This is a genomic window from Methylobacterium sp. V23 (genome assembly GCF_002917135.1).
In the GTDB taxonomy this organism is placed as follows: domain Bacteria; phylum Pseudomonadota; class Alphaproteobacteria; order Rhizobiales; family Beijerinckiaceae; genus Methylobacterium.
Map to the genome: position 1 here is coordinate 1 of NZ_PDHT01000021.1, position 101,445 is coordinate 101,445.

Genomic DNA, 101,445 nt, shown 5'->3' on the forward strand with positions numbered 1-101,445 from the left:
CAGCGAGCATCATCATCGCTTTGGGCGAGATCCCGGCGTGAGCCAGCCGCGTTATGAACCATCGACGGATTGTTGTTTACCGCGTAGGGATCGCCTCCCGTCACCGCGAGGTCTTCGCGACCCTCAGCCTTCAACCGCCACCACGCGGTCTCGTAGGTGGTGTCGCCCGGTTTCTTCTCGAGCCCCATCACCACCGGCTGTCCGCGGCGGTCGAGCGTCGTGACCTGGCGCAGCGGGGAAGACGTCTCGGCGGCTCCGTCCTTGAACTCCGTGTTGTGGTACGAGACGAGCGCCTTCATCGTCGGCGCGTGGTTGATCGCGCGGTTGTCGGCGAAGATCAGTGGCATCTTGACCGGGACCGCCTCGCCCGAGACCCGCATCTCGAACCACACCTCAGCCCCGTCGCGGGACGCCGTGCGCGGCCAGAAGCACAGGCCGGGTGACCCGCCCTCGAAATCCAGGCGTCCGCTGGCGGCCACCGTCACCTTGCCGGGGGTCCCGCAGCTCGGGCTATCCGGCACGTCGCCGGTGGGATCGACGATGTCTGGCGTCGTGACCGTGAGGATCTCGATCCCGGCGCACGGCCAGCGCCGGGCCCGGTTGGGCTGACCCTGGGCCGGGTAGGCTTTCACCGGGTCGCCGACCTTCAGGAACATCCGCTGGATCTGGACCGCGACAGGCGTGTACCCGACCCTCACGAACGTCCGTTCCGTGAGCTTCACTAGGCTGGCGCCGTGGCCCAGCGGGAAGAGGAAGCCCTTGAAGACCACCTCCACCAGGACATCGCGCCCGAGTATTGTGCGCTGGCGCCACCGCTCCACCGTGAACGCGTCGAACAGGTCGCTGCCGTTCCACCGGCGGGCGGAGGCCGGGGGGACGAAGGTTGTGTCGAGGTTGAGGCAGCCCCCGATGGCGCTCAGCGACAGCTCGATGACCGAGAGCTCGCGCGGATCGTAGATGGCGCTGTAGTCGCGCAGGGTGTCGGGAGTGCCAGCGCTGCCGTCAAGGGTCTCGAGCTTGAGGTCGGCTAGCCGGAAACCGGGTGGAGGATCGATCTGGCTTCCCTTCCGGTCGAGCTCGCCCTTCGGCCCACGCCGCCCCAACACTGGGAGCCCCGGGACGGAGCTCAGCACATGCTTACGTTCATTTCAGGCTGTGAAATCAGTGTTTGGAGTTGTCTTGAGGTATGATTTTTCATGAAGTTAATGAATTTCGTGATTCTATGGCTGAATCGGAAGAAAAAAATAGATTTGGCCAAGATTCTCATGATAAAAATTATGGAAATCAGATAATAAAACGAAAACTGATGGATATATAATCACTCAATGCTGAAATCATATGGCAGAAATGCGCGGTCGCATACGCTCGGGCGCTGGCGGCGGGGGATAGCGTTTCCTCGAAGCCGCAGATTGTGCGCCGCGCGGAATGGAAGGAGCGGAAGCTGCTCACCCGTGGCCCGCAGGAGCTATCGACTGGAAGGAAGCCTGGCATGCGGGAGCCCGGCGAAAATAGCGCCGTCCCGTTCTGATCGCCGCTTGTCCAAACGCCTCCCCAACCGGGATTTGGATGTTGCCAATCGGTACTTCCTTAAGCTTGACTTTGGTCAATCGGACGGAGGATTGCGAACCTGCATGCAGCTTGCCTCGCATCTGGACAAGCTGAACATCAATCAGCCACACGGGATCGACCTCGACCTAGTCACTGAACGCATGTAGGCAAGCTTTCCGGAACGAAATCTCGGCCGTCATCACGTTCGCCCACCTGCTGCGCGCTCATCTTCTGACCTCGCCGCATGTCCGACGCCTTTGGGTTCAGCCGATCCTCTCAATCAACCTGATCCAAAGCCGGCCGGCCAGATCAGCGCTAGCTCGAATTTATCTCGTAACTTCAATTACATAGGTGTTCGCATTTCTGTCCGGACTGGCGCGCCATTACTTTCCAAAGCCTTTGCTGGGAAAGACAAATCCTTCACAACAGGGCCGAATGCGGATGCCGGCTTGGCGTCCTTCGCATTGACCACGCGCGGGTTGTGCGTGGGCGGGCCGGCCCTTGGAGGGCCTTCCGCCTGCCCTATCTCCTGCTCATGACAGAGCCGCCGGACGACAACCTCGATCACTACGCGCTGGGGTTCTATGCCCCCGGCAAGGGCCTGCGCCGGGAAGACTGCCCCTATGCCGAGGGCACGGAGGCGCATTCCCGGTGGACCGCGGGGTACGATGCCGCGCTGAAGGAGGACGAGGGCGCGTGATGGTTTTCCTCCGCCTGCTCCATGTCCTTCGCCTCTGGACCCTCGTGTCCGTCCCAGCCGGCATCGTCATCGGCAAGCTTCTCAAGGCGAACCGCCGGGCGACCACCCGGCCCGTGGACCGCCCGTAAGGGCGGAGCGGCACCAAAGCCTCCTCGGGCCGGACGGCTTCGGGCAGGACGGGCTTCGGGCAGGACGGCCTTCGGGCAGGACGGCTTCGGGCAGGACGGCTTCGGGCAGGACGGCTTCGGGCAGGACGGCTTCGGGCAGGACGGCTTCGGGCAGGACGGCTTCGGGCAGGACGGCTTCGGGCAGGACGGCTTCGGGCAAGACAATTTCGGGCAAGACGCCTTCGCCGTTTCATCGCCGGCCCGGGGCACAGCCTCGTCGCGGCGGGGCGGCATCACCGGCCCTGCGGACGGCCCCGGGGGCATGGACAGGATCAGGAGCCGTCAGGAGTGGTCATGTCGCGACGTCGCGCCGCCCTTTCCAGGTTCGTCCGCGTGGCGGCCTGGCTGAGCGTGGGGGCCCTGGTCTGGCTCTCCTGGATCCCCCGTGACTGGGAAGCGCGCACATCCCTCCCGGGCCAAGCCGAGCACGCGATCGCGTATGCGGGGACCGCCGGCCTGTTCGTGCTCGGCTACGGGGCCGCGCTGCGCTGGTGGCGGATCGGCCTGCCGCTCATCGCCCTAGGGGCCGTCATGGAAATCGGCCAGCTCTGGGTTCCGGGCCGGACCGCGCAGGTCGTCGACTTCGTGGCCAGCGGATCGGGCGCGCTCCTCGGCGCCCTGGGCGGTACGATCGTCGCCCGGCGCATGTTCAAGGCCGCACCCCCGGCCCGCTAAGCGCGGACCGCCTCAGCCGAAGACGACCGGGGACGCTCCCAAGTCGCCTGTCAAACCTGTGTCGCCTGCCACGCCTGTGCCGCCTGTCACGCCTTGCGGGGCGCGGCGGGCGAGGCCTCGGAGTTCCAGAGAAGCGACGTCGCGACATAGGTCGCCTCCACCGCCACGAGCATCCAGACCGCGTCGGTGAGGACGATCCCGAGGGAGCGCTGCTCCAGGGCCCCCTCGACGCCGATCGCGACCGCCAGCAGCGATACGATCACGAGAAGACCCGGCAGGCGAACGGCCTGGCTTGCGGCGGCTCCAAGTGAGGCGAAACAGATCAGAAGCATTTGCACACCAACGATACGAGCAATCAGAGTACCTACGTATTGAAAGGATACAAGCGGAAATAGAGAGCAGTTTTGTGCTTTGCACAATTTAAGCTGCATTGCGGTCGTTATTCAATCATCAACCTTAGCACGGCGTAAGCGAGCCAGCAGAGGAAGACGATCCAGGCGAGAGTCAGGCCGAACCCGAGCCCCAGGACCGCGAGGGTCGAGACCCAGTGCACGACACGGCCGAGCGCCACCCGCCACGGCGGCATCGCGCGTCCGTCGACCAGCGGTTCGGGATCGTCGGCTTTCTCCGGCAACGGATTCATCGACATCGACCTAAGGAGATGAAAACAGTTGTCCGGCGCGGAGATCGCAGCCCTCAACGCAGGCGGATTGCAGATCGTTGCAGGGCAGACCCGGCGATCAAGACCATCCCGCAAGCGTCGGAAGCATGTCCGTCGTCGAGCATGATTTTCGTCGATCACGGTCACGCGCATGTGCGCTGCTGGAAGACCACGGTCGGCTCGCGCATCTTCGTGGAAAGACAAAGCACCGAGTCTTTACGAATCCTCAAAGCTTTCGATCAATTTCGCACCGGACTGATCTCGCGCGCCGAATGACCGGTCGACATCGGAGACCGACGATCGGGATTCGCCGGGCGGCCTGCACCGGCGGTGGAAACCGCGGGGATGCCGGGCTCCGCGTGTCCGGACACCGTCCCGGACCGAACCCATCTCGCCCTTGATCGTTATACAGCGACTGCCTATTACATGTTTGCTGTACGGACGGATCGGCACGATGGAGACCGCGTCGAGAATGGTGTTCCTTCTGGAGCTTTCGCCTGAACTGACCGCCCCCGAGGTCGACGGGGCCCCACCCGGGGCCGACCGCGCCGAGGCCGATCCGGCGGAGGCCAGTCTGGCGAAGAGCGATCGGGCCGAGGGCGATCGGGCCGAGCGTATCCCGACCAGAACCGAGGGCCGCCCGATCATCGCGGCGGGCGAGCGCTTCGGATTAGGCGCGCGGTTGCGCAACCTCTACGCGGCGAGCTTCGGGGCCCGGACCCCGGAACACCTCCTGATCCTCGTGTCCCGCCTCGAGGCGGCCCTCCCTGCCAGCGAGGGCGCCGGCGCCGGGGCCGACACCTTCCGCGAGGACCTCCTCGGGCTGCTTCCCGACCTGAGGCGCTTCGCGCAGTCGCTGGCGCATGGGGCGGACCAGGCCGAGGATCTCGTTCAGGAAACGCTGTTGAAGGCGTGGCAGAACCAGAAGCGCTACCGGCCCGGCACCAACCTGAAGGCCTGGACCTTCACGATCATGCGCAACCAGTTCTACACCGAGAAGCGGAAGTCGCGCCGCGAGGTGGAGGACGTCGATGGCGCCGCCGCCGGGCAGCTGATCGAGCTGGCCGACCAGCTGCACCGGGTTGCCCTGCGGGAGGTCTGGTCCCGCATCCGCACCTTGCCCGAGGCACAGCAGGAGGCGCTGCTTCTCGTGGCCGCCCAGGGCATGACCTACGAGGAGGCCTCGGAGGTCCTGGGCTGCCAGGTCGGCACCGTGAAGAGCCGAGTCAGCCGGGCGCGCAAGAGCTTCCCCGACGCCCTCGGACTGCCCTGAGCGTCCCGGGTCCCTGCGGGGTGAGGCGGGCTCCCGGTCGGGTCAGGCGTTGGGTTCAGGCGTGGAACCCGGGATGGTGCAGGCCGCCGCTCCCGTGATCCGACAGGCCCACCAAACCCACCTCTGGATGGGGACCGGCCTCCGCGGGCGTGCCCGCCGGTTCGGGAGCGGTCGACGCGAATCCCGGGGCGGCATGTCCCGCCGACGAGGCTCCCCCGGCTGCCGATCCCGCGCCGGCCGATCCTGGATGCGACGCGGGGGCATGCTGCGCGTCCGAGGCGAAGACTAGGTTGCCGCTGGAATCGACGCTCGCCGCGAGGGGGACGCTCGCCGCGGCGTGCTTGACTGGGTCCGGCCCGGCGGCGTGCGCGGCCGGCTCTCCGGATGAAAGGTCCGGGGCTCCTGTGTCGGGAGCTCTTGGGTCGAGGGCTCCTGGGGCCGGGGCTCCCGAGGCGGGGGCTCCCGCGTGCTGGCCCGTGGCGGGATCGGCGACCGCCGATGCCGCGTGCGCCGGGCCCGGGCCGGCCGCCGGAGCCTCCCCCGCCGGGTGGGCCGCATCGACCGGGGCCGATTCCGACGCCGCGTGCCGCGCCATCGACGCCTCTGCGGCCTGCGGGGCCGAGGCCCGGTCCGCAGCGGCCGCGTGGCCGTCGCCGGTCGGACCGGGACCGTAACCGTGACCGGCCTCCGCGGCCGGATTGGCGTGGTCGGCCGCCCCGGTCTTCACCCCGGCATCCGCGACGTTCGCCTGCGCGCCCTTCGCGCCCGCGTCACCGTTCCCCTGGGCCGGCGCCGATTCCCTCCCGCCCGCGTCCGGTGCGACCGCCGCGTGCCCGGCGGTTTCGGGACGGGCGCCGACGCCCGGCCGGTCGGGCCCAGCGTCCTCGGTCGAGCCGGATTGCTGCGGCCCGGCGGCTCCGGACGTCACGGGGATCGCCTCGGCATGGGTCGCGGCGGCATGGGTCGCGGCGGCATGGGTCGCGGCGGCATGGGTCGCGGCGGCATGGGTCGCGGCGGCATGACCCGAGCCAGCATGACCCGACGCAGCATGACCCGACGCGGCCTGGTTCGGCTCGGACGGCCCGCTCTCGGCGCGGGAGGACGCGGTGGGCTCCGGTTCGGCGGATGCCGACGCGGCCCGCGCCGCGCCGCCCCCTTGGCCGCCATGTGCCTCCTGGCCGCCATGTGCCTCCTGGCTGCCATGTGCCTCCTGGCTGCCATGTGCCTCCTGGCTGCCCTGTGCCTCCTGGCTGCCATGAGCGGCCTGGCCGCCCTTTCCGGTCTGGTCATCGCCCCCGGTCTGGCCGGCGGTGTCGGTCTGGGCAGCGGTCCTGGTCGCGGAACCGCCGCGGTCGAGGCCGCGATCGGAGCCGCCGCTGCCCTCGCTGTGGCCGAGGCCGGCGTCGGCCCGACCGTCCTCGCCTCGGCCGACCTCGCCTTGTCTTCCCTCACCTTGGCCGCTCTCGCCTTGTCTTCCTTCGCCTTGGCGACCCTGACCTTGGCTGACCTGCGGAGGCGCCGCGCCGTCATCGCCGGAGCCGGACGGGCCCGAGCCGGATCGCTCCGCGCGCGCGGCCGGTCCGGCGCCCGCCTCGCCCGGACCGTGATGGGCGGAACCGGACTCGCGGCCCGGAGCGTCCTCGCCCCGGTCCGGGCCGCGAGTCCCGTCCGACGCCACGGCGGTTCCGCTCCTGCCGGCGCCGCCATCGCCCCCCGGCCGGGTCTCGCCCCGGGCGGCTTCCCACTCGCCGGCGGTCGGGGTCGGGCGCGCCCAGGCGCTCTGGGCGGTCGCGGCCTCGTGCGCGGGAGCGTCCAGCGCCCGCGTCGCGGTCGTCACGGACTCGGGCGAACTCGGCGCAGCCGCCCCCGGGCCGCCGTCGCCGGCCCGCGCCGGGCCGGTCTCCGCGACGGCCTCGGCCGGCTTCGGCGCTCCGGCGGTGCGGGACAGCTCCGCGTCCGCGGCCCGCCCGTGCGGCTGGCCGTCCGCATCCAGGGCGGCCTGGCCGGGATCCCGCGCCGGCGACGAAAATCCGGGGCCCGGGCCGGCGGCGTCCGGCCGTCCGGCGGGTGCGGCCGGGGCGACCGGTTCGTGGGAAGTCGACGCGGACGCGCCGCTGCCCATCGGCCCGGCCGCACCGACGCCGCCCGGGGCGCCGGCGGTCGCGGCCGCCTCGGCGCGCTCCCACGCCGAGCCGCCGGCGGCATCCCCGGGCCCGGGGTTCACCGCCCCGGAGGCCGCCGCATCGGACGCGGCCTCCTCGGCGGGGCGCGCGGCCGCGGGATCGGGGGCGAAGGCGGTCGCGGCGAAGATCATCGCGGAGAACACGATCGCGTCCATCTGCTTGCGCTGGCCGTCCCGCTCGGCGGCGGCGCCTTCCGGCAGGGCCTCGGCGGCCAGCTGCGGGCGGGTCGCCGGGCCCGGCACGGGGCCGGTTTCCGCCAGCGCCTCCGCCCGGGCCTCGTCCGGGGTCAGGGCGAGGGCCGCCGCGGCCACGAGGGCGGCCAGGAGGGCCGCGGGATGGACGGTGAGCCGGGTGCCCTCGCCGCCCCGCGGGATCGGCAGGAGATCGGCGTGGCTCTGCGCGATCTGGTTGATCAGCGCGCGGAAGTCGCTGCCCCACATCGGTGCGTCGAAGGCCGGCGAGGCGACGACGTAGCGGCCGTCGATCCGGGCGACGTGCAGGATCTCGTCGCCGTCCGGGCGGCAGAAGACGAACCAGGGCTCGGCCTCGTCGCTCAGGCCCTGCTCGCTGGCCACCGGCAGGCCCGCCCGGATCAGCGCCGCCTCGACGCGGTAGAACTCCGCGAGCTCCTGCTGCGACCAGCCGCCCCGGCTCGTCTGCGCCGGCCGGAAGAACGAGAGCACCGCACTCATTGGAATCCCTCTCCCGCGTTCGTCACGATCAGCCGGTCCTATCGCTCGTGGAAGGCGCGCCCGAGCGCGTCGAAGAACGGACCCAGGAGATATTCCAGGGCCGTGCGCTCGCCGGCCGAGACCGTGATCTCGGCCGGCAGGCCCGCGACGAGGCGCGGGCGCACCGTCTCGGGCAGCTGGCGCTCGTCGATCTCGACGGTGCCGGCGAAGTAGGGCTGCCTCGTCCGCTCATCGAGCAGGCGATCGCGCGAGACCAGGGTCACGGTGCCGAGGAGGGTCGGCATCCGCCGGCTCTGGAAGGCCGGGAACTTGATCTCGGCCCGCATGCCGGCCTGGACGGCCTCCAGGTCGTTGGGCGCGAACTGGACGCTGACCACCAGCCGGTCGCTGGTGGGCACGATCTCCATCAGGGGCTCGCCGGAGCGGATGACCTGGCCGATGGTGTAGACCTTGAGGTCCTGGATCACGCCCGGGTGGGAGGCCCGGACCTCGTGCCGGCGCAGGACGTCCTGCGCCACGACGAGCTTCTCGCGCAGCTCGACGATGCGCTGGCGGGTCTCCAGCAGCTGGGCCGTCAGGGCCTCCTGCCGCTTCTGGCGGAGCTGGGCGGCCTGCATCCCGGCCTCGTTGATGCCGTTCTGCGCCTTGGCCGTCTCCGCGACCGAGCGCCCGATCACGCCGGAGAGCCGCGTGCGCTCGCGCTCCATCATCAGCACCCGGGACAGGGGAATTAGATCCTTCTCGCGCAGGGCGCGCAGGCCCTCCAGCTCCTGCTGGATCAGGCCGACCTGCTGCTCGACGGCCGTCTTCTCCACCGCCAGCCCGGACATCTCGGTCCGCAGCTGCGTGATCTTGGCCTCGGTGAGCGAGAGCTGCAGCTGGAACGAGGCCTGGCGCTCGGCAAGCTGGCTCGCCTGGTCGTCGATCATCCGGGCGATGGCCGCCTCGCTCCGCCGCTCCGCGATCTCGGGCGGCAGGTCGAGGCGGGCGCTGGCGGCCTGCTCGGCCCTGAGCCGGGCCTCAAGGATCAGGGCGGCGTCGAGCTGGCCGCGGAACAGGTCCGCGCTGGCCCGCGACTGCAGGGGATCGACCCGCAGCAGGACCTCGCCCGCCCGGACGCTCTGCCCCTCCTTGACCAGCACCTCCTGGACGATGCCCCCCTCCAGGTGCTGCACGCTCTTGCGGCTGCCCTCGGCGACGATCACCCCGGGGCTGATGACGGCGCGGTCGAGGCGCGCGAAGGCCGCCCAGCCGCCGGCGACCCCGAAGGTCGCCAGGATGAGGAGGTAGCCCGCCGCCGCGTACCAGCGCCAATCCACCAGGCGGGAGAGGTCGCCCACCGCCGGAGGCAGTCCCGGCGGCGCGACCGGGGAGACGGCCGGTGCCTGTGTCAGGGCGGGAGCGTGCGGCCGCGCCATGGCTCACCCCGCGCTCCGCTGGGCGTCGAAGCTCCGGCGCGGCTCGGGCAGCGCTGTGACCCCGGCCGCCGGAACGACGTGGGGCACGGAGCGCGGTCCGACCAGGGCCCCCAGGATCGACTCGGCCGGGCCGAAGCTCTGCACGCTGCCGGCATTCAGCACCAGCACGGCGTCGGCGTCGGCCAGGAGGGACACCTTGTGGGTCACGATCACCACCGTGGTCCCGTCCGCCCGCAGGGCCGCCAGGGCCCGCATCAAGGCCGCCTCGCCGGGCTGGTCGAGGCTGGCGTTCGGCTCGTCGAGGAGGATCAGGCTCGGATCGCCGTAGAGCGCGCGGGCGAGGGCGATGCGCTGGCGCTGGCCGCCGGACAGGCCGTGGCCGCCCGGGCCGATCACGGTGTTGTAGCCGTCGGGCAGGGCCTGGATCAGGTCGTGGCAGCCGGCGCGCCGGGCCACGGCGAGGATCGCCGCATCCTCCGCGGGCCCGAAGCGCGCGATGTTCTGCGCCACCGTCCCGTCGAACAGCTCCACGTCCTGCGGCAGGTAGCCGACGTGCCGGCCGAGGTCCTGCGGATCCCAGTGGCGCAGCTCCGCGCCGTCGATGCGCAGGCTACCGCCGGTCAGCGGCCAGATCCCGGTCATTGCCCGGACCAGGGTCGACTTGCCGGCGGCACTCGGCCCGATGATGCCCACGAGCTGTCCGGGCTCGATCCGGAAGCCGACGCCCTGCAGGATCGCCCGGGACGCGCCGGGGGCCGCCACGGACAGGGCCTCGGCCTCGATCAGCCCGCGCGGGCGGGGCAGGGTCACCCGCGCCGGCTCCGGCCCCGCCACGGCGAGGAGTTCGGCGAGGCGGCGATGGCTCGCGCGGGCCGCCGTGAAGCCCTTCCAGTTGCCCACCACCGCCTCGATCGGCCCCAGCGCCCGGCCGATGATGATCGAGGCCGCGATCATCGCGCCGCCGGTGATCTCTCGGTGGATGGCGAGGTAGGCGCCGACACCGAGGACGAGGAGCTGGAGGAGCAGGCGCACGAACTTCGTGGCCGCGACGATGAGGCCGGCCCGGTCGCTCGCCCGCGCCTGGAGCAGCAGCACCTCGTCGTGGCGGCCGCGCCAGAGGGCCCGCATGGCCCCCAGCATGCCCATCGCCCGCAGCACCTCCCCGTTGCGGAAGCTCGCCCCGGCCTGCTGCCCGGCGAGCCGGGAGACGCGGCTGGCCGATTCGAGGGCGTGCCGCGTCGCCACCTCGTTGAGCAGCGTCAGCCCCAGGATGAGCCCGCCGCCGACCAGCGCCATCGCGCCGAACCAGGGATGCAGGAGGAAGCAGGCCACCAGGAAGATCGGAGCCCAGGGCAGGTCGCAGAAGGCCAGAATGCCGCTGCCGGTCAGGAACTCGCGCAGGATGTCCACGTCCCGCAGCACGGTGTCGTGCTGGGCGCCGGGCCGCAGCAGCGCCCCGCGATGCGCGGCATCGAAGATCGGGTCGGTCACGCGCCGGTCGAAGATCAGGCCGCCGCGCACGAGAAGCCGCGACCGCAGCATCTCCAGCGCGGCGTAGACGCCGAGCCCGAAGACCGCGATCAGGGTGATGCCCATGAGCGTGGTCTCGTTCCGGCTCGGCAGGACGCGATCATAGATCTGCAGCATGTAGAGCGGGCTGACGAAGAGCAGCAGGTTGATGAAGAAGCCGAAGGCGACCGCCGTCGCCAGTACGGGCCGCATCGCACGCAAGCCGTCGCTCAACACCGACCGCGTCGCCTGCGTGCTCATGCTGAACTCTTCATCCCTGTGCGGGCGCCGGCGACGCCAGATCCGAACGTCCCAGGCAATCCCATGCCTGAATTCTTCATCCACGGATGATAGCGCAGTCTGGACTGTTTCCAACAAACTTGCCACCGGCCCCGCCGGATCACGGGCGTCGAACGGCGCGGCCCGAGCGCGGCGGCGTCACCGCGCCGTCTTAGCCTCGGCGTAATGGCCTCGACGTCATGAGCGAGGCGCCCTGCGGAAACCGGCCGGGTTCGCGCCGTCTGGACAGTCTCCCGGGTCCTGCTCTATATGGTATTTACTGTACAAATTGATTGTGCCCTAACCATCACGGCCCGAGGAGGGATGCCCCGCGTGTACGCTCACCACCAACGGCTGGATTCGGAGGGGGTGCTGGAACTGCGCCGGGAGGGCGGCCGCTTCCTGAAGAACCTGCGCGAGGCACGCGGCCTGTCCCAGCGCCAGCTCGCCGCCCTGGTCGGGGCCGAGTACTACACCTTCATCTCGCAGCTCGAGACCGGACGCGGACGCATCCCGCCGGATCGCTACCGCGCCTGGGCAGCCGCCCTCGAGGTCCCCGCCAGGGACCTCGTCCGGGACCTGATGCGCTTCTACGATCCGCTCACCCACGAGATCCTGTTCGCGGACGCGGAACCGGCGCCGCCCGCCGACGGCTGAGGCGACCCGCCCCCGCGCCTGCGCCCGGCGCCAAGATGTCAGGAACGCGCGGCGTCCTCCTGCGCCGGCGCGGCCGGCTTCGGGGCGTTGCGGGCACGCTCGGCCCGCAGCTCCCGCTCGGCCATCAGCCAGAACTCGACCTCGAACCCCTCGGGACGATGATTGCGCTCCCAGATCTCATGGGCGCGCTCGCGAATCCGCTCGAACGTGATCCCATCCTCGGACATCGTGCGCTCTACTCCTTCAGTCTCGCTCACAGCGTCACAGCTCGGTTCTCCCTGCTGGGCCAACGCTCCACCGCGGGATTTGTCCCCCGATCGGCGCGCGGCCGCCCCTCCGGAGGGCTCCTGACGGATCCCGGAGGGTTTGACGGCGGCCCCGGAAACGGCCTAGCTTACCCGTGACGGTTCCTCAGGATCGAGGATCAAAAGGGAACGCGGTGAGGGCGAGCGCCCGAGGCCGCGGCTGCCCCCGCAACTGTAAGCGGCGAGCTCCTCATCAGCACGTCACTGGGTTCTCGGACCTGGGAAGACGATGGGAGGGCGGTGACCCGCGAGCCAGGAGACCTGCCGTCAGTCGTGGTCACACGCGAAACGCATCGGGCGGGGTGTCCTGGTGGGTGTCGGGGTGGATGCCGCGTGGCATCCGCGCCGGCCTCGTTCGCGGTGACGTGCCACTTCGCGCGACCCGTCGCGTCAGCCGTCCCGTCGATGCCCGTCCTCGCCCGCGCGCCTCGCTCCCGCATGCTCCCTCCGGCCGCCCCGCGCGGTCCGGACCCGGCTGCGCCGCGGACAAGCCTTCTTGGGGTCCCCGCGCACAATTGTAATGTTATAACATTCAGTCTAGCGAAGACGGCAGGTCGGCCCCGACCGATGCCCGCGCCCATCCCTGGTTGTCCCATGCCCGTCGCCCCCATCCCGTCCCGAACCGCGCACCCGCGCGGGTCGCGGCCAGGCCAGAGCTTGCCCCCGCGACACGTCCTGCCCCTGGCGGCCCTGCTCGGCGGCCTGATGCCGATCGCCGCCGAGGCCGAGACCCGGGAGATCCAGACTCGGGAAGTCCAGACTCGGGAAGTCCAGACCCGGGAGGCTCCACCGGCCGTGACCCTGGAGACCCTGGAGGTCTCGGGCTCCGGCCGGGGCGGCCCGCCGCCCGCCGAGGGCCTCAACCTGCGCAGCGTCGGCCGCAGCGCCAGCCGCCTCGGGCTGACGCCCCTGGAGACCCCCGCCAGCGTCGACGTGATCGCGGGCGAGACCACCCGCCTGCGCGGCCAGAACACCGTGGCGGAGGCCGTCACCCAGAACGCCACCGGCATCACCACGGTGGCGGCGCCGGGCAACGGCAACGGCGCCTTCACGGCCCGGGGCTTCGCCGGCCCGAACTCGATCCAGCAGCTCTACGACGGCACCCGCCTGTTCGTGGGCGCCGGCACCGTGACCTTCCCGTTCGACACCTGGAACGTCGAGCGCATCGAGGTGCTGCGCGGCCCGGCCTCGGTGCTCTACGGCGACGGCGCCATCGGCGGCGTGGTCAACGTGGTGACGAAGAAGCCGGTCTTCACGCCCCTGAACGAGGCCCGCGCGGCCTTGGGCTCGGACGGCCTCGCGCGGCTCGCCCTCGATTCCGGCGGCCCCATCGGCGAGGCCCTGGCCTATCGCCTCAACATCAGCGGCAACCGCGCCGAGGGCTGGATCGCGCCGGACGGCCGCTTCCGCAACCTCGCGGTCTCGGGCGCCCTGACCCTGCAGGCGACGCCGGACCTCGCCGTCACCCTGAGCCATGATTTCGGCTACCAGGAGCCGACCCGCTACTGGGGCACGCCCCTCGTCAACGGGCGCATCCTCGAATCCATCCGGTTCAACAACTACAACGTCCGCGACGCCCAGGTCCTCTGGACCGACAACTGGACGCAGCTGCGCACCGAGTGGACGCCGAGCGCCGACGTTACCGTGCGCAACACCGCCTACCGGCTCCAGAGCCGGCGCCAGTGGCGGGACGTGGAGCAGTACGCCTTCAACCGCGACACCGGGCGGATCGACCGCTCCGACTACCTCGAGATCGACCACAGCCAGGAGCAGATCGGGAACCGCCTCGACGCCACGGTCCGCGGCAGCCTGTTCGGCTTCCGCAACGAGGTCCTGGCCGGGTTCGACGTCAATCACATCGCCTTCCGGCACACCAACAACTTCTTCTTCGACACCCGCACCAGCGTCGATCCCTTCGCCTACGACCCCGGCCTGTTCCCCGCCGAGGGCCGGGCCCGGCCGGCCTACGCCACCCGCACCTCGCAGGCCTCGGTCTTCGCCGAGAACCGCCTGATCCTCTCCGACCAGGTCTCCCTGCTGGCGGGCGTGCGCTACGACGCGCCCGTCCTGCACCGGACCGATCTCGTCACCGGCGCCAGCTTCGACCGCGACTTCCGGGCCCTGAGCTACCGCTTCGGCGCCGTCTACAACCCGACGCCGCTGCTGGCGCTCTATGCCCAGTACGCCACCGCCACCGACCCGGTGGGCAGCCTGATCTCGCTGTCGCAGAGTCTCGCCACCTTCCGGCTCTCCACCGGTGAGCAGGCGGAGGTCGGCGCCAAGGGCGTCGCCTTCGGCGGCCGGGCCGAGTGGACCCTGGCCGGCTACCGCATCGTCAAGGACAACCTGATCTCGACGGTGCCGGGCCAGCCGACGCGCGCGACCCAGGTCGGGCAGCAATCCTCCGTCGGCGTCGAGGCGGCGGTGAGCCTGCACCTCGCCGAGGCCTGGCGCATCGACGCCAACCTGGCGCTGCTGCACGCCCAGTACGACCGCTTCGACCAGGCGGTCGGCGGCACGGTGGTGTCCTTTGCCGGGCGCCAGCCCATCGACGTGCCGGAGCGGGTCGGCAACCTCTGGGTCAATTGGGCCTTCGCCCCGGCCTGGGAGGCGCGGGTCGGCCTGCAGCACGTGGGCGAGACCTTCAGCGACTTCGGCAACCAGGCCCCGCGCCCGGCCTACACCCTGGTCAATGCCGGGCTCGACCACCAGGTCACGCCGGATTCGCGCCTGTCGCTGCGCGCCTACAACCTGTTCGACACGATCTACGCGATCAGCGGCAACGCGGTGAACGGGGTCGGCACCAACTGGCTGCTGGGCCGGCCGCGCTCCGTCGAGGTCGCCTACAGCGTCCGGTTCTGATGCGGCTCAAATCCCTGAAGCGCTGGCTGATCCTCGGCCACCGCTGGCTCGGCATCGCCACGGGCCTGTTCCTCGCCGCCTGGGTGGTGTCGGGACTGGTGATGCTCTACGTGGCCTTTCCGGCCCTGAGCGAGGCCGAGCGCCTGTCCCGCCTCGCGCCGATCGCCTGGGACCGGGTCCTCCTCGGCCCGGACGAGGCCCTGGCCCGGGCCGGCCTCGCGGCGCCCCCCGGCGGCCTCAGCCTGTCGATGCGGGCCGGGGCGCCGGTCTACCAGGTCACCACCCGCGCGGGCGCCCGGCACCCGGTCTCGGCCGAGACCGGGCAGGCCCTCGGCCCCCTCGACGCCGCCGCGGTCCGGGCCCCGTTCGGGCCGGACGCCACCGTGCGGGCGGTGCGCCGGGACCCGTGGACCGTGCGCGACCGCTACGACCCGGTGCGTCCCTTCCACGTGGTGGCGCTCGGGGACGCCGCCGGCACCGAGCTCTACGTCTCGGCCCGCACCGGCGCGGTCGTCCTCGACACCACCCGCCGGGAGCGCCTGTGGAACTGGCTCGGGGCGATCCCGCACTGGTTCTACCCGACCCCCCTGCGCGCGCGGGCCGAGCTCTGGCGCGGCACCGTGCTGTGGGTCTCCGGCCTCGCCACCGCCGGGGTGCTCGGCGGCCTCGTCCTGGGGATCTGGCGCCTGCGCCTGCGCCGGCCCTACGCCTCCGGGGCGGTGACGCCCTATCGCGGGCTCGCCCGCTGGCACCATCTCCTCGGCACCCTCGGGGGCCTGAGCCTCCTGAGCTTCGTCGCCAGCGGCTGGCTCTCCATGAACCCGAACCGCTGGTTCTCGCCCCGCACGCCCCCGGCGGCGATGGGGGAGGCCTATGCGGGCCCTCCGGCGCCGATCGGCCGCGAGGCCCTGGACGGCCTGGCGCGGCCGGGGATCGTCGAGGTCCGGTTCACGCAGGTCGACGGCCGGCCGGTGCGGATCGCCGCCGATGCGCAGGGCCGCCGGCTGGTGGCGCCGGCGCCCCCGGAGGCGGCCCTGCGCGCAGCGGCCGCCCGCGCCCTGCCGGAGGCCCGCATCGCCGGGGTCGAGACCCTGACGGCCCCCGATGCCTACTGGTATCCCCACCACGACACCCGGACGCTGCCGGTCCTGCGGGTGCGCTTCGACGACCCGGCCGCGACCTGGCTGCACATCGACCCCGAGACCGGCGCGCTCCTCGACCGCCTCGATGCCAGCGGCCGGCTCCAGCGCTGGCTGTTCGAGGCGCCCCACCGCCTGGACTTCGCCTTCCTGTTCCAGGCCCGGCCGGCCTGGGACGCGGTGATGTGGCTCCTCAACGGCCTCGGCGCGGGCATCGCCCTCTCGGGCGTGGTGCTGGGCTGGCGCCGCCTGCGCCGCACGGCGGGGATCGGATAGGGGCCCCGCGGCAGGCCGGGCCCGCGATGTCGCACGCTGCAACCGGACCGGGTCCGGCGACTTGACCGGCCGGGCGCGACGGCGCGTGCCAGGAGCGATGCCAGCCATGTCCGCAACCGAGATCCGCCTCGCCCTCGACGCGATCCCGATGGGGGGCATGGCCGAGGGGGCGGCCGGCGACGAGACAGCGCTGTTCGTGCGCGACGCCGCCGGCGTGCGGGCGTTCCAGGCCAAGTGCCCGCATCTCGGCGCGCCGCTGGCCAAGGGCGAGATCTGCGGCGGACGCCTCTACTGCCCCTGGCACAAGGCCGCCTTCGCCCTGGCCGACGGCAGCCTGGAGGAGCCGCCGGCCCTCGACGCCCTGACGCGCTACCCGGTCCGGATCGAGGGGGCGGACGCCGTCGCGACCCTGACGCCGGAGCCGGCCGAGACCGTCCAGATCGAGAAAACCGAGAAAACCGCGGGCGCGCCCGTGGCGCAGGTGCTCGTCGTCGGTTCGGGCGCGGCCGCCGTCGCCTGCGTCAAGACCCTCCGCCGCGAGGGCTATGACGGCCGGATCACCCTGGTGGGCCGCGAGGCGCACCCGCCCTACGACCGGACCAAGCTCTCGAAGCAGTTCCTGGCCAAGCCGACCCCGCCGGACAAGGTGCGGATCGAGCCCGACTTCGACCGGACCAACCGGGTCGAGCGCGTCACCGCGGCGGTCAGCCGCGTCGATCCCGCCCAGCGCAGCGTCACCCTGGCGGACGGCCGGACCCTGACGGCCGACGCGATCCTGGTCGCCACGGGAAGCCGGGCGGTGGTGCCGGACTTCCCCGGCCAGGACCTCGACGGGGTCTTCACCCTGCGCAGCCTCGACGACGCGATCGCCGTGAGCGCGGCGGCGGGCGCGGCCCAATCGGTCGTCGTCGTCGGGGCCGGATTCATCGGCCTGGAGGCCGCCGCGTTCCTGAGGAAGCGCGGGCTCGCCGTCACCGTGCTGGCGCGCGAGGACATCCCCTTCGCCAAGCGCTTCGGCGAGCGGGTGGGCGCGGCGCTGAAGCGGTACCATGCGGGCAACGGCGTCGGCTTCGAGACCGGCTCCGTCGCCGCGATCACCGGCACCGGTCGGGTCGAGGCGGTCGAGACGGAGGACGGACGGCGCCTCCCGGCCGACATCGTGCTCATCGGCGCCGGCGCCAAGCCGGAGACCGGCCTGGTCGCGGGCGTCACGCCCGAGGCGGATGGCGGCCTCACGGTCGGCGGCGACCTCGCCCTCGCGCAGGGCGTCTGGATCGCGGGCGACATCGCCGCCTTCCCGGAGGTGGCGAGCGGCGAGACCGCGCGGATCGAGCATTGGCGCCTCGCGCAGCAGCACGGCACCCATGTGGCCCGGGCCATCCTCGGCCGGGGCGGCGCCTTCGCGGGCGTGCCGTTCTCTGGAGCAACCAGGGCGACAAGCGGCTCGATTACGGCGGCTACGCCAAGGGGTTCGACCGGATCATCCTGCAGGGCGACCCCGACGCCCTCGACTTCATCGCCTATTACGCCACGGGCGACCGGGTGACCGCCGCCTGCAGCATCGGCCGCAACCCGGCCTTCACCGCCTTCCTGCACCTCCTCGGCCTCGGCCGCCTGCCCCCGGCGGCGGCGATCGAGGCCGGCGCGGACCTGCCCGCCCTGGCGCGCGCCTGAGGGGGACACCGGCCGTTCGGGGCTCGCTCCCGAAGGCCGGGACGGGGGGAGGTCCGACGGCCTGCGCCCGGGGGGAGTGGGGAGCGGGGAGCGGTCCGGGAACCTGGCTTCGCCGCCCCGCCGAACGATCCGATGCCAGCAGGGGGATGGGGTGATTTTCGACGACGCTTCCGCGATGGGGATGCTGCAGGCCAAGCTGGACAGGACGTCGGCTCTCGATGCGGACGACCGGGCGGCGCTCCGCGGCCTGCCCTTCACCATCCGTCGCTTCGGCGCCCGGGAAGACATCTTCCGGTCCGGCGAGAAGCCAACCTATTGCTGCCTCGTCTTGGACGGCTGGGTTCACCGCTACGGGACGCTCGGCGACGGCGCGCGACAGATCCTGCTCCTGTATATCCCGGGGGATCTCCCGGACCTGCAGCACCTGTTCCTCCCCCAGCTCGATCACACGCTGGCGAGCATCACGGCGAGTACGCTCGCCTTCGTTCCGCACACCGCGCTCTTCGGGCTGATCGCGCGGCACCCCCGCGTCATGGCCGCCCTCTGGCGCGACACGCTCATCGATACGTCGCTGTATCGCGAGCGGGTGATGTGCCTCGGGCGCCGGTCGGCGATCGGTCGGACGGCCCACTTCGTCTGCGAGATGTATCTGCGCCAGGAGGTGGCCGGGTTGGCCGGCGATCTCTGTTGCCCGATCCCCATCACCCAGGGCCAGATCGCGGATTTCCTCGGGATCACGCCCGTCCATTTCAACCGCTCGCTCGCGGTCCTGCGGTCACGCGGCCTGATCGAGCTGAATGGCCGGACCCTCAGCATCCTCGATCCGCGCCGCTTGATGGACGTGGCCGAGTTCGACGCGACGTTTCTTCACCTGGGCGACGATCTCACGTCGCTGCTGTTCTCGGAATGCCGCGTGCCGGCCGAGTGACGGCCGAGTGACGGCGAAGTAACGGCGGAGTGACGGCGGCCGGGCGTCCCGCCTTCGGCCGACGACGCGCGGCCCCCTTCGCCCGACGATCACGGGTCGATCCGCCTCGGGCGGCGGCTGTGCCGGCCGGCGTCGCGGCGGCGACGGATGTCCCCGAAACGAAGGACGGTCGCTGATCGATCCCGTCCTTCGCGCGTCCGGATAACGCTTTCGTGACCGTAAACAAGTTCGGGCCTGTTCTTGATATTTATCAACGCATCGGGACAGACGAAAAACCGAAGTCGTATCGCAGTCGACATTGGCAGGTTAGGCACCGAACGCTGTATTTCATGCAGCGCGAAGAGGCTTCACCATGAGTTCCAACACGATACTGTGGATCACGACCTTCATCATGCTTGGCGGTGGTCTTCTGATCCTCGTCACGGGCAAGCGCCGCACACCAACCGAGAGCCTTCACACCCTCCTGCACGGGATCGTGCCCATCATCGCGGCGTGCTCGTACCTGGCGATGGCCACCGGCCAGGGCCTCGTGCTCCTGCCGACCACCGACGCCGTGGCGGCCGGGGCCGCGACGCCGACCCGGGTGTTCTACTTCGCGCGCTACATCGACTGGACCTTCACCACGCCGCTGCTCCTGGTCTCGCTCGGGCTGACCGCCATGCGCCACGTGCGCAAGGATTACGGGGCCATCACGGGGGCGGTGCTGGCCGACGTGATGATGATCGTCACGGCGTTCGCCTTCGGCGCCTCGCTGCAGGGCTGGACCAAGTGGACCTGGTTCCTCGTCTCCTGCGTGGCCTTCCTCGGCGTCTACTACGTCATCTGGAAGTCGCAGATGGAGGCCAACGCCGCTGAGCGCGACGACGTCCGGGCGACCTACCGGCGCAATGCCGCGATCCTGTCCGTGGTCTGGCTGGTCTACCCGGTGATCCTGGCGGTGGCCCCCGACGGCCTCGGCCTCGTCGGCGACGCCGCCAGCGTGCTGGTGATCGCGATCCTCGATACCGTCGCCAAGGTCGTCTACGGCTACATGGCCGTGGTCTCGGACACGAAGGCGACGGACCGGGACCTGGCCGAGACTCCGGCGGGCACCACGCCCCTCCGGCGGGCCGCCTGATGCGCGGGCCGGGCGGGCGGGCGCCGCTCCTCCCGCCCGGCGCCGCCCTTCCCTGCGGGATCGCCCTGCCGATCCTGCTGGCCTGCCTGCTCGGGCCATGGTCCGTCCAATGGGTCTGTGCCGTCGGCATCATCGTCGTGCTCGGCGTGCCGCACGGGGCCCTCGACGTCGAGATCGGGCGCACGCTGCTGCGCCGCCGCCTGGGCCGGGCGTGGTTCCCGGCCTTCGCGACTCCCTACCTCGCCTTGGTGGCCGGCGTCCTGGTCGCGTGGCAACGGGTGCCCGAAGCGACGCTGGCGGGCTTCCTGGCGCTCTCCGTCTGGCACTTCGGCACCGAGGAGAGCGAAGGCGGCGGCCTGCCGGCCCTCGTCCGGGGCGGTCTGCCCATCGCGCTCCCCGTCCTGCTCCATCCCGACGCGACGGCGCGGGTCCTGTCCGCGGCCACGGGCTTGGCCTGGACCGTCCCACCCCCGTGGCTGGTCTGGGCGAGCCTGCTGTGGCTGCCGCTGGCGAGCGCATGGGTCGCGCTGGCCATCCGCGAGGGCGACGTCGGTCGGCTGGCCTTGCCGCTGGCCCTGAGCCTCTGTTTCTGGGTTCTGCCGCCCCTCGTCGCCTTCGCCCTCTACTTCGTCGTCGTCCATGCCCCGGCCCATACGGCCGCCCTCATCCGGCATCCCACCCGCGTCCCCCGGGTGCGCGACGGGGCGAGCGCCTGGTGGCGGGCCTTGCCGACGACGCTCCTCACCGTGCTGATCGGTGCGGCCCTGTGGCCGGTCCATCGGGGCGATCCGGCGGTCCGGCTCGTGGGCCTCACGCTGCAACTGCTCGCAGCGTTGACGCTGCCGCACATGCTCCTCGAAGCAGGGCTGACGCGCATGGACCGCTTCGCCGCATGGAAGCCCAACGCAGCAGGCTAGAACAATGGCCGCATCACCCACGGGGCAAATGGAACATCGCAGCGACCCCAGATGTTGGGTGGAATTGTTGTTGAAACGATCGGATCTATAGTTGCACGATCAGATCAAGAACATTTGATGTCGAAGAAAATCACTGTTCAATCCAGATTTTCGACCCAAACCCAAGCAAGAAAGTGAAGCCTCATGGTCGGTATCGTCGTCGTCACGGGGGCAGGCGCGGGGGTCGGCCGCGCCACGGTGGACGCGTTCGCGCGTCGGGGTTACGACGTCGCCCTCCTGTCCCGGGATCCCGGCCGGCTGGAGCGCGCGGCGGCGGCGGTCCGGGGGTACGGCGTGCGGGCCTTGGCCGTGCCCACCGATGTCGCCGATGCCGAGGCCGTCGAACGCGCCGCCGATCGCGTCGAGGCGGAACTCGGCCCGATCGACATCTGGGTCAACGTGGCCATGGCGACCGTCTTCGCGCCCGTCCACGAACTGACGCCGGCCGAAGCCGAGCGCGCCACCCAGGTGACCTATCTCGGCCAGGTCTACGGAATGATGAGTGCGCTGAAGCGGATGCGCCCCCGCAATCGCGGCACCATCATCAACGTGGGCTCAGCGCTGGCCTACCGCTCCGTGCCGCTGCAGGCGCTCTATTGCGGGGCGAAATCGGCGATCCGGGGCTTCACGGATTCCCTGCGCTCCGAGTTGATCCACGACAAGCTCGCGATCCAGCTCACCACGGTCGACCTGCCGGCGGTGAATACGCCGCAATTCGATTGGGCGATGAACAAGATGGGCCGCCGTGCCCAGCCCGTCCCGCCGATCTACCAGCCCGAGGTCCCGGCGCGCGCCATCGTCTTCGCGGCGGAGCACCGCCGCCGGGAGGTCTGGGTCGGCTACCCCACCGTCCAGGCGATCCTCGCCAACCGCATCGCGCCCGGGCTGCTGGACCGCTACCTCGCCAGGACGGGCTACAGCAGCCAGCTGACGGACAGGCGCCTGCCGGGCAATGCCCCGGCCAATCTGTTCGCGCCGGTGCCCGGCGATTACGGCGCCCATGGCCGCTTCGACGCGCGTGCCCGCTCCGGAAGCTGGGAGATGTTCACCGACCGTCATCGCACGGGCTTCTTCGCGGCCGCCGCCCTCGGCGCGGTCGTCGGGCTGCATCTCCTCGCCAAGAAATATCGGGTCTGACCCGTCGCCAAGAAATATCGGGTCTGACCCGTCGCCAAGACATATCGGGTCTGACCCGTCCGCGGGCATCCAGGCCGGCGCCGGCTCCCACCACCGGTGGGGTCTCCGGCGCCGTCAGGTCTCCCGGCCGGCTCAGTCCGGCGCACGGATCTCGGTGTCGCGGCACAGGTCGGCCGCCTCCGCCATCGCCGCGCGGCCCTGGCGCAGGGCGGCCTCCGCGTCGGGCAGGGAGTAGGGGGCGCTCCGCACCGCCTGGTCCGCCTCCCGGACGGTCCAGCGGTAGCGGGTGGCGTCCTCGGGGCAGGGCTCAACGTCCAGGGTGAGGGGACCCATCGCTTCGCGCGCCATCGTGACCTCCTGCGGTGCCGGGTTCGCGGTCCTCGGCGGACGGGGGACAGTCGGGAAAGTCCATCCAGTCCGTGAAGGCGTCGGCGGGGTAGCTGTGCTGGCAGGAGGCGACGTGCCAGGGCCGCGGATCGCTGAGGCCCGCCGGATCCCAGCGGATCACCGCGCGCCGGTCCGGGTCGGACCGGTGGATCGCGATGATCCAGCGTCCGTCATGCGGGGCCCGATCCATCGCCCTCCAGGTGCGCATCCTGCTTCTCCCCCCTCCGAGGCCACAGGAACGCACGAACCGACAGAACCGTTCGGACCGCCGTTCGGAGCGCCTGCCCTTCGGACCGACCCCGGCGCCGGGGCCGGGGCCGGGGTCGGCCGAAGGGCTTCAGAGGACCGGCATCGCCCCGGCCACGGTGACGAGGGCGCCGGAGGTGTAGCTGCTCTCGGCCGAGGCCAGCATCACGTAGGCGGAGGCGAGCTCCGCCGGCTGGCCCGGGCGCCCGAACGGGACCTGGCTGCCGAAGGACGTCACCGAATCCTCACTCATCCCCGCCGGGATGAACGGCGTCCAGATCGGCCCCGGCAGGACGCCGTTCACCCGGACGCCCTTCTCGGCCAGGAGCTGCGCCAGGCTCACGACCATGTTGCTGAGCGCTCCCTTGGTGGCGCTGTAGGCCATCAGCGAGGGCATCGGGTGCTTGGAGTTCACCGAGGAGGTGAAGATCACCGAGGCCCCGGGCTTCAGGTGGGGCAGGGCGGCCTTGGTCACGTAGAACGGCCCGAACACGTTGGTGCGGAAATGGTCCTCGAAGACCGCGTCCTCGATGGTGTCGAGCCCCTGGTTCGGCTGCTGGAAGGCGCCGTTGTTCACCAGCACGTCGAGGCGGCCGAACGCGGCGACCGTGCGCGCCACGAGGTCGCGGCCATGGGCCCGGTCCTTCAGGTCGCCCGGCAGCAGCAGGGCGCGCCGGCCCGCCTTCTCGATCCAGCCGGCCACCGCCTCGGCATCCGCCTGCTCCTCGGGCAGGTAGGCGATCGCCACGTCGGCGCCCTCGCGGGCGAAGGCGATGGCCACCGCCCGGCCGATGCCGGAATCGCCGCCGGTGATCAGCGCGGCCTGGCCCGTCAGCTTGCCCGAGCCGCGGTAGCTCTCCTCGCCGTGATCGGGCTCAGGCACCATCTTGCCGGTCTTGCCGGGGAAGCTCTGCGGCTGGGCCTCGAAGGGCGGGCCGGGATAGGTCGTCAGGGGGTTGTCGGTCACGCGGCATCTCCGATGGAATGCCGCGTCAACCGGAGGGCGCGTCGCGGCGTTCCCGGCACGCGATGCCGCGCGACCTCGCCGCGATCATCCTGGTATACCGCGCGCCGCCAGACCGGCGACGCCGTCCCGCCCGAGGGCGATCCGGTGGTCGACCGCCTCGGCCGAGAGCCCGATCAGCGCCCCGGCGGCGACGTCCACCGGAAAGTGCGCGCCGCGCAGGACCTGGACCGCCACGACCCCGAGGGCCGCCGCCGTCGCCACGCCCCGGATCTCGGGATAGGCCCGGCCCGCCGCCGTCGCCACCGCGACGCTCAGGGCCGAGTGACCCGAGGGAAACGACTGCCAGGGCCCGACATTCGGCCCGAACCAGCCCTTCTCGTAGAGGCCCTCATCCATCAGCACGTTGGGCCGGGTCCGGTGCACGACGCGCTTCACCGTGGTCTTGGTGACCGCCGCCAGCATGCCGGAGACGAGCATGTGCCGGCCGGCCTCGGCCAGACGCGGGTCCCGCCTCAGCACGCCGAGGGCGAGGGTCCCGCCGGAGAGCGCGAGCAGCCACTTCCAGCCGCCCGCCTCGCTGGCCGCCGCCAGGGCCCGCACCCGGCGGGTGTCCTTGGCGCGCGCGAGCGAAACGCCGAGACGGATGTCCGCCGCTTCGAGGCGCCGACCCATCCCGACCGATCCATCCGTCATCCGTTCGTCCGCCATCCCCGAGAAGCACGGCCGTAAACGCGGTCCCCGGCGGATCGTTCGCGGCACTGCCGACGATCACGGCCGCCGGCGGTCCGTCTCCGTGCAGGACCCGATGGGCCGGTTCGCCCTGGCAGGCCTGGACGATCCATCAAACATCAAGACTTCGCACTGAGCCGGCTTCGGTCCCGAAGATAACGCCACGTCGTCACGACGAATCTGCAGGATTCGATGGCTGCCGGCCATGATCCCGTCACCTTCGCGTCGGATGGCGAGGCATCACGTGACAAGCGCTTGCCGTCCTGCGGACGAGGGCGGATCGCCACGGGGCGAGCGCATGAGGGTTGTTGGAAGCATGACGAATCGATCCACCATCGCAGGCGCCGCGCGCCGGCTGGCGCCCCTGGCTGGGCTCGTTGCCGCCGTTCTGCCGGGCCTCGCACTGGCTGCCGCCCCCAACGACGCCAGCGGCACCTGGCTCACCGAGGACGGGCGCGCCCGTATCCGCACCGAGCGGTGCGGACCGCAGAACTCCAACCTGTGCGGCTACGTCGTCTGGCTGAAGGTGCCCCTGAACGACCAGGGCCAGCCCCGCATCGACTTCAAGAATCCCGATCCGAAGAAGCAGGCCCGTCCCTCCCTGGGGCTTCAGCTGATCATGGGCCTGAAGCCGCAGCCGGACGGCCATTACGGCGGCAAGATCTACAACGCCGACGAAGGCAAGTTCTACGACGTGACGATGTGGTCCGACCAGCCGACGGAACTGTCGGTGCGCGGCTGCCTCCTCGGCTTCCTCTGCGGCTCGCAGACCTGGAACCGGGTCAACGACGTGGTGCCGGGCCAGCTCACCGGCCCGACCAACGGCCCGGGCGGCCCTCGCGCCGATGCGGAATGGGCTCCCAAGGCAGCGCCGACCGCCGGAGCAGGTGCGTCCGCCGCGACGGGTACGGCCAAGACGTCCGCGCCCAAGCCGGCGCCCAAGCCGGGTGCCGCTCCGGCGGCGGCACCCGCCGAGTAGTCCAGCGCCGCATCGCGCCAGGAGTCATCGAACGCCGCCGTCCCGCCTCGGGCCGGCGGCGTTTCGCGTATCCGGGGGCCTCAATCCACCAGGGCGGCGTAGGTCAGCACGCGCAACTCGCGCCGCAGCGGCAGGGCCGAGGAAGGGATCAGCTGCGTCAGCAGCACCACCGCGAGATCCTCGGCCGGGTCGACCCAGAAGGCGGTGCTGGCAAGTCCGCCCCACGCCACCTCGCCCGGCGTACCGACGATCTGGGCGCGCGCCGGATCGAGCATCACCGAGAAGCCGAGACCGAAGCCGATCCCCGTATAGGCGGTCTCGGAGAAGCGCGGCTGGCCCATCGACGCCAAATCCCCGTCGAGGTGATTCATCAGCATGAGGTCGACGGTCTTGCGCCCGAGAAGCCGCGTCCCCTCGAGTTCGCCGCGCCCGAGGAGGAAGCGGCAGAAGCGCATGTAGTCGGACGCGGTCGAGACGAGCCCGCCGCCGCCCGAGGCCACCGCCGGCGGGCGGGCGAAGCGACTGCCGACCGCATCGTCGTAGAGCTTCAGCGTCCGGTCCCGGAACAGGCTGTAATTGGCGGCCAGACGCGGCAGCTTGTCGGCCGACACGGAGAAGTCCGTGTCGATCATGCCGAGGGGGCCGAGCACCCGCTGCCGCAGGAAATCGGCGAAGTCCTGGCCGGAGACGACGGCCACGAGGTGTCCGAGGACATCCGTGGCCACCGAATAGTTCCACTCGGCGCCCGGCTGGGCGAGGAGCGGCTGCCGGGCCAGCCGGCCCACCACCTCGGCGAGGCTCGCCTCCTGGGTCTCGCCGAAATCGACGCCGTTCTGGCGATACAGGGCATCGACGAGGGTCGCCTCCATGAAGCCGTAGGTCAGGCCGGAGGTGTGGGTCAGGAGGTCGCGGATCGTGATGAGGCGACGGGCTGGCTCGCTGTCGAATTTCGCCCGATTGCCGCCGGTGAGAACCCGCAGATCGGAAAATTCCGGCAGGAACCGGGTGATCGGGTCGTCGAGTTGGAAGCGGCCCTCCTCATAGAGCATCATCACCGCCACCGAGGTCAGCGGCTTCGTCATCGAGTAGATGCGCGCGATGGTGTCGGGGGCGAAGGGCACGTCACGCGCGATGTCGGCGCGGCCATGGGCCCGGAAGAAGGCCGTCCGGCCACCGCGGGCCAGCATCACCGACAGGCCTGCGACCTTGCCGTCATCGACGAGACGGCGCATCCAGCCGTCGATCCGCTCGAGGCGGTCCGGGCAGAGCCCCAGGGCCCGCGGCTCGCTTGCGATCTCACCGTGCATCACACCTGCTCCGTCCCTGGCTGCGTCCCCTGCTGACCGGACTTGGCATACCGGCGCGGCCGAGCGGCGCAAACCCCGGCGTGCGCCAGCACGCAGACGCGATCCACCGCATAACCCCATTCCGCTTTACAGGCTTCCTGGCGCCCCCAGGTCGGCGGGTCGCGGCTCCCGAAGCCGCCCACGCGCCTGAACGGTAAGCTTTGCGCACGGACCATGCTCCGGTCCATGGAACAGCCATGATCCACCTGATCTTCAGTCTGCCTTGCCTCTATGTCGTTGCCCGGGGCGTCTGGCCGCTCCCCTGGCCACTCCCGCTCAAGCTCGGTCTCGCCGCAATCCTGCTGGTCGCCTCACAGTACCACCTGTGGAGCCGCCTCTCCTCGGGATCCGTGTTCTCCCCCGAATTCCCGCGGCCGGTCGTCATGCTGTTCAGCGGGGCATTCGGCGCGATCATCCTGCTGGCCCTGCTGCTGGTCGCGTTCGATGCCGCGGCCCTGGTCTCCCTGGCCCTGCCCGGCGGTGGTTGGGAAGTTCCCACCGCGTGGCGCATCGGAGTCGCCCTGGCGGTCGCGCTGCTGGCGGCGGTCGCGGTGCAGCAGGCCGTGCGCGTGCCGCCCCTGAAGGACGTCGCCGTCGCGGTCAGGGACCTGCCGCTGGGCTTCGAGGGATACACCATCCTCCATCTCACCGACCTACACATCAGCCGCCTGTTCCCAGCGAGCTGGGCACAGGCGGTCGTCACGCGCGCCAACGGGCTCGATACGGACGTGATCCTGGTCACGGGGGATTTCATCGACGGTTCGTTCGCGGCCCGGCAAGCCGACGTGGAGCCGCTGCGCCACCTGACGGCACGAGACGGCGTCTGGGCCATCCCCGGCAACCACGAGTACTTCTTCGACGTCGAGACCTGGATGCGCCACTTTGCTGGCATGGGAATGCACATCCTCGCCAATGCCCATGCGGTCGTGACCCGCGGCGGTGACGCGCTGGTGCTGGCGGGGGTCACCGACCGCTCGGCGCCCGCCATCGGCCATCCAGGGCCCGACTTGGATGCCGCCCTGGCCGGTGCGCCCGCGAATACGCCGATTGTGCTCCTCGATCACCAGCCGGCGAATGCCCCTCGGGCCGCCGCACGCGGCGTGGCGCTGCAGCTCTCCGGCCACACCCACGGTGGCATGATCGTCGGGCTGGACCGGCTCGTGGCGCGCGGCAACAACGGATTCGTCTCTGGCGCCTACCGGGTGGGTGGCATGACCCTCTACGTCAACAACGGAACGGGCCTGTGGGCCGGCTTCGCGCTCCGCCTCGGCCGCCCCTCCGAGCTAACTCGCATCACCCTGCGTCGTACCTCCTGAGGGAGAGGGCGCTCATGCCAGGCGTCCCCGACGCAGTCCGGCCAGGCCTGGATGGGCGGCGCTCCCATTCAGCCCACCCGCACTTCACCACCCCATCGTGCCGGGGCCGCCCTTGAACGGGCCGACGATGCCGGGTGTGATCCAGCCGCCGTAGAAGCCGCCGGGCTGCGGCGTCACAAGCGCGTCGCCGACGAAGCAGGCCTCCATTGGACCGGCATAGAAGGCGATGTAGCCCGTGATCGCGGTGCAGTCCGGCGTGGGGTCGGGGTACGCCCAGGCCGCGCCCTCGGCGCGGAACCCGCCCGCCGCGACGTCGTACAGGACGGCGCGCCCCTTCCACTCGCAGATGCCGGCCCGGCGGGCGGGCCCGAGCACCCCGGCCACCACATCGCCGGGCGGAAAGTAGTAAGTCGGAGGATGGCTGGTCTCCAGCACCCGGTATCCGGCACCGGTCTCGGCGATGGCCCGGCCGGCGAGTACAACCCGCAGCCGCTCGGGGACCCTCTCCGGGCGGGGCGGGCGTGGGTAGTCCCAGACGCTCTGCTCGTTCGGGCCGGGCGGGATCGGGGTGGGCCACATGCGAGCGGGACCTTGCCTCACAGGGATCGGACGGTCGAACAGATAGGGCAGGGTGTTGCGCCCGACCTGTTTTCCGACCTCCCAATTTCCCGATCCCGCGTTTTCCCCTGGCGCAGGGCATGCTAGCGCAGGCCCGGATCAGACGAAGGGACAACCTGCGTGACCGACCCAACCGCCTTCGCCCTCTATCTCGACTTCGACGGCACCCTGGTGGAGATCGCGCCGAAGCCCGACCAGGTCCGGGTCGATCCCGCCCTCGCTCCGGCCCTGGAGAAGCTGCGCACTCGGCTCGGAGGCGCCCTCGCCATCGTCACGGGCCGGCCCATCCGGGTGATCGACGATTTCCTGGTCCCCGCCCGCTTCGATGTCGCTGGCCTGCACGGGGTCGAGCGGCGCGTCGACGGCGTCGTCTCGGGCGGCTCCGCCGAGGATCACCCTGCGCTGCGCGCCCAGGTACCGGCCCTGCATGCGGCCGTAACCGACCTCGAACACGTGCTCATCGAGGACAAGGGCGCCTCCGTGGCGGTGCATTGGCGCCTCGCTACCCCGAGCGATGCCGCCGCGGGGGAAGAGGCCGTGAAGGCGGCCGCCGTCGCCCTCGGATCCGCCTATCGGCTCCAGCTCGGCAAGGCGGTGGGCGAGATCGTGCCCGCCTCCGCCACCAAGGGCCACGCCATCCGGGCGCTTGCCGAGAACCCGCCCTATGCCGGCCGCCGGGCAATCTTTCTCGGAGACGACCTCACCGATGAGAAGGCCTTCGCGGTGATCAACGAGACCGGCGGCGTCAGCGTCCGGATCGGCGGGGCCGAGACGATCGCCTCCCGCCGCCTCATCGATCCCGAGGATGTGCGCCGCCTGCTCTATGCCTGGGCCGAGGGAGCACCGATCGACCCCGACGCCCTGCCGGCCGCCTGAGCGGCGTTTCACGACCAATCCCTCAATCCCCGTTCCCCGGGGGACAGACGGAAGCGACGCACATGTTCGAATTTCCCGTCCTCGTCGGCGACATCGGTGGCACCAACGCCCGCTTCGCCCTGGTCCCCGAGGTGGGGGCAAAGCCGGTCCTCCTCTCCCACGAGGAGACGGCGGGACACCCCGATCCCAGTGCCGCCATCCGCGCCTCCCTGGCCAAGGGGAGCGGCGCCGCACCGCGCTCGGCCATCCTGGCTGTGGCGGCCCGGGTCGACGGGCCGGCAGTGCAACTCACCAATGCCCATTGGGTGATCGAGGGCGCCCGGATCGGGCAGGATTTCGGCCTGTCGCGCTCGGTGGTGGTCAACGACTACGTGCCCGTGGCGGCCGGTGCTGCCGGGATCAGCCCCTCCGAGCTGACGCCCATCGGCCCGGACCGCGAGGAGGGCCGGGCCGGCGATCAGGGTGCGCGCCTCGTCCTTGGGCCCGGCACCGGGTTCGGTGCGGCAGCCCTTTTGCCGGTGGGTCGGCGTCTGGTCATCGTCTCGACCGAGAGCGGCCACGTGGATTTCGGGCCGACTTCGCCGGCCGAGCTCGCCCTGTGGCCGCATCTCGAACGGGTCGAGGGCCGCATCACCGTCGAGACCCTCCTGTCCGGCCCCGGCCTGACCCGGCTCCATGCGGGCCTGCACCGGCTGCGCACCGGTGCGGACGGCCCGCGCCTCGACCCGGCTGCAGTCACGGAGGCTGGGCTTACCGGCGCGGACCCGGACGCGGCGGCGGCCCTCAACCTGTTTTCCAAGTTCCTGGGCCGCGTCTGTGGTGATCTCGCGCTCACCTTCCTGGCCACCGGAGGCGTCTATATCGGCGGCGGCATCGCGCCCCGCATCATCGACGTGCTCCGGCGCGGCGCCTTCCGTGCCGCCTTCGAGTACAAGCCCCCCTTCGTGGCGCAGATGGAGGCGATTCCGACGAGCGTCATCGCCGTGCACGATCCCGCGCTGACGGGCCTCGCCGCCCTCGCGAGCCAGCCAGACCGGTTCGACTATCACGGCCAGCTGTGGCAGGCGCCCTGACCAACAGCGCAGCCATGCGCACGGGCCGGTGGCGGCTCGCTCGAATGGCCGCGGGCCTTGGCGCCGTGATCGTCACCCTGTTCGGACTCATCGTCCTCGCCGCACTGCTGACAGCGCAGCGGGGCAACCCGGACCTTTATCCGCCAGCGGACGCGGACAGCATCGAGATCGCGCTGGTGTCGCACGGCTGGCATTCCGGCCTCGTGCTACCGCGGGCCGCCCTGACGGGAGGGGGGAGCGGGCCGGCCCTCGCCAGCATCGCCACGCGGTTCCGCGCCTATCCGCAGATCGAGTTCGGTTGGGGCGAGGCTCGCTTCTACCGGGCGACGCCCACTCTGGCCCAGTTCGACCTCGGACTCGCCCTCGCGGCCCTGTTCACGCCGGGCGGACGGGAGGGGGTGGTCCAGGTGGTCGGACTCGAGCGGCCGGTGCGTGACAGCTTTCCCTATTCGGACCTCGTGCGGCTGCGGGTCTCGAAGCCCGGCCTGTCGCGCCTTCTCGCCCGTCTGGAAGGGAGTTTCCGCGTCATCGACGGACAGCCGGTGGCAGGTGGTCCGGGGCTCTACGGGCCGAGCCTGTTCTACGACGGGACGGGGCGCTTCTCCTACGCCAATGTCTGCAACCACTGGGCGGCACGCCTGTTGCACGCCGCGGGCCTCCCCATCACCCCCGTCCTCGATACCCACCCGTTGGGGCTTCTTCTCGATCTACGCTGGCGGTCCGGACTTACCCCCCAGCCCATCGCTGCGAACCTGTCCAAAACGTAATCTTCACGCCACGCCCGGGTCAGGCTGCGCTCTCTACAAACCGGATCATGGCCCGCCGATGGCGGCCACCCGATCCGGAGACCCCTATGACCGCTCAGCCCAACCGTCTGCGCCGTAACGCTCTCGCCTCCGTCGCCGTGGCTGCCCTCGTGGCGACCGGCGCGGCTGGCGTTGGGCTGACCCAGCCGGCCTCCCCGGCCTACGCCCAGTCCCTTTCCAAGAACCTGATCGAGACCCCCGACCATCCGCCGGGCTCCTTCGCCAGCGTCGTCGACAAGGTGAAGCCTGGCGTCGTCGCCGTGAAGGTGAAGCTCGACGACAGTGCAGATGCCGACGACGAGGACGGCCCTGGCCAGGGCCAGGGACAGCAGGTCCCACCGCAGCTGCGTGAGTTCTTCAAGCGCTTCGGCCAGGGCGGACCGGGTCAGGGGGGTCCGGGCCAGGGCTTCGGCATGCCCAAGCGTCAGGGACAACGCGGCGCCATGGGTTCGGGCTTCATCATCTCGGCGGATGGCTACGTTGTCACCAACAACCATGTGGTCGACAAGGCCAAGTCGGTGCAGGTGACCCTGGACGACAACCGCACCCTTGATGCGAAGGTGATCGGCAAGGATCCTAAGACCGACCTTGCCCTCCTCAAGATCACTGAGGGCGGCACCTTCCCCTACGTCTCCCTCAGCAAGTCGGCGCCCCGCGTCGGTGACTGGGTGGTGGCCATCGGCAATCCGTTCGGCCTCGGCGGCACGGTGACGGCGGGCATCGTCTCGGCCCGCGGCCGCGATATTGGTGCCGGCCCCTACGATGACTTCCTGCAGATCGATGCGCCGATCAACAAGGGTAATTCCGGCGGCCCGACCTTCAACGTCGGCGGTGAGGTGGTCGGCGTGAACACCGCCATAGCATCGCCCTCCGGTGGCAGCGTCGGCTTGGCCTTCGCCATCCCGGCCGAGACCGTCCAGGCGGTGGTCGACCAGCTCCGAGCCGACGGCAAGGTGGCACGCGGCTACCTCGGCGTGCAGGTCCAACCGGTGACGAAGGATATCGCTGATGGACTCGGCCTCGACAAGGCCAAGGGCGCCCTGGTGGATCATGCCGAGGCGGGGACCCCGGCCGCGAAAGCCGGCCTGAAGTCCGGCGATGTGATCGAATCGGTCAACGGGACTCCGATCAACGATGCCAAGGAGCTGTCCCGGAAGATCGCCGGCATTAAGCCGGGGGCCAAGATCGAGCTGACCTACCTGCGCGGCGGCAAGTCCGACACCGCGACGGTGGAACTCGGCGTCCTGCCCAACGACACCAAGGTGGCAGGCAACGATCGCGGCTCCTCGACCAACGGCCAGCCTCGCCTGGGCTTGAGCTTGGCTCCCGCATCCGAGGTCGGTGCCGGCTCCGAGGGCGTCGCCGTGATGGAGGTCGATCCCGATGGTCCGGCCGCGGCAAAGGGCATCGAGCAGGGCGACATCATCTTGGATGTGGCAGGTTCCAGCGTCTCGCAGCCTTCGGAGGTGGCCGAGCGCGTCCGCTCCGCCGAGACGAGCGGTCGCAAGGCGGTGCTGATGCGGGTCAAGAACGCCAAGGGTATCACGCGCTTCGTCGCGGTGGCCCTGAACAAGGCGGGCTGATCCGGAACGGGCGGCTCGCCGCTCGGAGCACTCCAGCAAGGCGCCGAAGCGCCGGCCCTCCACAAGGGCCGGCGCTCTCGTGTTTCCGACGTACGCCCCCCAATTCCGCGGGCTGCGTCTATTTCCAGGCCAGGCAGAAGAGACGGACGCACATGGCCGCGTCGCCTGGCATGCCACGCAACCCTGGGGCCGCGAGCCCCGCGCGCGCGCGGGGTGACGCAGGCGGCGCAAGGCGTCATGGTGCGCGCGCTTCTTGAACGCCCGCGCGGCCATACCCGGACTTGAGCCTATCATGACGACGATCGCCGACCGCAGCACGGCTGACCTCGCGGACCTGCACGTGCAGGCTCGCAGCGCCTATGACGCCTTCAAGGCCCGCGGCCTCAAGCTCGACATGACGCGCGGCAAGCCGGCCCCCGAGCAGCTCGATCTCTCCAATGGCATGCTCGCGTTGCCGGGCAACGGCGACTACACGACCGCGGCGAAAGAGGATGCGCGCAATTACGGTGGTCAGCAGGGCCTGCCCGAGCTGAGGGCCTTGTTCTCTCACCTAATCGCTGCGCCGGCCGATCAGATCGTGGTCGGCGGCAATTCCAGCTTGGCCCTGATGCACGACACCATCGTGTGGGCTCTCCTGAAGGGCGTGCCCGGCTCCGAGCGGCCATGGTCGCAGGGCGAGACCCCGATCTTCCTTTGCCCGGTGCCGGGCTACGACCGCCACTTTGCTCTCTGCGAGGAGTTCGGGATCCGCATGATCCCGGTGCCGATGACGGGGCAGGGGCCCGACATGGATGTGGTCGAGACGCTGGTCGCCGACCCGGCCGTGAAAGGGATGTGGTGCGTACCGAAATACGCCAACCCGTCCGGCGAGATCTTCTCCGACGAGACCGTTCGGCGCCTCGCCACGATGAAGACCGGCGCTCCCGATTTTCGCCTGTTCTGGGACAACGCCTACGCGGTGCACCACCTCAACACCGATCGCCACCCGGTGCGCGATATTCTCGCCGCCTGCGCCGAGGCTGGCCATCCGGACCGGCCCTTCCTCTATGCCTCGACCTCGAAGATCACCCTGGCGGGTGCCGGTCTCGCAGTCTTTGCTGGCTCGCCCGAGAACACGGGCTGGTTCCTGGCTCGCGTCGCCAAGCAGACCATCGGTCCCGACAAGCTGAACCAGCTCCGTCACGTGAGATTCCTGCGCGACGCCGCCGGGCTCCAGGCGCATATGGACGCCCACCGCGCCCTCATCGCGCCAAAATTCGCGGCCGTGCAGGAGGCTTTGGACCGGCATTTGGCCGGCACCGGGGCCGCTCGTTGGACGCGGCCCGAGGGCGGCTACTTCATCACCGTCGAAGCCCGCGAAGGCACCGCGACCGAGGTGGTTCGGCTTGCCAAGGAGGCCGGCATTGCCCTGACCCCAGCCGGAGCGACGTCGCCCTATGGCCGCGACCCGAAGGACAGCGTCCTTCGCCTTGCGCCAACCTTTCCCAGCCTCGGCGACGTGACGATGGCGGCGGAGGGCATCGCCCTCTGCATCCTTCTTGCATCGCTGGAGGCCGAGCACAGGGCCCGCGCGCGCTCAGCGGCCTGAATCCTCTGTCGCAATCCGGAAACGTGCGCGCCGGATGATGCGGCGCATATCCGGGAGGCAACGCGATGGCAGCCCTGAGGACGGCGACTTCGAGAATGCTGCAGCGCGCCGGCGCATATCTTTGGTCCGGCCTGACTCTCTGTATGCTCATGACCGAGGTAACTCCGGCCCAGGCGCGCACCGCCTGGGCATCCGGCACCTTCGTCTATGCCGATCTCTGTACCCTGCCGGAGACCGGAGCGCGTAGCGGCCAGCGCATCACCCTGCGACGCTCACCGAATGGGGACGGGCTGACCTACGAGGGGGCCGAGCAGCGCGGCCCCCGCACCGCCGCCGACATCACCCTCGACAACGCCACTCATACGATCCACTTCGCGGTGGAGACCGAGGCCGGGCCGCTTCACTTCGAGGGCGTCGCTGGCGCAGATGCCCTCACCGGCACCTTCAAGGACGAGGCCGGCGCACATCCGGTGTCCTTGCCGCGGGTCTTGCGCTCGCATGCTCATGAGGCCTGCCACGGCGACACCACGGGTTCGCTGACTCCGCGGCGGTAAGCGGTGGGCGTCGTCCGTCCCCCGCGCTAGATCGGACCGATGATGCTTTTCCCTCGGCTCGCCGCATTCCTGCTTTTCCCGACGCTGTACGCTGCGCCTCCTGCAGCAGCGGCGGATGGCTGCGACGCCCTCTCCGCACGGATGATCCGCGCCACCGGGGCATCCCTGGCCGGTCGCGACGGGACACGCGCCGTCTTCCGCTCGTCCGATGCGGAGCGGATGAGCCTCGATTGCCGGGCGCGCCGGATGGTCTTCTCTGCCTTGGAGCGGGAGCCGGCTCGGCGGTACTACGCGCTGATCGGCCTCGCCGCCGGTGCGCTCACCGGTGCGAAGCCCGAGACTATCGAGACCCTCGCCCTTCGCCTGCACCAGAGCGCCCTGGGCACGGGACGCCCGCAGGAGGGCATTGCCGGACGCGCAGCGCTCCGTTGCGAGACGGCACCCGATACCGACCCGTTCGCATCTCCACGGACCCGCTGCGTGCTGATCCCCAGCATCCGGGCCGCGCTTCGCCGACGTGCCGGTCTTCCCGTGGGGGCGCGGGCGGGCTAGACCGGCGGCATGCCTGAGATCGCTTCGTCCGAGTCCGTGTCCTCCACTGCTCCCATCGTGACGGCCGGTTCGGTCGCCTTCGCGAACCACCTGCCCTTCGCGCTGATCGCCGGCCCGTGCCAGCTTGAGAGTCGCGACCATGCCATTGAGATCGCCGATGCCCTGAATGCGATGACCGACCGCCTCGGGATCGGTCTCGTGTTCAAGGCCTCGTTCGACAAGGCCAACCGGACCTCCGGCACCACCCCGCGCGGCCTCGGCCTCGCCGAGGCCCTGCCGATCTTCGCTGAGATCAAGGAGCGCTTCGGCCTGCCTGTCCTGACCGACGTGCACGAGTCGGCGCAATGCGCGGCTGCGGCCGAGGTCATCGACGTGCTCCAGATCCCGGCCTTCCTCTGCCGGCAGACCGACCTCCTCCTCGCGGCCGCCGCCACTGGTCGGGTGGTGAATGTGAAGAAGGGTCAGTTCCTTGCACCCTGGGACATGGCTCACGTTGCTGCGAAGGTGACCGGGGCAGGTAACCCCAACGTGCTCGTGACCGAGCGCGGCGCCTCGTTCGGCTACAACACCCTCGTTTCCGACATGCGCAGCCTGCCGATCATGGCGCAGGTCACGCACGGCGCTCCGGTGGTGTTCGATGCAACCCACTCCGTACAGCAACCGGGCGGGCAGGGCGCCACCTCCGGCGGCCAGCGAGAATTCGTTGCCGTGCTTGCCCGCGCGGCCGTAGCGGTTGGCGTCGCCGGCCTGTTCATCGAGACGCATCCGGATCCGGACCAGGCCCCCTCCGATGGACCGAACATGGTGCCCCTGAGGGCGATGCCGGCCCTGCTCGCCGAGTTACAGGCCTTCGATCGCCTCGCCAAAGCGCGGACAGCTGGGCAGAAAGCCTGAGACCGGTCAAAGCATCGATTCAAACCGAGCAAGTTTGAGCAAGGGCTCTTTGGCGCTGGACGGCTGGAGCGATTCACCAAGTTTGATGAACCAAGCCGCGCTCCCCCCTCCGAGAATGTTGATGGGAACGATCAGAACATCCTGACGTTGGATTATCCAATTCGCTCTCGAACGCTATAGGATACCATGCGCAAGCTTGCTCTGATCTCCGCCTTGACCCTTTCCCTTGGCGGTCTTGCCGCTGCAACCTCCGCCGAGGCTGGCCCGCGTGGCTATGGTTACGGTCATGGGGGCTACGGCCATGGCCATGCCTACGGCCATCGCGGATACGGCCGCGGCTACGCGTATGGAGGCCGTCGTCGTGGGATCGGGACCGGCGCTGCCGTCGGCCTCGGCATTGCGGGTCTTGCTGCTGGCGCGATCGCTGCTGGGGCCGCCCGTGACGCCTATTCTCGTGACGGTTATGGCCGTCCCGCCTATGGCTACGGCGCCCCCGCTTACGGTTATGGCTACTGAACTGTTTCTCATCTAGCGCATAAGACACTGTGCGAAGGCGATCCGGGGCATCCAACGAAAGTTGGCTGCCCCGTTTGCGTTTGGACCCCACGCCTGCCCCTCGAACCGCTCTGCGTTACCCGCTCGCGGCCGTATCGATTCTTGCACCTCGTCCCACAAGCTTCGAAGAGGGGTTCACATCGATCCCCACACCTGCGGGGAATACGGAATGGCCAACCTGACAGACCTCAGTGCAGGACAACGCGACGAAGTCACGTACCTGTCCGGCCTGGATGAGGATGGCCGGATCGCTCAGGATTCTTGGTTCACTTGGAACTACGGGGATTTCAGCAAGACACAAACTTTGATGAACAAGTTCTATAACGACGGCGAGGGCGTTCCTCGCGCATCCACAAGCGAAGCTGGTACACCTGGCGGAACAGTCACCTACTCTTTCAGTGCGGGCCTGTCGGCCGAGGGCCAAGCTGCTTATACTTCTGCTCTGACGCTGTGGTCCGATATCGCAGACATCACATTTAAGTACATTCCAACGCCCGAGTCAGCAAATGCTGTGCTGGGCAATCAGACCGAGGGGGCCGGCGTTACCTTCTTCCCGAACAACGGCCGCCAGCCGATCGGGGGTGCAGACATCCCTTCGCAGACCTCGCCCAATGCCGCGGGGGGTCAAGCCCAAATCAACATTTCCGGGCTTGCGGACTTACCACCCGGAGACAACTTTCACCTCGAGAACTCTAACGTCATGGGAACGGCAGCCCATGAGACGGGCCATCTTATAGGCCTTGGACACTCCGGACCGTACAACGGCGATACGGTGGAGGGGGTGCGAGGTCCGTATGATCAGAACCTCTGGACCTTGATGTCCTATTACTGAAACAGCGACCCGGCCTCGCCCTTCACCTCGGAGGGCCCCGTCGTGGCGGACTGGCAGGGAGGATGGGCTCAGACACCCATGCCCATCGACATCCTGGCCATCCAGCGCTTCTACGGCGAATCGAAGACCACCACCTTCGCTGGCGGGCAGACCTACGGCTTCAATACGAACATCACGGGCGCATCGCGGGATTACTTCGATTTCACCCAAAATAGCACGCCCTTCGTTACCCTCTACAATCGCGGAGTCGGCAACACGCTCGATGTCTCCGGCTTCAGCACGGGCGCCCGAATCAACCTGAACCCCGGCACCTTCAGTACCGCCAGCGCTAACAACGCCGTCACGAACAACATCGGCATCTCTTTCGGCACGCAGATCGACAGGGCCATTACTGGCGTCGGCAACGATGTGATCATCGGCAACGGCAACAGCAACGTGGTCGACGGCGGCGGCTATAACACCTTCATCGTCACGGGCTCGAGCACGAACTTCACGATCGACAAAACGAGCACGGTCACCACCGTAACCGACAAGGCCACGGGCGCCGCCGATACGCTGACAAACATCGATAGGATCCAGTTCGCCGCGCCCGTCTGCTTCACGACGGGAACACGCATTGCGGTGGTTCGAGATGGCATCGTCGGCGACGTCGCTATCCAGAATCTGCGCGCGGGGGATGTGGCCGTGACCGCGACGGGCGGACACCGCACGATCCGCTGGATCGGCCGGCGCGAGGTCCGGCCCGACGCCTATCCCGTGCCTGCGACGCAGTGGCCTGTGCGTATCCTGGCGGGGGCCTTCGGCACGGATGCCCGCAGCCAGGCCGTCCCGGCACGGAACCTCCGCCTGTCGCCCGGACACCCGGTACTGGTTGGCGCCAATGCGCAGAACGCGGACGGGGTACTGGTGCCCATCATGAACCTCATCGACGGCATCGCCATCTGTCGAGAAGCCGTGGACCAGGTGACTTACTGGCACGTGGAACTCGACCAGCATGACATCCTCCTGGCGGAAGGACTGCCGGCCGAGTCCTACTTCGAAAGCGGCGCGCGCGCCTGGTTCGGCGGCAACTCCTTGCAGGGCTGGGGGAGGGACATCGATGGGATCGCCAGTCCACGGCCCGGCCGCTGCCGCCCGGTGGCGTTCGACGGTCCGATTGTCGAGGCCGCGCGCGGCCGGATCGAGAGCAGCTTACGCCTGCGTCTGGCTACACAGGCAGCTTGGCCCAGCATCGAGACGCAAATGATGGCGGCGGCCTGAGCCGAGGCCGCCCTCAAGGGGAGCGGATCTCAGCGAGCCCGGTAGGGTGGCACGCCGGGATCCGGAAGCCACACGGATTTCGGCGGCTCGCCCGTCTGCCAGAACACGTCGATGGGAATGCCTCCGCGTGGGTACCAGAAGCCGCCGATGCGCAGGTAACGGGGCCCCAGCAGTTCGGTGAGGCGCAGGCCGATACCCACCGTGCAATCTTCATGGAAAGCTCCATGATTGCGGAAGGCCGTGAGATAGAGCTTGAGCGACTTCGATTCGACGAGCCACTGATCCGGCACGTAGTCGATCACCAGGATTGCGAAATCCGGCTGGCCGGTGACTGGGCAGAGTGAGGTGAATTCCGGCACGGTGAAGCGGGCAAGATAGTCGGTGCCCGGATGGGGGTTCGGCACCCGGTCGAGGCGGGCCTCGTCCGGGCTGCCCGGCAGGGGGGTCATCTGGCCAAGTTGCAGGCTCTCGGCGCCTGAAGGCGATAGCGTCATGGGCAAAATCTTCCGAAGACGGGGAGCGAACCGCGTCGCAGGCATCAGGCTTTATGACGAAATCCAACCATTTCGCCAGCCATGTGCCCCCGGCGAGTGGCAGGCGCGGGGTCCGCGTGCCATATGGGGGGTATGAGCGACGATAACACGGCTACCTACCCCTACACCCTGGAGATCCAGCCGCCCAAGGCGCCGGGCAGTCCATACCAGTGGGCGATTCGCCGGAAGGGAAAGCTGATTCAGCGTTCCGACCGCAATCATCCCACTGAGGCCAAGGCGCGCGAGAACGGGATGGCCCAGATTGAACTGCTGCTGTCGGGCGCTGGAGACCGCTGACGCGATCCGGCCTGGACTAGGTTCAGAGAATCTGTCGGCCTGAAGGCGACCGGTTACTGAGGGCGCTTGCCGGACGCGAGGCGTTGGCGGATAAGCCTCGGCGGGATCACCCCATCCCCAAGGTGGCTTCATGGCTGCCTCCAGGAGGGACCCGGCCTCACACGATTGAGGCCTCGACAAGCCGAAACGTCCGGAAGGCGCCTGCATGACCGCGATCACCAACATCGCCGCCCGTGAGATCCTCGACAGCCGAGGCAACCCGACCATCGAAGTCGACGTGCTGCTCGAAGACGGCTCCTTCGGCCGCGCAGCCGTGCCCTCTGGCGCGTCCACCGGTGCGCACGAGGCGATGGAACTTCGCGACGGCGACAAGGGTCGCTACGGCGGCAAGGGCGTGCGCAAGGCAGTCAATGCCGTGCAATCCGACATCCTCGACGCGATCGGCGGCATGGATGCAGAGGACCAGATCGCCATCGACGAGGCGATGATCGAGCTCGACGGTACCCAGAACAAGAGTCGCCTCGGCGCCAACGCGATTCTTGGCGTCTCGCTCGCGGTCGCCAAGGCCGCTGCCGAGACTGCCGGCCTGCCGCTCTATCGCTACATCGGCGGAACGCAGGGCCGGGTACTCCCCGTGCCGATGATGAACATCATCAACGGCGGGGCGCATGCCGACAACCCGATCGATTTCCAGGAATTCATGATCATGCCGGTGGGCGCGTCCTCGCTCGCCGAGGCCGTGCGCATGGGCGCCGAGGTGTTCCACACCCTGAAGGGCGCCCTGAAGAAGGCCGGCCACAACACCAACGTCGGCGACGAGGGCGGCTTTGCCCCGAACCTGCCCTCAGCCGAGGCCGCTCTCGACTTCGTGATGCAATCGATCCAGGCCGCTGGCTTCAAGCCCGGCACCGACATGGTCCTGGCCCTGGACTGCGCCGCCACGGAGTTCTTCAAGGACGGCGCCTACCATTATGAGGGTGAGGGTCAGACCCGCGATATCGAGGCGCAGGTCGCCTACCTCGCTGGCCTCGTCGATGCCTACCCGATCCTGTCGATCGAGGACGGCATGTCCGAGGACGACTGGGAGGGCTGGAAGCTGCTCACCGACCGGGTCGGCGATCGCTGCCAGTTGGTGGGTGACGACCTGTTCGTGACCAACGTGACGCGCCTGTCGCGGGGCATCGCCCAGCAGACCGGCAATTCGATCCTCGTAAAGGTCAACCAGATCGGGTCGCTGACTGAGACGCTGGCGGCCGTCGATATGGCCCAGCGCGCCGGCTACACCGCCGTGATGTCGCACCGTTCCGGCGAGACCGAGGATTCGACTATCGCCGACCTCGCGGTCGCGACAAACTGCGGACAGATCAAGACCGGCTCGCTCGCCCGCTCGGATCGGTTGGCCAAGTACAACCAGCTGATCCGCATCGAGGAGGGCCTCGGCTCACAGGCGCTCTATGCTGGCCGCAACGCCCTGAAGGCGCTCGCACGCCGCTGAAGCCTGGCAAGCGCGCCTTTAAGCGCCTCTGAGTGACTCCGACACGGCCGCGAAGCGATTCGCGGCCGTGTTTCGTTACGGGTGCGCCCTATGTCTTGTCTATGTCGACTTTCCAGACCGCGCGCGCCGCGCTGACCGTCTATTACGACGGCGCCTGTCCTCTCTGTGCCGCGGAGATCCGGCTGTACCGGCGCTCCGAGGGGGCCGAGCGCATCGCTTGGGTCGATGTGGGGCCCGAAGGCCCTGCGGAGCTCGGACCGGGCCTCACGCGGGGTGCGGCCCGGGCGCGCTTCCACGTCCGGCGCCCCGATGGCACGCTGGTCTCAGGGGTCGCCGGATTCGCTGCGCTCTGGGCCGTCCTGCCGCGCTGGCGCCTCCTCGCGCGGCTCGCTCGCCTGCCGGGCGTGCTCGGCCTCGGCGAAGTCGCCTACCGCCTCTTTCTGCCATTGCGGCCCTGGATCGCCCGGCGCGTTCGGAGCGGTGGACCACGCTGCGACAAGGCTTGCGGATAGGGCACGCGCGGGCGCAGGAGCAGGGACGGAGCTCACTCCTTCGAGGCGGCGCATGCTCAATCCCATCCAGGCTTTCTGGCTTCGGCCGCGCCTCCTCGTCAGCGTCGGGCTCACCCTGGTGCTCGCCCTCATCCTGCCCTTCGCCGACCTGTCGGTCCGGCTTCTCATCGGTTGGTGCCTCGGGGTTCTCGTCTATTGCGGGCTCATCGTCGGCAAGGCCGTGCGTCAGTCGCAGGCTTCCCTTCGAGCCGAGGCCTCGCGCCTCGATGACAGTGCCTTCACCGTCACGCTCTTCGCGATCCTGGCGGCGGCGGCAAGCTTCGGCGCCGTAGCCATGCTGGTTCTCGGAGGAAACGGCAGCGAAGCCTATCGCCTGACCCACCTTGCCCTCGCGGCCGCCACGATGATCTGTGCCTGGCTCTTCGTGCAGGTCGTGTTCACGGTGCATTACGCGCACCTCTACTACGGCGCCGATACCGACACCTCCCGCGGTGGACTCGACTTCAACGGCGACGAGAACCCGGATTTCTGGGACTTCTTCTACTTCTCCGCCACCATCGGGGCGACGTCCCAGACCTCGGACACCGACATCACCAGCAAGGCGATGCGCCGCATCGCGACGGTGCAGACAATCTACGCCTACTTCTTCAACACCAGCGTCCTGGCACTTGCGATCAACATGGCGGCGGGGGTCGCCCAGCATTGAGCGCGCCGGCGGCGACGAAACATCAGGGCGCGGCCTCCAGGGCTTCCCGGGCGTCCGCGTGATCGTCCACCGTAGCCTCCGGTGCCTCCTGCAGGTGCGGAGCCCGATCGCTGCGGCACAGGCTGATCAGGATTGGGAAATGGTCGGATTGAATATGGCTCAGGCGCTCGATCCGGCCGAGCAGGAAGTCGTCGCTGAAGAAGATATGATCCAGAGGCCAGCGCAGCAGCGGCCATTTCGCGTTGAAGGTCGGATAGAGACCGCGTCCGATACGCGGATCGAGGAGTCCGCTGATCCGCTGGAAGAGGTCGTTGGTCTTGGACCAGGCGACGTCGTTGAGATCGCCCGCCACCACCGCGGGGCGCCCCTCCGCCTTCACCTCGCGGGCCACCAGGACGAGCTCGGCATCGCGCGCGGCGCTGCTCTGGCCGGGGTGAGGCGGGCGCGGATGCACGCCGAAGAACGTGAAGGTCTCGCCGGTGCGCAGGGTCACGCCCGTGCGGACGGAGGGGACGTCGTCCTCCAGGAGGAAGCGCACCTGCGGCTCGGTCAGGGGGAGCTTCGAATAGAACATCAGCCCGTAGGTGTTGGCCTGAGGCTGGGCCAGCACATGGGGATAACGGGCCCTGAGGGGCTCGAGCGCCTGCGCCCAGGCCACATCTGTCTCGACCAGCAGCAGCAGGTCGGGATCCTGCGCGGCGATGAGATCGAGGATCGGCGCGTAGGCACGATTGGACTGGAGCACGTTGGCGATCATGATCGATACGCCGGACGTAGAGCGGCAGGCGCCGTTCTCCGCGGCCACGGCCTGCGGCGAGACCAGACGCGTGAACGGGTAGATGCAGAACAGCTGGTAGGCTAGGGCTGCCACGAGGCCCGCGGCGAGCGTCAGCCCCGCGGCATCGTGGGCGACGAGCAGCAGGCTCAGGATCACCGGCACGATCAGGGCCGCAATCTGCAGTCGCGGGAAATCGAAGGTGCGGATGAAGCCGGAATTGCTGGGAACGAACGGCAGCAGCGTCGCTGCCACCAGAAGCACGCCGAAGGCCTTCAGGCCGAGTGCCATCCATGTCCCCGCCACACTTCACCTCTCGCGCCGACGCCGGCACGTCGTGGCCAAGCGTTGCGGAACGTCCCAGGTTCGGAATGGTGCCAGCATGACCTGCCGGGAGGCTGGACATGGAGCCTGACGCAGAGGCGACCGCCGCAGCGCGCGCGCGGGTCGACGTGCTCCTCGCCCGCCTCGACTCCGCAGCCTTCACTGGCTTTTTCGATGGTGAAGCCCGCGACTTCGGCGGCCTGCCCCTGGGGCGGGAAGCCCTGGCGGCCCGGCTCGGCGAGGCGCTGGAACCACCGGCTTGGTGGGACCCGAAGCAGGCGGGTTTTGCCCTCGCGGGAGCGGACCTCACCGACGCGCACCTGGAGGACACGGATCTCACCGGCGCCAACCTTGCGGGAGCCAATCTCGCGGGAGCCCTCGGACGCTCCGCGCGCTTCGCCGGTGCCACGGTGGAGGAAGCGAACTTCGCCGGCGCCGATCTCAGCGGCGCCCGCTTCACGGGCATTGCCGGCGGCGAGGCCAACTTCGACGACGCCATGTTGGAGGATGCCCATTTCGGGGGGGCTGCGATGCGCTTCGCCAAGCTCCGCCGGGCACTTCTCGACGGCGCCAATTTCGATGGTGCAGACCTCTGGGGCGCCGACTTCACCGATGCGGATGCCGACTACACGCATTTCCGCGGCGCTCGCCTGGACGAGGTCAAGCTCGTGGGCGTCAATCTCACCTACGCGGATTTCGAGGGCGCCAGCCTGAAGAAGACCCAGCTGAGCGGGTCACGCCTGCGAGGCGCCAATCTCACCGGGGTGAAGCTCGATGGGGCTGATCTGTCCGGGGCTGACCTGTCCGAGACCAGCCTGGTGCGGCTCAATCTTTCCACCTGCGACTTGCGCCATGCGCGCTTCGCCGGAGCTTGGCTCAACGGCACCCGAATGCAGGTGGACCAACTCGGCGGCGCGGTGGGCGAGGAGATCGCCCGGGACTACGTCGCCGCGCAGGCGAGCTACCTCGCCCTGGAACAGAACTTCAAGAGCATCGGCAGCCAGGATGCGGCGAGCTGGGCCTATAAGCGCGGCCGCCGGATGGGCCGGTTCCACGCGGGGGCCCAGGCCCGGACGGCCTGGGAGAAACGCGTGGGCCCGGACCTTGCCCGCCACGGCTATCAATGGGTTGCGGATCGCTTCGTGGAGTGGCTCTGCGACTATGGCGAGAGCCTGTCGCGCATCGCCCGCGCCTTCGTCATTCTGATCTTCGTCTTCGCGGTTCTCTATGGCTTGACCGGCGGCCTGATCCCGGAAGGGGGCGACGGACGGGCGACCTACAACCCCCTCGATCTGGTGAGCTACAGCGCCCTCAACATGATGACCGCCAATCCTCCCGAGATCGGCGTGAAGCCGGTCGGCCGCGTCACCAATCTCTTGGTGGGCATCGAAGGCGCGGCTGGCATCATCCTGATGGGCCTGTTCGGCTTCGTTCTCGGCAATCGGCTGCGGCGCTGATCGACCAACCCCGATCGACCGTTCTCCCGCCATGACCTCGCTCGCCGCACGCCTCGCCGGACTCTACGAAGGAGATACCGACGGGGCGCATCGCTTCCGCTACGGCCTCCTCGTGTTCGACGTGGCCACCGTCGCCTACGTCGTGGTGACCTCATTCCTGCCGCGCTCCCCCTGGATCGAGGGAATCGACGTCGTCCTCGGCCTCGTTGTCCTCCTCGACTTCCTGGCGCGCCTCGCCATCAGCCGGAACCGGGCGCAGGAATTCCTGCACCTCTCCACCTGGGCCGACATCGCCGCGGTGGTGTCGTTCCTCGCGCCGGTCGTGGGGGAGGGGGTCGGCTTTCTGCGCATTCTCCGGACCCTCCGCCTCCTGCGCACCTATCAGCTCCTCGATCGCCTCCGCGCCGACAGCACGGTCTTTCGCGCCAACGAGGATGCGATCCTGGCCGCCACCAACCTCGCGGTCTTCGTCTTCGTGATGACCGGGATCGTCTACGCCACGCAGCACGGCAGCAATCCGGCGATCGGCAATGCCATCGATGCGCTTTATTTCACGGTGACGTCGCTCACGACCACCGGTTACGGCGACATCACCCTCCCGGGGCCGACCGGGCGCCTGATCTCGGTCGCCGTCATGATCTTCGGCGTGACGCTGTTTCTGCGTCTCGCACAGGTGCTCTTCCGCCCCCCCAAGGTGCGATTTCCCTGCCCGGCCTGCGGCCTGCAGCGCCACGACAGCGACGCGGTCCACTGCAAGGCCTGCGGCACGCGTCTCGCCATCCCGGACGAAGGTGCTGATTGAGCGCACATCGCACGCGGCGCGGCGAGTTCCAGTATGAACGGAAATGGTGCCGGCGCGTTTGCGAGCGTCGGAGCCGTGATCATGCTCCTCCGATCCCGTCGTACTGGAGCCGGTGCGGAACCCCTTCACCGCCGTGCCCACGTCGGCCCCTCCTCCCGCCCGCCCGGGCGTCAACCCCGTGAACCGCATCGCATGACCAGCGACTACCCGAAGCGTCCCGATCGTGGTTGGCGCAAGCCCCGCGTCCTCGCGGGCCTGCCAAGTTCTCCTCTCGCTCTGGTGCTCATCGGCATCGCGATAGCGGCCGGCATCGGAAACTACCTGGCCGGCGAGGCCAGCCGCAGCGAAGCGGCGCGCCAGCACGCGATCCTCAGCGAGAGCGAACGCCTGCTGTCGAACATGGTCGAGCTCGAGACCGGCATGCGCGGCTTCGTGCTGTTCGGTGAGGCCCCCTACCTCGAGCCTTATCAGGCCGCCCAGAACACCATCGACGGGCAGCTCGACACCATCGAAGCCCTGACGAAGCAGACCGATGCCCAGGCGCCCGAGCACATGCGCAACCTGCGCCGATTCGTGGAGGCGAAGCGGAGCTACGCCGCCCACGTCATCGACCTGCGCCGGACCCAGGGCTACGACGCGGCCGTCTCGCTTGCGCGCATGGGCGAGGGCAAGCGCACCATGGACGGGGTGCGGGCGGCCGCCAAAGGTGTTCAAAACCACGCCAACGCCGTCCTTGCCACCAGCGAGGAGCGGGACCGGGTGCTCTCGCTCGTGCTGCTGCTGGTGTCGATCGCCGCGGCCCTGGGTGCGGTTGGCTTGCTCGGGCGCCTTGCCCTGGTGCGCCGTCGCGACGAGCAGCGCACGGCCGCTCTCCTCGACGGCGTCTTTGCCAACGCACCCGTCGGCCTCGGCTTCCTCGACCGTGACCTGACGATCCAGCACATGAACCGGGCGCTCGCCACCATGAACGAGCGCGGCTTCGGCGCCGATCTCGGTGCGCCCATCTGGGCGAACGTGCCGACGCTGCAGGAGCAGCTCATTCCGAAGCTCAAGGCCGCCCGCGACGAGGGCCTGGTGACCACCAACGTCGACGTGGCGGTGCCGACCCCGAGCGCACCACGCGGGGTGCGTCACTTCCAGATGAGCTTCTATCCCCTGCGCGGACGGACTGGCTCGGCGCGCGCCGGCGGCGTCCAAGCCGACGGCGTCGGCCTCGTGGTCTCCGACGAGACCCTTCGCAAGCTCTCCGAGGAGCGCATGCGCCACAGCGAGGAGCGCTTCCGCTCCCTCACCGAAGCCACCACCGCCATTGTCTGGACGACCAACCCCGAGGGCGGCTTCGAGGTTACCCCCTCCGAATGGACCCGCTTCACAGGTCAGACGCCCCAGGAGGCCTCTGGAGCCGGCTGGTTGGGCTCGATTCATCCCGACGACCGCGAACGCACCAACGCGGCCTGGCTCCAGGCCCTGGAAACCCTCTCGCCCTACGAGATCGAGCACCGCGTCCGCCGCCAGGATGGGGTGTGGCGGATCATGTCGGCCCGCGCCGTCCCGATCCTGGAAGAGAACGGCAGCATCCGCGAATGGGTCGGCACCCATTCCGACGTCACCGCTCGCAAGGAAGCGGAACTCGCTCTGGAGGCCGCCAAGGAGGCGGCTGAGGAAGCCAACCGCGCCAAGAGCCAGTTCCTGGCCAACATGAGCCACGAGTTGCGGACCCCGCTCTCGGCGGTGATCGGCTATTCCGAGATGCTGCAGGAAGAGATCGAGGATCTCGGCGAGGAGGGGCTCCTCGCCGACATGCGCAAGATCGAGGCGAACGCCCGCCACCTGCTGGGCCTCATCAACGATGTCCTCGACCTCTCGAAGATCGAGGCCGAGCGCATGGAGATCTATGCCGAGGCCTTCCCGGTGGCCGAGACTGTGCGCGACGTCGCCGCCACCGTGGAATCGCTGGTCGACAAGAAGGGCAACAGCCTCGCCCTCGAGATTGCGGACCACCTCGGCGAGGCGCAGACCGACCAGACCAAACTGCGCCAGTGCCTCATCAATCTCCTGAGCAATGCGGCGAAGTTCACGGAAGCCGGGCGCATCACCCTGGCGGTCAACCGCACGGCACGCGAGGGGGCCGACTGGCTCGTCTTCCGCGTGACGGACACCGGTATCGGCATGAATCCGGAGCAGCAGGCCAAGCTGTTCCAGCGCTTCACCCAAGCCGACGCCTCGACCACCCGCCGGTTCGGCGGCACCGGCCTCGGCCTCGCCATCACCCGCGCCTTCGCCGAGATGCTGGGTGGCCGCATCGAGGTGGAGAGCGAGGAGGGCGCTGGAACGACCTTCACCCTGGCGGTGCCCGCGACCTACGTGCCTCCGAACCCGGTCGAGGCGACTCATCACGACCATGATGCCCTGCACCGGACCGGGGAGGCACGACCGATCGCAGGCGACCATGTCCTGATCATCGACGACGACTCGGCAACGCGCGACCTCCTCGCGCGCTTCCTGGAACGCGACGGCTTCGCCGTGGCCACGGCGCGTGACGGGCGCGAGGGTCTCGAGCGGGCGCGCGAGCTCAAGCCCCGGGTCATTCTCCTCGATGTCACCATGCCGCGTATGGATGGCTGGTCGGTGCTGCGCACCTTGCGGGCCGACCCGGATCTTGGAGCGACGCCGATCATCATGGTGACGGTTCTCGACGAGCAGAACCTCGCCTTCTCGCTGGGCGCCACCGACTACCTGCAGAAGCCGATCGAGTGGGGCCAGCTCAAGTCGGCCATGGAGCGATTCAAGCCCTCAGAACACAAGGGCCCAGTGCTGATCATCGACGACGATCCGGATGCCCGCGAGCGACTGTCCGCGATGCTGACGCGCGAGGGTTGGCGTGTAGCCTCCGCCGAGAACGGCGTGGCCGGCCTGGAGGCGACGGCCGCCAAGAAGCCCTGCCTCATCCTCCTCGACCTGATGATGCCGGAGATGGACGGTTTCGGCTTCCTGAGAGCCCTGCGCGAGCGAGCCGAGTGGCGTGATATCCCTGTCGTCGTCCTCACCGCCAAGGACATCACGGCCGATGACCGCAGGCGGCTCGCGGGGCGTGCCGATCGGGTCCTGCAGAAGGGCGGACTGAGCCTCACGGATCTGGCAAAATCCCTGCGGCCGCTGGTGGCCCCCGGGGTCTGACGGCGCCGGGCCGGCAGGCGCGCCGCGCGCTTGCCGGCCCCTGCAGGGCAGCCTATAGCCCTGGACCCAGCATGACAGCCGCGCCTCCCAGTTTCCCCCACCGGCACCTGCTCGGGATCGAGGGGCTCTCCCGACCCGACATCGAAATCCTGCTTGATCGAGCGGAGGATGCCGTCGCGCTCTCGCGTCAGGTCGAGAAGAAGCGCACAACCCTGCGCGGTCGCACCCAGATCAACCTGTTCTTCGAGCCCTCGACGCGGACGCAGAGCTCCTTCGAGCTCGCCGGTAAGCGCCTCGGAGCCGATGTGATGAACATGTCGGTCGCCTCGTCCTCGGTGAAGAAGGGCGAGACCCTCATCGACACCGCTGCCACCCTCAACGCCATGCGCCCCGACATCATCGTGGTGCGCCACCACGCGGCAGGCGCCGTGCACCTCCTGGCCCGCAAGGTCGACTGCGCCGTGGTCAATGCCGGCGATGGCGCCCACGAGCACCCCACGCAGGCGCTCCTCGACGCGCTGACCATCCGGCGCAACAAGGGCCGGATCGAAGGCCTGCGGGTCGCGATCTGCGGCGACGTCCTGCACAGCCGCGTGGCCCGTTCGAACCTCATCCTGCTCCAGGCTCTCGGTGCCCGGGTCCGGGTGATCGGCCCCTCGACCCTGCTGCCCACCGGCATCGAGCGCTTCGGGGTCGAGGTCTTCACCGACATGCGCAAGGGTCTGGAGGGCTGCGACATCGTCATGATGCTGCGCCTGCAGCGTGAGCGCATGAACGGCTCCTTCGTGCCCTCCGTGAAGGAGTACTTCCGCTATTTCGGGCTCGATGCCGACAAGCTGCGGCTGGCGGCCTCCGACGCCCTGGTGATGCATCCGGGTCCGATGAACCGCGGCGTCGAGATCTCCTCGGAGATCGCCGACGGGGCGCAGTCGCTGATCCGCGAGCAGGTCGAGATGGGCGTGGCCGTGCGCATGGCGGTGCTGGAAGCCCTGGCGACGCATCTGCCGAACGCGTGAGACGACTGCAGCGTCTGGCCGCCTACAGGCTGAGTAGCGCCCCCTCCGCTCCCAGCACTTCTTCAGAGAAGACCACCCGCGCGCCATCGAGGCGGGCTTGGCCGCCCGCGACGAGGGCCAAGGCCTGCGGATAAAGCCGGTGCTCCTGCACCAGGATGCGGGCGGCGAGGGCGGCGGCATCGTCGCCGGGCCGGACGGGCACGGCACCCTGCGCGATGATCGGGCCGGCATCGAGTTCGGGCACGACGTAGTGCACGGTGCAGCCATGCAGCCGCACCCCGGCGGCGAGCGCCTGTTCGTGGGTGTGCACACCCTTGAACAGCGGCAGCAGGGAGGGATGGATGTTGATCATCCGCCCGGCCCAGGTCTCGACGAACCCGGCGGTGAAGATCCGCATGAAGCCGGCGAGACACACGAGGTTGATGCCGGCCGCCTCCAATTCGGCGTGCAGCGCGGCATCGAAAGCCTCTCGGCTCGGGTAGGCCTTGTGATCGACGGCACGAGTCGGAATTCCACGCTCGGACGCGTAGGTCAGGCCAGGCGCTTCGGGGCGATTGGATGCCACCAGCACGATCTCGGCGGGGTAATCCGGCGCCTCGGCCGCAGCGATCAGCGACGCCATGTTCGAGCCGCGCCCCGAGATGAGAATCGCGACGCGGGCCTTGCGGCCAACCGAAGACGACGATGTTGGTAGGGCCGCCATCAGAAGGCGAGCCGGCCTTCGAAGGTCACGGGCTCGGTCCCGCGCGGGGTGATGCGGCCGAGGCGGACCGGGGATGCGCCCCCGAGGTCGAGGGCCTTCGACACCGCGCTCACGCTCTCGGGCGCCACCACCACGACCATGCCGATGCCGCAGTTGAAGGTGCGCAGCATCTCGGATTCGGCGACCGCGCCGACGTCCGACAGCCAGCCGAAGACCGGTGGCGGGATGATCGCGTCGAGGTCGATGCGGATGCCGACGCCGTTGGGCAGCACCCGAGGCAGGTTGTCAGGGAAACCGCCGCCGGTGATGTGGGCGAGCGCCTTGATCCCATCGGTGGTACGCAGGGCTGCCAGCAACGGCTTGACGTAGATCTGGGTCGGCTCCAGCAGGGCTTCGCCGAGGGTCCGGGCAGGCTCGAAGGGCGCAGGATCGTCGTAGGACAGGCTGCTCTTCTCGACGATGCGGCGCACCAGCGAGAAGCCGTTGGAGTGGACCCCCGAGGACGGCAGGCCAAGGACGACGTCGCCGGGCACGATGTTGCCGCGTGGCAGCAGGGTCCCACGCTCGGCCGCCCCGACGCTGAAACCGGCCAGATCGTAGTCGGATCCGTCGTAGAGGCCCGGCATCTCGGCAGTCTCGCCACCGATGAGCGCACAGCCGGCGAGCCGACACCCGGCCGCGATGCCTCGCACGATGTCAGCGCCCACGCCTGGCACCAGCTTGGCGGTGGCGAAATAGTCGAGGAAGAACAACGGCTCGGCGCCCTGCACGATGATGTCGTTGACGCACATGGCCACGAGATCGATGCCGATGGTGTCGTGCCGGTTCGTCTCGATGGCGATCTTGACCTTGGTGCCGACGCCGTCATTGGCCGCCACCAGGATCGGATCCTTAAAACCCGCGGCCTTCAGATCGAACAGGCCGCCGAACCCGCCGATCTCGGCATCGGCCCCCGGTCGGCGGGTGGCGCGCACCAGCGGCTTGATCGTCTCGACCATGGCGTTGCCGGCATCGATGTCGACGCCCGCTTCCGCGTAGGTCATTCCGTGTCTGGGCTCGCCGGTCATCCGCGCCGCTCTCCGAAGGTCCGTGTTCCGCGACCTCTAACCGCTCCCGCGCGCCTTCGCGAGTCCGTCCTTGCAGGTCGCCCCTCGTGGGTTAGCGGGTATTCGCAGCGAGGTCCCCGGCCTGGGCTCCGCCAGCGGGGCGCGCGAAACGTCGGCATGCGCCTCGCAGCCTTGACCGCGGTCCCTCGCGTTCCCACTGTTGATCCGTGAACGGCGACGTCGCGCACACGACGATTGGGGCGGGGAACGGCCGATGCGCGGCAGGGCGATGATCGGGCTGATGGCCCTCGTGGGCTTCGCCCTCCTGCTCTATCTGCTTGCCGACGTCATGCTGCCCTTCGTGGCGGGCCTCGCGCTGGCCTATCTCCTCGACCCGATCGCGGACCGGCTCGAGCGCCTCGGGCTCGGGCGGCTCTCGGCCTCGCTCCTGATTCTCGCGGTCTTCGTGGTTGGGCTCGTGGTGGTCTTGCTGCTCGTGGTGCCGCTCGCCGCCAACCAGGTCTCCGCCCTCGTGGCGACCCTGCCCGGCATGGTCTCGCGACTGCAGGGGATCCTCGCCGAGCGGGCGGGCCCGCTGCTGCAGCGGGTGGGTGGCGCCGACGTGCTCACCGACCTGCAGTCGCAGGTCGGCACCCTGGTGGGGCAGGGCGGCACCTGGTTCCTGACTTTCCTGAAGTCCTTGTGGTCGGGCAGCCAGGCGCTGATCTCCATTGCGTCGCTCCTCGTCGTCACGCCCGTGGTGGCATTCTACCTTCTCGTCGATTGGGACCGGATGATCGGGACCCTCGATGGCTGGGTACCGCCCCGGCATCGGCCGGTCGTACGGCGCCTCGGGCGTGAGATCGACGGGGCAGTGACGGGGTTCGTCCGCGGGCAGACCCTGGTCTGCCTCATTCTCGGCACCTTCTACGCCGTCGGATTGTTCCTCGTCGGATTGAATTTCGGTGTCCTCATCGGCCTCATCGCGGGCTTCCTCACCTTCATCCCCTATGTTGGGACGCTGACCGGCTTCCTGCTCTCGGTCGGCGTTGCCCTTGCCCAGTTCTGGCCGGGTTCCGACTGGCTGCATATCGGCCTCACCATCGGGGTGTTCGTGGTCGGACAATTCCTCGAAGGCAACATCATCTCACCCAAGCTCGTGGGCGAATCGGTCGGCCTTCACCCGGTCTGGCTCATGTTTGCGCTCCTCGCCTTCGGCTCGCTGTTCGGCTTCCTCGGGCTGTTGCTGGCCGTTCCAGTGGCGGCGTCCATCGGCGTGCTGGTCCGCTTCGTCCTGGAGCGCTACCTCCGAAGTCCGCTCTACTACGCGGACGCACCCGCGCTCCTGTCAAAGCCCGAACCCTGAATGGCAATCCGCGACACCGTTCCCCCGAAGCAGCTGGCCTTCGACCTGCCGGCCGACCCGCGCTATGGCCGCGAGGACTTCCTCGTGGGACCGGCCAACGAGGCCGCCTACACGCTGATCGAGGCGTGGCCGAATTGGCCCGACACGGTGTGCCTGCTCACCGGACCACCGGGCAGCGGCAAGAGTCACCTCGCCTCGATCTGGGCGACTCGTTCCCATGCCTGGACGGCCCGGGCTTCCGAGATTACCGCAGCAACGGTGCCGCACTTCCTCTCCAACGGCGCCCTGGTGATCGAGGACATCGACCGGATCGGCGCAGACGGGGGCACTCCCCGCGACGAGGCGGCCCTGTTCCACCTCCTCAACCTCGCACGCGAGCGCGCCTGCCCAGTCCTCGTCACCTCCGCCACCTCAGTGGATGGGCTTGGCCTGACGACGGCGGACCTGCGTTCCCGCCTGCGCCTCGCCCCCGGCGCCACCATCCTGCCCCCGGACGACGCCCTGTTGCGCGCGGTCCTCGTCAAGCTGTTCGTCGACCGACAACTCGTGGTGGATCTCGCGATCGTTGAGGCTCTGGCGCTTCGAATCGACCGCTCCCTCGGGCGCGCCCGAGAGGTGGTCACCGCCCTGGACCGGGATGCCTTGAGCCGGGGCCGACGTATCACCAAACCCCTGGCACTGGCGGTGCTGGAGCGCCTCGGTTTCGGCGCCGGGGAACCGGAAGACGAGGACGAGGCGGATCCCGCGGATCATGCCCCGCGCTGAGGACGGCATGCCGATACGACGGACGATCGTGCCAAAGATCGTCATGCAACCGTCACAAACGCCGGCCGGCCCCGTGCTACGACGCCGACCCTCGAAGACCTGTAGGAGACGAACTCTTGGCGGACATGGACTCGGACGCGACGGCAGCGGATGCCGGACCCCCGCGTGCCACCGAGGGCCGTACGCGGGCCGCCCGGCCCGCCGCCCGGCGAGTCGGGCAGCCCGCAGCGGTGGCCTCGAAACCCCAGCCGGGGAAGACGGTGCGGGATGTGTTTCCGGATGCCAGGGAACCCGTCTCCGATGCCCTGCCTGATGCCGATCTCGACCTGCCGCCCCCGGGAGAGCTGCCGCCTCCGCCCGCCGAGGCCCCCCTCGGCGCGGAGGCGCGCGATTCCGTGCGGGAGGCGGGGCTCGCCCTGCGCCACTCCCCTGAGCGCTTCGTCAACCGCGAGCTGTCCTGGCTTCAGTTCAACCGTCGGGTGCTGGAGGAGGCCTCGAACGCCAACCACCCTCTCCTGGAGCAGGTCCGTTTCCTGTCGATCTCGGCGAACAACCTCGACGAATTCTTCATGGTGCGCGTCGCTGGCCTGCACGATCAGGTCCGTGCCGGTCTCGTTCTACCCTCGCAGGACGGCCTGACCCCGGCCGAACAGCTGACGCGCGTAGGGACCGAGGTCTCGCGGCTCGCCCTCGATCAGCAGGCGCGCTGGCGCGAATTGCGCGGTGAACTCCTCGGCGTCGGCATCGAACTCATGGAGCCCGCCGGCCTGACCCAGGATCACAAGGCGTGGCTGGAAGACTACTTCCTCAACCATGTCTTCCCGGTCCTGACGCCGCTCGCCATCGATCCGGCGCACCCGTTTCCGTTCATTCCGAATCTCGGCTCGACCATCGCGCTGATGCTGGTGCGCCCCCGAGACGGTCGCACCCTGCGCGCGCTGATCCGCCTGCCGGCGGTGCTCGACCGCTTCGTGCGCCTGCCGGATGCCGAGAACGATTCGACCGCCCGCTTCATCGCCATCGAGCAGGTCATCGTGCTGTTCACCGGGCGGCTCTTCCCGGGATACGCCTTGCGCGGACAGGGCGCGTTTCGCGTCATCCGCGACTCGGATCTCGAAATCGAGGAGGAGGCCGAGGACCTCGTCCTGCATTTCGAGACGGCCCTCAAGCAGCGCCGCCGCGGCGTCGTCATCCGGCTGGAGGTCGAGGCCGGGATGCCCGAGGACCTGCGTGCCTTCGTGGCCGACGAACTCGAGATCGGCAGCGACGCGGTGATCTTCGTGGAGGGGATGCTGGCCCTGAACGAGCTGTCGCAAATCGTGGGCATCGACCGGCCGGACCTGAAATTCAAGTCCTACAACCCCCGCTTCCCCGAGCGCATCCGCGAGAGCGGCGGCGATGTCTTTGCGGCGATCCGACAAAAGGACTTCATCGTCCACCACCCCTACGAATCCTTCGACGCGGTGGTACAGTTCCTCGCTCAGGCTGCCCGCGACCCCAACGTGGTGGCGATCAAGCAAACGCTTTATCGCACCTCCTCGAACTCCCCGATTGTCGCGGCGCTGGCGGAAGCCGCCGAGCTCGGCAAGTCAGTGACGGCGCTGGTCGAGCTGAAGGCCCGCTTCGACGAGGAAGCCAACATCCGCTGGGCGCGCAACCTGGAGAAGGCCGGCGCGCAGGTGGTGTTCGGCTTCATCGAGCTGAAGACCCATGCCAAGCTGTCCATGGTGGTCCGACGCGAGGGCGACCGCCTCGTCACCTACTGCCACGTGGGCACCGGCAACTATCACCCGATCACCGCGCGCATTTACACCGACCTCTCCTTCTTTACGGCCGATCCCGCCGTGGCGCGGGATGTCAGCCGGATCTTCAACTTTATCACCGGCTACGCGGAGCCCGCCGAGCTGGAGCGGATGTCGGTCTCGCCGCTGACTCTGAAACCGCGCCTCTTGGAGAACATCGAGGCGGAGGTGGCTCACGCCAAGGCCGGACGGCCGGCCGCGATCTGGATCAAGTGCAACTCGCTGGTCGACCAGCAGATCATCGACGCGCTCTACGACGCCTCCCAGGCCGGCGTGCAGATCGACTGCGTGGTCCGCGGCATCTGCTGCCTCCGACCCGGAATCCCGGGGCTGTCGGAGACGATCCGCGTCAAGTCGATCGTCGGGCGCTTCCTTGAGCACGGGCGCATCTACTGCTTCGGCAACGGCGTTGGGCTGCCCCACCCCAAGGCTGTCGTCTACATCTCGTCAGCCGACCTGATGAGCCGGAATCTCGATCGCCGGGTCGAGGCGCTCCTGCCGATCACCAATCCAACGGTGCATCAGCAGGTGCTGGATCAGATCATGCTGGCCAATCTCCTCGACAACCGCCAAAGCTGGCGTGTACTGGCGTCGGGTGCCAGCGAACGGATCCAACCTGCCGAAGGGGAGGAGCCCTTCAATGCGCACAAGTATTTCATGACGAATCCAAGCCTCTCCGGGCGCGGCAAGTCGTCGAAGAAGTCGAGCCCGCGCGCCCTGAGCCGACGCGCGCAGCGTGGCTGACGGACCGTCCAGAGGAGCCCGCATGGGCCTCGACCCAGCCCGCCCCGCGCCCATCCAGGGCCTCCCCTTGTCTGGGGCCGGGGACCACATCGAGCCGGTGGCGATCATCGACATCGGTTCGAACTCGGTGCGGCTCGTCGCCTATGACGGCCTGACCCGGGCGCCCACCCCGCTCTATAACGAGAAGGTGCTGTGCGGCCTCGGTCGCAACGTGCTGTCCACGGGCCGCCTGAACGAGGAGGCGGTGCGCCGGGCGCTCGTAGCGCTCGCGCGTTTCCGCGTGCTTTGCGAGACCATGCGCGTGTCGCGCACCTTCGTGCTGGCCACCGCTGCCGCACGCGACGCCGAGAACGGCCAGGAATTTCTGGCTGCGGCGGAAGCCGCCTGCGGACAGCGCATCGAACTGCTCTCCGGCCGGCGCGAGGCCGAACTCTCGGCGCTGGGCGTCATCTCGGGCTTCCACGCACCCGACGGCGTCGTGGGCGACCTCGGCGGGGGGTCCCTGGAACTGGTGGATGTACGTGGGGCCACGGTCGGGATGGGCGTGACGATGCCGCTCGGCGGCCTCGCCCTCCAGGATCTCTCGGGCGGCTCGGTCAAGAAGGCCCTCAAGATCGTCCGCGAGAACCTGAAGAAGGCTGCGCCGCAGCTGGAGACCCTGCGCGGGCGCAGCTTTTACGCGGTGGGCGGCACCTGGCGAGCCCTGGCGCGGCTGCATCAGTCGGCCCGGGGCTATCCGCTTCACGTCATGCACGGTTACAGCGTCGAGCCCTCGGACGAGTTGAACTTCCTCGAGGTGGTGGAGCGCACCGACGCGGCCCTGCTGCAGGATGTCGAGAGCGTGTCCGAGGCGCGCCGTCCGCTCCTCGCCTACGGCGCGGTGGTGCTGGAGGAAATCATCCGGATCGGACGCCCGCGCGAGCTTGCGATCTCGGCCAGCGGCGTGCGCGAGGGCCTGCTCTACGAGCAACTCGACCGTCATGCTCGCCTTGCCGACCCGCTGCTGGCGGCGGCGGCCGAATTGAACACTCTGCGTGCTCGCTCGCCGGGCCATGCAGAGGATCTCATCACCTGGAGCGACCGCTTCATCGCCAGCCTCGATCAGCCCGAGACCGCCGACGAACGTCGCCTGCGCCACGCGGCCTGCCTCCTGTCCGATATCGGCTGGCGGGCGCACCCGGATTACCGCGGCGAGCAGAGCGTCAACGTCATCACGCATGCAGCCTTCGTCGGGATCGATCATCCGGGCCGGGCCTATCTGGCGCTGGCCATCTACTTCCGCCACGAGGGAATCGCCCCCGAAAAGGCGAGCCCGATGCTGCGCAACCTCGCGGGCCCCCGCCTGTTCGAGCGCGCCCGTCTCCTCGGCGCTCTGCTGCGCCTCGCCTTTCCGCTCTCGGCCGGCATGGCGGGCGCCCTCGGACGGATTCCCGTCACCATTGAGGGGGGTCGAGTGACACTGAGCCTTCCGGCGGACCTGGGCTCACTCCCCGGCGATCGGATCCTCAACCGGGTGCGCGGGCTCGGTCGCCTGTTCGGACTCGAAGGCCGGATCGTCGAGGCGGATTGAACCAAAACGCAAGCGGAACCGTTTTCCGCGTCCGGCAAGGAGATTTACGGACATGAAGTCACTCTGTGCAGCAGCGGTTCTGGGGCTGACGGTCCTCGGCTCGATAAGCCCTGTTCTGGCCCAGCCCTACCGTGGATACGAGGACGGCTATCGCGGCCGCGACGAGGGATATCGGGGCCGGGACGACGGCTATCGCGATCGCGACGGCGATTTCCGGGATCGCGGCCGCGGTTATGGCCGGCGGGACTACGGCTTCGATGAGGGCGAGTACCTGCGCTGCAATCCCGATGTCCGGCGAGCCGTCAATCGCGGCCAAATGGAATCCGGCGCCGCGCATTATCGCGTGTTCGGTCGCCGTGAAGGTCGTCGTCTGAGCTGCTGACGTGCGCGACCGAGGTCGGCAACTCGGGGCGACCTCTCCGAGACGCCGGTCCGGGTGTCGAGTCCAGGCTTGGGATTAGGTCGCCTAAAGAGCATCAATGCGGGGCCGCAGCGATAGTCGTGGTGCCGCTTCGCACGATGTGTCCGGCTGGGTCTTCCCTGGCGAAGGCGAGCAGCCGCAGGCGTTCACGGATCGCGCGTCGAGGATTCTCGGTTTCGAAACGCGGCGCTCGCGACTCGGACCTGCCCCCGGGCGGATCGGAGCGGCCCCTCAAGCAGGAAGGGCTCGGCAGCGCCGATGCGTTTCAAGGATCATTTTTCGACCCAGGCGGCCGGGTATGCGGCGCACCGGCCGATCTACCCGGGGGCCCTGGTCGATGCGCTCGCGGATGCCGCGCCGGCGCGCGCTTTGGCCCTTGATTGCGCCTGCGGCACCGGACAACTCTCGGTCCTGCTCGCCGATCGGTTCGAGCACGTCGTCGCCACCGACGCGAGTGCCGCGCAGATTGCCCATGCGAGGCCTCATGCCCGGGTCGTATACAGCGTAGCGCCTGCCGAGCAGAGCAATCTGCCGGCGGCGAGCGTCGACCTCGTCACGGTTGCCCAGGCAGCCCACTGGCTCGAACTCCCTGCCCTCTACGCTGACGTCCGGCGGGTCGCGCGTTCCGGGGCAATCCTGGCACTCATCACCTACGGGGTGCTGCACATCGATGATGCGGCCATCGATGCCGTGATGCAGCGCTTCTACGGAGAAACCCTGGGACCCTACTGGCCGCCCGAGCGCCGCCATGTGGAGGATGGGTATCGCACGCTCCTGTTCCCCTTCCCGGCCGTCGCGATGCCGGAACTTGCCATCACGCAGTCCTGGGGACTCTCCGACCTGATTGGCTACACGGAGACTTGGTCGGCGGCCCGGGCGCTGGAGACCGCGCTGGGCCGGGCGCCGATCCTGGCCTTCCAGGAGACCCTGGCCGCGACCTGGGGCGCCCCCGACGCGCGGAGGACCATCCGTTGGCCCTTATCGCTGCGCGCCGGCCGCGTCTGACCTGGGTGCCAACCGCGGATCAGGTCACGCGCACTGGGAAGATCGATTTCTTCACGATGGCGTGGACGCCCCAATTACCATCCACCACCTGGGTGATGCCGAAATCCACCGCGACGGACATGAGGGAGATCGCTTCGTCCTCGGTCAGTCCGTGTCCGTGCATCAGGAACTGACGCATCTTGCGGAATGCATCCCGCATGGCGAGGTCGATGGAAGATCTGGCGAAAATCGCGTTCTGTGCGTCGGGCCCGAGATCGGCCAGATAGTTCGGGCAGCTGAAGCCTGAGAGCACCCAATCGTCGGCCGTCTCGATCATCGGGAAATCGAGGGTCTCGAGAGCCGTACCGGGAAGATCCGCCTTCTTGTGCAAGATGAACTGGAAGGTGCCGGTGAGCGAGCACTCGATGGCGGTGCCGCAGAGTTCGGAATCGCCCTGGCTCGCATGGGGGTCGCCCACCGAGAAAAGGGCACCCGGCACCGCGACAGGATAGTAGAGGGTCGCGCCCTTGCCGATGCGCCAGTTGTCGATGTTGCCACCGGTGTAGCTCGGCGGAATCGAGTTCACCATCTCGGCTTCCTTGGGTGCCAAGCCCATCGTGCCGAAATGCGGTCGGATCGGCACGCGGAAGCCCTTGAGCACATCGAAGTTGCGCTTCGTGCGGGTGTGATCCACCGGCAGGCCTGGATAATCGATGGTCGGGTGGTCGACACCGGACGGGTCCGTCACGCCCGGCCAGCGAAAGCTGTAGACCGCCTGTGCCCAGTCGCGCGCGCCGGTGGCATCGACCTCGTAGATCGTCACGACCTCGCGGGGCCGATCTCCGGTGATCATGTCCTTGTAGTGATAACCCCAGTTCGCGGCGGCATTGCTGCCGAAGGTGCGGCCCTTGAAGGCGGGGTTGGCCGAGGGGCGGGGCATCACGTCCAGGATGCGGACCTCGAGGACATCGCCGGGCTCGGCTCCGCGGATCGCCACCGGGCCGGTACAGATATGCACGCCGAGGCCGCCCCCGGGTCCGAATTTGGTGTCCTCCGGCCCGGCCCCGCGTCGAGCGACGCCCTTCTTCTCCCTGGTCCACAGAAAGACGCTCTCCGCGCCGGGATCGCCGGTCACCATGCGCTCGGCATCGTCGTTGGCGTGGTGCGTCAGGGTCTCGATGGTGACGTAGTCGCCGGGATCAATCTCGACCTGCGGTTTCAGGCTGCGGCTGAAATAGCCCCAATGCACAGTCTCGGCCGTGGCCGGCAGGTGGTAATGCGCCGTCCGCTTCGGACCATGCTGTGCGCTCGTCTGGGCCAGGGCCGCACCGGGCAACGTGAGGCCACCGGCCATCAGAGCCGCAGCACCACCCGAGGCAACGAACCCGCTCTTCAGGAAGGCGCGCCGCTCCGGTTCGAGGTCGCCGAGCAGGCGCCGCCGATGCTCCGTAAAGTGGCTACAACCCGGATCGTCACCTTGGCACATCGCGATCTCCCGCCTAACCCATTCAGCAGGAATATTGCATGCAAAGCCGCGGCCACGCTTCCGGGGCCGGGACATTTCGGCAACGAGTCGGACGCTCCTGCGTTTGTTCCTCGAGCGAACGGCTTCGTTTGCGTGAGGAGCGCCGACGCACCCGGGCGTTCTCTCCGGTGCCGGCGCTGCTTCTGTACACAGGATGCCAAAACCCTTGACGACGGGCGTCGACCGTTCCCAGCTGCACCAAATCATCGCCGGGCTTTCCGAGGGCGTAATTCTCATCGAGCCCGATCAGCATATCACCTGGGCCAACGCGGCGGCCCTCGCGATGCACGGAGCGGCCGATCTCGCCGAACTGGGCGGAACGGTCTCGGCCTTTCGCGAGACCTTCGTCCTCCGCTACCGCAACAACCACGTCATCACGCGCACCCCGATCGAGCGCGTTCTGGCCGGCGAGACCTTCGATGAGGTCATCGTCAATGTCCGACGAACGGACAGGCCGGACTTCGATGTGATGCAGCGCATCCGCAGCCTCATCATCCGGGATGCGGCGGGCCAGCCCGATTGCCTCGTGCTGATCCTTGCGGACGTCACGTCGCAATTTCAGGCCGAGGAACGCTTCGAAAAGACGTTCAGCGCCAACCCGGCACCGGCCGTGATCTGCCGGCTGTCGGACCTGCGCCACGTGAAGGTCAATCTCGGCTTCCTGGAAATGACGGGCTATCGCAGCGCGGACATCATCGGGCGCAGCGTCTACGAGGTCGACGTGCTCGCCGACGCCCGCAGCCGGGACTTGGCCATCGCACGCCTCAACGCGGGCGAGACGATTCCGCAGATGGAGGCCTGCCTGCGTCTGCCCAACGGTGGGACCCGCTTCGTCATCGTGGCAGGCCAGCCCATCGACATGGGCGACGAGCCCTGCATGCTCTTCACCTTCGCCGATCTCGAATTGCGCAAGAAGGCCGAGACGGCCCTGCGCCACAGCGAGGAGCGCTTCGCCACCGCATTCCGCCTCACGCCCGTGCCGACTCTGCTGTGTCGGGCCGATGGCCGCGCCGTGATCGGGATCAACCATGCCTTTACACGGACCTTCGGTCATGCGGAGGACGCCGTGCTGGGGCACGAACTCGACGCGATCGGCCTTTGGGCCAACGCCGCTCAGCGCGAGCGCTTCGGACATGACCTTGCCGCGCAAGGCAGCGTTCTCGGCTTCGAGGCCTGCCTGCGGAGCCGGGAGGGAGTCGATCTCGACTGCCTGGTCTCGGCCGAGAGCGTCACCATCGGCGACGAACCCTGTCTGCTCGCGGTGCTGCAGGACATCAGCGATCGCAAGCGCTCCGAGCGCGACTTGTTCGACGCGATCGAGACCGTGATGGCCGACACCTCATGGTTCAGCCGCGGCCTGATCGACAAGCTCGGCAGCCTGCGTCATCCGAGTTCGTCGGAGCCCGCACCGATCAGGCCCGATCTCACCCGCCGCGAGGGCGAGGTGCTCCGCCTGATCTGCCAGGGCCTCGGCGACGGCGCCATCGCCACGCGCTTAGGGTTGACCCCCAACACGGTGCGCAACCACGCGGCCGCGCTCTATCGTAAGCTCGGCATTCATCGCCGCGGCGAGGCGATCATCTGGGGACGGGACAACGGCTTCGCGTCGTAGCCCGGTGCTGCGGCCGCTCCGGATCAGCTCCCTTGGCAAAGAGCCGCCCGCTCCCAGTCGGAAGCGGGCGGTTCCTTAGGTTTCCCGCCGGGGTCCCCGAGAGCCGAGGCTAGAGCGCAGCGCGTATCGCCGCGGCGATACGCTTCAGGCCGGCCTCGACCTGACCGCCCTTGATATGGACGCGCAGGGCCCGGCGCCGGCGCTCGGCCAGGACCGCGAAATCCCCCCGGGCCTGGGCCGCCACCACCGTGCCGAACCCGAGGCTGCGCCCGGGAATGGCGAGGTCCGCCGACGGATCGGCAGTGATCTGCAGGAACACGCCGGTATCGGGCCCGCCCTTGTAAGCCTGGCCGGTGGAGTGCAGGAAGCGCGGCCCGAATTCGAGACAGGTTGCGAGTCGGCGCTTATCGCGCAGCGCCACCCGGGCCTCCTGCAGGATCGCATGGTGACCGGGATTGCGCGCCACATAGGCGAGGAGCGCGACGTAGTCGCCGTCCTTCGCGCGCGCAAGATGGGCGGCGATGGCGCCCTCGAGCCCTTGCGTGGCCTGGGGTAGGGCGCCGGCATTGGCCGCATCTGCGTAGAGGGCGATCGTCTCGTCGGCGAATAGGGGCGTCTCGCCCGGCAGGGCGCCGCTCTTCTCGGCCGCGTCGAACAGCTTCTTCGTCTCGATCTTGCTCGCCTCGACATCGGGCTGGTCGAAGGGATTGATCCCGAGCATCGCGCCCGCCACTGCCGTGGCGATCTCGAAGCGGAAGAATTCCTGCGGCAGCTGTTCCGCGTTGGCCAGGGTGATATGCGCCACCGGGTGGCCCTCACGCTCGAGATTGCGCACTGCCTCATCCTGGTGGGGATCGGCACGGCCATCAAGGCGCAGGTAGACGAAGAAACGATCACGGCCGTAGACCGCGGGCACGTCGACGGGCTCGCCGTCGATGGGGATGAGGCCCTTGCCCTCCTTCCCGGTGGATTCGGCGATGAGCTGCTCGGCCCAGGCGCCGAAGGTGTCGATGCCCGGCGAGGCGATGATCGTGACCTTGTCGCGCCCAGCGTTCAGCGCCGCCGCTCCCATGGCGGTGCCGAGGAGCACGCCCGGGTTCTGGGCAGGCGGCACGGCAGGGCCGCAGGAGCGGACCATGATCCGGGCGGTGTCGAGGAAGGCCTTCACGTCGATGCCCGAGGCCGCCGCCGGCACGAGGCCGAACGCCGAGAGTACGGAGTAGCGCCCGCCGATCTGCGGCACACCGTAGAAAATTTTCCGGAAGTTATCGGCCTGGGCGGCTTTTTCCATGGCCGAGCCCGGGTCGGTGACGGCGACGAAGTGGGCTCCAGCCTTGTCGGCACCCACCGTCTCCTTCATCCGGCCGAGGAAATAGTCGCGGAAGACGTTGGGCTCGAGGGTCGAGCCCGACTTGCTCGCGACGATGAACAGCGTGGTCGGCAGGCTGATCGCGGCCTCCGTCTCGCGGACCTGATCCGGATCGGTGGAGTCGAGGATCCGCAGCTGGGGGAAGCCCTCGTGGCTGCCGTAGGTCTCGGCGAGCACTTCCGGGCCAAGGCTCGAGCCGCCCATTCCGAGTACGACGACGTCACTGAAGCCACCCGCCCGCACGTCCTCGGCGAAGGCCTCGTAGTCGGCGACATGCTCGAGCTCGTCCTCGACGATGCGCAGCCAGCCGAGCCAGCGGTCCTCGTCGGCCCCGCTCCACACCGTCTTGTCGTGCGCCCAGAGTCGACGGATCTTGCCGGACGCGCGCCATTCCTCGACCGCCTTCTTGGCAACGGCACCCAGAGAGTCGCCGAGCACCAGGGTCTGGGCGTCGAGCTTCGGCCCTAGGAAGTCGATGCGCTTGGTGGCCACCGCACCGAGGAGCTTGTCGGCGGCATCGATGAAGAGCTGCACGCCCTCGTCGACCAGGGTGTCGGAGACCGTCTCGATGTTGATCCCGGCCTCGGCGAGGCGCGCCATCACGGCTTGCGCGCCCGCAACGTCGCTCTCGATGCCAGCCTTGACGGTGCCGTGGTCGCGGAACGCGTCCATGGTGGCCGGCGGCATGGTGTTGACGGTATCGGGACCGATCAGTTCCTCGACGTAGAGCACGTCGGAATAGGCCTTGTTCTTCACGCCCGTGGAGGCCCAGAGCAGGCGCTGCGCCTTGGCACCCTTTCGCGCGAGGGCCTGCCATTGCGGCTCGGCGTGGATGGCCCTGTAGCGCTGATAGGCGAGCTTGGCATTGGCGATGGCGACCTTGCCCTTGAGGTCGTCGAAGCCACCGGCCTCGTCCAGGGCTTTGTCCACCGCGACATCGATCCGGCTGATGAAGAAGCTCGCGACGCTGGCGACCTTCGACACATCCCCGCCTTTGGCCGCGAAGGCCTCCAAGCCCGCGATGAAGGCGCGGGCCACCGCCTCGTAGGTGCCGACCGAGAACAGCAGCGTGACGTTGATGCTGATGCCGTCCGCGGTCAGGGCCTGGATCGCCGGGATACCCTCGCGCGTCGCCGGCACCTTCACCATCAAGTTGTCTCGGGCCACCATCTTGTGGAGGCGGCGGGCCTCAGCGAGAGTCTCCTCGGTATCGAGGGCGAGGTAGGGCGAGACCTCCAGGCTGACGTAACCGTCGGCTCCGTCGGATCCGTCGTAGACCGGACGCAGCACGTCGGCGGCAGCCTGGATGTCGGCCACTGCGCAGCCTTCGTAGAGGTCGATGACGCGGGCATCGCCTTGGTCCATCACGGATTTTAAGGCGTCATCGTATTCCGACGAGCCGCCGATGGCCTTTTCGAAGATCGAGGGGTTCGAGGTGACGCCGCGCAGGCCGTCCTCGTCCACCAACGCCTTCAGCTTGCCCTGCGCAACGAAGCCGCGGGCGACGAAATCGAGCCACACGGCCTGACCCTGTTCGGGGAAGAGAGCCTTGAGCGGGTTCATGGGAAACTCCTCGTCGTCCGGGCGCCGGGCGGGGAGCCACGTCGCCGACATCCATCACCGGTTATGCACATCTCCCCCCGACGAAAGGGAGGAGAGGAGGGTAGGGTGGCCGGGCATGCTCCGGCTGCTGCGGCTGGCGGCACCGGCCCAGCCGGCGCGCCTCCCCCAGAGGAGGAGGGAGAGCGGTCGCGCAGCCTATTTCCTGTGCCGGGCGATCTGATCGCGCGCTGCTTGGAGCACCTTCTCGGGGGTGAAGCCGAACTTCGTCTGCAGGTCCTTGAGCGGCGCCGAGGAGCCGAAGGTGTGCATGCCGATGATCGTGCCCGCCGAACCCGCGTAGCGGTCCCAGCCGATCACCGAGCCCTGCTCGACGGCGACGCGGGCCAGCACCTCGGGGATGAGTACACTGTTGCGATAGCCTTCATCCTGCCGCTCGAAGAGGTCCCAGGACGGCATCGAGACGACGCGGGCCTTGACGCCCTCGGCCGTCAGGGCCTCGTAGGCCGAGACGCAGAGCTGCACCTCCGAGCCCGTACCGATGAAGATGACCTCCGGGGTTCCCGCGCAATCGGCGAGCACGTAGGCACCCTTGGCGGTGCCGGAGGCGGCAGCATACTTCGACCGATCCAGGGTCGGGAGCGGCTGGCGGCTGAGCGCCAGAACCGCCGGCTGGTCCTTCAGACTCATGATGACCCGGTAGGCCTCCGCAACCTCGTTGGCATCCGCCGGGCGCAGGGTCACCAGGCCCGGAATCGCCCGCAGCGTCAGCAGCTGCTCGACCGGCTGGTGGGTGGGGCCATCCTCGCCGACACCGATCGAATCGTGCGTAAAGACGTGGAAGACCGGCACCTCCATCAATGCTGCAAGGCGGATTGGCGGACGCATGTAGTCGGCGAAGACCAGGAAGGTGGCGCCGTAAGCGCGCAGGCCCACGAGGCCGAGGCCGTTCACGATCGAGCCCATCGCGTGCTCGCGCACGCCGAAGTGGATGTTGCGACCACCGGGCTCGAAGGGTGTCAGAGAGCCGGCCCCCTCGAAGGTGAGATTGGTCTTGTTGGACGGCGCGAGGTCGGCCGAGCCGCCGAGCATGAACGGCACGTGCTGCGCGATGGCATTCAGTACTTTCCCGGAGGACTCGCGGGTGGCGAGACCCTTGGCATCCGCGTCGAAGACCGGGATGTCCTTGTCCCAGCCGGCCGGCAACCGGCCCTCGAGATAGGCATCGAGTTCTTCGGCGTGCACCGGGTCCGCGGCCTTGGCCTCGTGGAAGAAGCCCTCCCAGGTGGCGTAGAGCTCGGCACCCCGCTTGCCGATGCCGTTGCGGAAGGTGTCGTAGACCCCGTCGGGCACCAGGAACTGCGCGTCCTCCGGCCAGCCATAGGCGCGCTTGGCGCCCTTGACCTCGTCCTCGCCGAGCGGGTCCGAGTGGGCCTTGGCGGTGTTCTGCTTCTTGGGCGCGCCGTAACCGATGATCGAGTTGACGACGATCAGCGTCGGTCGGTCGCTGGACTGGAGGAAGGTCTCCAGGGCGGACGAGACCGCATGGACGTCGTTGGCGTCGGCCACGCGCAGGACCTGCCAGCCATAGGCGAGGAAGCGGGCCGCGACCTCCTCGGAGAAGGCGAGTTCGGTGTGGCCCTCGATCGTGATGGTGTTGTTGTCGTAGATCCAGCACAGGTTCGACAGGCGCAGGTGCCCGGCGATGGAAGCGGCCTCTGCGGCGACCCCCTCCATCAGGTCTCCGTCCGAGCAGATGGCGTAGACGTTGTAGTCGAACAGCGGCAGATCGGGCCGATTCAGGCGCTCGCCGAGGAACCGCCCCCCCATCGCCATGCCGACGGAGTTCGCCACACCCTGGCCAAGGGGGCCGGTGGTGGTCTCGACGCCGGTGGTGAAGTGATATTCGGGGTGGCCGGGGGTCCGGCTGTCGAGCTGGCGGAAATTCTTGAGGTCGTCGATGGTGAGGGCGGGGGCGTTCCCGCCGTCCTTCTCGGTCACGCCCGCGAGATGGATCAGGCCGTAGAGCAGCATCGAGGCGTGGCCGGCCGAGAGGACGAAGCGGTCGCGGTTGGGCCAGTGCGGGTGCGCCGGGTCATAGCGCAGGTAGTGGTTCCAGAGGGTGTAGGCCACCGGTGCCAGCGCCATCGGGGCGCCGGCATGACCGGAATTGGCCTTCTGCACCGCGTCGATCGCGAGCGTCCGAAGCGTGTCGATGCTGAGCTTGTCGAGCTCGCTCGGGGCCGCGTTCGGCTTGGTCTCTGCTCCGCTCATCTCTCGTCGTCCTTCATCTGTGGGCTTGTTCGCCTTGAGCGTCCGAAACGCTCAGGCGTCGCACCGTTGGGGTGCGGGCGGGGTCGCACCCGGGGATTTGGCTTGCGCGGAACCGCTGCTCCGCTCCCTGGCCGGCCCCTTGGCCCGGCTGTAGTTGAGAATGGTGTTCACCAGCGTGACGTGGCTGAAAGCCTGCGGGAAGTTCCCTACGAGGCGCCGGGCCTTCACATCATACTCCTCCGCCACCAATCCGACATCGTTGCAGACGCCGATCAGCCTCTCGATCAGCGCACGCGCCTCTCCGCAGCGCCCGAGACCGATGAGGTTGTCGGCGTACCAGAACGAGCAGGGCAAGAACGCGCCCTCGTCGCCGGGCAGCCCGTCGGTCGTCTGGTTCTCGGTGTCGTAGCGCAGCACGAAGCCGTCACGCATCAAGGTACGCCCGATGGCCTCCACGGTGCCGACCACCCGCGGGTCGTCCTGGGGCAGGAATCCCATATGGGCGATGAGAAGAAGGCTCGCGTCGAGGCGCTTCGAGCCGTAGGACTGCACGAAGCTGTTCAGCTCGGGATCGAAACCCTTGGCACAGACCTCGGCGTGGATCTGATCGCGGATCTCGCGCCAGCGCGCCACCGGGACCTCGCGAGCCTGCTTGGGCCGATGACTGATGCCGGTGGTGCGGATCTCGTCCTGTTCGCGGGTCTCGGCCTCCTCGAAGGAACGGATAGCCCGGTCGAAGGCGACCCAGGCCATCACCTTCGAATGCACGAAATGGCGACGCCCGCCGCGCACCTCCCAGATGCCTTCGTCGGGTGTGCACCAGACCTTCTCCAGGTGGCGCAGCAGCGCCTCGCCGACCCGCCAGCCATCCGCGTCGCCCTGAAGGCCGCGCTGGCGCGCCTGGTAGAGCGCGTCGAAGATCTCGCCGTAGACGTCGAGCTGGAACTGCTCCACCGCCGCGTTGCCGATACGCACAGGCTTCGAGTTCTCGTAGCCCGGGAGCCAGTCGAGTTCGATCTCGGGCAGCATACGCTCCCCGGCGATGCCGTAGAGGATGTGGGCCTGCTCCGGATTGCCGGCCACAGCGCGCACCAGCCAATCGCGCCAGGCGCGCGCCTCGTCGAGATAGCCGCCATCCATCAGGGCGATCAGGGTGAAGGTGGAGTCGCGCAGCCAGCAGAACCGGTAATCCCAGTTGCGCACGCCGCCGAGATCCTCCGGCAGGGACGTCGTAGGCGCAGCCACGATGCCGCCGGTGGGCTGGTAGATCAGCGCCTTCAGGGTCAGCAGCGACCGCTTCAGGATTGCGTCCCAGGGGGTACCGGCGGCCGCGCGGCTGGACCAGTCGCGCCAGTAGCGATCGGTCTCGAACAGCACCTTGCGCGGCTGAATCGGCGCCGGGTCGTCCTCGTGGGATGCCCCGTAGCTCAGGGTGAAGGCCACGCTCTGCCCGGCTTCCACCGTGAATTCCGAGACGGTGGTCTGGTCCTGGCCGAACGTCGGCACGAGGGTGCGCAGCACCACCTTGTGCGGGCCCGAGATCGCACGGAGATCGCCGAGCTCGTTGTGCGAGACCCAGGGCACCGCCAATCCGTAATCGAAGCGGACGCGAAGGCACATCCGCATGGGCACGGCCCCCTCGAGCCCCTCGACGATCCTGACGAGGTGCGCGCCATCGTTGGCGGGCATGTAGTCGGTCACCCGCACGACGCCGGCGCCGGTCTCGTGCCGGGTCTCCAGGACGAGGCTGCCCTCGCGATACTGGCGCGTCGTGGTGGCCGCATCCGCAGGACCGAGCTTCCAGTAGCCGTGATCCTCGGTACCAAGCAGCGCGGCGAAGCAGGCGGCAGAATCGAAACGGGGCCAGCAGAGCCAGTCGACGCTGCCGTCGCGGGCGATCAGCGCGGCGGTGCGGCCATCGCCGACGAGCGCGTAATCCTCGATCCGTCCGGCCATCAGGTCCTCGTCCTCGCGACGTCGACCGTCACGGGGCCGCGCAGCATCGCTGAGCGACCACGTAGTCTTCGAACGCGGCAGGGTCCAGGGTCAGGGGTGCTTTTGGTGGTCGGCCAACGCTGCGAATGGGTTTAGCGCAGGCGCCCGACCCAGCCGGAGACGGCGGCACCGAGGGTTGCGGTCCCCGCGCCGAGGGCCGCCCCCTGGGCGCTCACGAAGGTACCGGCGGCGGCGGTCTTGGCGCCCATGAAGGCGCCGGCAGCGGCGCCCGCCTGGGTCACCGCGCGGATCGTCGGCGCGAAGGGCAGGGCGATGTCGGGCAAAGTCACGTCGGGCAGGCCGATCCCGGGCAGCACGCCCTCGTCCCCCTCGGCCGCGGCATGCGAGACCTCGGCCTCGGCCACGAAGGGGAGTGCCTTCTCTCGTCCCTGCGGCGGCCTCGCAAAGGCCTGCGGCACCTTCTCGGAGCCTTGCGACGCCTTGTCGGCGGTCGGCGCAACCTTGGCGGCTGCGAGGCGCGGATTCTCGAACCGGCGGGGAGCGGCGAGGCGGGCGGGCCGAGGCCCAGTCCTATGAGCCTGGGCGGTGGCCTCGGCTTGAGCGACGATGACCAGGGGGAACTGGGCCTGGAAGGCAAGCGGTGCCGGGATGAAGGGCGTCTCTGCCGTGGCCTCCGGTGCGGCCGCCACGGCGGTCGCCGGAACCGAGGCCGGTGCCACGATGGCTGGCTCCTGACAGAGATAGGAGGCCGCTCCGAGGATCGCCGCCATCGCCAGCGTCGGCAGGAGGGGCGGCGTCACGCCACGCGCGGAACCCGATTCGAACGCCGCTTGATCGGGGGGCGTGCAGCCTGACATCCGGAGCACCTCGCTGTGCAATTCAGCAACCGGTCCGATCGCCGGCGCCATTAGCCGGGCCGTTTGCGGCGGAACCTGGGCTGTTTCCTCTCCAAACGGTAATGTTTCGTCGGGCATGCGGCTTGCCTTCCCGGTGACACCCTCCTGTTTGGCGACGTCCGCACGCCCACGCCCACCGCATCATGTGCCTTGTCATTCCCTCGACCGGCATGCGACCTGCCGGGACCGCCCCAACCCCGATTCGCGTCCCCGGACACCGATGACCGAGCCGACCCTGACCGTCGCCGTGATCGACCCGAGCCGTGCCCGCGCCGCGATCCTCGAGGAGGGACTCATGGCATCGGGCTTCACCCGCGTCGTGGTTCTGCCGGACACCGCCGACCTGCCGGCCCGGGTGGCGGCCCTGAATCCGGACGTGGTCGTGATCCACCTGGAGAGCCCGAGCCGGGACATCCTCGAGCAGATGTCGGGCCTGTCCCGGCACGTGGAGCGACCGGTGGCGATGTTCGTCGACCGCTCCGACGTCCCGATGATGCAGGCGGCGATGGATGCGGGCATCTCCGCCTACGTGGTGGACGGCCTGCAGCCGCAGCGCATCCGCTCGATCCTCGACGTGGCGATCCTGCGCTTCAACGCCTTCGCGCGACTGCAGCGCGAGCTGACGGAGGCGCGGGGCGAGCTCGCCGACCGCAAGCTGATCGAGCGGGCCAAGGGCATCCTGATGACGGCCAAGGGCCTCTCGGAGGAGGAGGCCTACCGGACGATGCGACGCAAGGCTATGAACGAGAAGCGGAAAATCGCCGACATCGCCCGCGCCATCGTGACCGCGGCGGATCTCCTGGGATGAGGGGCCTGCCCGGATGAGACTCGCCCTCGGATACGTGCCGCTCATCGACGCGGCTCCCCTGATCGCTGCCGTGGAAGGGGGCTTCACCGCCGCCGAGGGCTTGGCGGTGGACCTCGTCAGCGAACCCTCCTGGGCGACGCTCCGGGACAAGCTGGCGCTCGGACACCTCGACGGCGCCCACATGCTGGCGCCCCTGGCCGTCGCCAGCGCCCTCGGCATCAGCGGGCCGGAGACCGATTTGGTGGTGCCCCTCGGGCTCAGCCTCAACGGCAATGCGGTGACGGTCTCACGCCCGCTCTGGGCCGAGATGGCGCCGGAGGGCCCGGATCTCGACACGATTGCACGCGCGTTTTCCCGTGTCGCACGCGTGCGGGTCACAGAGGGTCGGCCCCTGACGCTGGGTACCGTGCACCCCTTCTCGTGCCACACCTATCAACTCCGGATGTTCGCCGCCCGCGGGGGGCTCGACCTCGACGCCGCCACCCGGCTGGTGGTGATCCCGCCGCCCTGGATCGCCCAGGCCCTGCGTTCCGGGCAGATCGACGGGTTCTGCGCCGGCAGTCCCTGGAACAGCGTCGCGGTGGCCGAGGGCTACGGCCGCATCGTCGCCCTCGGCTGCGACCTGGCGCCGGACTGCCCGGAAAAGGTGCTGGCCCTGCCGGCCTATGCGGCGGAGACGAGCGCCGCCCTGGTCCGGGCGGTGCGGCGGGCCGGGCGCTGGTGCGCGGCCCCCGAGAACCGGGGCGAGTTGGCGAGCCTGCTCGCCCATCCGAGCCATCTCGGGATCGATCCGGGCCTCATCCGCCGGGCCCTGGCCGGCACCGTGGTGCGCGATGCGGACGGGACCGAGTCGCGCGCGGCGCGCTTCGTCGTGTTCGGCGCCGAGGCCGAGCCGCCGCGGCCCGACCAGGCCGATTGGATCCTCGAGCAGATGGGGGCCGCCGGGCAGATCGTGCCCAACCCGGCCCTGGCCGAGCGCGCGCGGGCGATCCTCCGGCCCGACCTCTACGCGGCGGCGCTGGCGGACTGAGCGACGGGGCTGCTGTCCGCACCGGCAGACTGCCCGCGGATTGTGCAGTGCGGTCGGCGGCGCGCGATGCGGCAGGCGTGCCCCCGGACCGGCCGGTCCGGGGCGGTCTGGGACGCACCCGTGAGCGTGGCGCGCGCCGCCGCGCGGTGAGGCATCTGCGCCAAAAGCCTGCCCGACGAACAGCTTGGAACGATTCCGAAGGGAACCGCAGCGCGTTGATCCGGCAGGCCGGCCGGACTTGGCACGCCCCGTGCAGGGCATCGCGGGCTCGCCAACGATGACGAGCCTTATCCGTCGGCAGAGCCGCTGACCCGAGTCCCCCACGGAACGCAGATCTTGCGTTCGATGGATGTGCTTGGTCGGCGGTTTTTTCTTTGGCGGATGCTCATTGCTTTCGAGGATGTCGGGTTCGATGACTGACGGTTTCCGCAACAACCGCCGTGATCTGCTGAAGGGCGCTGCCGCCAGCCTGTCCCTGGCAGCGCTCGCCCGCACAGCCCTGCCGGGCGGCGCCTTCGCGCAGGGCGCCGGCCCCGAGGTGAAGGGGGCCAAGCTCGGCTTCATCGCCCTCACCGATGCGAGCCCGCTCTTCGTGGCCAAGGAGAAGGGCTTCTTCGCCAAGCACGGCATGCCCGACGTCGAGGTGCTCAAGCAGGCCTCCTGGGGCACCACCCGCGACAACCTCGTGCTCGGCTCGGAGGGCAACGGCATCGACGGCGCCCACATCCTGACGCCGATGCCCTACCTGATCTCGGCCGGACGGGTGACGCAGAACAACGTCCCGGTGCCGATGCACATCCTGGCTCGGCTCAACAGCAACGGCCAGTGCATCTCGGTGGCCAAGGAGTACCTCGACCAGAAGGTCGCCCTGGACGCGAAGGTGTTCAAGGCGGCGGTCGAGAAGAAGAAGGCCGCCGGCAAATCGGTGAAGGCGGCCATGACCTTCCCGGGCGGCACCCACGACCTCTGGCTCCGCTACTGGATGGCCGCCGGCGGCATCGACCCGGACAAGGATATCGAGACCATCGTCGTGCCGCCCCCGCAGATGGTGGCGAACATGAAGGTCGGCACGATGGACTGCTTCTGCGTCGGCGAGCCGTGGAACGCCCAGCTGGTGCAGCAGGGCCTCGGCTACACCGCGCTCACCACGGGCGAGCTCTGGAAGGACCACCCGGAGAAGGCCTTCGCCATGCGGGCCTCCTTCACGGAGAAGTACCCCAACGCCACCCGGGCGCTGCTGATGGCCGTGCTCGAAGCGCAGCAATGGTGCGACAAGCCGGAGAACAAGGACGAGGTCGCCGCCATCGCGGCCAAGCGCCAGTGGATGAACGTCCCGGTGGCGGACGTCGCCGGGCGCATCAAGGGCACGATCGATTACGGCGACGGCCGCGTGGTCGAGAACAGCCCCTTCGTGATGAAGTTCTGGAACGACAACGCCTCGTATCCCTACCAGTCGCACGACCTCTGGTTCCTCACCGAGGACATCCGCTGGGGCAAGTTCGACGCGCAGACCGACACCAAGGCGCTGATCGCCAAGGTGAACCGCGAGGACCTCTGGCGCGAGGCCGCCAAGGCCCTCGGCGTCACCGCGATCCCGGCCTCCACCTCCCGCGGCAAGGAGACCTTCTTCGACGGCAAGGTCTTCGATCCGGCCGATCCCGCCGCCTACCTGTCCAGCCTCGGCATCAAGAGGATCGCGTGATGGCCAACACCCCCACCATCGCCGCCGGCCCGGGCGTCGCCGCGCCGGCCAAGCCGAAGCGGGCGCCCCTGGTCACGATGGCCACCCTGAACAGCGTCGGGAAGAACCTGGCCAAAAACCTGATCCCGCCCGTCGTGGTGCTGATCGCGTTCCTGGTGATCTGGGAGATGCTGTGCTCGCGTCCCGGCGCCGGCCTGCCGCCGCCCTCGCGCGTCGTCACCGAGGCCTGGGACATCATCGCCCACCCGTTCTACGACAACGGCGGCACCGACAAGGGCCTGTTCTGGCACATCGCCGCCAGCATCCAGCGCGTGGCCCTCGGCTTCGCCCTGGCCACCGTCGCGGGCATCCTCACCGGCACCCTGATCGGGCAGTCGGAATGGGCCATGCGCGGCCTCGACCCGATCTTCCAGGTGCTGCGCACGATCCCGCCGCTGGCCTGGCTGCCGCTCTCGCTGGCCGCCTTCCGGGACGGCCAGCCGAGCGCGATCTTCGTGATCTTCATCACCTCGATCTGGCCGATCATCATCAACACGGCGGTGGGCATCCGGAACATCCCGCAGGACTACCGCAACGTGGCGGCGGTGCTGCGCCTGAACCCGCTGGAGTTCTTCGCCAAGATCATGCTGCCCTCGGCGGCCCCCTACATCTTCACCGGCCTGCGCATCGGCGTCGGCCTGTCCTGGCTCGCTATCGTGGCGGCCGAGATGCTCATCGGCGGCGTCGGCATCGGCTTCTTTATCTGGGACGCGTGGAACTCCTCCCACATCTCCGAGATCATCGTCGCCCTCGTCTATGTCGGGGTCATCGGCTTCATCCTCGACCGCTTCGTCGCCTTCGTCGGCACCCTGGTCACCCGCGGCACCGCGACCGCCTGAGGAGGGATTCCCATGAGCTATCTCAGCATCGAGAACGTCGGCATCAGCTTCACCCGCGCGGGCCGCACCAACGAGGTCCTGCGCGACGTCAGCGTGAAGATCGACAAGGGCGAGTTCGTCTCGCTGATCGGGCATTCGGGCTGCGGCAAGTCGACGGTGCTCAACATCGTGGCCGGCCTGCTCAAGGCCTCCATCGGCGGCGTCCTCCTCGAAGGCAAGGAGGTGAACAGCCCCGGCCCCGACCGGGCCGTGGTGTTCCAGAACCACTCGCTGCTGCCCTGGCTCACCGTGCGCGAGAACGTGGCGCTCGCCGTCGACAAGGTCTTCAAGGGCAAGAAGTCGAAGGCCGAGCGCAACGCCTGGATCGACCACAACCTGTCGCTCGTGAACATGACCCACGCCGCCGACCGGCGCCCGAGCGAGATATCGGGCGGCATGAAGCAGCGCGTCGGCATCGCGCGCGCCCTGGCGATGGAGCCGAAGGTGCTGCTCCTCGACGAGCCCTTCGGGGCCCTGGACGCGCTCACCCGCGCCCATCTCCAGGACTCGCTGATGGACATCCATGCCCGGCTGAAGAACGCCGTGATCATGATCACCCACGACGTCGACGAGGCGGTGCTCCTCTCCGACCGCATCGTGATGATGACCAACGGCCCCTCGGCCACCGTGGGCGAGATCCTGAGGGTCGACCTGGAGCGGCCGCGCCGCCGCCTCGATCTGGTGGAGGACGCGACCTACACGCATGCCCGCGCCGAGGTGCTCGAATTCCTCTACGCGCGCCACGCCAAGCCCGCCATCGCGGCCTGAGGAACAGGCTCTGGCGATGAAGGAGCGTTTGGTGGTCATCGGCAACGGCATGGCGTCGTTGCGTTTCCTGGAGCGCCTGACCGAGCGGGCGCCGGGCCTGTACGACGTCAGCGTCGTCGGGGCCGAGCCGCGGGCGGCCTACAACCGCGTGCTGCTGTCCTCCCTGCTGGGAGGCGAGGTCGACGAGGCGGGCTGCGCCTTCCGCGGCCTGGACTGGTACGAGGCCCACGGCATCCGCCTCATCACCGGCGCGCCGGTCACCGAGATCGACCGCGAGAACGGCCTCGTGATGGTGGGCGAGACCCACGTCCTACCCTTCGACAAGCTCGTCCTCGCGGTGGGCTCCCTGCCGATCCGGCTGCCGAAGCCCGGCATGGAGCTGCCCGGCGTCCTCACCTTCCGCGACCTCGCGGACGTCGCCGCCATCCGCCAGGCGGCGGTGGAGCACGCGCGCGCCATCGTGATCGGCGGCGGGCTCCTCGGCCTGGAGGCTGCCGTCGGCCTCGCGCGGCTCGGCGTCGACACCACGCTCCTGCACGTCATGGACCGCCTGATGGAGCGCCAGCTCGACCACGCCGCCGCCGGCCTGGTGAAGCGGGCCATGGAGGCGCGCGGGGTCAAGGTGCTGCTCAAGGCCGACACCGCGTCGGTCGAGGGGGAGGGCCGGGTCGAGCGCCTGATCCTGTCCGACGGCACCGTGCTGCCGGCCGACCTCGTGGTGCTGTCGGTGGGCGTGCGGCCCAACGTGGCGCTGGCCCAGAATGCCGGGATCGAGACCGCGCGCGGCATCCTGGTCGACGACCGGATGCAGGCGTCGGATGCCCGCATCTACGCGCTGGGCGAATGCGCCGAGCACCGGGGCCAGGTCTACGGCCTCGTCGAGCCCGCCTACGAGCAGGCCGAGGCCCTGAGCCGCCACCTCGTCGGCGAGGCGGCGAGCTACCTCGGCACGGCCCTCTCCACCAGCCTCAAGGTCTCGGGCCTGCCGGTGTTCTCCGCCGGCCAGATCGAGGCGCCCGAGGGAGCCGAGACCGTGCTGATGTCGGATCCCGGCCTCGGCCTCTACCGCAAGCTCGTCGTCGCCGAGGACCGGCTCCTCGGGGCAGTCTTCGTCGGCGACATCGCCGAGCAGGGCTGGTGCAAGGAGCTGATCCGCACCGGCGCCTCGATCGCCGAGCACCGCGACGACCTCCTGTTCGGGCGCCCCGCGCCCGCATCCCAACCCCTCGCAGCGTGAGGAGGCTACCCATGGCTGACGCATTCAACGCCGAGCAGAAGCGCTACCTCGAAGGCTTCGCCTCCGGGATCAGTGCCGCCCGCATGACCGGCGGCCTCGCCGCCGCACCGGGCGCCGCCCCGCCGGCCGAGCCCATCGGCCCGGACGCGATCCACGTCAAGGCGCAGGACGCCACCATCAAGGCCGGGGGCAAGCTCTGCGAGCAGGAGAAGTGGAAGCGCGCGGAGAACCCCTTCGACGGCCACAACCGCCTCATCGCGGAGGCCGCCACCGGCAAGGCGCCGAAGCCGGAAGACAATTTCCGCTGGCGCTACCACGGCCTGTTCTGGGTGGCGCCGACCCAGAATTCCTACATGTGCCGCCTGCGCATCCCCAACGGTATCCTGCACCACTGGCAATTCGCCGGCATCGCGGACCTGGCCGACGCCCACGGGGGCGGCTACGCCCACGTGACCACGCGCGCCAACCTGCAGGTCCGCGAAATCACGCCCGAGCACGGCCAGCCCTTCCTCGACGGGCTCATCGACCTCGGCCTCACGGCGCGGGGCGCGGGGGCGGACAACATCCGCAACGTCACGGGCTCGCCGGTGGCCGGCATCGACGCGCAGGAGCTTCTCGACACCCGCCCGCTGGCCAAGTCGTGGCACAACCACATCCTCAACGATCGCTCGCTGTTCGGCCTGCCGCGCAAGTTCAACGTCGCCTTCGACGGCGGCGGCGTGATGCCGGTGCTGGAGGAGACCAACGACATCGGCTTCCAGGCCGTGCGGGTGCTGGAGGGGGCGAGCGTCGCCCCGGGCGTGTGGATGCGACTCGTGCTGGGCGGCATCTCGGGCCACCGGGATCTGGCCCGCGACACCGGCGTGGTCCTCAGGCCGGAGGATTGCAACCGGGTCGCCGACGCCATCCTGCGGGTCTTCATCAAGAACGGTGACCGGACCAACCGCAACAAGAGCCGGATGAAGTACGTCCTCGACGCCTGGGGCTTCGACAAGTACCTCGCCGCCGTCGAGGAGGTGCTCGGCCGCACCCTCGACCGGGTCGATCCCGCCCACGTCGCCCCGCGCGGGGCGATGGACCGCTTCGCCCATGTGGGCGTGCACGCACAGGTGCAGCCCGGTCTCAACTGGATCGGCGTGGTCCTGCCCGTGGGCAAGCTCACCACCGACCAGATGCGGGATCTGGCCAAGATCGCGGTGGAATGCGGCGACGGCGCCATCCGCATGACCGTGTGGCAGAACTTCCTGTTCTCCGGTGTCCCGGATGCCAAGGTCGCCGAGGTCCGGGCACGGGTCGCCGCCCTCGGGCTCACCACGGAGGCCTCCAGCATCCGCGCCGGCCTCGTCGCCTGCACGGGCAGCCGCGGCTGCAAGTTCGCCGCCTCCGACACCAAGGGCCACGCCCTGATCATCGCCGACACCATCGAGGCGAACCTCAAGGAGCTCGACGTGCCGGTGAACGTCCACCTCACCGGCTGCCATCACTCCTGTGCCCAGCACTACATCGGCGACATCGGGCTCATCGGCGCCAAGGTCGTGGTCTCCGAGGAGGGCGACACCGTCGAGGGCTACGACATCGTCGTCGGTGGCGGCTTCGGCGACGCGCCGAAGATCGGCACCGAGATCTGGAAGGCCGTGAAGGCCGAGGATTGCCCGGCCCGCATCGAGGCGCTGCTGCGCAGCTACCTCGCCCGGCGGACGAGCCCCGCCGAGAGCTTCCAGGCCTTCACCAGCCGCACCGGCCCCGAGTCGCTGCGCAACATCGCCGAAGAGCAACCCGTCCTGAAGGCCGCCGCATGAGCGAGCACGTCACGCCCCCCCTGGTCCTCATCCCCGAGACCGCCCCCTTCGACCCGGACCAGCGTGCCTGGCTCTCGGGCTACTTCGCCGCGCTCCTCGGCCCCGCGGTCGAGGGCGCCTCGGCCCTGGCGCCGGGCGACGCGCCGGCCGGCGGGCCGGCGCTCGCCGACAACGACGATGCCCCCTGGCACGACCCCTCCCTGCCGCTGCCCGAGCGGATGGAGATGGCCAAGGAACGGCCGGAGGCGCAGAAGCTGATGGCCGCCATGGCGCAGCAGGATTGCGGCCAGTGCGGCTACAACTGCGCCGACTACGCCAACGCGATCTTCCTCAGGAACGAGGAGCGCCTGAACCTCTGCCAGCCCGGCGGCAAGGACACGCTCCGGATGCTGAAGAAGCTCGAGGAGGAGTTCGGTGCCGCCGGCGGCGCCGCGCCGAAGAAGGCCGAGGACGCCGCGCCCAAGGCCGCCCCCGCGCTCGGCCCCCTCGGCTTCTGCCGGGAGAACCCCGTGGAGGCGACCTTCGTCTCGCGCACGCGCCTCAACGCGCCGGGTGGCGAGAAGGAGACCTGGCACGTCGAGATCGATCTCACCGGCACGCCGATCGACTACGTGGTCGGCGATTCCCTCGGACTGTTCCCCGCCAACGCCCCGGCCCTGGTGGACGCGGTGATCGCCGAGCTCGGCGCCCGGCCCGAGCGCAGGATCGGCGGCAGGACCCTGCGCGACCGGCTGCTGACCGACTACGCCCTGGGCGGCGCGCCGGATGGGCTCTACCAGCTCCTCTCGCTGCTCACCTCGGGCGAGGCCCGCCGGAAGGCGCAGGCGCTCGCCGCCGGCGAGGACCCGGACGGCGACGCCGCCCATCTCGACGTGCTGGGCGCGCTCCACAAGTTCCCCGGGGCGCGCCCCGACGCGGAGGTGTTCCTGGAGGCGCTCGACGAGCTGCAGCCGCGGCTCTACTCGATCTCGTCCTCGCCGAAGGCCGATCCGGGCCGGGTCTCGCTCACCGTCGACGCGGTGCGCTACAGCCACCGCTCGCGCCTGCGCCTCGGCGTCGCCTCGACCCATCTCGGCGAGCGCATCCCCGAGGGCAGGACGGTGAAGGTCTACCTGCAGAAGGCGCACGGCTTCGCCCTGCCGGAGGACCTGTCGAAGGACGTCGTCATGGTCGGGCCCGGCACCGGCATCGCGCCGTTCCGCGCCTTCCTGCGCGAGCGCGACGCCACGCAGGCGCCCGGCCGCAACTGGCTGTTCTACGGCCACCAGAAGCAGGCCTCCGACTTCTTCTACAAGGACGAGCTCAATGCCCTGAAGGACCGCAAGGTGCTCACCCGCCTGTCGCTGGCCTGGTCCCGCGACGGCACCGAGAAGACCTACGTCCAGGACCGCATGCGCGAGAACGGCGCGGAGCTCTGGAAGTGGCTCGAGGGCGGCGCGCATTTCTACGTCTGCGGCGACGCCAAGCGCATGGCCAAGGACGTGGAGCGGGCGATCATCGACGTCGCCGGCCAGTTCGGGGGCAAGAACCCCGACGAGGCCGTGGCCTACCTCGCCCACCTCAAGAAGACCGGCCGCTACCAGGCCGACGTGTACTGAGGCGCGTGTCCTGAGGCGCGCGTCCTGAGGCGCGCGTCCTCCGCGCAGGAGGCGGGGCGCGGAGCGGGTGGACCAAGTCCCGCCCCGCGCCCAGGTCCCGCCCCACCCCCCGGTCCCGCCCCGCGCCCCGGGCCCGACTCTTGCTCCGACCCACGACCCCGCACTTCGCCGAGGATCCCGCCATGACCGCGCACGTCCAGGCACCGGCCGCCCCCGTCAAGACCACCTGCCCGTATTGCGGCGTCGGCTGCGGGGTGCTCGCCACGCCGGACGGGCAGGGGGGCGCGGCCATCGCGGGCGACACCGCCCACCCGGCCAATTTCGGCCGGCTCTGCTCCAAGGGCTCGGCGCTGGGCGAGACGCTCTCCCTCGACAACCGCCTGCTCCACCCGCAGGTGGACGGCCTCCGCGCGAGCTGGGAAGCGGCCCTCGGCACCGTGGCGGGGTCCCTGCGCCGGATCGCCGAGCAGCACGGGCCGGACGCGATCGCGTTCTACCTCTCGGGCCAGCTGCTGACCGAGGACTACTACGTCGCCAACAAGCTCGCGAAGGGCTTCCTCGGCACGCCGCACGTCGACACCAACTCACGCCTGTGCATGTCGAGCGCGGTCGCCGCCCACCGGCGCGCCTTCGGCTCGGACACCGTGCCGGGCTGCTACGAGGACCTGGAGGAGGCCGACCTCATCGTCCTGGTGGGCTCGAACACCGCCTGGTGCCACCCGATCCTGTTCCGCCGCATGATCGACGCGCGGGCGAAACGCGGCACCAAGCTGGTGGTGATCGACCCCCGGCGCACCCAGACCGGCGCGGAGGCCGACCTCTTCCTCGGCCTGAAGGCCGGCACCGACACGGCCCTGTTCGCGGGCCTGCTGGTGCACCTCGCCAGCACCGGCTCCCTCGATTACCGCTTCGTCCTCGACCACACGAGCGGCTTCGACGGCGCCCTGGAGCGGGCGCGGGCCCTCGCGCCGACGATTCCCGCCACCGCCGCCGCCACGGGCCTGTCGGAAGCCGACGTGGCCCGGTTCTTCGAGCTCTTCGCCCGGACGAAGCGCGTCGTCACCGCCTTCTCGCAGGGGGTGAACCAGTCGGCGCAGGGCACCGACAAGGGCAACGCGATCATCAACTGCCACCTCGCCACCGGCCGCATCGGCCTGCCCGGTGCGGGGCCGTTCTCCCTCACCGGCCAGCCCAACGCCATGGGCGGGCGCGAGGTCGGCGGACTGGCCAACATGCTGGCCGCCCACATGCACTTCACTCCCGAGGAGGTGGACCGGGTCCGCCGCTTCTGGTCGGCCCCCAACATCATCACGGGCGAGGGCATGAAGGCGGTCGCCCTGTTCGAGGCCATCGAGCGCGGCAAGATCAAGGCCCTGTGGGTGATGGGCACCAACCCCATCGTGTCGATGCCCCGCGCCGACCGCATCCGCGAGAGCCTGAAGGCCCTCGACCTTTACGTCGTCTCGGAGGCGGTGGCCGACAGCGACAGCGCCCGGGCGACGGGACGCAGGACCGTGCTGCTCCCGGCCCTGGCCTGGGGCGAGAAAGACGGCACGGTGACGAATTCCGAGCGCCGGATCTCGCGCCAGCGCAGCTTCCTGAAGGCCCCCGGCGAGGCTCGGGCCGACTGGCAGATCATCTGCGACGTCGCCAAGCGCCTCGGCCACGGCGAGGCCTTCGCCTATTCGGGCACCGCCGCGATCTTCCGCGAGCATGCCGGTCTCTCGGCCTTCGAGAACAACGGCACCCGCGACTTCGACCTCGGAGCTGTCAGCGACATGGCCGATGCGGCCTATGCGACGACCGCCCCCCTGCAATGGCCGCTGCCGAAGCGCGGCAAGGCGCGCGCCCGGCTCTTCGCCGACGGGCAGTTCTACACCTTCGACAAGCGCGCCCGCTTCGTGGCCGTGCAGGCCCCCGCCCTCGCCGAGGGCGTGAGCGAGGCCTTCCCCCACGTCCTCAACACCGGCCGGGTCCGCGACCACTGGCACACGATGACGCGGACGGGAAAGAGCCCGCGCCTCTCGGCCCACCGCGCGCTGCCCTTCGTGGAGATCCACCCGGACGACGCCGCTGCGCTGGGGCTGAAGGAGGGGGATCTCGCCCGCCTCAGCACGCCGCACGGCACGGCGACCCTGGAGGCGATGGTCACCGACGCGGTCCGACCGGGCAACCTGTTCGCCGCCTTCCATTGGAGCGCCGCCACCGCCTCGGATGCCCGCGTCGGCGCCCTGGTGCGCGGCGTGCCCGATCCGGTCTCGGGCCAGCCCGAGCTGAAGGCGACCCCGGTCGGCATCGCGCCGGTGCCCTATCGCAACCGCGGTTTCCTGCTCACCCGCGGCGCGCAGGGATTGCCCGAGGGCTGGTGGTGGGCCCGCGCCACGATCGCCGGCGGCTCGGGCCTGCAATTCGCCACGCAGGAGAGCTCCCGCGCCGTGGCGCTGATGATGCGCGGCCTGTTCCAGGGCCACGAGCTCGCCGAATACGCCGACCACGCCCGCGGACGCTACCGCTGCGCCGTCTACGAGGCCGGCCGCCTCGTCGCCTGCCTGGCCCTCGGCCCCGCCGAGGCCCGCCCGGGCTGGGACGAGGCCAAGGCCCTGTTCGCGGAGCTGGAGCCCACGGCCTCGGCGCGACGCGCCCTCCTGACGGGCCGGGCCGAGACCGCCTCGGCCGGGCCCACCGTCTGTGCCTGCCACGGCGTCGGCCTCGACGTCATCACGGGAGCCATCGCCGCGGGGGCCGGCACCGTCGAGGCGGTGGGCGCGGCCTGCAAGGCCGGCACGAATTGCGGCTCGTGCATCCCAGAGATCCGTAAGCTGCTGCCCGAGACGCTTGCGCGCAACGCCGCATAGGCTCACTTTCGGCCAAATCGACCCCCATCTCCGAGCCTCATGAGCACGCCCCGCATCCCCCGCGAAACCCGGCCCGCCGGCTCTGATACACCGCGTGGCGGCGCCCAGGCCGGCCTCGAGCCCCTGGCCGTCCTGCCCGTCTTCGTACCGCTGCACGGCAAGCGGGCGGTGCTGGCCGGCTCGAACGGGGGCGCCCCCTGGAAGGTGAAGCTGCTCGCCGCCGCCGGGGCCCACGTGGACGTCTACGCGCCCGAGCCCAGCGAGGAGCTTCGCGCCGTGCCGGCCGAGATCGTCGCGGGCTCCGTCGCCCTGCATCGGCGCCAGTGGCAGCCCGAGGACCTCGCGGGCGCCGCCTTCTGCATCGGCGCCATGGAGGACGAGGACGACTGCGTCGCCTTCGTGGCCGCCGCCCGCTCGACCGGCGCCATCGTCAACGCGGTCGACCGGCCGCATCTCTGCGACGTGAAGTTCGGCGCCATCGTCAACCGCTCGCCCATGGTGGTGGGCATCTCGACCGAGGGCGCCGCCCCGGTCTTCGGGCAGACCGTGCGCGCGCGGATCGAGGGCATGCTGCCGCGCGGGTTCAAGGCCTGGATCGGCGCGGCCCGCGACTGGCGCGAGGAGGTCACGAGCCGCTTCCACGGCTTCTCGGACCGTCGCGCCTTCTGGGAGCGTTTCACGGATCGCGCCTTCGCCGAGCCCGACCGGGTGCCGACGGACCAGGACCTCGCCGAACTTCTGGGGCAGACCGAATCCGCCCCGAAGGGCGGGGCCGTGACCCTCGTGGGTGCCGGACCGGGCGACGCCGAACTCCTCACCCTCAAGGCCCTGCGGGCCCTGCGCAATGCCGACGTCATCCTGTACGACGACCTCGTGGCGCCCGAGATCCTCGACTACGCCCGCCGCGAGGCCCGCACCATGCTGGTGGGCAAGACCGGGCACGGTCCGTCCTGCCGGCAGGACGACATCAACGCGCTGATGGTGCAGCTCGCCAAGTCCGGCAAGCAGGTGGTGCGCCTGAAATCGGGAGACCCCCTGGTGTTCGGCCGGGCCGGCGAGGAGATCGATGCCTGCCAGGCGGCCGGCATTCCCGTCAGCGTGGTGCCGGGCGTCTCCGCAGCCCAGGGAGCGGCGGCCTCGCTCTGCGTCTCGCTCACCCACCGCGACGCGGCGCGGCGGCTGCAATACGTCACCGGCCACGACCGGCGCGGGGCCCTGCCCGAGGACCTGAACTGGGGCGCGCTGGCCGATCCGAGCGTCACCACCGTGGTCTACATGCCCAAGAAGACCCTCGGCGTTCTGCTGGAGCGGGCGATCGCCGAGGGGCTCGCCCCGACGACCCCGGCCCTCCTCGTCTTCAACGCCACCCGGCCGAACCAGCAGCTGGTCGAGGGCACGGCCCGCGATCTCGCGGCCCGGGTCGAGGCCGCCGGCCTCGACGGTCCGGCGCTCCTGATGGTGGGCGACGCCCTGCGCCGCGGGGGCGCCGAGGCGGCGATCGCCGCGATCGAGCCGGACAAGCTCGCCATCTGAGGGCGGGCCTCGCCCGGCGACGGTTTGGTGGATTGCCCGGGGGCGGCGCCTATGGTCTGAAGCCGCCAGATCCCTGGACCGCAAGGCCGTTTCCCATGCGTCGCACGCTCCTGCCCCTCCTCGCCTTCGCGGTCGGCCTCGTGGGGCTCTGCGTCGCCGCCTTCGTGGTGCTGGCGCCCAAGACCCAGGAGGCCGGGACGAGCAGCGTCGGCGGCCCCTTCAGCCTGACCAACCAGGACGGGCAGCGCGTCACCGAGCGCGACTATGCGGGCCGGACGCATCTCGTGTTCTTCGGCTTCACCCACTGCCCCGACGTGTGCCCGACCACGCTGCAGCAGATCGGCGACGTGCTCCAGGCCCTCGGGCCGAAGGGGCGGGACGTGCGGGCGCTGTTCATCGCCGTCGATCCCGAGCGCGACACCCCCGCGGCCCTGAAGACCTACCTGGCGAGCTTCGACCCGCGCATCGTCGGCCTGACCGGCTCGCCGGAGGAGGTGAACGCGGCGGTGAAGGCCTATCGCGCCTATGTCCGCAAGGTGCCGACCAAGGACGGCGACTACACGATGGAGCACACCGCCCTGGTCTACGTGATGAACGGCCAGAACCGCTTCCTCAACGCGCTCAATCTCGCCCGCCCGCCCGAGGAGGCGGCGGCCGAGCTCGCCAAGATGCTCTAGGCGAGGAGATGCTCCGGGCCGGGAGATGCGGTCGGACAGACGATGCTTTAGGCAGGATGCCGTAAGGGTCGGGTCGCTCCGGGCGCCACGCGGCCCCGGGCCGTCAGCCCTGACGAGGACGGGGTCCGATGCCTCCCCCGAACCGTCCGCCCCGCAGCGACCATGCCCATCCTGTCGGCCTTCCCGATCACGCCCTCGAACGCCGACGGTCAGGTGGACCTCGGCGCCCTGCAGGCCCTCCTGCAGCCCCTGGCCGCCGCCGGGGTCGGCTCGATCGGCCTGCTGGGCAGTACCGGCACCTATGCGTTCCTGGCGCGCCACCAGCGCCGCCGGGCCGTGGAGGCCGCCGTCGCGGCGGTGGCGGGCCGCGCGCCGATCCTCGTCGGGGTCGGTGCCCTGCGCACCGACGAGGCGGTGCGGATGGCCCAGGACGCCAAGGGCGCCGGGGCCGAGGCCGGGCTCCTGGCGGCGATGTCCTACACGCCGCTCACCGAGGACGAGGTCTTCGTGCATTGCGAAACGGTGGCGCGGGAATCCGGCCTGCCGCTCTGCCTCTACGACAATCCCGGCACCACCCATTTCCGTTTCACCCCGGCCCTCGTCGGTCGCCTCGCCCGGGTTCCGGGCATCGTCGCGATCAAGAGCCCGTCCCCGGAGCCGGGCGGGGCGGCGGAGCATCTCGACGCGCTGCGCGCCGTGGTGCCGGCCGGGTTCTCCCTCGGCTATAGCGGCGACTGGAACGCGCTCGCGGCCCTGCTGGCGGGCGGCGAGGCCTGGTACAGTGTCTTCGCCGGACTGTTCCCGCAGCCCGCCCTGGCGATCGTCCGGGCGGTCGAGGCCGGGGACGCCGCCGAGGCGCAGCGCCTGAACGCCCGGCTCGAGCCGCTCTGGGGCCTGTTCCGGACCTATTCGAGCCTGCGGGTGATCTATGCCTGCGCCGATCTCCTCGGCCTCTGCCGGACGGTGCCGCCGCGGCCGATCCTGCCGCTGGCGGGGGAGGCACGCCGGCAGGTGGCCGACACGCTCGCGGCGCTGGAGCTCGGCTGAGCCGGATCGCCCTCACTGCGGACGCAGCGCGCCGGTCCGGGAGGTGCGGGCGAGGCCGTGCTCGGTCTTGTTCCAGCGGTTCGGCGCGCGGACGAGTTCGTACAGCCCCGACCAGGCCGCGAGGCTGATCAGCAGGAAATAGACCGGCATCCCCGGCACGGCGGTCAGGAGGTCGAACCAGCCGCGCCGGACGCAGCCGAGGGCCGCCGGCAGCAGCATGGCGAGCAACCCGGCCACGAACAGGGTGACGGAGGTGCCGGCGGGGAGATTCGCCCAGAACCCGCCGGGCGCCGGGGAGCCGCTCCATGCGAAGGCCGCGAAGTCGTAGGCCGCCCGGCCCATCAGGAACGGGTAGGCGAGGGCGGAGATCACCGTCCCGGGCACCAGGGCGACGGCGCACAGGGTGCCGAGGGGGCCGAGTTGCCGACAGGTCCGGAGCGGCGCCCGGGCGTGGGTGAGGCTGGTCTGCAGGAATCCCTTCATCCAGCGGGTGCGCTGGTGCAGCCAGGGCCGGACCGCGCGCGGTGCCTCCTCCAGGGTATCGCTGCGCAGGTCGCCCACGCGGTAACCCGCCCGCGCCAGGCGGATGCCGAGGTCGGCATCCTCGGTGACGTTCCACGCGTCCCAGCCGTGGAGTTCGCGCAGGACGCGGGTGCGGAAATGCGTCGAGGTGCCCCCGAGGGGAATCGGGACGCGCCAGGAGGCGAGGGCCGGGATCAGGACGTCGAAGAGGGCGGCGTACTCGAGGGCGAAGCACCGGGTGAGGCGCCCGTCATCCATGTTGTCGATGACGAGGCGGCCCTGGAGGCAGGCCGTGGCGGAGGACGCGCGGGCGAAGCGGGTGGCCGCCGCGCGGAGCTGGCCCGGGTCGGGCACGTCCTCGGCGTCGTAGACCACGAGGCAGGCCCCGCGGGCCAGGGGCAGGGCGGCGTTGAGGGCGCGCGGCTTGGTGCGGGGCAGGCCCGCCGGCACCCGGACGATCTCGAACCGGGCCGGAAGCGCCGCCGTCGCCAGGGCCGCGTCGGTCTCCCGGTCGTCGGCCTCGATCACCAGCTTGATGTCGAGCTTGGCCGGCGGGTAGTCGAAGCGCGACAGGGCCGCCACGAGGCGTGGCACGACCGGGGCCTCGCGGTGGAGCGCCACCAGCACCGTGTAGACCGGCAGGGCGGTGTCCGGCAGCGCCGCCTCCGGCGGCCGCTCCGCCTCGACGCTGACGGCGGCGATGCGGACCGTGACCATGACGAGGAAGCCGAGCTGCATCAGGGTCCAGGCCCCGACCAGCACGGGGGCGGGGAGGAACGCGGCGGCGATGCCCACGGCCCCGAGGACGAGACCCGCGATGGCGAGGTGCGGCCCCTGCGTGTCCGCCCCCAGGGCCCAGTCGGGTCGGTGACGCTGGAGCGTATCGGCGGCCGCGGCCGCGATGCCCTCCGGGTTGGCGGCGAACACCGCCGCCTGCAGGGCCCGCGGCGTGGTGATGGCCGCGCGCGTGCCCGTCCGCAGCAGCGCGGCGATGGCGGCCCCGCGTGGGGCGCGGACCGTGGCGGGTCCCGGGACCATCAGGGGTGCGGCCCCGGCCACGAGGCTGTCGGGATAGTGGGTGCCCTCGCCGAGGCGCAGGTCGCCGGCCAGGAACGGGACGCCGAGGGCGGCGGCGAGGCCGCCGGTAATAGGCCTCCTCGTTGATCAGGTCCGCGTGGATCAGGGCCGCGGCGGCATCGGTGCCGCAGGTCCGCGCCAGGGCGGCGGCCCGCGCCAAGCGGCCTACCGCGAAGCCCTGGCGCGCGAGGAACGCGATCTCGGGCGGCAAGGCCTCGGGTGGCAAGGGCTCATGCGGCAAGGGCTCGGGAGGCAAGCGCTCGGACGCCGGGGGAGCGGTCCGGACGTCGGGGGTGCTGAAACCGCGAAGCGACACCGCGCGCGACCTCCCGGAGGCCCGCGGATGTGCTAGGGGAGGGCCGTGAGCCAGTCCGTTTCCACGCGCAACCCGCGCGCCACGAATACAACTTCCGCGTTTGTCGGCCGAAAGGCAAGGCGAGTCCGGGGCCGGGCGGCGGCTTGTGCCCTGGCGGCGCTCGTGTGCGGCCTCGGCACCGCACCGGCGGCCCGGGCCGAGGGCGTGACGATCCCCAACTTCTGGAACCCCCGCGCCCGCCAGGAGCGCATGGAAACCCAGCCGAGCGCGCGCACGGTCCGCTTCCTCACCGACGACGACTTCCCGCCCCTGCACTTCGCCGGCCCGGACGGCATGCCGACGGGCTTCGTGGTCGAGCTCGCCCGCGCGGTCTGCGAGCGCCTGGCCATGACCTGCACGGTTCAGGCCCGGCGCTTCGACACCCTCCTCGACGCCCTGGCCGACCGGCAGGGGGACGTGGTCGCCGCGGCGATTCCCCTGACGCCGGCCCTGCGCGCCCGCTTCCTGGCCACGCGCCCCTATTTCCGCTGGCCGGCCCGCTTCGCCGCCCGCACCGACAAGGGGCTGCCCGCCCCCTCGGCGACCGCCCTGGCGGATCGGAGCGTCGGCGTGGTCGGTGGCACCGCCCACGCGGCCTACCTCAGGGCGTTCTTCCCCAAGGCGACGGCCAAGGACTTCACCGACCTGGCCACCGCCGAGGGCGCCCTGCGCCGGGGCGAGGTCGACTACGTCTTCGCCGACGGCCTCAACCTCGCCCTCTGGATCGGCGGCGTGGACGCCGGGGGCTGCTGCGCCTTCACGGGCGGCGACTACCTCGAGAACCGCTACTTCGGCGAGGGCATCGGCCTCGTCACCCGCCCCGACGACCCGGCCCTGGCGCGGGCCCTCGACGACGCGCTCCAGCGCCTGTGGGACGAGGGAAAGTATGCCGAGCTCTACCTGCGGTTCTTCCCGGTGAGCCCGTTCTGAGGGTCCGTGTGCGCCGTCATGGCGGCCCGGCCCTCCCCACGCGGTGATCGGGCGTTGACGCGGGACGCATCCCGCGCGCCGAGGAGCCTTCCGCCATGCTGCTCGACGAGCATCCGCTCTCGTCCTACGCTCAGAAGATCACGATCGCGCTCCGCGAGAAGGGCGTGCCGTTCACGGCGGAACTCCCCGAGCGCTTCGGCACGGGACGGGACACGGGGCCCTTCGCGGCCGCCAATCCCCGCACCGAGGTGCCGGTGCTCCTCGACGGGGACGTGACGCTGTTCGAATCCACGGTGATCCTCGAATCCGTCGAGGAGCGCTGGCCGGAGCCGCCGCTGCTGCCGTCCGGGCCCGCGGCGCGGGCCTTCGCACGGCTCACCGAGGACGTCTGCGACACCCAGTACGAGGCGGTGAACGGGGGTTCGGCGAGGTGCTGTGGTTCCGCCGGGCCACCGGGGACCTCGCTGCGCAGCTGCGCGCCCAGGCGGCGCAGCAGACGGCGGTGCTCCAGGGCTGGCTGTCGGAGCGCCTCGGCGCGGCCACGTGGTTCGGCGGTGCGGGCTTCGGCTGGGCCGATGCGGCGGCGGCCCCGATGGTCAACCGTTCGGTGCACTATGGCCTCGGGCCGGCGCCGGGGAGCCCGCTCGCCCGCTGGCATGCCCGGGTGAGCGCGCGCCCGGCGGTGGCGGTGACCTTCGCCGAGTTCGACGCGGCCGCCGCCAGGATGGTCGACGCCAGGATGGTCGACGCCGCCGACCTCGACACCTCCGGCGGACGCCGCCGTGAAGACCGCGACCATCGCCTCGACGGGATGATCCGCTCGGGCGGCATCGCGGTCGTGCTCGCCGGCCTCCGCGACGACACCATCCGCTTCTCCTGGCCGTCCCCCCTAGCCGACCCTTTCACCGGATGATCATCCTCAGAGTCGCAGGCGACCGGCGCCGGCCGCGACGGCGAGGAGGAGGGCGGCCACCGCCAGGAAGGCCAGGGTCAGGCTGGTGGCATGGGCGAGGAGCCCGATCGCGGCCGGGCCGGCCAGCACCCCGGCATAGCCCAGCGTGGTCACGGCCGGGATCGCGAGGGCGGCGGGCACCGCCTCCTGCCGGCCGGCGGCGGTGAACAGCACCGGCACGATGTTGGCGCAGCCCGCCCCCACCAGGGCGTAGCCGAGGAGCGTCACCGGCCAGAGCGGCACCGCCGTGACGAGGCCGAGCCCGGCGGCGGCGAGGAGTGCGCCCAGGACGACGATGCGGCGGCGTCCGACCCGGCGCACGAGGGCGTCGCCGGTGAGGCGGCCCGCCGTCATGGTCAGGGAGAAGGCCGCGTAGCCGAGGCCGGCCCAGGCCGGATCGAGGCCGCGCTCCTGGATCAGGAAGACGCCGCTCCAGTCGAGGGCCGAGCCCTCCGTCAGGAAGACCACGAAGCACAGGAGCCCGATGCGGAGCACCGGCCCCCGCGGCAGGGCGAAGGCCGGGCCGCGGGGGCCGTCCGCGACCGTCGGGAGAATGCCCGGGAGGGCCGCGAGGAAGGCGGCCGCGATGGCGGCGACCCCGGTGAGGGTGGCGGCGGCCGGCATCAGGCCGAGGCTCAGGAGGGCGCTGAAGCCGGCCGCGCCGAGAAGGCAGCCGAGGCTGTAGAGGCCGTGGAAGCCCGACATCATCGGTCGTCCTGCCCGGCGCTCCACCGCCACCGCCTGCAGGTTCATCAGGCAATCGAGCAGGCCGAGGCCGACGCCGAGCCCGGTCAGGGCGACGGCCAGGACGGGCAGGTCCGCGGCCCGGGGCAGGGCCACCAGCGCCGCCCCGGTGACGAGCACGGCGGCGGCCAGGACGGGGCGGGTCCCGAGGCGTCCGGCCAGGGCGCCGGCCACCGGCATGGTGGCGAGGGAGCCGATGCCGAGGCAGAGGAGGAGCAGGCCGAGGGTGCCGTCGTCGAGGCCGGCCCGCGCCTTGACGAAGGGCACCAGGGGCGCCCAGGCCGCGACGCCGAAGCCGACGATGAGGAACAGGAGCCGGGTGGCGCGTCGCTCGGCCGTGCCGGACGCCGGGCCGTCGCGGCGCGCGGAGGCGGAGAGAGAGCTTGTGGTCATGGGCGCTTTCGGGCGGGACGGGGCCCGCGCAACGGGGCGGGGCGAAGCCCGCGCAACGGGGTGGGCGGGTGTTTCGCAGGCGGACGCGGCAAAGGTGTGAAGCCGGACGGCCCCGGCGATCGCGTCACCCGCGCCCGGCGGGTCCGCGCGCCGCGCCCGGTCCGGCCGCGTTGACCCTCCGGGTCGCCCTCCCTACGGTGCCGCCCTTCGCGCTCACCCGTTCCCGACAATTCTTGCAGAACTGACGCTGTCCATGCCGTCCCCGCTTCCCTCCGACCCCGATCTCATCGCGGCGGCCGCCACCGCCGCGGCCTGGCCCTTCGAGGAGGCGCGCAAGCTCGTGGCGCGGCTGGACCGCCGCCCGAAAGCGGAAGTCCTGTTCGAGACCGGCTACGGGCCCTCGGGCCTGCCGCATATCGGCACCTTCGGCGAGGTCGCCCGCACCTCGATGGTGCGCTACGCCTTCCGGGTCCTGACCAACGACAGCGTGCCGACCCGGCTGATCGCCTTCTCGGACGACATGGACGGTCTGCGAAAGGTGCCGGACAACGTTCCGAACAAGCCCCTGCTGATCGGTGCCCTGAACCAGCCGCTGACCCGCGTCCCGGACCCGTTCGGCACCCATGACAGCTTCGGCGCGCACAACAACGCCGAATTGCGCCGCTTCCTCGACGCCTTCGGCTTCGATTACGAGTTCCGCTCGGCCACCGAGTGCTACCGCTCGGGCGCGTTCGACACGGCCCTCCTCACGGTGCTGGAGCGCTACGAGGCCGTGATGGCGATCATGCTGCCGTCGCTGCGGGCCGAGCGCTCCGCGAGCTACTCGCCGTTTCTGCCCATCCACCCGGTGACGGGGGAGGTCATGCAGGTGGCCATCGACGAGGTCCGGGTCTCGGCCGGGACGCTGGTCTGGCGAGACCCCAAGACCGGCGAGGGGTACGAGACCCCGGTAACCGGCGGGCACGCCAAGCTGCAGTGGAAGCCCGACTGGGCCATGCGGTGGGTGGCCCTCGGCATCGACTACGAGATGGCCGGCAAGGACCTCATCGATTCCGTCAAGCTCTCGGGCGAGATCGCCCGGGCGCTGGGCGGCGAACCACCGGAGGGCTTCAACTACGAGCTCTTCCTCGACAAGGACGGCAAGAAGATCTCGAAGTCGAAGGGCAACGGCCTCTCGATCGACGATTGGCTCGTCTACGGCACGGCCGACAGCCTGGCGCTGTTCATGTACAACAAGCCGCGCGAGGCCAAGCGCCTCTTCGTCGAGATGATCCCGCGGCAAGTCGACGACTATCTCGGTTTCCTCGAGAAGTACCCGACCCAGGAGCCGGCGCAGAAGCTCGGCAACCCGGTCTGGCACCTGCATGCCGGGCATCCGCCGGCGGCCGAGGCCGTGGGCAAGGGCGGCGCGCTGAACTTCGCCATGCTCCTCAACCTCGCGGCGGTGGCCAACACCGAGGACCCGGCGGTGCTGTGGGGCTTCATCCGCCGCTACGATCCGGATGTGGGGCCGGAGACCCACCCCGTCCTGGCCCGCCTCGTCGGCCACGCGCTGGCCTACTTCCGGGATCTGGTGCGTCCGGCCAAGACCTACCGGGCGGCCACCGAGGCCGAGCGGGCGGCCCTGGAGGATCTCGCGCAGACCCTCGCCGTGCACGAGGGCTCCGTCGATCCGGAGAGCCTGCAGGCGGCGGTCTACGAGGTCGGACGCCGACACTTCCCGGACCTGTCCGGCAAGGCCAAGAGCCCGGACGGGCGCCCCGGCGTGTCGCAGGCCTGGTTCACCACGATCTACAACGTGCTGTTCGGCGAGGCGCGCGGCCCGCGCTTCGGCTCGTTCATCGCCCTCTACGGCGTCGCCGAGACCCGGGCCCTGATCGCCCAGGCCCTGTCCGGGGCCTTCCTGTCCGGGGCCCCGCCCGCTTGAGACGGACGCTCCTGCGTCGCTCGCACGGGAGCGGCGCAGAATAATGTCTGCGTATCGAGGTGTGATTGCGCACAATTGTGCTTGTCGGCGCAGCGAGGGCCGGATAGAACGCCCATCCACTGGACAGAAAAAAGGCCGCCCCGGTGAGGGAGCGGCCCGAAGTCTAGGGAGGAAACGCCCAAGAAGGGCACACCGCGGCGACGCCATCGCCGCGGTGCATGGCGATCAGATGCCATCCCGCACCGCACCATGCAATTGCTCCCGTGGGGGAGCGGGCATGCGCCCAGTGCATGAAATGGTTTTCAAGCGCCCTCGCCCTTGCGTATCAGGGCTCCTTCTCCGTCACCGATCGGTCGGATCCGTCAGGCCGAGCTGCGCCAGACTGAGGGCCCAGACCCGTTCCTGGAGCGCCGTGTCCCGGCCCCGGGCCGCGGGCGCCACCGGCTTGCACCGGTCGAAATAGAGGCCCGTCTGGCCTTGGACCTCCGGCGCGGTGGCGAGGTACAGGGACGTCGCCGCACCGTCCGCGGGCTTCGTCAGGAACGGGCGGATCAGGCGCCAGCCGAGGCCGAACCAGCCCCCCGTCTCCGACGCGAAGCCGCTGGCGATGACGCCGGGATGGAGGGCGTTGCTGGTGACGCCGGTGCCCGCGAGCCGCCGCGCCAGGGCCGCACTGAACAGCACGTTGCCGAGCTTGGCCTGGGAATAGACCGTGATCGCGCTGTAGCGCCGCGCATGGCCGATATCGTCGAAGGCGATGCGGCCGCGTCGATGCGCGGTCGAGGCCACGCTGACGATGCGGGCCGGCGCACTGGCCTTCAGGAGATCGAGGAGCGCGAGGCTGAGCTGGAGATAGGCGAGGTGGTCCAGCGCCCAGGTCCGCTCGATCCCATCCACCGTCGTGGCGTAGCGGTCGAAGATCGCACCGGCGTTGTTCACCAGCACGTCGAGGCGCGGATACAGCGCCCGGACCTCCGCGGCGAGGCGGCGGATCTCGGCCTGGCTCGACAGGTCGGCGACGAAGCCGTCGACCTGCGCGCCCGGTACCGCGGCACGGATCTCCTCGGCCGTGCGGCCGGTGCGGCCGGCATCCCGACCCACGAGCCCGACGCGGAACCCCGCCCGGGCCAGGCCGAGCGCCGTCTCGGTGCCGATCCCGGAGGTGGCACCGGTGACGAGGGCGATCCGGCCGGTCACGGACGCGATCCTAGAACACCGCCTGCCCGATGGCGAAGGCGACGACCACGATGACGATGGCCACCACCAGGAACAGGCCGAACAGGATGCGGGCCAGGGAGCCGGCACCCGAGGCGATCCCGGTGAAGCCGAGACCGCCCGCGAGGAGGGAGATCACGAAACAGATGAGGGCCCATTTCAACAGGGTCATGCGCAACACTCCAGCTCGCGGAACCGACCGATAACCGCCTGCGGCCGCAAGCGTTCCGCTCAAGCTCGGCTGTTTTGCGCGGCATGTCCGGAGGGCGCCGGCCCCGCCGGGCGAGCCTCGGTTCCGGCACGCTCCAGGAGGATGTGCGCCAGGGCATGGTAGAGCCCTTCGCGGCAGACCGCCTTCGAGACCGCATCGGCGATCAGCGCCGTGACCATGAGGGGGATCATCAGGGCGTGGTCCTGGGTCATCTCCGTGACGATGACGAAGGCGGTGATCGGCGCCTGCAGGGCCCCGGTCAGGTAGGCGACCATGCCGAGGAGCACGAGGGCGGCCACCGGCACACCGGAGAACCAGCCCTGCAGGGCGGCGCCGAGGCCGGCCCCGACGCTGAGGGAGGGCGCGAACAATCCGCCGGGAATGCCGCTGATCGCCGAGAGCAGCGACGCGACGAACTTCAGCGGCGCGAAGTCCGGATGGGACTCCGCGGTGCCGTGCAGGAGGGCGCGCGCCTCCTCGTAGCCGGTGCCGTAGACCGTTCCACCCGAGGCGAGGCCGCACAGCGCGACCCCGAGGCCGCAGGCTGCCGCAAAGGCCACGGGACGGGCGGCGATGGCGCCCCCGAGGCGCCCCGGCAGGCCGCGGGCGAACAGGATCACGATCCGGGCGAACCCGCCGCCGGCCAGGCCCCCCAGCGCCCCGATCACCGGCACGGCGATCCAGCCCGGCCCGAACGGCAGGGTGGCGCTGGACGTGCCGAAATAGGTGTAGTTGCCGGTCAGCGCCATCGCGGTCAGCCCGGCCGCCACGATGGCGGCGACGATCAGTCCCCCGGTGCGGGCCTCGTAGGCCCGGCCGAGCTCCTCGATGCCGAACACGATGCCGGCGAGCGGCGTGTTGAACGCCGCCGCGACCCCGGCCGCGCCGCCGGCGAGGATCAGCCCCGGGACGCGTTCCGGCGTGAGGTGGCCGGCGGCCGCCATGATCGCGGCCCCGACCTGCACCGTCGGACCCTCCCGCCCGGTGGAGGCACCGAACAGCAGGCCGAGGCTCATCACCACGATCTTGCCCGCCGCCACCCTGAGGGACACGAGAGCCCGGCGCAGGGCGAGTTGTCCGGTCTGGCGCGCGGCGATCACCTGGGGGATGCCGGATCCCTGGGCGTTCGGGAAGACCTCCCGGGCCAGCCAGGCGCAGAGGGCGAAGCCGAAGGGCGTCAGGCCGAGGGCCACCCAGGGCGACACGCCGAGCCCCTGCCGGAACGCGCCCTGGGCGGCATCGGCGAGCCCCGCCATCAGGACGGCGGCGAGCCCGACGCCGATGCCGCCGACGAGGAACAGCAGGCGGTGACGCCACAGCCCGAACGCATCGAGGGTGGCTCCGCGCAGGCGCCGCATGCGCGGCATCACCCCGGACCGGACCTTGGCGCGCAGGACCTTCACACGCAGGACCTTCGCGCGCAGCACCTTGACGCGCAGCACCTTGGCGGGACGGGTTCGGGGCATGCGATCCGGGGCTCGGGCGGGTCAGTCAGGGGAGGGGGTCGGGTGAGGCTCAGGCAAGGGGCATACCCCGGCGGACCTTAAGCCTTGTCCTCCGCTTCCGCCCGGCAGAGGTCCTCGACGGTCCGGAGATACGCCTTGGCGTCGAATTTCCGCAGGGAATTCTCGCTCTGATAGCGCACCGTCCCGAAGATTTTGCGGCGGGCCCAGGGGCGGTCGTGCAGGCCGTAGACCCAGGCGACGTTGGTGAAGGAGTTCGGGTCGCGTCCGTCGAGGAAGTAGCGGTTGTTGAGCCGCAGCGTTCGGGCGAAGCCCTCCTCGGGGGAGGGCGACCATTCGAGGATCTTCTTGCCCCAGTACATGCGCAGGTGGTTGTGCATGTAGCCGGTCTCGCGCATCTCGGCCTGGGCGGCGTTCCAGTAGACGTCGTGCGTCCGTCCTTCCGCGAGCTCGGTCTCGGTATAGGTGTTCGGCCGGGTGTCGTCGGCATGGTCGGCCAGGACCTTGCGCGCCCATTCGGGAACGGCGCGCTCGTAACGGTCGTAGCCGTCCGTGTAGTGGACGTGGTTCATCGCCAGTTCCCGGCGGATGACGACCTCTTCGACGTAGGAGACCTTGTCCTCAGGCCCACCCGCCTGGGCGGCCCGAACCGCCCGCACGATCTCCACGGGGGAGATCTGTCCGAAATGCAGGTAGGGGCTCATGTGGGAGGCCGCCCCGGCTTCGGGCCGGTTGCGGTCGCTGCCGTAATCGGCGAACGGGCCCTCGAGATAGGCGCGGAGACGCCGGCGCGCCTCGGTCTCCCCACCGGTGAAGCGGCGCACCGGTCCGACCGCGCGGTCGAGGCTCATGCCGGCCAGCACCTTGGCCGGGTCGGCGATGTCGACCTCCGATGTCGGCAGGTCGCGGCCGGCCCGATGCTTCACCGTCCGGGCGGTCAGGGCAGCGACGTAGTCGTCGAGGTGCTTGTGCAACTTCGGGCGCAGGGTGCGGGCGGCGTATTCGTGCTTGCCCGAGGCGACCTCCACCGGCACCACGACGTCCCCCTCCACCTGCACGATCCGGGTGTCGACGGCCTCGACGATCTCGCCGTACCAGCCCTTCTGGATCGCGAGGTAGCCGCGGTCGAGAACGAGGAGGGCGGCGTCCCGGGCCAGATCGATGGCGACCTGGGCGGGGGAAGCTTTCCGCAGGCAGAAGCCGATGCCCCGGGCCTTGAGCCCCGACGCCGCGTCGGCGAGCCCCTGCAGCAGGAAGGCGTAGTGCCGGGCATTGGCTTCCGGGAAGCCACTCTTGCCGTCGAGCAGCCCGAAGGCGGCGAGCACCGGCAGGCCGAGCCGGTTGGCCTCCTCGATCGCGAGCTCGAGCGCCGGATTCTCATGGGCCCGATTCGCCTGCTGCAGCAGGTAGAGCACGTAGCGCCCGTCCGCCCGGGGCTCGGCTTCCCTGAGGATCCGAATTCGTCCCGCCTGAATCCCCATCGTCGCTCATCGCCTCCTGGTGCTCATCGAGAAAGGTCGAGGCGCCGCCCATCGCGACGCCCCAGGCAGTACGGGCCAGCCCTGCTGGATCGAGGTCGAAAAATGCGGCCTGCCGGCGTGCGAAAACTGAATTCGAACAACCCTTTAGTGCTGCTTCACTTGAGACCGCCCCGTGCGGAAGTCACGAGGATTTGCGTCTGCTCGGGTGCGTCATTTTGGATACATGATTTGGGCAATGTGCTCCGCAGCACGAAAAGCGACATGGCTGCTGCCCTATCCGGCTTGCAATTCTGCGTGAGAGGATCAGATTGTGCATTGCGGGAACGCGATGGCGTCGCGGTCCTGCTGCCCTCCTTGGGCGTTTCCTCCCTAGACTTCGGGCCGCTCTTCGGAGCGGCCTTTTTTCTGTCCCGACCGCGCTAGCCGCGCGCACGGGCGCGGATCATGAAGTTGTCGTAGGTGTACTCCGCCACCTGGAACCAGAGGTATTCCTCGTTCCGGAAGGTCTTCATGGCCTCGTGGACCCGCTTGAAGTCGGCGTTCTTGGCGCCGATCTCGGCATAGACGTCATTGGCGGTCTTCAGAGCCAGTTCCATCACCTCCTGGGGGAACGGACGCAGTTGCGCCCCGCCCGCCACGAGGCGGCGCAGGGCGCGCGGGTTGCGCGCGTCGTACTTGGCCTGAACGTCGGCATGGACCTGGGCGGCCGCCGCCTGCAGCACCGCCCGGTAGCCCTTGGGCAGGCCCTTCCAGGCCTCGGCCTGGATCCAGAGATGCAGCGTCGAGGCGCCCTCCCAGAAGCCGGGATAGTGATAGGTCGGGGCCACCTTCTGCAGCCCGAGCTTCTCGTCGTCGTAGGGGCCGATCCACTCGGCGGCATCGATCGCCTTGGTCTCGAGGGCGGCGTAGATGTCCGGCCCCGGGGTGGCCTGCGGCACCACCCCGAGCTTGGCCAGAACCTGTCCGCCGAGACCACCGATCCGCATCTTCAGGCCCTGGAGGTCCGCCTGTGCCTTGATCTCGCGACGGAACCAGCCACCCATCTGCGCGCCGGTATTGCCGGCCGGGAGGGCGACGAGGCCGTGCTTGGCGAAGATCTCCCCGAAGAGGTCGGCAGCCCCCCCCTGGAGCCACCAGGCGCTCTGGCCGCGCGCATTCAGGCCGAAGGGCAGGGCGGTGGCCAGGGCGAAGGTCGGATCCTTGGCGAGCCCCAGGGTCGCCGGGCCATAGCCCATCTCGACGGTGCCGGCGGCCACGGCATCGAGGAGGCCCTCGGCCGGCACCGGCTCGCCGGGCCCCGAGGGTTGGATCTGGAAGCGGCCGTCGGTGGCCTCCGCGACGATGCGGGCGAGCATGTCGGTCGCGCCGAACAGGATGTCGAGGTTCTTGGGGAAGGCGCAGGCCAGCCGCCAGCGCAGATCCGGCGTCGCCTCGGCCCGCACGGGGCGGGCCAGGAGGGTGGCCGCGCCACCGAGGCCCGCGGAGAGGAGAGCACGGCGCCCGGTCGTCGGGCGCGCGGAGGATGGGGGCATGACGCCTCGCTGAGAGATCTCGAATCGTCCTGTACCGGCGCGTCGCGGCCGATCCGCGGCCCGAACGTCCGCCGTTCACGAACGACGAAGGGCCGGAAACGATCCCGAAACGTGCGGAGGACCCGCACCGGCAGACCGGACGTCACCCAGGCCGCGGCGGCCCGCGCCCAATCGGGCGGGCCCCGTGCTCCACGCTACTTGGCGTACGTGAAGGCGCCGTCGTTCCAGACGTAGAGGACATAGCCCTGGGCGGTGACGTCCCCCTTGCCATCGAACCCCACCGAGCCGAGCACGAGGTCGAAGCGCTCCGCGTGCAGGGTGGCGGCGATCCGCTTCGAGTCCGCCGTATGCGCGAAGGTGCCGGCCGCCACGAGGGCCTGGAGGGCGGCGTAGCCGTAGATCGTCGATCCTTCGGGCTCGACCCCCTCCGCCTTGAAGGCCGCGACCACGGCGGCGGCCTCCGGCTTGCGGCGGGGATCGAGGTAGAAGGTCATCAGCACGCCGTTGCTGGCGGGGCCGGCGATGGTCGCGAATTCCTGGGTGGCGATGGCGGAGGTCCCGAACCATTGCGGCTTGAAGCCCCGCTCCGCGGAGATCCGCACGAGGCGGCCCATCTCGCGGGCGTCCCCGCCGTAATACGCCACCGCGATACCCGCCTCCCTGAGCCGGTCGGCGAGGGCCGCATCGTCGGCATCGCCCGCCGCGAAGGCGGTGGCGAGGGCCTCGTTGATGCCGATCCGGTTGAGGTTTTCCTTCGTGGCGGCGGCGAGGTTGCGCGAGCCCGGCGTCAGGTCGTTCAGGATGGCGATCTTCTTCTCGCGGAACCGCTCGGCCAGCACGGTGGCCGAGAGCTTGGCCTGATCGTCGTCGCGCCCGCAGACCCGGAAGATCGTCGGCAGGCCCCGATCGGTCAGCTTGGCGGCGACGGAGGCGGCGGTGATCATCACCGTGCCGTTGGCGGCGTAGACCTCGGAGGCCGCCAACGATGCGTTCGAGCAGACGTGCCCGACCACGAGGCGCACGCCCTGGGTCGCGTAGTGGTTGGCCACCGCCACGGCCTTGTTGGAATCGCAGGCATCGTCCTGCACGTCGAGCACGATGGTCTGGCCGTCGAGGCCGCCCCTGGCATTGGCATCGCGCGCGGCGGCCTGGACCCCGCGCAGGACCTGCTCGCCGACGGCCACGTAGGCGCCCGAGCGCGGGACGGCGACGCCGATCACGACGTCGGCCCGGGCCGGCGCGGCACCGAGGATCGCGGCGGCGAGGAACAGGCTGCCAGCCAAGCCGCTGCCAGCCAAGCCGCCGGCGCGCCCGAAGCGCCGGGCCGCGCGTCTGAACCTCATCCCGCCCCGTCTCACGCCTCGGTCGACCTCGCTTACAGATAGAGGCGGATCGGCCAGCCGCCAAGGTTCGGCGCGTGCACCGGGTCCACGGCCCCGTGCCGTCCGGCATCGCTCGAGCCCGAGCGACCCGTGCGCGATGCCGCGCCAGAACGCAAGGGGGACCTTCGGGGCGGACGCGCGCCGCGGGCGCGGCACGTCCGCGCCCGCGGCTCACACCGTCAGCGGGCCGTGGCGTAGACCGAGGCGCCGGCAGTGATCGGCGCGGTGACGGTCGAGAAGACGGAGAGGACCTTCTGGACCTCGGTGAAGGGGGCGTTGGAGACGT

General features: G+C 69.9%; 85 protein-coding genes, 2 pseudogenes and 1 riboswitch. Of the genes and pseudogenes, 58 read left to right on the top strand and 29 right to left on the bottom strand.

The annotated features are described in order from the left end of the window. Positions 1-1,133, bottom strand: a 1,133-nt coding sequence (locus CRT23_RS28535) for a hypothetical protein (RefSeq protein WP_210202092.1), incomplete at its 3' end; no start/stop codon positions are given. 950 nt (positions 1,134-2,083) lie between these two features. On the opposite strand from CRT23_RS28535, the gene CRT23_RS18645 reads away from it, so the two are divergent. The 3 genes from CRT23_RS18645 to CRT23_RS18650 all read left to right on the top strand — a co-directional run bounded on the left by CRT23_RS18645 (position 2,084) and on the right by CRT23_RS18650 (position 3,090). Then, positions 2,084-2,248 (top strand): hypothetical protein, encoded by a 165-nt coding sequence (locus CRT23_RS18645; protein WP_055951159.1) that lies wholly within the window; start codon positions 2,084-2,086, stop codon positions 2,246-2,248. Further along, positions 2,245-2,376 (top strand): hypothetical protein, encoded by a 132-nt coding sequence (locus CRT23_RS29640; RefSeq protein ID WP_280137537.1) that lies wholly within the window; start codon positions 2,245-2,247, stop codon positions 2,374-2,376. The genes CRT23_RS18645 and CRT23_RS29640 overlap by 4 nt, the downstream gene beginning before the upstream one ends. A 333-nt stretch (positions 2,377-2,709) precedes the next feature. Then, the gene (locus CRT23_RS18650; protein WP_103711002.1) at positions 2,710-3,090 is read left to right on the top strand and encodes a VanZ family protein; all 381 of its coding nucleotides are present in this window, start codon (positions 2,710-2,712) and stop codon (positions 3,088-3,090) included. Positions 3,091-3,176: 86 nt separating this feature from the next. Here the strand turns inward: CRT23_RS18650 and CRT23_RS18655 are convergent, their stop codons facing one another. Then, a complete protein-coding gene (locus CRT23_RS18655; protein WP_103711004.1) occupies positions 3,177-3,422 on the bottom strand; it encodes a hypothetical protein in 246 nt (81 codons plus the stop codon). A 107-nt stretch (positions 3,423-3,529) separates the two neighbouring features. Beyond that, positions 3,530-3,724 (bottom strand): hypothetical protein, encoded by a 195-nt coding sequence (locus CRT23_RS18660; RefSeq protein ID WP_146056420.1) that lies wholly within the window; start codon positions 3,722-3,724, stop codon positions 3,530-3,532. 27 nt (positions 3,725-3,751) lie between these two features. Between CRT23_RS18660 and CRT23_RS27870 the strand changes: the two genes are divergently transcribed. Together CRT23_RS27870 and CRT23_RS18665 are read left to right on the top strand one after the other, a co-directional pair. Continuing rightward, positions 3,752-4,027 (top strand): hypothetical protein, encoded by a 276-nt coding sequence (locus CRT23_RS27870; RefSeq protein ID WP_146056421.1) that lies wholly within the window; start codon positions 3,752-3,754, stop codon positions 4,025-4,027. A gap of 196 nt (positions 4,028-4,223) precedes the next feature. After that, a complete protein-coding gene (locus tag CRT23_RS18665; protein WP_103711008.1) occupies positions 4,224-5,024 on the top strand; it encodes a sigma-70 family RNA polymerase sigma factor in 801 nt (266 codons plus the stop codon). A gap of 55 nt (positions 5,025-5,079) precedes the next feature. Here the strand turns inward: CRT23_RS18665 and CRT23_RS18670 are convergent, their stop codons facing one another. From CRT23_RS18670 to CRT23_RS18680, 3 genes are read right to left on the bottom strand one after another with little or no spacing between them, the layout of a single operon-like run. Next, on the bottom strand, positions 5,080-7,899 hold the full coding sequence (locus CRT23_RS18670) for a hypothetical protein (protein ID WP_103711010.1): 2,820 nt from the start codon (positions 7,897-7,899) through the stop codon (positions 5,080-5,082). A gap of 38 nt (positions 7,900-7,937) precedes the next feature. Continuing rightward, entirely contained in the window at positions 7,938-9,317 is a 1,380-nt protein-coding gene (locus CRT23_RS18675; RefSeq protein WP_103711012.1) for an HlyD family type I secretion periplasmic adaptor subunit, read from the bottom strand. A 3-nt stretch (positions 9,318-9,320) separates the two neighbouring features. After that, positions 9,321-11,087, bottom strand: a complete 1,767-nt coding sequence (locus tag CRT23_RS18680) for a type I secretion system permease/ATPase (RefSeq protein ID WP_103711014.1) — start codon at positions 11,085-11,087, stop codon at positions 9,321-9,323. A 351-nt stretch (positions 11,088-11,438) separates the two neighbouring features. On the opposite strand from CRT23_RS18680, the gene CRT23_RS18685 reads away from it, so the two are divergent. After that, a complete protein-coding gene (locus tag CRT23_RS18685; protein WP_055951170.1) occupies positions 11,439-11,762 on the top strand; it encodes a helix-turn-helix transcriptional regulator in 324 nt (107 codons plus the stop codon). 38 nt (positions 11,763-11,800) lie between these two features. Here the strand turns inward: CRT23_RS18685 and CRT23_RS18690 are convergent, their stop codons facing one another. Next, a complete protein-coding gene (locus tag CRT23_RS18690; protein ID WP_055951146.1) occupies positions 11,801-11,989 on the bottom strand; it encodes a DUF2934 domain-containing protein in 189 nt (62 codons plus the stop codon). Positions 11,990-12,149: 160 nt separating this feature from the next. Next, positions 12,150-12,351, top strand: a riboswitch (cobalamin riboswitch). A 421-nt stretch (positions 12,352-12,772) separates the two neighbouring features. Between CRT23_RS18690 and CRT23_RS18695 the strand changes: the two genes are divergently transcribed. The 8 genes and pseudogenes from CRT23_RS18695 (at position 12,773) to CRT23_RS18725 (ending at position 22,156) form a co-directional block, all read left to right on the top strand. After that, positions 12,773-14,929, top strand: coding sequence for a TonB-dependent siderophore receptor (locus CRT23_RS18695; protein WP_103711112.1), 2,157 nt, complete (start codon positions 12,773-12,775; stop codon positions 14,927-14,929). Then, complete coding sequence (locus tag CRT23_RS18700; protein ID WP_181017385.1) at positions 14,929-16,344, top strand: PepSY domain-containing protein; 1,416 nt, start codon at positions 14,929-14,931, stop codon at positions 16,342-16,344. Before CRT23_RS18695 ends, CRT23_RS18700 begins: the two co-directional genes overlap by 1 nt. Positions 16,345-16,501: 157 nt before the next feature. Beyond that, a pseudogene (locus tag CRT23_RS18705) lies at positions 16,502-17,644 on the top strand (FAD-dependent oxidoreductase); the annotation flags it as partial. Positions 17,645-17,679: 35 nt separating this feature from the next. Then, a complete protein-coding gene (locus CRT23_RS29205) occupies positions 17,680-18,018 on the top strand; it encodes an oxidoreductase C-terminal domain-containing protein (protein ID WP_245436350.1) in 339 nt (112 codons plus the stop codon). Positions 18,019-18,169: 151 nt separating this feature from the next. Next, complete coding sequence (locus tag CRT23_RS18710) at positions 18,170-18,946, top strand: Crp/Fnr family transcriptional regulator (protein WP_245436351.1); 777 nt, start codon at positions 18,170-18,172, stop codon at positions 18,944-18,946. Positions 18,947-19,298: 352 nt separating this feature from the next. Next, on the top strand, positions 19,299-20,063 hold the full coding sequence (locus tag CRT23_RS18715) for a bacteriorhodopsin (RefSeq protein ID WP_103711018.1): 765 nt from the start codon (positions 19,299-19,301) through the stop codon (positions 20,061-20,063). After that, positions 20,063-20,980, top strand: a complete 918-nt coding sequence (locus CRT23_RS18720; protein WP_103711020.1) for a Brp/Blh family beta-carotene 15,15'-dioxygenase — start codon at positions 20,063-20,065, stop codon at positions 20,978-20,980. The genes CRT23_RS18715 and CRT23_RS18720 overlap by 1 nt, the downstream gene beginning before the upstream one ends. Before the next feature lie 183 nt (positions 20,981-21,163). Continuing rightward, positions 21,164-22,156, top strand: coding sequence for an SDR family oxidoreductase (locus tag CRT23_RS18725; RefSeq protein ID WP_103711022.1), 993 nt, complete (start codon positions 21,164-21,166; stop codon positions 22,154-22,156). A gap of 132 nt (positions 22,157-22,288) precedes the next feature. Here the strand turns inward: CRT23_RS18725 and CRT23_RS18730 are convergent, their stop codons facing one another. The 3 genes from CRT23_RS18730 to CRT23_RS18745 all read right to left on the bottom strand — a co-directional run bounded on the left by CRT23_RS18730 (position 22,289) and on the right by CRT23_RS18745 (position 24,449). After that, positions 22,289-22,504, bottom strand: coding sequence for a hypothetical protein (locus CRT23_RS18730; RefSeq protein WP_055951130.1), 216 nt, complete (start codon positions 22,502-22,504; stop codon positions 22,289-22,291). A 376-nt stretch (positions 22,505-22,880) separates the two neighbouring features. Beyond that, positions 22,881-23,756, bottom strand: a complete 876-nt coding sequence (locus tag CRT23_RS18740; protein ID WP_103711024.1) for an SDR family oxidoreductase — start codon at positions 23,754-23,756, stop codon at positions 22,881-22,883. Positions 23,757-23,840: 84 nt separating this feature from the next. Further along, positions 23,841-24,449, bottom strand: a complete 609-nt coding sequence (locus CRT23_RS18745) for a phosphatase PAP2 family protein (protein ID WP_245436353.1) — start codon at positions 24,447-24,449, stop codon at positions 23,841-23,843. A 352-nt stretch (positions 24,450-24,801) separates the two neighbouring features. On the opposite strand from CRT23_RS18745, the gene CRT23_RS18750 reads away from it, so the two are divergent. Next, positions 24,802-25,464 carry a DUF2147 domain-containing protein gene (locus CRT23_RS18750; RefSeq protein WP_055951124.1) on the top strand — a complete coding sequence of 221 codons (663 nt, stop codon included), beginning with the start codon at positions 24,802-24,804 and terminating at the stop codon, positions 25,462-25,464. 80 nt (positions 25,465-25,544) lie between these two features. Here CRT23_RS18750 and CRT23_RS18755 read toward each other — a convergent pair whose 3' ends face one another. Then, complete coding sequence (locus CRT23_RS18755; protein ID WP_103711026.1) at positions 25,545-26,771, bottom strand: serine hydrolase domain-containing protein; 1,227 nt, start codon at positions 26,769-26,771, stop codon at positions 25,545-25,547. Between the two features lie 236 nt (positions 26,772-27,007). Between CRT23_RS18755 and CRT23_RS18765 the strand changes: the two genes are divergently transcribed. Continuing rightward, the gene (locus tag CRT23_RS18765) at positions 27,008-28,126 is read left to right on the top strand and encodes a metallophosphoesterase (RefSeq protein ID WP_103711030.1); all 1,119 of its coding nucleotides are present in this window, start codon (positions 27,008-27,010) and stop codon (positions 28,124-28,126) included. Between the two features lie 84 nt (positions 28,127-28,210). On the opposite strand, the gene CRT23_RS18770 is transcribed toward CRT23_RS18765, so the two are convergent. Beyond that, positions 28,211-28,705 (bottom strand): DUF427 domain-containing protein, encoded by a 495-nt coding sequence (locus CRT23_RS18770; RefSeq protein ID WP_103711031.1) that lies wholly within the window; start codon positions 28,703-28,705, stop codon positions 28,211-28,213. 159 nt (positions 28,706-28,864) lie between these two features. On the opposite strand from CRT23_RS18770, the gene otsB reads away from it, so the two are divergent. The 11 genes from otsB to CRT23_RS29215 all read left to right on the top strand — a co-directional run bounded on the left by otsB (position 28,865) and on the right by CRT23_RS29215 (position 39,317). Next, positions 28,865-29,620 (top strand): trehalose-phosphatase, encoded by a 756-nt coding sequence (otsB, locus tag CRT23_RS18775; RefSeq protein ID WP_103711033.1) that lies wholly within the window; start codon positions 28,865-28,867, stop codon positions 29,618-29,620. Between the two features lie 62 nt (positions 29,621-29,682). After that, the gene (locus CRT23_RS18780; protein ID WP_103711035.1) at positions 29,683-30,693 is read left to right on the top strand and encodes a glucokinase; all 1,011 of its coding nucleotides are present in this window, start codon (positions 29,683-29,685) and stop codon (positions 30,691-30,693) included. A gap of 44 nt (positions 30,694-30,737) precedes the next feature. Continuing rightward, entirely contained in the window at positions 30,738-31,460 is a 723-nt protein-coding gene (locus CRT23_RS18785) for a DUF2459 domain-containing protein (protein ID WP_245436354.1), read from the top strand. A gap of 86 nt (positions 31,461-31,546) precedes the next feature. After that, the gene (locus CRT23_RS18790; protein WP_103711037.1) at positions 31,547-33,082 is read left to right on the top strand and encodes a Do family serine endopeptidase; all 1,536 of its coding nucleotides are present in this window, start codon (positions 31,547-31,549) and stop codon (positions 33,080-33,082) included. A 292-nt stretch (positions 33,083-33,374) separates the two neighbouring features. After that, positions 33,375-34,670: an aminotransferase class I/II-fold pyridoxal phosphate-dependent enzyme gene (locus CRT23_RS18795; RefSeq protein ID WP_103711039.1), complete on the top strand. Its 1,296-nt coding sequence runs from the start codon at positions 33,375-33,377 to the stop codon at positions 34,668-34,670. A gap of 149 nt (positions 34,671-34,819) precedes the next feature. Beyond that, positions 34,820-35,224 (top strand): hypothetical protein, encoded by a 405-nt coding sequence (locus CRT23_RS18800; protein WP_245436356.1) that lies wholly within the window; start codon positions 34,820-34,822, stop codon positions 35,222-35,224. Between the two features lie 39 nt (positions 35,225-35,263). Further along, entirely contained in the window at positions 35,264-35,776 is a 513-nt protein-coding gene (locus tag CRT23_RS18805) for a hypothetical protein (RefSeq protein ID WP_103711043.1), read from the top strand. 9 nt (positions 35,777-35,785) lie between these two features. After that, entirely contained in the window at positions 35,786-36,670 is an 885-nt protein-coding gene (gene kdsA, locus CRT23_RS18810; RefSeq protein ID WP_103711045.1) for a 3-deoxy-8-phosphooctulonate synthase, read from the top strand. Between the two features lie 186 nt (positions 36,671-36,856). Next, the gene (locus tag CRT23_RS18815) at positions 36,857-37,186 is read left to right on the top strand and encodes a hypothetical protein (protein WP_082512974.1); all 330 of its coding nucleotides are present in this window, start codon (positions 36,857-36,859) and stop codon (positions 37,184-37,186) included. A gap of 208 nt (positions 37,187-37,394) precedes the next feature. Next, positions 37,395-38,057: a hypothetical protein gene (locus tag CRT23_RS29210; protein ID WP_245436358.1), complete on the top strand. Its 663-nt coding sequence runs from the start codon at positions 37,395-37,397 to the stop codon at positions 38,055-38,057. 78 nt (positions 38,058-38,135) lie between these two features. Beyond that, positions 38,136-39,317, top strand: a complete 1,182-nt coding sequence (locus CRT23_RS29215) for a Hint domain-containing protein (protein ID WP_245436359.1) — start codon at positions 38,136-38,138, stop codon at positions 39,315-39,317. A gap of 29 nt (positions 39,318-39,346) precedes the next feature. On the opposite strand, the gene queF is transcribed toward CRT23_RS29215, so the two are convergent. Then, positions 39,347-39,811, bottom strand: coding sequence for a preQ(1) synthase (gene queF, locus CRT23_RS18825; protein WP_103711046.1), 465 nt, complete (start codon positions 39,809-39,811; stop codon positions 39,347-39,349). A 132-nt stretch (positions 39,812-39,943) separates the two neighbouring features. Between queF and CRT23_RS18830 the strand changes: the two genes are divergently transcribed. The 4 genes from CRT23_RS18830 (at position 39,944) to CRT23_RS18845 (ending at position 42,860) form a co-directional block, all read left to right on the top strand. Beyond that, entirely contained in the window at positions 39,944-40,147 is a 204-nt protein-coding gene (locus CRT23_RS18830; protein ID WP_055951167.1) for a hypothetical protein, read from the top strand. Between the two features lie 205 nt (positions 40,148-40,352). Further along, positions 40,353-41,642 carry a phosphopyruvate hydratase gene (eno, locus tag CRT23_RS18835; protein ID WP_103711048.1) on the top strand — a complete coding sequence of 430 codons (1,290 nt, stop codon included), beginning with the start codon at positions 40,353-40,355 and terminating at the stop codon, positions 41,640-41,642. A gap of 101 nt (positions 41,643-41,743) precedes the next feature. After that, entirely contained in the window at positions 41,744-42,154 is a 411-nt protein-coding gene (locus CRT23_RS18840) for a DUF393 domain-containing protein (protein WP_103711050.1), read from the top strand. Between the two features lie 52 nt (positions 42,155-42,206). After that, positions 42,207-42,860, top strand: coding sequence for a DUF1345 domain-containing protein (locus CRT23_RS18845; protein WP_103711052.1), 654 nt, complete (start codon positions 42,207-42,209; stop codon positions 42,858-42,860). A 22-nt stretch (positions 42,861-42,882) separates the two neighbouring features. Here the strand turns inward: CRT23_RS18845 and CRT23_RS18850 are convergent, their stop codons facing one another. Next, on the bottom strand, positions 42,883-43,926 hold the full coding sequence (locus CRT23_RS18850; protein ID WP_103711054.1) for an endonuclease/exonuclease/phosphatase family protein: 1,044 nt from the start codon (positions 43,924-43,926) through the stop codon (positions 42,883-42,885). 113 nt (positions 43,927-44,039) lie between these two features. On the opposite strand from CRT23_RS18850, the gene CRT23_RS18855 reads away from it, so the two are divergent. The 4 genes from CRT23_RS18855 (at position 44,040) to CRT23_RS18870 (ending at position 50,411) form a co-directional block, all read left to right on the top strand. Continuing rightward, on the top strand, positions 44,040-45,416 hold the full coding sequence (locus CRT23_RS18855) for a pentapeptide repeat-containing protein (protein ID WP_103711056.1): 1,377 nt from the start codon (positions 44,040-44,042) through the stop codon (positions 45,414-45,416). A gap of 31 nt (positions 45,417-45,447) precedes the next feature. Continuing rightward, positions 45,448-46,218: a potassium channel family protein gene (locus CRT23_RS18860; RefSeq protein WP_103711058.1), complete on the top strand. Its 771-nt coding sequence runs from the start codon at positions 45,448-45,450 to the stop codon at positions 46,216-46,218. Between the two features lie 192 nt (positions 46,219-46,410). Next, complete coding sequence (locus tag CRT23_RS18865) at positions 46,411-49,395, top strand: response regulator (protein WP_103711060.1); 2,985 nt, start codon at positions 46,411-46,413, stop codon at positions 49,393-49,395. Positions 49,396-49,466: 71 nt separating this feature from the next. Continuing rightward, positions 49,467-50,411, top strand: a complete 945-nt coding sequence (locus tag CRT23_RS18870) for an aspartate carbamoyltransferase catalytic subunit (RefSeq protein WP_055951076.1) — start codon at positions 49,467-49,469, stop codon at positions 50,409-50,411. 22 nt (positions 50,412-50,433) lie between these two features. Here CRT23_RS18870 and purN read toward each other — a convergent pair whose 3' ends face one another. Next, the gene (gene purN, locus CRT23_RS18875; RefSeq protein ID WP_103711062.1) at positions 50,434-51,114 is read right to left on the bottom strand and encodes a phosphoribosylglycinamide formyltransferase; all 681 of its coding nucleotides are present in this window, start codon (positions 51,112-51,114) and stop codon (positions 50,434-50,436) included. Continuing rightward, positions 51,114-52,181, bottom strand: coding sequence for a phosphoribosylformylglycinamidine cyclo-ligase (gene purM, locus CRT23_RS18880; protein ID WP_103711064.1), 1,068 nt, complete (start codon positions 52,179-52,181; stop codon positions 51,114-51,116). Before purM ends, purN begins: the two co-directional genes overlap by 1 nt. A 253-nt stretch (positions 52,182-52,434) precedes the next feature. Between purM and CRT23_RS18885 the strand changes: the two genes are divergently transcribed. From CRT23_RS18885 to CRT23_RS18910, 6 genes are all read left to right on the top strand, one after another. Beyond that, positions 52,435-53,526 carry an AI-2E family transporter gene (locus tag CRT23_RS18885; protein WP_055951071.1) on the top strand — a complete coding sequence of 364 codons (1,092 nt, stop codon included), beginning with the start codon at positions 52,435-52,437 and terminating at the stop codon, positions 53,524-53,526. A 6-nt stretch (positions 53,527-53,532) separates the two neighbouring features. Then, positions 53,533-54,291 (top strand): hypothetical protein, encoded by a 759-nt coding sequence (locus tag CRT23_RS18890; protein WP_103711122.1) that lies wholly within the window; start codon positions 53,533-53,535, stop codon positions 54,289-54,291. A gap of 125 nt (positions 54,292-54,416) precedes the next feature. Then, complete coding sequence (locus CRT23_RS18895; RefSeq protein WP_103711066.1) at positions 54,417-56,837, top strand: RNA degradosome polyphosphate kinase; 2,421 nt, start codon at positions 54,417-54,419, stop codon at positions 56,835-56,837. 22 nt (positions 56,838-56,859) lie between these two features. After that, complete coding sequence (ppx, locus tag CRT23_RS18900; protein WP_103711068.1) at positions 56,860-58,407, top strand: exopolyphosphatase; 1,548 nt, start codon at positions 56,860-56,862, stop codon at positions 58,405-58,407. 52 nt (positions 58,408-58,459) lie between these two features. Next, positions 58,460-58,789, top strand: coding sequence for a hypothetical protein (locus tag CRT23_RS18905; RefSeq protein ID WP_055951067.1), 330 nt, complete (start codon positions 58,460-58,462; stop codon positions 58,787-58,789). Positions 58,790-59,086: 297 nt separating this feature from the next. Beyond that, the gene (locus tag CRT23_RS18910; RefSeq protein ID WP_103711070.1) at positions 59,087-59,833 is read left to right on the top strand and encodes a class I SAM-dependent methyltransferase; all 747 of its coding nucleotides are present in this window, start codon (positions 59,087-59,089) and stop codon (positions 59,831-59,833) included. A gap of 19 nt (positions 59,834-59,852) precedes the next feature. Here CRT23_RS18910 and CRT23_RS18915 read toward each other — a convergent pair whose 3' ends face one another. Continuing rightward, positions 59,853-61,298, bottom strand: coding sequence for an acetamidase/formamidase family protein (locus CRT23_RS18915; protein WP_103711072.1), 1,446 nt, complete (start codon positions 61,296-61,298; stop codon positions 59,853-59,855). 205 nt (positions 61,299-61,503) lie between these two features. Between CRT23_RS18915 and CRT23_RS18920 the strand changes: the two genes are divergently transcribed. Further along, complete coding sequence (locus CRT23_RS18920; RefSeq protein WP_103711074.1) at positions 61,504-62,949, top strand: helix-turn-helix transcriptional regulator; 1,446 nt, start codon at positions 61,504-61,506, stop codon at positions 62,947-62,949. A 109-nt stretch (positions 62,950-63,058) separates the two neighbouring features. Here CRT23_RS18920 and CRT23_RS18925 read toward each other — a convergent pair whose 3' ends face one another. The 4 genes from CRT23_RS18925 to CRT23_RS18940 form a co-directional block, all read right to left on the bottom strand. Next, positions 63,059-65,881, bottom strand: a complete 2,823-nt coding sequence (locus CRT23_RS18925) for a bifunctional transaldolase/phosoglucose isomerase (protein ID WP_103711123.1) — start codon at positions 65,879-65,881, stop codon at positions 63,059-63,061. Positions 65,882-66,076: 195 nt separating this feature from the next. Then, entirely contained in the window at positions 66,077-68,152 is a 2,076-nt protein-coding gene (gene tkt / locus CRT23_RS18930) for a transketolase (RefSeq protein WP_103711076.1), read from the bottom strand. Between the two features lie 51 nt (positions 68,153-68,203). Continuing rightward, positions 68,204-70,108, bottom strand: a complete 1,905-nt coding sequence (locus CRT23_RS18935; RefSeq protein ID WP_103711078.1) for a glycoside hydrolase family 15 protein — start codon at positions 70,106-70,108, stop codon at positions 68,204-68,206. 131 nt (positions 70,109-70,239) lie between these two features. Further along, a complete protein-coding gene (locus tag CRT23_RS18940) occupies positions 70,240-70,908 on the bottom strand; it encodes a hypothetical protein (RefSeq protein WP_146056422.1) in 669 nt (222 codons plus the stop codon). A gap of 316 nt (positions 70,909-71,224) precedes the next feature. On the opposite strand from CRT23_RS18940, the gene CRT23_RS18945 reads away from it, so the two are divergent. From CRT23_RS18945 to CRT23_RS19000, 12 genes are all read left to right on the top strand, one after another. After that, entirely contained in the window at positions 71,225-71,812 is a 588-nt protein-coding gene (locus CRT23_RS18945) for an ANTAR domain-containing protein (protein WP_055951053.1), read from the top strand. 13 nt (positions 71,813-71,825) lie between these two features. Further along, positions 71,826-72,842 carry a CmpA/NrtA family ABC transporter substrate-binding protein gene (locus tag CRT23_RS18950; protein WP_103711082.1) on the top strand — a complete coding sequence of 339 codons (1,017 nt, stop codon included), beginning with the start codon at positions 71,826-71,828 and terminating at the stop codon, positions 72,840-72,842. A 412-nt stretch (positions 72,843-73,254) separates the two neighbouring features. Further along, positions 73,255-74,544 (top strand): CmpA/NrtA family ABC transporter substrate-binding protein, encoded by a 1,290-nt coding sequence (locus CRT23_RS18955; RefSeq protein ID WP_055951049.1) that lies wholly within the window; start codon positions 73,255-73,257, stop codon positions 74,542-74,544. Between the two features lie 77 nt (positions 74,545-74,621). After that, positions 74,622-75,422: a nitrate ABC transporter permease gene (gene ntrB / locus CRT23_RS18960; protein WP_245436367.1), complete on the top strand. Its 801-nt coding sequence runs from the start codon at positions 74,622-74,624 to the stop codon at positions 75,420-75,422. A gap of 12 nt (positions 75,423-75,434) precedes the next feature. Further along, complete coding sequence (locus CRT23_RS18965) at positions 75,435-76,229, top strand: ABC transporter ATP-binding protein (RefSeq protein WP_103711086.1); 795 nt, start codon at positions 75,435-75,437, stop codon at positions 76,227-76,229. Between the two features lie 16 nt (positions 76,230-76,245). Next, on the top strand, positions 76,246-77,466 hold the full coding sequence (locus CRT23_RS18970; RefSeq protein WP_055951043.1) for an FAD-dependent oxidoreductase: 1,221 nt from the start codon (positions 76,246-76,248) through the stop codon (positions 77,464-77,466). Positions 77,467-77,477: 11 nt separating this feature from the next. Beyond that, positions 77,478-79,265, top strand: a complete 1,788-nt coding sequence (locus tag CRT23_RS18975) for a NirA family protein (protein ID WP_103711088.1) — start codon at positions 77,478-77,480, stop codon at positions 79,263-79,265. Then, on the top strand, positions 79,262-80,863 hold the full coding sequence (locus tag CRT23_RS18980; RefSeq protein ID WP_103711090.1) for a sulfite reductase subunit alpha: 1,602 nt from the start codon (positions 79,262-79,264) through the stop codon (positions 80,861-80,863). The genes CRT23_RS18975 and CRT23_RS18980 overlap by 4 nt, the downstream gene beginning before the upstream one ends. A 182-nt stretch (positions 80,864-81,045) precedes the next feature. Further along, a complete protein-coding gene (locus tag CRT23_RS18985; protein WP_103711092.1) occupies positions 81,046-83,718 on the top strand; it encodes a nitrate reductase in 2,673 nt (890 codons plus the stop codon). A gap of 39 nt (positions 83,719-83,757) precedes the next feature. Then, positions 83,758-85,251, top strand: a complete 1,494-nt coding sequence (gene cysG, locus CRT23_RS18990; protein WP_103711094.1) for a siroheme synthase CysG — start codon at positions 83,758-83,760, stop codon at positions 85,249-85,251. Between the two features lie 95 nt (positions 85,252-85,346). Continuing rightward, positions 85,347-85,928: an SCO family protein gene (locus CRT23_RS18995; RefSeq protein ID WP_103711096.1), complete on the top strand. Its 582-nt coding sequence runs from the start codon at positions 85,347-85,349 to the stop codon at positions 85,926-85,928. A 162-nt stretch (positions 85,929-86,090) separates the two neighbouring features. Continuing rightward, positions 86,091-86,975 carry a dihydrodipicolinate synthase family protein gene (locus CRT23_RS19000; protein ID WP_103711098.1) on the top strand — a complete coding sequence of 295 codons (885 nt, stop codon included), beginning with the start codon at positions 86,091-86,093 and terminating at the stop codon, positions 86,973-86,975. Between the two features lie 12 nt (positions 86,976-86,987). Here CRT23_RS19000 and CRT23_RS19005 read toward each other — a convergent pair whose 3' ends face one another. Further along, on the bottom strand, positions 86,988-88,556 hold the full coding sequence (locus tag CRT23_RS19005) for a glycosyltransferase family 2 protein (RefSeq protein WP_245436364.1): 1,569 nt from the start codon (positions 88,554-88,556) through the stop codon (positions 86,988-86,990). Between the two features lie 484 nt (positions 88,557-89,040). On the opposite strand from CRT23_RS19005, the gene CRT23_RS19010 reads away from it, so the two are divergent. The 3 genes and pseudogenes from CRT23_RS19010 to CRT23_RS29225 all read left to right on the top strand — a co-directional run bounded on the left by CRT23_RS19010 (position 89,041) and on the right by CRT23_RS29225 (position 90,772). Further along, positions 89,041-89,859 (top strand): transporter substrate-binding domain-containing protein, encoded by an 819-nt coding sequence (locus CRT23_RS19010; protein WP_245436370.1) that lies wholly within the window; start codon positions 89,041-89,043, stop codon positions 89,857-89,859. Between the two features lie 95 nt (positions 89,860-89,954). Continuing rightward, a pseudogene (locus CRT23_RS29220) lies at positions 89,955-90,134 on the top strand (glutathione S-transferase N-terminal domain-containing protein); the annotation flags it as partial. Between the two features lie 155 nt (positions 90,135-90,289). After that, a complete protein-coding gene (locus CRT23_RS29225; protein ID WP_245436365.1) occupies positions 90,290-90,772 on the top strand; it encodes a glutathione S-transferase C-terminal domain-containing protein in 483 nt (160 codons plus the stop codon). A gap of 6 nt (positions 90,773-90,778) precedes the next feature. Here the strand turns inward: CRT23_RS29225 and CRT23_RS19020 are convergent, their stop codons facing one another. After that, the gene (locus tag CRT23_RS19020) at positions 90,779-91,948 is read right to left on the bottom strand and encodes an MFS transporter (RefSeq protein ID WP_103711102.1); all 1,170 of its coding nucleotides are present in this window, start codon (positions 91,946-91,948) and stop codon (positions 90,779-90,781) included. A gap of 253 nt (positions 91,949-92,201) precedes the next feature. Between CRT23_RS19020 and CRT23_RS19025 the strand changes: the two genes are divergently transcribed. Next, positions 92,202-93,875, top strand: a complete 1,674-nt coding sequence (locus CRT23_RS19025) for a lysine--tRNA ligase (RefSeq protein ID WP_103711104.1) — start codon at positions 92,202-92,204, stop codon at positions 93,873-93,875. Between the two features lie 342 nt (positions 93,876-94,217). Here CRT23_RS19025 and CRT23_RS19030 read toward each other — a convergent pair whose 3' ends face one another. The 6 genes from CRT23_RS19030 to CRT23_RS19055 form a co-directional block, all read right to left on the bottom strand. After that, on the bottom strand, positions 94,218-95,072 hold the full coding sequence (locus tag CRT23_RS19030; RefSeq protein WP_103711106.1) for an SDR family oxidoreductase: 855 nt from the start codon (positions 95,070-95,072) through the stop codon (positions 94,218-94,220). A 10-nt stretch (positions 95,073-95,082) separates the two neighbouring features. After that, positions 95,083-95,262, bottom strand: coding sequence for a DUF1328 domain-containing protein (locus tag CRT23_RS19035; RefSeq protein WP_055955741.1), 180 nt, complete (start codon positions 95,260-95,262; stop codon positions 95,083-95,085). Between the two features lie 59 nt (positions 95,263-95,321). After that, the gene (locus CRT23_RS19040) at positions 95,322-96,659 is read right to left on the bottom strand and encodes a chloride channel protein (RefSeq protein ID WP_103711125.1); all 1,338 of its coding nucleotides are present in this window, start codon (positions 96,657-96,659) and stop codon (positions 95,322-95,324) included. A 185-nt stretch (positions 96,660-96,844) separates the two neighbouring features. Further along, entirely contained in the window at positions 96,845-98,245 is a 1,401-nt protein-coding gene (locus CRT23_RS19045; RefSeq protein WP_103711108.1) for a deoxyribodipyrimidine photo-lyase, read from the bottom strand. Positions 98,246-98,664: 419 nt separating this feature from the next. Then, on the bottom strand, positions 98,665-99,777 hold the full coding sequence (locus tag CRT23_RS19050; protein ID WP_103711110.1) for an ABC transporter substrate-binding protein: 1,113 nt from the start codon (positions 99,775-99,777) through the stop codon (positions 98,665-98,667). Positions 99,778-99,971: 194 nt separating this feature from the next. Then, positions 99,972-101,120, bottom strand: coding sequence for a branched-chain amino acid ABC transporter substrate-binding protein (locus tag CRT23_RS19055; RefSeq protein ID WP_082513168.1), 1,149 nt, complete (start codon positions 101,118-101,120; stop codon positions 99,972-99,974). Between the last annotated feature and the right edge of the window lie 325 nt (positions 101,121-101,445).

What these genes read in the sequence shown, in the direction of transcription:
- CRT23_RS18870 (WP_055951076.1), top strand. Translation starts at nt 49,467, where the DNA reads ATGACAGCCGCGCCTCCCAGTTTCCCCCACCGGCACCTGCTCGGGATC.
- CRT23_RS18675 (WP_103711012.1), bottom strand. Translation starts at nt 9,317, where the DNA reads ATGGCGCGGCCGCACGCTCCCGCCCTGACACAGGCACCGGCCGTCTCC.
- CRT23_RS18845 (WP_103711052.1), top strand. Translation starts at nt 42,207, where the DNA reads ATGCTCAATCCCATCCAGGCTTTCTGGCTTCGGCCGCGCCTCCTCGTC.
- CRT23_RS18700 (WP_181017385.1), top strand. Translation starts at nt 14,929, where the DNA reads ATGCGGCTCAAATCCCTGAAGCGCTGGCTGATCCTCGGCCACCGCTGG.
- CRT23_RS18795 (WP_103711039.1), top strand. Translation starts at nt 33,375, where the DNA reads ATGACGACGATCGCCGACCGCAGCACGGCTGACCTCGCGGACCTGCAC.
- CRT23_RS18645 (WP_055951159.1), top strand. Translation starts at nt 2,084, where the DNA reads ATGACAGAGCCGCCGGACGACAACCTCGATCACTACGCGCTGGGGTTC.
- CRT23_RS18725 (WP_103711022.1), top strand. Translation starts at nt 21,164, where the DNA reads ATGGTCGGTATCGTCGTCGTCACGGGGGCAGGCGCGGGGGTCGGCCGC.
- CRT23_RS19020 (WP_103711102.1), bottom strand. Translation starts at nt 91,948, where the DNA reads ATGACCACAAGCTCTCTCTCCGCCTCCGCGCGCCGCGACGGCCCGGCG.
- CRT23_RS18720 (WP_103711020.1), top strand. Translation starts at nt 20,063, where the DNA reads ATGCGCGGGCCGGGCGGGCGGGCGCCGCTCCTCCCGCCCGGCGCCGCC.
- CRT23_RS18840 (WP_103711050.1), top strand. Translation starts at nt 41,744, where the DNA reads ATGTCGACTTTCCAGACCGCGCGCGCCGCGCTGACCGTCTATTACGAC.
- purN (WP_103711062.1), bottom strand. Translation starts at nt 51,114, where the DNA reads ATGGCGGCCCTACCAACATCGTCGTCTTCGGTTGGCCGCAAGGCCCGC.
- CRT23_RS18905 (WP_055951067.1), top strand. Translation starts at nt 58,460, where the DNA reads ATGAAGTCACTCTGTGCAGCAGCGGTTCTGGGGCTGACGGTCCTCGGC.
- CRT23_RS18790 (WP_103711037.1), top strand. Translation starts at nt 31,547, where the DNA reads ATGACCGCTCAGCCCAACCGTCTGCGCCGTAACGCTCTCGCCTCCGTC.
- CRT23_RS19025 (WP_103711104.1), top strand. Translation starts at nt 92,202, where the DNA reads ATGCCGTCCCCGCTTCCCTCCGACCCCGATCTCATCGCGGCGGCCGCC.
- CRT23_RS18680 (WP_103711014.1), bottom strand. Translation starts at nt 11,087, where the DNA reads ATGAGCACGCAGGCGACGCGGTCGGTGTTGAGCGACGGCTTGCGTGCG.
- CRT23_RS18785 (WP_245436354.1), top strand. Translation starts at nt 30,738, where the DNA reads ATGGCCGCGGGCCTTGGCGCCGTGATCGTCACCCTGTTCGGACTCATC.
- CRT23_RS18985 (WP_103711092.1), top strand. Translation starts at nt 81,046, where the DNA reads ATGACCGCGCACGTCCAGGCACCGGCCGCCCCCGTCAAGACCACCTGC.
- ntrB (WP_245436367.1), top strand. Translation starts at nt 74,622, where the DNA reads ATGGCCACCCTGAACAGCGTCGGGAAGAACCTGGCCAAAAACCTGATC.
- CRT23_RS18715 (WP_103711018.1), top strand. Translation starts at nt 19,299, where the DNA reads ATGAGTTCCAACACGATACTGTGGATCACGACCTTCATCATGCTTGGC.
- CRT23_RS18755 (WP_103711026.1), bottom strand. Translation starts at nt 26,771, where the DNA reads ATGCACGGTGAGATCGCAAGCGAGCCGCGGGCCCTGGGGCTCTGCCCG.
- kdsA (WP_103711045.1), top strand. Translation starts at nt 35,786, where the DNA reads ATGCCTGAGATCGCTTCGTCCGAGTCCGTGTCCTCCACTGCTCCCATC.
- CRT23_RS18730 (WP_055951130.1), bottom strand. Translation starts at nt 22,504, where the DNA reads ATGGCGCGCGAAGCGATGGGTCCCCTCACCCTGGACGTTGAGCCCTGC.
- CRT23_RS18860 (WP_103711058.1), top strand. Translation starts at nt 45,448, where the DNA reads ATGACCTCGCTCGCCGCACGCCTCGCCGGACTCTACGAAGGAGATACC.
- CRT23_RS18695 (WP_103711112.1), top strand. Translation starts at nt 12,773, where the DNA reads ATGCCGATCGCCGCCGAGGCCGAGACCCGGGAGATCCAGACTCGGGAA.
- CRT23_RS18855 (WP_103711056.1), top strand. Translation starts at nt 44,040, where the DNA reads ATGGAGCCTGACGCAGAGGCGACCGCCGCAGCGCGCGCGCGGGTCGAC.
- CRT23_RS18800 (WP_245436356.1), top strand. Translation starts at nt 34,820, where the DNA reads ATGACCGAGGTAACTCCGGCCCAGGCGCGCACCGCCTGGGCATCCGGC.
- CRT23_RS29210 (WP_245436358.1), top strand. Translation starts at nt 37,395, where the DNA reads ATGGCCAACCTGACAGACCTCAGTGCAGGACAACGCGACGAAGTCACG.
- eno (WP_103711048.1), top strand. Translation starts at nt 40,353, where the DNA reads ATGACCGCGATCACCAACATCGCCGCCCGTGAGATCCTCGACAGCCGA.
- CRT23_RS18690 (WP_055951146.1), bottom strand. Translation starts at nt 11,989, where the DNA reads ATGTCCGAGGATGGGATCACGTTCGAGCGGATTCGCGAGCGCGCCCAT.
- CRT23_RS18980 (WP_103711090.1), top strand. Translation starts at nt 79,262, where the DNA reads ATGAGCGAGCACGTCACGCCCCCCCTGGTCCTCATCCCCGAGACCGCC.
- CRT23_RS18965 (WP_103711086.1), top strand. Translation starts at nt 75,435, where the DNA reads ATGAGCTATCTCAGCATCGAGAACGTCGGCATCAGCTTCACCCGCGCG.
- CRT23_RS18780 (WP_103711035.1), top strand. Translation starts at nt 29,683, where the DNA reads ATGTTCGAATTTCCCGTCCTCGTCGGCGACATCGGTGGCACCAACGCC.
- CRT23_RS18665 (WP_103711008.1), top strand. Translation starts at nt 4,224, where the DNA reads ATGGTGTTCCTTCTGGAGCTTTCGCCTGAACTGACCGCCCCCGAGGTC.
- CRT23_RS18670 (WP_103711010.1), bottom strand. Translation starts at nt 7,899, where the DNA reads ATGAGTGCGGTGCTCTCGTTCTTCCGGCCGGCGCAGACGAGCCGGGGC.
- ppx (WP_103711068.1), top strand. Translation starts at nt 56,860, where the DNA reads ATGGGCCTCGACCCAGCCCGCCCCGCGCCCATCCAGGGCCTCCCCTTG.
- cysG (WP_103711094.1), top strand. Translation starts at nt 83,758, where the DNA reads ATGAGCACGCCCCGCATCCCCCGCGAAACCCGGCCCGCCGGCTCTGAT.
- CRT23_RS18815 (WP_082512974.1), top strand. Translation starts at nt 36,857, where the DNA reads ATGCGCAAGCTTGCTCTGATCTCCGCCTTGACCCTTTCCCTTGGCGGT.
- CRT23_RS18925 (WP_103711123.1), bottom strand. Translation starts at nt 65,881, where the DNA reads ATGAACCCGCTCAAGGCTCTCTTCCCCGAACAGGGTCAGGCCGTGTGG.
- CRT23_RS18770 (WP_103711031.1), bottom strand. Translation starts at nt 28,705, where the DNA reads ATGTGGCCCACCCCGATCCCGCCCGGCCCGAACGAGCAGAGCGTCTGG.
- CRT23_RS19055 (WP_082513168.1), bottom strand. Translation starts at nt 101,120, where the DNA reads ATGAGGTTCAGACGCGCGGCCCGGCGCTTCGGGCGCGCCGGCGGCTTG.
- CRT23_RS18915 (WP_103711072.1), bottom strand. Translation starts at nt 61,298, where the DNA reads ATGTGCCAAGGTGACGATCCGGGTTGTAGCCACTTTACGGAGCATCGG.
- CRT23_RS19035 (WP_055955741.1), bottom strand. Translation starts at nt 95,262, where the DNA reads ATGACCCTGTTGAAATGGGCCCTCATCTGTTTCGTGATCTCCCTCCTC.
- CRT23_RS18650 (WP_103711002.1), top strand. Translation starts at nt 2,710, where the DNA reads ATGTCGCGACGTCGCGCCGCCCTTTCCAGGTTCGTCCGCGTGGCGGCC.
- CRT23_RS18655 (WP_103711004.1), bottom strand. Translation starts at nt 3,422, where the DNA reads ATGCTTCTGATCTGTTTCGCCTCACTTGGAGCCGCCGCAAGCCAGGCC.
- CRT23_RS18970 (WP_055951043.1), top strand. Translation starts at nt 76,246, where the DNA reads ATGAAGGAGCGTTTGGTGGTCATCGGCAACGGCATGGCGTCGTTGCGT.
- CRT23_RS29215 (WP_245436359.1), top strand. Translation starts at nt 38,136, where the DNA reads ATGCCCATCGACATCCTGGCCATCCAGCGCTTCTACGGCGAATCGAAG.
- CRT23_RS18745 (WP_245436353.1), bottom strand. Translation starts at nt 24,449, where the DNA reads ATGACGGATGGATCGGTCGGGATGGGTCGGCGCCTCGAAGCGGCGGAC.
- CRT23_RS18750 (WP_055951124.1), top strand. Translation starts at nt 24,802, where the DNA reads ATGACGAATCGATCCACCATCGCAGGCGCCGCGCGCCGGCTGGCGCCC.
- tkt (WP_103711076.1), bottom strand. Translation starts at nt 68,152, where the DNA reads ATGAGCGGAGCAGAGACCAAGCCGAACGCGGCCCCGAGCGAGCTCGAC.
- CRT23_RS19000 (WP_103711098.1), top strand. Translation starts at nt 86,091, where the DNA reads ATGCCCATCCTGTCGGCCTTCCCGATCACGCCCTCGAACGCCGACGGT.
- CRT23_RS18995 (WP_103711096.1), top strand. Translation starts at nt 85,347, where the DNA reads ATGCGTCGCACGCTCCTGCCCCTCCTCGCCTTCGCGGTCGGCCTCGTG.
- CRT23_RS18910 (WP_103711070.1), top strand. Translation starts at nt 59,087, where the DNA reads ATGCGTTTCAAGGATCATTTTTCGACCCAGGCGGCCGGGTATGCGGCG.
- CRT23_RS18850 (WP_103711054.1), bottom strand. Translation starts at nt 43,926, where the DNA reads ATGGCACTCGGCCTGAAGGCCTTCGGCGTGCTTCTGGTGGCAGCGACG.
- CRT23_RS18765 (WP_103711030.1), top strand. Translation starts at nt 27,008, where the DNA reads ATGATCCACCTGATCTTCAGTCTGCCTTGCCTCTATGTCGTTGCCCGG.
- CRT23_RS18955 (WP_055951049.1), top strand. Translation starts at nt 73,255, where the DNA reads ATGACTGACGGTTTCCGCAACAACCGCCGTGATCTGCTGAAGGGCGCT.
- CRT23_RS18935 (WP_103711078.1), bottom strand. Translation starts at nt 70,108, where the DNA reads ATGGCCGGACGGATCGAGGATTACGCGCTCGTCGGCGATGGCCGCACC.
- CRT23_RS19045 (WP_103711108.1), bottom strand. Translation starts at nt 98,245, where the DNA reads ATGGGGATTCAGGCGGGACGAATTCGGATCCTCAGGGAAGCCGAGCCC.
- purM (WP_103711064.1), bottom strand. Translation starts at nt 52,181, where the DNA reads ATGACCGGCGAGCCCAGACACGGAATGACCTACGCGGAAGCGGGCGTC.
- CRT23_RS18805 (WP_103711043.1), top strand. Translation starts at nt 35,264, where the DNA reads ATGATGCTTTTCCCTCGGCTCGCCGCATTCCTGCTTTTCCCGACGCTG.
- CRT23_RS19040 (WP_103711125.1), bottom strand. Translation starts at nt 96,659, where the DNA reads ATGCGGCGCCTGCGCGGAGCCACCCTCGATGCGTTCGGGCTGTGGCGT.
- CRT23_RS18950 (WP_103711082.1), top strand. Translation starts at nt 71,826, where the DNA reads ATGAGACTCGCCCTCGGATACGTGCCGCTCATCGACGCGGCTCCCCTG.
- CRT23_RS27870 (WP_146056421.1), top strand. Translation starts at nt 3,752, where the DNA reads ATGAAAACAGTTGTCCGGCGCGGAGATCGCAGCCCTCAACGCAGGCGG.
- queF (WP_103711046.1), bottom strand. Translation starts at nt 39,811, where the DNA reads ATGACGCTATCGCCTTCAGGCGCCGAGAGCCTGCAACTTGGCCAGATG.
- CRT23_RS18885 (WP_055951071.1), top strand. Translation starts at nt 52,435, where the DNA reads ATGCGCGGCAGGGCGATGATCGGGCTGATGGCCCTCGTGGGCTTCGCC.
- CRT23_RS18865 (WP_103711060.1), top strand. Translation starts at nt 46,411, where the DNA reads ATGACCAGCGACTACCCGAAGCGTCCCGATCGTGGTTGGCGCAAGCCC.
- CRT23_RS19050 (WP_103711110.1), bottom strand. Translation starts at nt 99,777, where the DNA reads ATGCCCCCATCCTCCGCGCGCCCGACGACCGGGCGCCGTGCTCTCCTC.
- CRT23_RS18975 (WP_103711088.1), top strand. Translation starts at nt 77,478, where the DNA reads ATGGCTGACGCATTCAACGCCGAGCAGAAGCGCTACCTCGAAGGCTTC.
- CRT23_RS18945 (WP_055951053.1), top strand. Translation starts at nt 71,225, where the DNA reads ATGACCGAGCCGACCCTGACCGTCGCCGTGATCGACCCGAGCCGTGCC.
- CRT23_RS18895 (WP_103711066.1), top strand. Translation starts at nt 54,417, where the DNA reads ATGGACTCGGACGCGACGGCAGCGGATGCCGGACCCCCGCGTGCCACC.
- CRT23_RS18830 (WP_055951167.1), top strand. Translation starts at nt 39,944, where the DNA reads ATGAGCGACGATAACACGGCTACCTACCCCTACACCCTGGAGATCCAG.